At 30.7% G+C, this 115,343-nt stretch carries 103 protein-coding genes, 4 tRNA genes, 1 pseudogene, 1 CRISPR repeat array and 3 other annotated features (1 of these 112 only partly in view); of the genes and pseudogenes, 25 read left to right on the forward strand and 83 right to left on the reverse strand.

Features of this window, described 5'->3' with window-relative positions; genetic code table 11:
* Nucleotides 1-9 precede the first annotated feature (9 nt).
* The gene (spoIIAA, locus tag CLAU_RS06185; protein ID WP_013240025.1) at nucleotides 10-345 is read right to left on the reverse strand and encodes an anti-sigma F factor antagonist; all 336 of its coding nucleotides are present in this window, start codon (nucleotides 343-345) and stop codon (nucleotides 10-12) included.
* A gap of 437 nt (nucleotides 346-782) precedes the next feature.
* Nucleotides 783-2,546, reverse strand: coding sequence for an Eco57I restriction-modification methylase domain-containing protein (locus CLAU_RS06190; protein WP_013240026.1), 1,764 nt, complete (start codon nucleotides 2,544-2,546; stop codon nucleotides 783-785).
* A 154-nt stretch (nucleotides 2,547-2,700) separates the two neighbouring features.
* Between CLAU_RS06190 and pdaA the strand changes: the two genes are divergently transcribed.
* Entirely contained in the window at nucleotides 2,701-3,567 is an 867-nt protein-coding gene (pdaA, locus tag CLAU_RS06195; RefSeq protein ID WP_013240027.1) for a delta-lactam-biosynthetic de-N-acetylase, read from the forward strand.
* 135 nt (nucleotides 3,568-3,702) lie between these two features.
* Nucleotides 3,703-4,116 carry an RrF2 family transcriptional regulator gene (locus CLAU_RS06200; protein WP_013240028.1) on the forward strand — a complete coding sequence of 138 codons (414 nt, stop codon included), beginning with the start codon at nucleotides 3,703-3,705 and terminating at the stop codon, nucleotides 4,114-4,116.
* 65 nt (nucleotides 4,117-4,181) lie between these two features.
* Here CLAU_RS06200 and CLAU_RS06205 read toward each other — a convergent pair whose 3' ends face one another.
* The 21 genes from CLAU_RS06205 to CLAU_RS06305 form a co-directional block, all read right to left on the reverse strand.
* Nucleotides 4,182-4,895 (reverse strand): WecB/TagA/CpsF family glycosyltransferase, encoded by a 714-nt coding sequence (locus CLAU_RS06205; RefSeq protein WP_013240029.1) that lies wholly within the window; start codon nucleotides 4,893-4,895, stop codon nucleotides 4,182-4,184.
* Nucleotide 4,896: 1 nt separating this feature from the next.
* Nucleotides 4,897-5,550 carry a sugar transferase gene (locus CLAU_RS06210; RefSeq protein ID WP_013240030.1) on the reverse strand — a complete coding sequence of 218 codons (654 nt, stop codon included), beginning with the start codon at nucleotides 5,548-5,550 and terminating at the stop codon, nucleotides 4,897-4,899.
* Between the two features lie 105 nt (nucleotides 5,551-5,655).
* Nucleotides 5,656-6,663, reverse strand: a complete 1,008-nt coding sequence (locus CLAU_RS06215) for an acyltransferase (RefSeq protein ID WP_013240031.1) — start codon at nucleotides 6,661-6,663, stop codon at nucleotides 5,656-5,658.
* A gap of 25 nt (nucleotides 6,664-6,688) precedes the next feature.
* The gene (gene murJ / locus CLAU_RS06220; protein WP_013240032.1) at nucleotides 6,689-8,239 is read right to left on the reverse strand and encodes a murein biosynthesis integral membrane protein MurJ; all 1,551 of its coding nucleotides are present in this window, start codon (nucleotides 8,237-8,239) and stop codon (nucleotides 6,689-6,691) included.
* Between the two features lie 14 nt (nucleotides 8,240-8,253).
* On the reverse strand, nucleotides 8,254-9,357 hold the full coding sequence (locus CLAU_RS06225) for a glycosyltransferase (RefSeq protein WP_013240033.1): 1,104 nt from the start codon (nucleotides 9,355-9,357) through the stop codon (nucleotides 8,254-8,256).
* Nucleotides 9,358-9,752: 395 nt separating this feature from the next.
* Nucleotides 9,753-11,012 (reverse strand): O-antigen ligase family protein, encoded by a 1,260-nt coding sequence (locus CLAU_RS06230; RefSeq protein WP_013240034.1) that lies wholly within the window; start codon nucleotides 11,010-11,012, stop codon nucleotides 9,753-9,755.
* A 34-nt stretch (nucleotides 11,013-11,046) separates the two neighbouring features.
* On the reverse strand, nucleotides 11,047-12,099 hold the full coding sequence (wecB, locus tag CLAU_RS06235; RefSeq protein ID WP_013240035.1) for a non-hydrolyzing UDP-N-acetylglucosamine 2-epimerase: 1,053 nt from the start codon (nucleotides 12,097-12,099) through the stop codon (nucleotides 11,047-11,049).
* A 20-nt stretch (nucleotides 12,100-12,119) separates the two neighbouring features.
* Nucleotides 12,120-12,869, reverse strand: coding sequence for an acyltransferase (locus CLAU_RS06240; protein ID WP_013240036.1), 750 nt, complete (start codon nucleotides 12,867-12,869; stop codon nucleotides 12,120-12,122).
* Between the two features lie 68 nt (nucleotides 12,870-12,937).
* Entirely contained in the window at nucleotides 12,938-14,041 is a 1,104-nt protein-coding gene (locus CLAU_RS06245; protein ID WP_023162187.1) for a Gfo/Idh/MocA family protein, read from the reverse strand.
* Nucleotides 14,042-14,070: 29 nt separating this feature from the next.
* Nucleotides 14,071-15,387, reverse strand: a complete 1,317-nt coding sequence (locus CLAU_RS06250) for a nucleotide sugar dehydrogenase (RefSeq protein WP_023162188.1) — start codon at nucleotides 15,385-15,387, stop codon at nucleotides 14,071-14,073.
* 81 nt (nucleotides 15,388-15,468) lie between these two features.
* Nucleotides 15,469-16,674: a sugar ABC transporter substrate-binding protein gene (locus tag CLAU_RS06255; RefSeq protein ID WP_023162189.1), complete on the reverse strand. Its 1,206-nt coding sequence runs from the start codon at nucleotides 16,672-16,674 to the stop codon at nucleotides 15,469-15,471.
* Nucleotides 16,675-16,714: 40 nt separating this feature from the next.
* On the reverse strand, nucleotides 16,715-18,256 hold the full coding sequence (gene murJ / locus CLAU_RS06260) for a murein biosynthesis integral membrane protein MurJ (protein WP_013240040.1): 1,542 nt from the start codon (nucleotides 18,254-18,256) through the stop codon (nucleotides 16,715-16,717).
* A gap of 180 nt (nucleotides 18,257-18,436) precedes the next feature.
* On the reverse strand, nucleotides 18,437-19,417 hold the full coding sequence (locus CLAU_RS06265; RefSeq protein WP_013240041.1) for an acyltransferase family protein: 981 nt from the start codon (nucleotides 19,415-19,417) through the stop codon (nucleotides 18,437-18,439).
* A 51-nt stretch (nucleotides 19,418-19,468) separates the two neighbouring features.
* On the reverse strand, nucleotides 19,469-20,758 hold the full coding sequence (locus CLAU_RS06270; protein ID WP_013240042.1) for an O-antigen polymerase: 1,290 nt from the start codon (nucleotides 20,756-20,758) through the stop codon (nucleotides 19,469-19,471).
* Between the two features lie 38 nt (nucleotides 20,759-20,796).
* Nucleotides 20,797-21,798, reverse strand: a complete 1,002-nt coding sequence (locus tag CLAU_RS06275; RefSeq protein ID WP_013240043.1) for a glycosyltransferase family 2 protein — start codon at nucleotides 21,796-21,798, stop codon at nucleotides 20,797-20,799.
* A 32-nt stretch (nucleotides 21,799-21,830) separates the two neighbouring features.
* Nucleotides 21,831-22,943, reverse strand: a complete 1,113-nt coding sequence (locus CLAU_RS06280) for a glycosyltransferase (protein WP_013240044.1) — start codon at nucleotides 22,941-22,943, stop codon at nucleotides 21,831-21,833.
* Nucleotides 22,944-22,950: 7 nt separating this feature from the next.
* Nucleotides 22,951-24,132 carry a glycosyltransferase gene (locus CLAU_RS06285; RefSeq protein ID WP_013240045.1) on the reverse strand — a complete coding sequence of 394 codons (1,182 nt, stop codon included), beginning with the start codon at nucleotides 24,130-24,132 and terminating at the stop codon, nucleotides 22,951-22,953.
* Nucleotides 24,133-24,151: 19 nt separating this feature from the next.
* Nucleotides 24,152-25,990 (reverse strand): nucleoside-diphosphate sugar epimerase/dehydratase, encoded by a 1,839-nt coding sequence (locus CLAU_RS06290; RefSeq protein WP_013240046.1) that lies wholly within the window; start codon nucleotides 25,988-25,990, stop codon nucleotides 24,152-24,154.
* Between the two features lie 239 nt (nucleotides 25,991-26,229).
* Nucleotides 26,230-27,147, reverse strand: coding sequence for a UTP--glucose-1-phosphate uridylyltransferase GalU (gene galU, locus CLAU_RS06295; RefSeq protein ID WP_013240047.1), 918 nt, complete (start codon nucleotides 27,145-27,147; stop codon nucleotides 26,230-26,232).
* Nucleotides 27,148-27,182: 35 nt separating this feature from the next.
* Nucleotides 27,183-28,265, reverse strand: a complete 1,083-nt coding sequence (locus CLAU_RS06300; RefSeq protein WP_013240048.1) for a tetratricopeptide repeat protein — start codon at nucleotides 28,263-28,265, stop codon at nucleotides 27,183-27,185.
* A gap of 23 nt (nucleotides 28,266-28,288) precedes the next feature.
* Nucleotides 28,289-30,016 carry a phospho-sugar mutase gene (locus CLAU_RS06305; RefSeq protein ID WP_013240049.1) on the reverse strand — a complete coding sequence of 576 codons (1,728 nt, stop codon included), beginning with the start codon at nucleotides 30,014-30,016 and terminating at the stop codon, nucleotides 28,289-28,291.
* Between the two features lie 264 nt (nucleotides 30,017-30,280).
* Here CLAU_RS06305 and CLAU_RS06310 point away from each other — a divergent pair, with 264 nt between their 5' ends.
* From CLAU_RS06310 to CLAU_RS06320, 3 genes are all read left to right on the forward strand, one after another.
* Nucleotides 30,281-31,741, forward strand: coding sequence for an aminotransferase class I/II-fold pyridoxal phosphate-dependent enzyme (locus CLAU_RS06310; RefSeq protein ID WP_013240050.1), 1,461 nt, complete (start codon nucleotides 30,281-30,283; stop codon nucleotides 31,739-31,741).
* A 320-nt stretch (nucleotides 31,742-32,061) separates the two neighbouring features.
* On the forward strand, nucleotides 32,062-32,619 hold the full coding sequence (locus tag CLAU_RS06315) for a sigma-70 family RNA polymerase sigma factor (protein WP_013240051.1): 558 nt from the start codon (nucleotides 32,062-32,064) through the stop codon (nucleotides 32,617-32,619).
* Nucleotides 32,620-32,623: 4 nt separating this feature from the next.
* Nucleotides 32,624-33,925, forward strand: a complete 1,302-nt coding sequence (locus tag CLAU_RS06320; protein WP_013240052.1) for a DUF4179 domain-containing protein — start codon at nucleotides 32,624-32,626, stop codon at nucleotides 33,923-33,925.
* A gap of 143 nt (nucleotides 33,926-34,068) precedes the next feature.
* On the opposite strand, the gene CLAU_RS06325 is transcribed toward CLAU_RS06320, so the two are convergent.
* The 10 genes from CLAU_RS06325 to CLAU_RS06370 form a co-directional block, all read right to left on the reverse strand.
* Nucleotides 34,069-35,052 carry a permease prefix domain 1-containing protein gene (locus CLAU_RS06325; RefSeq protein ID WP_013240053.1) on the reverse strand — a complete coding sequence of 328 codons (984 nt, stop codon included), beginning with the start codon at nucleotides 35,050-35,052 and terminating at the stop codon, nucleotides 34,069-34,071.
* 36 nt (nucleotides 35,053-35,088) lie between these two features.
* A complete protein-coding gene (locus CLAU_RS06330; RefSeq protein WP_013240054.1) occupies nucleotides 35,089-35,430 on the reverse strand; it encodes a PadR family transcriptional regulator in 342 nt (113 codons plus the stop codon).
* A 421-nt stretch (nucleotides 35,431-35,851) separates the two neighbouring features.
* Nucleotides 35,852-36,280, reverse strand: a complete 429-nt coding sequence (locus CLAU_RS06335) for a hypothetical protein (protein WP_013240055.1) — start codon at nucleotides 36,278-36,280, stop codon at nucleotides 35,852-35,854.
* Nucleotides 36,281-36,403: 123 nt separating this feature from the next.
* Complete coding sequence (locus CLAU_RS06340; protein WP_013240056.1) at nucleotides 36,404-36,685, reverse strand: P-loop NTPase family protein; 282 nt, start codon at nucleotides 36,683-36,685, stop codon at nucleotides 36,404-36,406.
* 57 nt (nucleotides 36,686-36,742) lie between these two features.
* Entirely contained in the window at nucleotides 36,743-36,931 is a 189-nt protein-coding gene (locus CLAU_RS06345; protein WP_013240057.1) for a hypothetical protein, read from the reverse strand.
* Nucleotides 36,932-37,044: 113 nt separating this feature from the next.
* Nucleotides 37,045-38,268 carry a tyrosine--tRNA ligase gene (tyrS, locus tag CLAU_RS06350; RefSeq protein WP_013240058.1) on the reverse strand — a complete coding sequence of 408 codons (1,224 nt, stop codon included), beginning with the start codon at nucleotides 38,266-38,268 and terminating at the stop codon, nucleotides 37,045-37,047.
* A gap of 55 nt (nucleotides 38,269-38,323) precedes the next feature.
* Nucleotides 38,324-38,584: a binding site (T-box leader), on the reverse strand.
* A gap of 134 nt (nucleotides 38,585-38,718) precedes the next feature.
* Entirely contained in the window at nucleotides 38,719-39,288 is a 570-nt protein-coding gene (locus CLAU_RS06355; RefSeq protein WP_013240059.1) for an RBBP9/YdeN family alpha/beta hydrolase, read from the reverse strand.
* Between the two features lie 424 nt (nucleotides 39,289-39,712).
* Complete coding sequence (locus tag CLAU_RS06360) at nucleotides 39,713-40,690, reverse strand: permease prefix domain 1-containing protein (RefSeq protein ID WP_013240060.1); 978 nt, start codon at nucleotides 40,688-40,690, stop codon at nucleotides 39,713-39,715.
* A 36-nt stretch (nucleotides 40,691-40,726) separates the two neighbouring features.
* Nucleotides 40,727-41,068 carry a PadR family transcriptional regulator gene (locus CLAU_RS06365; protein ID WP_013240061.1) on the reverse strand — a complete coding sequence of 114 codons (342 nt, stop codon included), beginning with the start codon at nucleotides 41,066-41,068 and terminating at the stop codon, nucleotides 40,727-40,729.
* A 209-nt stretch (nucleotides 41,069-41,277) separates the two neighbouring features.
* Entirely contained in the window at nucleotides 41,278-42,588 is a 1,311-nt protein-coding gene (locus tag CLAU_RS06370) for an Nramp family divalent metal transporter (protein WP_013240062.1), read from the reverse strand.
* Nucleotides 42,589-42,782: 194 nt separating this feature from the next.
* On the opposite strand from CLAU_RS06370, the gene mntR reads away from it, so the two are divergent.
* Nucleotides 42,783-43,253: a transcriptional regulator MntR gene (gene mntR / locus CLAU_RS06375; RefSeq protein WP_013240063.1), complete on the forward strand. Its 471-nt coding sequence runs from the start codon at nucleotides 42,783-42,785 to the stop codon at nucleotides 43,251-43,253.
* A 229-nt stretch (nucleotides 43,254-43,482) separates the two neighbouring features.
* Here the strand turns inward: mntR and CLAU_RS06380 are convergent, their stop codons facing one another.
* The 13 genes from CLAU_RS06380 to ytxC all read right to left on the reverse strand — a co-directional run bounded on the left by CLAU_RS06380 (nucleotide 43,483) and on the right by ytxC (nucleotide 60,707).
* Nucleotides 43,483-44,499, reverse strand: a complete 1,017-nt coding sequence (locus CLAU_RS06380) for an alpha-hydroxy-acid oxidizing protein (RefSeq protein WP_013240064.1) — start codon at nucleotides 44,497-44,499, stop codon at nucleotides 43,483-43,485.
* A 140-nt stretch (nucleotides 44,500-44,639) separates the two neighbouring features.
* On the reverse strand, nucleotides 44,640-45,104 hold the full coding sequence (locus CLAU_RS06385; protein WP_013240065.1) for a 2-thiouracil desulfurase family protein: 465 nt from the start codon (nucleotides 45,102-45,104) through the stop codon (nucleotides 44,640-44,642).
* 14 nt (nucleotides 45,105-45,118) lie between these two features.
* Nucleotides 45,119-47,479, reverse strand: a complete 2,361-nt coding sequence (locus CLAU_RS06390) for an endonuclease MutS2 (RefSeq protein ID WP_013240066.1) — start codon at nucleotides 47,477-47,479, stop codon at nucleotides 45,119-45,121.
* Nucleotides 47,480-47,535: 56 nt separating this feature from the next.
* Nucleotides 47,536-49,905 carry a U32 family peptidase gene (locus CLAU_RS06395; RefSeq protein ID WP_013240067.1) on the reverse strand — a complete coding sequence of 790 codons (2,370 nt, stop codon included), beginning with the start codon at nucleotides 49,903-49,905 and terminating at the stop codon, nucleotides 47,536-47,538.
* 82 nt (nucleotides 49,906-49,987) lie between these two features.
* Nucleotides 49,988-50,587 carry a cell division protein ZapA gene (locus tag CLAU_RS06400; RefSeq protein ID WP_013240068.1) on the reverse strand — a complete coding sequence of 200 codons (600 nt, stop codon included), beginning with the start codon at nucleotides 50,585-50,587 and terminating at the stop codon, nucleotides 49,988-49,990.
* Nucleotides 50,588-50,749: 162 nt separating this feature from the next.
* Entirely contained in the window at nucleotides 50,750-53,131 is a 2,382-nt protein-coding gene (gene pheT, locus CLAU_RS06405; protein WP_013240069.1) for a phenylalanine--tRNA ligase subunit beta, read from the reverse strand.
* Between the two features lie 545 nt (nucleotides 53,132-53,676).
* A complete protein-coding gene (pheS, locus tag CLAU_RS06410; protein WP_013240070.1) occupies nucleotides 53,677-54,690 on the reverse strand; it encodes a phenylalanine--tRNA ligase subunit alpha in 1,014 nt (337 codons plus the stop codon).
* Nucleotides 54,691-54,751: 61 nt separating this feature from the next.
* Nucleotides 54,752-54,976: a binding site (T-box leader), on the reverse strand.
* 62 nt (nucleotides 54,977-55,038) lie between these two features.
* Nucleotides 55,039-55,821: a TrmH family RNA methyltransferase gene (locus tag CLAU_RS06415; protein WP_013240071.1), complete on the reverse strand. Its 783-nt coding sequence runs from the start codon at nucleotides 55,819-55,821 to the stop codon at nucleotides 55,039-55,041.
* A 78-nt stretch (nucleotides 55,822-55,899) separates the two neighbouring features.
* Nucleotides 55,900-56,259, reverse strand: coding sequence for a 50S ribosomal protein L20 (gene rplT, locus CLAU_RS06420; protein WP_013240072.1), 360 nt, complete (start codon nucleotides 56,257-56,259; stop codon nucleotides 55,900-55,902).
* Between the two features lie 28 nt (nucleotides 56,260-56,287).
* The gene (gene rpmI / locus CLAU_RS06425; RefSeq protein ID WP_013240073.1) at nucleotides 56,288-56,485 is read right to left on the reverse strand and encodes a 50S ribosomal protein L35; all 198 of its coding nucleotides are present in this window, start codon (nucleotides 56,483-56,485) and stop codon (nucleotides 56,288-56,290) included.
* Between the two features lie 19 nt (nucleotides 56,486-56,504).
* Nucleotides 56,505-57,026 carry a translation initiation factor IF-3 gene (gene infC, locus CLAU_RS06430; RefSeq protein ID WP_013240074.1) on the reverse strand — a complete coding sequence of 174 codons (522 nt, stop codon included), beginning with the start codon at nucleotides 57,024-57,026 and terminating at the stop codon, nucleotides 56,505-56,507.
* A 199-nt stretch (nucleotides 57,027-57,225) separates the two neighbouring features.
* Nucleotides 57,226-59,139, reverse strand: coding sequence for a threonine--tRNA ligase (thrS, locus tag CLAU_RS06435; protein WP_013240075.1), 1,914 nt, complete (start codon nucleotides 59,137-59,139; stop codon nucleotides 57,226-57,228).
* Between the two features lie 668 nt (nucleotides 59,140-59,807).
* A complete protein-coding gene (gene ytxC, locus CLAU_RS06440) occupies nucleotides 59,808-60,707 on the reverse strand; it encodes a putative sporulation protein YtxC (protein WP_023162194.1) in 900 nt (299 codons plus the stop codon).
* A 314-nt stretch (nucleotides 60,708-61,021) separates the two neighbouring features.
* Here ytxC and CLAU_RS06445 point away from each other — a divergent pair.
* From CLAU_RS06445 to CLAU_RS06460, 4 genes are all read left to right on the forward strand, one after another.
* Nucleotides 61,022-61,097: transfer RNA gene (locus CLAU_RS06445), tRNA-Val, on the forward strand.
* A 63-nt stretch (nucleotides 61,098-61,160) separates the two neighbouring features.
* Nucleotides 61,161-61,236, forward strand: a tRNA-Phe gene (locus CLAU_RS06450).
* A gap of 12 nt (nucleotides 61,237-61,248) precedes the next feature.
* Nucleotides 61,249-61,323, forward strand: a tRNA-Gly gene (locus tag CLAU_RS06455).
* Between the two features lie 5 nt (nucleotides 61,324-61,328).
* Nucleotides 61,329-61,402, forward strand: a tRNA-Cys gene (locus CLAU_RS06460).
* Between the two features lie 139 nt (nucleotides 61,403-61,541).
* Here the strand turns inward: CLAU_RS06460 and CLAU_RS06465 are convergent.
* The gene (locus CLAU_RS06465; protein WP_029169897.1) at nucleotides 61,542-62,204 is read right to left on the reverse strand and encodes a L,D-transpeptidase family protein; all 663 of its coding nucleotides are present in this window, start codon (nucleotides 62,202-62,204) and stop codon (nucleotides 61,542-61,544) included.
* Between the two features lie 127 nt (nucleotides 62,205-62,331).
* Here CLAU_RS06465 and CLAU_RS06470 point away from each other — a divergent pair, with 127 nt between their 5' ends.
* Nucleotides 62,332-63,483 carry a pyridoxal phosphate-dependent aminotransferase gene (locus CLAU_RS06470; RefSeq protein WP_023162196.1) on the forward strand — a complete coding sequence of 384 codons (1,152 nt, stop codon included), beginning with the start codon at nucleotides 62,332-62,334 and terminating at the stop codon, nucleotides 63,481-63,483.
* 97 nt (nucleotides 63,484-63,580) lie between these two features.
* Here CLAU_RS06470 and dapB read toward each other — a convergent pair whose 3' ends face one another.
* The 3 genes from dapB to CLAU_RS06485 all read right to left on the reverse strand — a co-directional run bounded on the left by dapB (nucleotide 63,581) and on the right by CLAU_RS06485 (nucleotide 66,402).
* Nucleotides 63,581-64,333: a 4-hydroxy-tetrahydrodipicolinate reductase gene (dapB, locus tag CLAU_RS06475; RefSeq protein ID WP_023162197.1), complete on the reverse strand. Its 753-nt coding sequence runs from the start codon at nucleotides 64,331-64,333 to the stop codon at nucleotides 63,581-63,583.
* Between the two features lie 138 nt (nucleotides 64,334-64,471).
* Complete coding sequence (gene dapA, locus CLAU_RS06480) at nucleotides 64,472-65,353, reverse strand: 4-hydroxy-tetrahydrodipicolinate synthase (protein WP_023162198.1); 882 nt, start codon at nucleotides 65,351-65,353, stop codon at nucleotides 64,472-64,474.
* A 56-nt stretch (nucleotides 65,354-65,409) separates the two neighbouring features.
* Nucleotides 65,410-66,402 carry an aspartate-semialdehyde dehydrogenase gene (locus CLAU_RS06485; protein ID WP_023162199.1) on the reverse strand — a complete coding sequence of 331 codons (993 nt, stop codon included), beginning with the start codon at nucleotides 66,400-66,402 and terminating at the stop codon, nucleotides 65,410-65,412.
* A gap of 492 nt (nucleotides 66,403-66,894) precedes the next feature.
* Between CLAU_RS06485 and CLAU_RS06490 the strand changes: the two genes are divergently transcribed.
* From CLAU_RS06490 to dapD, 4 genes are all read left to right on the forward strand, one after another.
* Complete coding sequence (locus CLAU_RS06490) at nucleotides 66,895-67,164, forward strand: alpha/beta-type small acid-soluble spore protein (protein ID WP_023162200.1); 270 nt, start codon at nucleotides 66,895-66,897, stop codon at nucleotides 67,162-67,164.
* A gap of 136 nt (nucleotides 67,165-67,300) precedes the next feature.
* Nucleotides 67,301-68,041 carry a class I SAM-dependent DNA methyltransferase gene (locus tag CLAU_RS06495; protein WP_023162201.1) on the forward strand — a complete coding sequence of 247 codons (741 nt, stop codon included), beginning with the start codon at nucleotides 67,301-67,303 and terminating at the stop codon, nucleotides 68,039-68,041.
* A 29-nt stretch (nucleotides 68,042-68,070) separates the two neighbouring features.
* Nucleotides 68,071-68,961: an Hsp33 family molecular chaperone HslO gene (gene hslO / locus CLAU_RS06500; RefSeq protein WP_023162202.1), complete on the forward strand. Its 891-nt coding sequence runs from the start codon at nucleotides 68,071-68,073 to the stop codon at nucleotides 68,959-68,961.
* A 134-nt stretch (nucleotides 68,962-69,095) separates the two neighbouring features.
* Nucleotides 69,096-69,812 (forward strand): 2,3,4,5-tetrahydropyridine-2,6-dicarboxylate N-acetyltransferase, encoded by a 717-nt coding sequence (gene dapD / locus CLAU_RS06505; protein ID WP_023162203.1) that lies wholly within the window; start codon nucleotides 69,096-69,098, stop codon nucleotides 69,810-69,812.
* A 76-nt stretch (nucleotides 69,813-69,888) separates the two neighbouring features.
* On the opposite strand, the gene CLAU_RS06510 is transcribed toward dapD, so the two are convergent.
* From CLAU_RS06510 to pdaB, 3 genes are all read right to left on the reverse strand, one after another.
* Nucleotides 69,889-70,614: a single-stranded DNA-binding protein gene (locus tag CLAU_RS06510; protein ID WP_029169898.1), complete on the reverse strand. Its 726-nt coding sequence runs from the start codon at nucleotides 70,612-70,614 to the stop codon at nucleotides 69,889-69,891.
* An 80-nt stretch (nucleotides 70,615-70,694) separates the two neighbouring features.
* The gene (locus CLAU_RS06515) at nucleotides 70,695-71,192 is read right to left on the reverse strand and encodes a hypothetical protein (RefSeq protein ID WP_023162205.1); all 498 of its coding nucleotides are present in this window, start codon (nucleotides 71,190-71,192) and stop codon (nucleotides 70,695-70,697) included.
* A gap of 163 nt (nucleotides 71,193-71,355) precedes the next feature.
* Nucleotides 71,356-72,108 (reverse strand): polysaccharide deacetylase family sporulation protein PdaB, encoded by a 753-nt coding sequence (gene pdaB, locus CLAU_RS06520; RefSeq protein ID WP_023162206.1) that lies wholly within the window; start codon nucleotides 72,106-72,108, stop codon nucleotides 71,356-71,358.
* 190 nt (nucleotides 72,109-72,298) lie between these two features.
* Here pdaB and CLAU_RS06525 point away from each other — a divergent pair, with 190 nt between their 5' ends.
* On the forward strand, nucleotides 72,299-72,826 hold the full coding sequence (locus tag CLAU_RS06525; protein WP_023162207.1) for a DUF4364 family protein: 528 nt from the start codon (nucleotides 72,299-72,301) through the stop codon (nucleotides 72,824-72,826).
* A 4-nt stretch (nucleotides 72,827-72,830) separates the two neighbouring features.
* Here the strand turns inward: CLAU_RS06525 and CLAU_RS06530 are convergent, their stop codons facing one another.
* Nucleotides 72,831-73,718 carry a YncE family protein gene (locus tag CLAU_RS06530; protein WP_029169899.1) on the reverse strand — a complete coding sequence of 296 codons (888 nt, stop codon included), beginning with the start codon at nucleotides 73,716-73,718 and terminating at the stop codon, nucleotides 72,831-72,833.
* A 146-nt stretch (nucleotides 73,719-73,864) separates the two neighbouring features.
* Here CLAU_RS06530 and CLAU_RS06535 point away from each other — a divergent pair, with 146 nt between their 5' ends.
* Entirely contained in the window at nucleotides 73,865-74,116 is a 252-nt protein-coding gene (locus tag CLAU_RS06535) for a TIGR03905 family TSCPD domain-containing protein (protein ID WP_013240091.1), read from the forward strand.
* Between the two features lie 570 nt (nucleotides 74,117-74,686).
* Here CLAU_RS06535 and CLAU_RS06540 read toward each other — a convergent pair.
* The 5 genes from CLAU_RS06540 to CLAU_RS06560 form a co-directional block, all read right to left on the reverse strand.
* Complete coding sequence (locus CLAU_RS06540; protein ID WP_023162211.1) at nucleotides 74,687-76,033, reverse strand: bifunctional folylpolyglutamate synthase/dihydrofolate synthase; 1,347 nt, start codon at nucleotides 76,031-76,033, stop codon at nucleotides 74,687-74,689.
* Between the two features lie 171 nt (nucleotides 76,034-76,204).
* Nucleotides 76,205-78,853, reverse strand: coding sequence for a valine--tRNA ligase (locus tag CLAU_RS06545; RefSeq protein WP_023162212.1), 2,649 nt, complete (start codon nucleotides 78,851-78,853; stop codon nucleotides 76,205-76,207).
* A gap of 85 nt (nucleotides 78,854-78,938) precedes the next feature.
* Nucleotides 78,939-79,150: a binding site (T-box leader), on the reverse strand.
* 90 nt (nucleotides 79,151-79,240) lie between these two features.
* Nucleotides 79,241-79,645 (reverse strand): hypothetical protein, encoded by a 405-nt coding sequence (locus CLAU_RS06550; protein WP_023162213.1) that lies wholly within the window; start codon nucleotides 79,643-79,645, stop codon nucleotides 79,241-79,243.
* 203 nt (nucleotides 79,646-79,848) lie between these two features.
* Nucleotides 79,849-80,679, reverse strand: coding sequence for an ABC transporter substrate-binding protein (locus CLAU_RS06555; protein ID WP_013240095.1), 831 nt, complete (start codon nucleotides 80,677-80,679; stop codon nucleotides 79,849-79,851).
* Between the two features lie 65 nt (nucleotides 80,680-80,744).
* Entirely contained in the window at nucleotides 80,745-82,310 is a 1,566-nt protein-coding gene (locus CLAU_RS06560) for a PucR family transcriptional regulator (protein WP_013240096.1), read from the reverse strand.
* A gap of 347 nt (nucleotides 82,311-82,657) precedes the next feature.
* Between CLAU_RS06560 and CLAU_RS06565 the strand changes: the two genes are divergently transcribed.
* A complete protein-coding gene (locus CLAU_RS06565; RefSeq protein ID WP_013240097.1) occupies nucleotides 82,658-83,764 on the forward strand; it encodes a uroporphyrinogen decarboxylase family protein in 1,107 nt (368 codons plus the stop codon).
* A 276-nt stretch (nucleotides 83,765-84,040) separates the two neighbouring features.
* On the opposite strand, the gene surE is transcribed toward CLAU_RS06565, so the two are convergent.
* Nucleotides 84,041-84,790, reverse strand: a complete 750-nt coding sequence (surE, locus tag CLAU_RS06570) for a 5'/3'-nucleotidase SurE (protein WP_013240098.1) — start codon at nucleotides 84,788-84,790, stop codon at nucleotides 84,041-84,043.
* A gap of 457 nt (nucleotides 84,791-85,247) precedes the next feature.
* Between surE and CLAU_RS20385 the strand changes: the two genes are divergently transcribed.
* The gene (locus tag CLAU_RS20385) at nucleotides 85,248-85,415 is read left to right on the forward strand and encodes a hypothetical protein (protein ID WP_158453199.1); all 168 of its coding nucleotides are present in this window, start codon (nucleotides 85,248-85,250) and stop codon (nucleotides 85,413-85,415) included.
* 1 nt (nucleotide 85,416) lies between these two features.
* Here the strand turns inward: CLAU_RS20385 and CLAU_RS06575 are convergent, their stop codons facing one another.
* On the reverse strand, nucleotides 85,417-86,352 hold the full coding sequence (locus CLAU_RS06575; RefSeq protein ID WP_013240099.1) for a LysR family transcriptional regulator: 936 nt from the start codon (nucleotides 86,350-86,352) through the stop codon (nucleotides 85,417-85,419).
* Nucleotides 86,353-86,611: 259 nt separating this feature from the next.
* Here CLAU_RS06575 and CLAU_RS06580 point away from each other — a divergent pair, with 259 nt between their 5' ends.
* The 4 genes from CLAU_RS06580 to CLAU_RS06595 all read left to right on the forward strand — a co-directional run bounded on the left by CLAU_RS06580 (nucleotide 86,612) and on the right by CLAU_RS06595 (nucleotide 91,189).
* Nucleotides 86,612-87,631 (forward strand): C-terminal binding protein, encoded by a 1,020-nt coding sequence (locus tag CLAU_RS06580; RefSeq protein ID WP_013240100.1) that lies wholly within the window; start codon nucleotides 86,612-86,614, stop codon nucleotides 87,629-87,631.
* 32 nt (nucleotides 87,632-87,663) lie between these two features.
* A complete protein-coding gene (locus CLAU_RS06585; protein WP_013240101.1) occupies nucleotides 87,664-88,341 on the forward strand; it encodes an RraA family protein in 678 nt (225 codons plus the stop codon).
* 258 nt (nucleotides 88,342-88,599) lie between these two features.
* On the forward strand, nucleotides 88,600-89,919 hold the full coding sequence (locus CLAU_RS06590; protein ID WP_013240102.1) for an MFS transporter: 1,320 nt from the start codon (nucleotides 88,600-88,602) through the stop codon (nucleotides 89,917-89,919).
* A gap of 133 nt (nucleotides 89,920-90,052) precedes the next feature.
* A complete protein-coding gene (locus tag CLAU_RS06595; RefSeq protein WP_013240103.1) occupies nucleotides 90,053-91,189 on the forward strand; it encodes a metallo-dependent hydrolase in 1,137 nt (378 codons plus the stop codon).
* Nucleotides 91,190-91,233: 44 nt separating this feature from the next.
* Here the strand turns inward: CLAU_RS06595 and CLAU_RS06600 are convergent, their stop codons facing one another.
* A complete protein-coding gene (locus CLAU_RS06600) occupies nucleotides 91,234-91,506 on the reverse strand; it encodes a hypothetical protein (protein ID WP_013240104.1) in 273 nt (90 codons plus the stop codon).
* Nucleotides 91,507-92,133: 627 nt separating this feature from the next.
* Here CLAU_RS06600 and CLAU_RS06605 point away from each other — a divergent pair.
* A complete protein-coding gene (locus CLAU_RS06605) occupies nucleotides 92,134-92,466 on the forward strand; it encodes a PadR family transcriptional regulator (protein ID WP_013240106.1) in 333 nt (110 codons plus the stop codon).
* Nucleotides 92,467-92,469: 3 nt separating this feature from the next.
* A complete protein-coding gene (locus CLAU_RS06610; protein WP_013240107.1) occupies nucleotides 92,470-93,219 on the forward strand; it encodes a DUF2812 domain-containing protein in 750 nt (249 codons plus the stop codon).
* Between the two features lie 70 nt (nucleotides 93,220-93,289).
* On the opposite strand, the gene yjfF is transcribed toward CLAU_RS06610, so the two are convergent.
* The 21 genes and pseudogenes from yjfF to CLAU_RS06710 form a co-directional block, all read right to left on the reverse strand.
* Nucleotides 93,290-94,297, reverse strand: a complete 1,008-nt coding sequence (yjfF, locus tag CLAU_RS06615) for a galactofuranose ABC transporter, permease protein YjfF (RefSeq protein WP_013240108.1) — start codon at nucleotides 94,295-94,297, stop codon at nucleotides 93,290-93,292.
* Complete coding sequence (locus tag CLAU_RS06620; RefSeq protein ID WP_013240109.1) at nucleotides 94,294-95,343, reverse strand: ABC transporter permease; 1,050 nt, start codon at nucleotides 95,341-95,343, stop codon at nucleotides 94,294-94,296. The genes yjfF and CLAU_RS06620 overlap by 4 nt, the downstream gene beginning before the upstream one ends.
* A complete protein-coding gene (locus CLAU_RS06625; RefSeq protein WP_023162215.1) occupies nucleotides 95,336-96,865 on the reverse strand; it encodes a sugar ABC transporter ATP-binding protein in 1,530 nt (509 codons plus the stop codon). Before CLAU_RS06625 ends, CLAU_RS06620 begins: the two co-directional genes overlap by 8 nt.
* A gap of 77 nt (nucleotides 96,866-96,942) precedes the next feature.
* Nucleotides 96,943-97,935, reverse strand: coding sequence for an ABC transporter substrate-binding protein (locus tag CLAU_RS06630; RefSeq protein ID WP_013240111.1), 993 nt, complete (start codon nucleotides 97,933-97,935; stop codon nucleotides 96,943-96,945).
* 476 nt (nucleotides 97,936-98,411) lie between these two features.
* Nucleotides 98,412-99,023 (reverse strand): CDP-alcohol phosphatidyltransferase family protein, encoded by a 612-nt coding sequence (locus CLAU_RS06635; protein ID WP_023162216.1) that lies wholly within the window; start codon nucleotides 99,021-99,023, stop codon nucleotides 98,412-98,414.
* A gap of 5 nt (nucleotides 99,024-99,028) precedes the next feature.
* Complete coding sequence (locus tag CLAU_RS06640) at nucleotides 99,029-99,571, reverse strand: flavodoxin family protein (protein ID WP_013240113.1); 543 nt, start codon at nucleotides 99,569-99,571, stop codon at nucleotides 99,029-99,031.
* 24 nt (nucleotides 99,572-99,595) lie between these two features.
* Nucleotides 99,596-100,189 (reverse strand): TetR/AcrR family transcriptional regulator, encoded by a 594-nt coding sequence (locus tag CLAU_RS06645; protein WP_023162217.1) that lies wholly within the window; start codon nucleotides 100,187-100,189, stop codon nucleotides 99,596-99,598.
* A 244-nt stretch (nucleotides 100,190-100,433) separates the two neighbouring features.
* Nucleotides 100,434-101,162: a polymer-forming cytoskeletal protein gene (locus CLAU_RS06650; RefSeq protein WP_013240115.1), complete on the reverse strand. Its 729-nt coding sequence runs from the start codon at nucleotides 101,160-101,162 to the stop codon at nucleotides 100,434-100,436.
* A gap of 19 nt (nucleotides 101,163-101,181) precedes the next feature.
* Nucleotides 101,182-101,811 carry a YhbD family protein gene (locus CLAU_RS06655; RefSeq protein ID WP_013240116.1) on the reverse strand — a complete coding sequence of 210 codons (630 nt, stop codon included), beginning with the start codon at nucleotides 101,809-101,811 and terminating at the stop codon, nucleotides 101,182-101,184.
* A 279-nt stretch (nucleotides 101,812-102,090) separates the two neighbouring features.
* Entirely contained in the window at nucleotides 102,091-102,480 is a 390-nt protein-coding gene (locus CLAU_RS06660) for a hypothetical protein (RefSeq protein ID WP_029169902.1), read from the reverse strand.
* Between the two features lie 20 nt (nucleotides 102,481-102,500).
* Complete coding sequence (fabG, locus tag CLAU_RS06665) at nucleotides 102,501-103,253, reverse strand: 3-oxoacyl-[acyl-carrier-protein] reductase (protein WP_023162219.1); 753 nt, start codon at nucleotides 103,251-103,253, stop codon at nucleotides 102,501-102,503.
* Nucleotides 103,254-103,394: 141 nt separating this feature from the next.
* Nucleotides 103,395-104,201: an MBL fold metallo-hydrolase gene (locus CLAU_RS06670; RefSeq protein WP_023162220.1), complete on the reverse strand. Its 807-nt coding sequence runs from the start codon at nucleotides 104,199-104,201 to the stop codon at nucleotides 103,395-103,397.
* A 156-nt stretch (nucleotides 104,202-104,357) separates the two neighbouring features.
* Nucleotides 104,358-104,576: pseudogene (locus CLAU_RS21110) on the reverse strand (CD3324 family protein); the annotation flags it as partial.
* 712 nt (nucleotides 104,577-105,288) lie between these two features.
* Nucleotides 105,289-106,707: a CRISPR direct-repeat array (repeat unit 30 nt; unit sequence ATTTAAATACATCTCATGTTGAGGTTCAAC).
* Between the two features lie 178 nt (nucleotides 106,708-106,885).
* Nucleotides 106,886-107,170 carry a CRISPR-associated endonuclease Cas2 gene (gene cas2, locus CLAU_RS06675; protein ID WP_023162221.1) on the reverse strand — a complete coding sequence of 95 codons (285 nt, stop codon included), beginning with the start codon at nucleotides 107,168-107,170 and terminating at the stop codon, nucleotides 106,886-106,888.
* Between the two features lie 16 nt (nucleotides 107,171-107,186).
* Nucleotides 107,187-108,191: a type I-B CRISPR-associated endonuclease Cas1b gene (gene cas1b / locus CLAU_RS06680; protein ID WP_023162222.1), complete on the reverse strand. Its 1,005-nt coding sequence runs from the start codon at nucleotides 108,189-108,191 to the stop codon at nucleotides 107,187-107,189.
* 17 nt (nucleotides 108,192-108,208) lie between these two features.
* Nucleotides 108,209-108,703: a CRISPR-associated protein Cas4 gene (locus tag CLAU_RS06685; RefSeq protein WP_023162223.1), complete on the reverse strand. Its 495-nt coding sequence runs from the start codon at nucleotides 108,701-108,703 to the stop codon at nucleotides 108,209-108,211.
* Nucleotides 108,704-108,721: 18 nt separating this feature from the next.
* Nucleotides 108,722-111,289, reverse strand: coding sequence for a CRISPR-associated helicase/endonuclease Cas3 (locus CLAU_RS06690; RefSeq protein WP_023162224.1), 2,568 nt, complete (start codon nucleotides 111,287-111,289; stop codon nucleotides 108,722-108,724).
* Between the two features lie 12 nt (nucleotides 111,290-111,301).
* Nucleotides 111,302-112,048, reverse strand: coding sequence for a type I-B CRISPR-associated protein Cas5b (gene cas5b / locus CLAU_RS06695; RefSeq protein ID WP_023162225.1), 747 nt, complete (start codon nucleotides 112,046-112,048; stop codon nucleotides 111,302-111,304).
* A 3-nt stretch (nucleotides 112,049-112,051) separates the two neighbouring features.
* Nucleotides 112,052-112,981 carry a type I CRISPR-associated protein Cas7 gene (locus CLAU_RS06700; RefSeq protein ID WP_023162226.1) on the reverse strand — a complete coding sequence of 310 codons (930 nt, stop codon included), beginning with the start codon at nucleotides 112,979-112,981 and terminating at the stop codon, nucleotides 112,052-112,054.
* A complete protein-coding gene (locus CLAU_RS06705; protein ID WP_023162227.1) occupies nucleotides 112,982-114,736 on the reverse strand; it encodes a hypothetical protein in 1,755 nt (584 codons plus the stop codon).
* 18 nt (nucleotides 114,737-114,754) lie between these two features.
* On the reverse strand, nucleotides 114,755-115,343 hold the 3' portion of the coding sequence (locus CLAU_RS06710; protein ID WP_023162228.1) for a CRISPR-associated endoribonuclease Cas6. Its footprint extends 122 nt past the window's final position; the window shows 589 of its 711 coding nt (coding positions 123-711); the start codon falls outside the window, past its right edge; the stop codon is at nucleotides 114,755-114,757.

Consider the following 115,343-nt stretch of genomic DNA (forward strand, 5'->3'; position numbering starts at 1 on the left):
ATCCCCCCATTAAATATTCTGAAGTGCTTCCGCAACGCTGTCATAAAGTCCTATAATTTTAAACATACCTGAAAGTTCAAATACTCTTTTTACTGAATTGATTGCGCCTACAATACATACGCTGCCATCTGCAGAATTTAATTTTTTATACCTTCCTATTACCACCCCTATTCCAGAGCTATCCATAAAGCTTACTCCTGAGAAATCCATTATCAACTTGTTTAAACTCTCTCTATCCAATCTGTCATCTATTTTATTTCTGACTTCTTCTGCACTATGATGATCTAGTTCTCCTCTCATATAAACTATAAGTTTATTGTCCTTTACATTAAATTCCAAATTCATATATTATCTAAAGCTCTACTAAAGCTATACTAAATAAGGTACCTGCCATATATAGCCTCAGCGTTAAAATCTCAATTTTAACTTTAATTTACCATATAACAATAAAGGCGTATTGTTATATGACTGAAATTCATACTAAGAATTTTAGTCATATGCATAAATAATGCATAGTCCGAGCCAGACACTTTTACCCCCCTTCTTTCATTTTTAATCTAGAGTTACAATAAACCAAAAATGTGTACATATAGTTGTAATTTTTAATTAGTAACCCTCCGTAAAGTCAAAACCTGTACTTTAATACTATTCTCCATTTGGAATAATTTTCCTTCTTTTTTTATTAGTAATTTTACTATTTATTTTTACCACCTATTATGTTTTTAAACACATATTGATAATTTTTTTAGTAAAATTTAAAAAGATAATTACCAAATATGAACTCAGCAATTATCTTTTATCTTTTCTACAATCTCAATTTCCTTATCTGTCAGTCCAAAAAAATCATACAGCTTTTTTTCTATATTATTTTCTCCTCCAAAATCAATAGAAGGAATACACAATTTCATTAGATTATTAGGGTAATACTCATATAGATTTTCTCCTAATTTTTTTGCGAAAGTTTTAAAGTAAAATTCATACAAAGGACTGTTTAATATATTTAAAAGTATTTCATAGGTAAAAGGTACATTTTTTTTTAATACTAAGGAATATATATCTGCACTAAAATAGCTTCCCTTGTCAAGAGCAAATCTATTGTCACAGGACTTGTATGGGAACACAATTTTCTTTTCTTCAAAAATTTCCGGTTTTCTCCCCCATTGAAGTTCATACCACTTTCTTGTTCCTTTTTTACATTCTCTTCTTTCCATAAGCCTTTTTTTGTACTGCTCTATATACTTTATAGCATTAGGACATTCTGTTTCATTTTCTATTAAATTTGAGTATATAATAAATTTTTCACCTTTAATTACTTCGTTTTTTCGTATATGGCTACTTTTTATCCAGGGTTTTATTAACCTTAATTCAATTTTTCTACTATTTATTATGTCTCTATCAACTATAAAAGCCCTATCACATCCCGTTATTATACCCTGACAACTATGGCATATATCCTTTAAAATAAATTTACTTTTTTCTTTTATTTTATCTATTATATTTTTCTCAACTTCGTCAACAAATACCCATCCATCATTATTTATAGACTTTTGAGAAATAGAAAACTTTTTGCATTTTTCAGATTTATCTAAAAACAAGGAATCAAGAAATTTATTTTTTTCATTTTTTTCAATTTTATTGGGTCTTATGATTTCTATATTATTGTTCCAATTTTTTGTTCTTACTAAAAATATTATCATTGGGTCTATACCTACTCTTTTAAAAGGTCTTATACCATAAAAATCTATAATTTTATAAATAGAGGTATTTTCAATTAAAAACTTTCTAAGTTCTTTTCCGCTGCAAGATTCACAAAAATACCTAGAAGTAACAAAAACCAGTTTTCCTCCCTCCTTTAAACACTTTAATGATTTTTGAAAAAAACAGTAGGATATGTCTCCTTTGTCTCTATATATACTTCCATATATTTTTCTTAAAACATATGAATAACTAGAATCTACAGATTTATGTCCTATATACGGAGGATTTCCTATAAACACATCATATTTTCTATCTATATTTTCCACTAGAAAATCCTTTACTTGAAAATTTTTTTCACTAAACTGATTGCTAATCAAAAATAAGTCTATTTTTAAAACTTTTATTGCAGTTTCATCTATATCAAATCCAAATAGATTGTTACGTACTATATGGTAACTTATATCTTCTAGTTTCAAATTTAAATTGTTTTTACTATTTATAACTTCAATATTCTTAATAAATATTCGATTTAAATATAGAAAGCACTTACAAATTAAATTCCCAGATCCACAGGAAGGATCTATTATTTTTATAAATGGATTTCCAATTACATCATTGACATTTATCAAGTTTTTAACCATAAATGCTGCCATTTCCGGAGGAGTATACACTACTCCATTTTTTCCATTCATAATTTTCTGTTTATAGTATTCTTCTGAAAAGCTAATTTCTTTCTTCATATTAGATTTTTGCTTATAAGTTTCTATAAAATGCATCTTCTCTTCTACATCTATATTTTTTTTAATAAAATTGTAAATTTGTTCAACATCTTCAATAAAACTGTTCATATTTTTGTCTCCATACTCAATATATGCATTACAGGGAAACATCGCTATACAACGTTTCCCTGCTATAATTTTCTTACAATCTCTATTAATCTCAAGTATAAATTATTAAATTAAGTATACCATAAAATATATCTTATAAGGTAGGTGATTATATTTGAATAAAAAGTTTGTGTCCATATTTCTCCTATGTACAATTTTTCTATGTCCTTATAGTGTTAAAGGCTACCAGGTAGGAAAAATTACTTTAACAAATACAAAAAGCATAACTACTCTAGATGATAATAATGCTCCTTCTAGGTTAAAAAATCTAAACACTCAAAACTTAGATAGAAGAGAAAAAAATTGGTTTTTCAAGCCTAATAATTCTGGTATGCCTTCAGAGGAACCTGCAGATATACTAAAACTCTTAAACAAATACTCTGGATATTATTTAGGAGATACTTCAAAAAAAATACTTTATCTTACTTTTGACGAAGGTTATGAAAACGGATATACTGCTAAGATGTTAGATATATTAAAATCCAACAATGTTAAGGCCGCTTTCTTTGTTACTACCCCTTATATAAAAGATAATGCGGAACTTGTAAAAAGAATGGTAAATGAAGGGCACCTAGTATGCAATCATTCAGAAAAACATCCTTCAATGGCAGATGCTGCAAAAGATCCTATAAGATTTGAAAGAGAATTTACAGTAACAGAAAATACTTATAAAGAAATTACAGGTAAAGAAATGCCTAAATTCTTTAGACCTCCTATGGGAAAATACAGTGAATTATCCTTATTCTATACCAAGCAATTAGGATACAAAACCATATTTTGGAGTTTTGCCTACAATGATTGGAATAGACAAAAACAGCCTTCACCTGTGGAAGCAAAAAAAATGATAAGTCGCAGGACTCATAATGGAGCCATTATTTTACTTCACGCAGTATCAAAAACAAACTCTGAAATACTGGATTCACTTATAAAAGACTGGAAAAATAAAGGGTATGTTTTAGAGGGTTTGGATAAATTGCCTTAAAAATATCTTTTCTAACTATATTATACTTTATAATGTTCTGTAAATTAGGTATAATTAACTTGTATATAACTGTATGTTATACCTAATTTACATTATTTTGAACTAGGTAAATATATTTATGTTTGGGGAGATATTATGAAAATTACACAGGAATCAGATTATGGATTTAGAGTTGTACTTTATTTGTCAAATTTGGGGTACGGTAAAAAAATTGAAGCCAAAACCATAGCTAAAGATCAAAATGTGCCTCTAAGATTTCTTCTTAAACTTTTAAGAAAACTGACTCAAGCGGGTATAGTAAAATCCTTCAGAGGAGTTAATGGAGGCTATGCTTTAAATCGTATGCCTGAAGATATTACTTTAAGAAATATTATTGAGGCTATAGATGGGCCTATTTACTTAAACAGATGCCTATACGATACGGAGCATTGCAATGCCCATAAAAAAGGACATTGTGGTGTGCACAATGCTCTTTCAAAGGTACAGGGTACTCTAATTAACGAACTAGAGAGTATTAATTTTAAAGATATAATGGAAGATAAAATTTAAAATTTTAAGGCCATTGATAACTAAGTATCACACAGCCTTAAATATAAGTTTTCATAATTTAACATTTACTTTTTATTATATTCTGCAACCTTTAATAAAAACTTGGGTATAGAAGAAAGTCTCTTTATTCTATAAGGTTCCTTGCAAACTCTGTACAACCATTCAAGTCCTAGTTCTATCATCCATTTTGGAGCCCTTTTAATTTTTCCCGCCAAAACATCAAAGCTTCCTCCTACACCCATATACACCCTACATGGAAGTATGTCCATATTCCTTGCTATAAATATATCCTGTTTGGGAGCACCCATAGCTACAAAAAGTGCATAAGCATTGCTTTTCTTTATATCGCACACTATATCTTCGCAATGTTCTAGATCAAAATATCCATTATGACTTCCGGCTATGTTAATCTTAGGATACTTCCGTTTTAGATTTTCTTTGCATCCTTCAAGTATTTCCTGCTTAGCCCCTAAAAGATATATAGGTTTATTTTCCCTACTACATTTTTTTATTACTTCTTCCATTATTTCTATACCTGCTATTTTTTCTTTTATAGGCACTTTCACTATTTTAGAAGCCAAAAGTGTTCCAATTCCATCTGGAATTATTACACTTCGACTTGCCGTAAAACTAGTCAATAGTAAATTATCTTTTAGTCCATTATAGAGTACTTCTGGATTACCAGAAACTATGTTTACTTTAGAAAACTTCTCTATATACTCCATAAGCTCCATCTTACTTCCATTAAACACATTATATTTTAACAATCTTGTAAACATATTAAAATGCACCTTCACTTTTAAATACAGATGAGACTGTCCTTAGTAAGATTTTTATATCCATCCACAGCGAAAACTTTTTTATATACATTAAATCATAATATACGGTCTTTCCAAGCTCTATTTCTCCTCTTCCGCTTACTTGTGCCAATCCCGTTATTCCTGGTGTTACAAGTAATCTTTGTTTATACGAATCAGGATAAAATTTAACTACATCTGGTATTTCAGGTCTTGGTCCAACCAAGCTCATATTTCCAATAAATACATTAAAAAGTTGTGGAATTTCATCCAAACTTGTTTTTCTTAAAAAAGCTCCTGATCTAGTCACTCTATTATCATTCTTACTTTGAAATACAAAATTTTGCAAATCACCGGGATCAATGTCTAATTCTCTCTTTTTTTCCGCATTTACTACCATAGTTCTAAATTTATATATGGTAAAATTCTTTCCATTCTTACCCACTCTAACCTGTTTGAAAATAGCAGGGCCCTTCGAATCCAATTTAATCCATATAGCCAATATTACAAATACTATGCTAAGTATAATTATTCCTACAAGAGATAATATAAAATCAGCTATTCTCTTGAGAAATAATTGAAAGGATTTACTTTTTATATCTTTATCCACATCTATTTTTATATCTTCTGTCTGCATAATTTTATGATCTGTAAATTTAAACCTACAAATCAGTTACTTCACCTGCCTTATTATATTTTTACTTATTATATCATATTGCATATACTTTATCCGGCTATCTCTTTATAAAAGTTTTTTTATCTCGTTGAGTGCTATGGATCCTATCAATGTAACTGCAAAAGCCTTTACACCAAAGCTTAAATTATCCACATGCACATATCTTCCTATATAATATTGAGTATACAAATATAGTATACCTGCCTGGGATAAATAAATATCATAAGAAGTATTTGATATATATCTTATAATTTTCATAAACAATCCTTTCTTCCATTCAAAACTGAATATGAAAATCACAAAAAATGTAGAATAAAAAATTACTGAGGGACGCTGAAAAGTCGTAATGTAGTCTATACTTTTACCGTACTGATTTCCCGTTATAAAACTATACAGCAGTGTAAAAATTGAAAGTAAAAACATAACACACACTATAGGTCTAATTTTCTTTAATTTCTGGGATATATTATCTAGATTTTTTCCCATATATCCTCCTAATGAGAAATAAAAGATCCAGTAAAATAAATTTTTTTTATTCCAAAACCACTGATCTGGAGTCACTACTTTAAAGTAATAGGTATATATAATAAAAAATGATGTCATTAAAAAACTAAGTAATAGCCACCACTTTTTTTCCATAAATTTGTATATGAAAGGAAATATTATGTAAAGCTCAATAATTAAAGGTACAAAATAAAAGTGATAAAATACATTTCCATATACTATATTGTTTAAATCAGTATGTATGTTAAAGTCCTTAGTTATAATGACTATATATAGTAAGCACCACACTATATACTGTGGTACTACTTTTAAAAATCTTCTAATTATGAATTTAAAATAACCGCATCCTTCTTTATAACTTATAGTGAGTCCCATTCCAGAAATAATTATAAATGCAGGAACAGAAAACCTTGAAAACTGATTCAATATAAAGTTAGCATTGTAAGTCGTAGAATAAGGTGTGCTCCTATACAGTATAGTTGCAGAAACATGTAATACTATTACTGCAACTATAGCAAGTGCTCTTATTACATCCATCTCCAAAACACGTCTTTTTGTAATGTCTGCCACCTTCCTTGTACAAAATATTTAATATCTACCTTGCAATTTTATTCTTAAGTCCATTTATTAGGTTCCTATACTCTTCTAATCCAGTAAAATACAAACATATAAAGTAAACTACACTGCCAAATACAAAAGATATGAAAATCGAAATCATACTTTGCTGCATAATAGATGAAATCTTATTCATACAGAAATTATTTATAACATATATAACTATTCCCATAATAGCAGAAGAACAAACTATTTTAGCAAAACTTAAAACAAGTTTTCTAATATTCATTCCTTCTAACTTTTTATTCAAGTTCCACATCATAAGTAAGGTAGTAATAACTGCAGAGATAGTTGTAGCTAAAGCAAGCCCTGAAACCTTCATATATTTTATTATAATTATATTTATAATTATATTTATAATTATGCCCACAAAACTGTTTGACATAGGGGTTTTTGCATCTTTAACAGAATAAAATGCTTTATTTAAAATATCCCTTACTCCATAGGCAATCATCGCAGGGCAGTAAAATAATAAGGCACTGGAAGTTAAATTTGCAGCTTGTGCTGTAAATGCCCCTCTCCTAAAAATTAAATTTATAAGTGGGTCTCTTAAAATTCCTATAGCCACTGATGCAGGTATCATTATTATCATTATGGTATTTATAGCACTTATAAGGGATTTCTTATACTTCACAACATCCTTTTTAACTGCTAGTTCAGATAAAGTAGGATATACAATCATAGCTATACCTATGGCAAAAACTTCATAAGCCAAGGTACTTACTTTATTTGAATAGTCCAAGACTGTAACTGCTCCAAAATATATATTATTTGCAAAACACCTATTTACAAACAAATTTAATTGAACTACTGAGGTACTTATAACTATAGGTATCATTAGCTTAAACATCTGATGTACATCACTATTTTTAAAGTCCAATATAAATTTATATCTATACTTAAGTTTCCTATACCTTGGCAAATTTATTACAAATTGAGCGAAAAATCCTATTACTGTAGCTACTGCAAATCCCTTTATACCATACCTGGAAGTTAAGAACACTAAATACACTATATAAACTAAGTTAGACACAAATGCCATAGCAGCAGGTTCATAAAACCTTTTATGGGACTGAAGTACTCCTGTAACCACACTCCCTAAAGTTACAAATATAAGTGATAAAAACATTATCCTTATTATTTCAACAGACTGAGCAAATATTACACTGTTGGAAGTAAAACCATGTCCAAAAACATATATTATCTGCTTTGAAAATATTATGAGTACAGCTGTGAGAACTATTGTAAAAAGGGACGCTATGTTTATTACATTGTTTACAAATTTATTTCTCTCACTTATAGTGCTATTTTCGATATGTTCCGAATTAAGCGGTATAAAAGTAGTAGTAAGTCCGTAACTTATAGTAGTTAAAAGGTATACCATACCCAATGCAAAATTATATATATCTGTAACATAGGTAGCTCCAAATTTTGCAGCTATAAGGGAATCCCTTACAAGTGCCAAAACTTTTCCGCCAATTATAAAAAGCATTACTATAATGGAACTTTTTATTAATTTCTTTTCTGCCATATTCTTCACTCCAACTATTTTTCTGAAAGTATTTTAGTATAAGCATTATAATATTTTGTGCAAAAGCTATCTATGGAAAATTTGTCAACTACAGCATCATATAATTTTTCTCCTTTTAGGTATATCTCATTTCTTTCCTCATAAATTTCTCTCATTTTTTTGTATATGTCTTCTACAGAATTAGGATTTATTAATGAAATTAAATTATCACCTAAAACTTTCCCTATGTCTCCTACATCTGGCGCTATGAAATATTTTTTCACTGCTGCACTTTCAAGCAAAGTCATAGGAGGTGCTCCACCTTCACTAAAGGAAGTTAAAATTCCTACTTCACCTGCGTTTGCAAAATCCAGTGCATTGGGTTTATATCCTGTAAATATTACTCTATTCTCTAAATGAAGCTGTGCTACTTTTTGTCTCAGCGTCTCTTCCATAGGCCCATCTCCAACTATCATAAGCTTTGCATCTTTAATTTGCTTTTTCAACATATTAAATGCTTCTATGAGAGATAACTGATTTTTTATAGGATGGCATCTTGCTACATTTACATATACAAAATCATTTTCTAATATATTGTATCTTGCTCGTATACTTTCTCTACTTTCCTTTATAACTCTACTATTAAAATCCATTCCGCTATTTACTACAAATTTCTCTCCTATAAATTTCTGATTACCCAAAAGGCTTTTTATATAATCCGATACACATATATATTGTTTAAAGCTGCCTAACCCTAGTGCACTAAGTGGAGTGAAAAACAGGTATTTAATCCTATTATTTAAAAAATCTCTTCTATAATCACTATGTACTGTGGCTACTGTAGGAACATCTATTTTATTTTTCAAAAAATAGTGCATAAAAAATGCTTTTGCCCCATGAAAGTTTACAAGATCAATATGATTTTCTCTTACATAATCTATTAAGTATCTATCATAGGTGACAGCTCTTTTAAACTTTACTGTATCTATATTCATACTTTTACTTTTATCATAAAGGCCTCCGCCACCTATTGTACCTATAATTGACTGAAATTTATCCTTTGAATAAAAACTCAAATTCAACACATAATTTCCACCGCCGCCTACATCGTTTCCTGATATAACCTGTAGCACCTTCATATCTTTCACCTCCACTTCAAATAACTCCTAAGTGAAAAATTCACTTATACTCCGGATATTTTTACAATCTTCAGCTCATTAAATATTTTGATAAGTCTAAGTATTTAAAAGAGCTTCATTATTGTAAAAACATCCTTTAGTATACAGTAATTTTCAACTTAGTAATTTTACATAATACATGTAAAATAAATTTGAATCATGCTTAGGAATATCTGACAAAATTGAAATCACATTTAAAAACTTTTTTGGTAAGTCTTAGCTCGCATTTTAGAAAATCTTAGAAGCTTATATATGTTTGAGGTACGAGTTCATATAAGCTTCTTTAGATTTTCAAAATACGAGCTTTAGACTTACTAAAAGTTTTTATAGTGATGAAATTTGTCAGTATATTCCCTTTAACTCAAAAACATGCCTTCATTTTTCTTTTCCCTGTACATCATTCCTTGAGATACTGCTAAGAGTATCCAGAAGTAAGTTGTAGTCTTTGGTACAAAGAATAAGTTGTCAACTAAATTCATAACGTAAAAAGCTACCATAGAAGCTAAAAATCCTATGTAAAAATGCTTATAAAATTTATTTTTTGTTGTATCTACAAAAGATTTAACTTTAATTAAAGAAGATAAAAGCAATGCCACAAAGGATACTCCACCTATAATTCCAAGTTCTGTCTCCATTTTTAAATAAGAATTATGGCAGGGCCACTTACTGTAACCATAAAATTTATACTGAGGATATATATTCGTATATTTATCATACAAGCTAACGTAATTCCCATTTCCAACCCCAAATAAAGGATAGTCTTTTATCATCTTTTGTGCAATTTTCCAAAGGTATATTCTAGATTGATTTTGAACCGGGTCATTTATAGCCATTATTCGTTCTCTTATTTCCGGTATAAATAAAGATGCCCCTGCAATTACACAAAGAGGTAGTATAAACTTAAGACTATACATAATCACTAATATAACCATTCCTATTGCCACTCCAACAATAGCATTTCTAGAACCTGTAAATGTTAGATTCAAAAGCATCAAAACTGCCAGCAAGGAATAAAATAACTTTCTTTCCCTTTTCTTTTCATATATAGCTAGCATGATCATTGGAAATATGGCTAATATCAAGAAAGCTGCCAAATTATTAGGATTATCCATAGTAGCAGTTATCTTAAACTTTGTATATCCATAATTTTTGAATTTATCACTAAGTCCAAATCCTGTAAAATTTTGATATATGCCATAGATACATATTATGATATTGGTGCATATATAAGAACCTAAAATTCCATTTAAAAGTTCTTTTCTATTCCATTCATATTTGATCATAAAAAACAATATAATATAGGATATAAATCTAAAGCTTTCACTAAGTGCAAGTTTTTTGTCTGCCGCATAACTTACTGAAACTAACATCATAAGTGCCAGTATGCTCATAAAAACAGTAAGGTAGTTAGTAATGAAATCCCTTATTCCAGAAAAAAACCTAATTCTACATTCTTTTGATGTAAGAAGTTTTACAAAGTATCCAAACAAAATAAGTGCTAGTATACAATCTGCAGGAGGAATATTTATTCTTCCTAGTGCCATCTTATTCGGCAAAAGAGGAAGCAGTACTATATAAGCACAGATCAATACGTACAAAAATCTATCTAAAAACAAAACCTCACCTCCATATCAAATATTTCCAGATAAATTATTTATCTAATATTTCTAGTATTTTTCCAGAAGCGTTTCCATCTCCAAATATATCTTTTTGATCCTTATTAGGTACAAAATTCACTATGCTATCCAATATCTTTTCCTTGTCAGTTCCAACTACTACGTTCCAGCCATTTTTTACGGTTTCTACCCATTCAGTTTCATCTCTCATAGTTATACAAGGTTTTTTCATGAAAAAGGCTTCTTTTTGTACTCCACCGCTGTCTGTTACTATCTTCTCAGAATTCATTTCAAGATTTATCATCTCTAGATATCCCACAGGTTCTATAACCTTTATATTTTCATTAAATTTAAGTCCATAATCTGTCATATATTTTTTAGTTCTAGGATGAAGGGGAAGTATCACTGCTTTATTACATTCATTTAAAGCTTCAACTATATTTTTTAATCTATCTATGTGATTTGTATTCTCAGCTCTATGTATAGTAGTTAGTATATACTCCTTACCCTGAAGCCCAATTTCTTTTATAATCTGATTCTTGTTTTCTGCTAACTTTTTAAAATTAAGTACTGCATCAAACATTACATCTCCTACATTATAAACGCCTTTTGTAATTCCCTCCTTTTTTAAATTTTCCACTGCCGATTCTGTGGGAACAAACAAAAGATTAGATAAATGATCTGTAAGAACTCTATTTTGCTCTTCGGGCATATCCCTGTTAAAACTTCTAAGTCCTGCCTCAACGTGAGCTACAGGAATTAAAAGCTTACTTGCACACAATGCTCCAGCAAGAGTTGAATTTGTATCTCCATATACAAGTACAAAATCTGGCTTTTCCTTTTCATATATCTCTTCTAATTTTATAAGCATCATTCCAGTCTGTCTTCCGTGACTTCCAGAACCCACTTCCAAATTGTAATCTGGTTTTGGTATATTGAGTTCATCAAAAAATACCTTTGACATATTTTCATCATAATGCTGACCCGTATGAACCAATATTTCTGTATGGTGTTTTCTTATTACATTTGATACTGCAGCAGCCTTTATGAATTGAGGCCTTGCCCCTACAACTGTTAATACCTTCATGTTTTTCCTCCCTGCAAAGTTTACTGTTGATTTTTAAGAAGTTGATCTTCTGGAACTTTTCTAAATTGTTTAGCAGGATTACCTGCTACTATAATTTCCTTTTCCACATCCTTTGTAACAACACTGCCTGCTGCTACAAATCCATCTTCATTTATTATCTTACCTGGAAGTATAGTAGCTTGAGCTCCAATTCTTCCACCCTTCTTTACTGTAACACCTTTGAAATGTTTGTATCTTTCCTTAGATCTTGCCGCAAAGTTATCATTTGAAGTTACAACTCCAGGTGCAATAAACACATTGTCTTCTACTTCTGAGTAAGCTGTAATATATACATTTGTTTCAATTTTACAGTTAGAACCTATTTTAGAGAAGTTCTCTATAGCAGCTCCTCTACCTATTATTGTTTTACTTCCTATAGTTACGTTTTCTCTGACTGTAGCCAAATCTGCAATAAGTGTATTTTCACCTATAACACAACCGCAGTATACTATAACTCCTGCTCCAATAAGACATCCATCCTTTATTAGAGCTGGATCAAATTTTTTCTCATCTTTAAATATACTATTTACTGATCTCATAGGCTCTTTACCTACTACGCTATTGTCATCTATCCTTACATTAGCTCCAATTTTACTTCCCTTATGTATAACTACATTATGACCTATCATGCAGTTATCTCCTATTGTAACATCGTCTTCAATAACTACAAATTTTCCTATACTTACATTATTGCCAACTTTTGAAGTATCCGATATATAATTTTCAGACATATATATTCTCCTTTTCCTGCATATTTAATAATTGAGAATGAAAGGCCTCCATTCTCAATTATTAACTGCTACCTATTTATTTTTTTCACTCCAACCATATCCATAGTTGAGAAATCTCCCATAGGGAATTTTACAGGCATACCTGTAAGTCTTGACTTATAAGCCGCCAAAATTATAGACATTCCCTTTTTGCCTTCTTCTCCATCTATAAGTGGCTTTCTATTATTATTTATTGCATCTATCATATCTTTGAAAAGAGGTATATGTCCAAAACCATATACAGTATCAGGATCTCCCTCTTGTGATTTTAATATTTTATCATCTAAATCCTTGTGATCTTCAAAATTCCAGGTTTCTATCTTATTTACTGCAAGTCCACCTATGCATACTGTTCCCTTTTCTCCAAAGACACTTAAAGTTTCTTCTAAGTTTTTAGGATAAACACAAGCAGTACCTTCAACTATACCTATAGCTCCATTTTTAAATCTTATAACAATAGCTCCAAAATCTTCAGCTTCTATATCTCTTAAGAAAGTATCACACTGAGCATAAACAGTGTCTATCTCTCCTCCCATCATCCACTGAAGTAAGTCTATATTATGTATACATTGATTCATCAATGTTCCACCGTCCAGCTTCCAAGTTCCTCTCCAAGGTGCCTGATGATAATATCCCATATTTCTATTCCATAGTATTCTAGCTGTACCATTTACAAGTCTGCCAAATCTATTTTCCTCCACAGCAGATCTAAGCTGCTGCACTGGTTTATTAAATCTATTTTGATGGCTTACGCACAATTTTACATTGTTCTTTTTAGAACATTCTATCATATCATCTGCATCTTTTATTGAAAGCGCCATAGGTTTTTCGCATATTACATGCTTTTTATTATTCATACAGTACATTGCTATTTCAGGATGATATCCGCTTTCAGTAGCTACAGTAACTACATCTATATCCTGCTCTTCAAGCATTTTCTTATAATCAGTATAAACTGCTACTTTAGCATCTCCAACTTTTTCTATGTACTCATTTTTCCTTTGCTCTGCTTTTTCTTCTACCAAATCACAAACTGCTACTAAAACAGCTTCATCTTTATTAGCTGCTAGAGCTTCTACATGTTTGTAAGAAATTCTTCCACATCCTAAGATGGCAAATTTCAATTTACTCATAAAAACACCTCTTAAAAAGTAATATTTGTTTATAGTTTATGAATTTTTTCTCTGTTATTTTTTACATCTTTAGTAGCATTTCTTGTATCGTAAACAATTTTAGCTCTTTCTGCTATAGCCTCATAATCATAAGGGCTGTGATCTGTAGTTATAATTACTATATCGGATTCATCTATTACATCTTCCCATTTTACTGTGTGATATACTTTTCCATTACGTTTAAATTCAGGAATAAATGGATCACTTACAATTACCTCTGCTCCATTTTTCTCCAAGTGATCTATTACTTTAAGGGCTGGTGACTCTCTTAAATCATCTATATCCCTCTTATAAGCTACTCCAAGAAGAAGTACTTTTGCACCATTCATAGCTTTTTTATGTCCATTTAAAAGCTTCATAGCATTATCAACTACAAATTCTGGCATAAAATCATTTATTTCTCCAGAAGTCTCTATTAATTTTGTATGATAATCATATTCTTTTGCTTTCCATGAAAGATAAAATGGATCAAGAGGTATACAATGTCCTCCAAGTCCTGGTCCTGGATAAAAAGCCATAAAGCCATAAGGTTTTGTTTTGGCTGCATCTATTACTTCCCATACGTCTATTCCCATTCTTTCACAAAGTACAGCCATTTCATTGGCAAGACCTATGTTTATATTTCTGAAAGTATTTTCAAGTATCTTCTCCATTTCTGCTACTGCAGGACAGGATACAGTATATATTTCACTTTCCAATATGTTTCTATATAATGTAGCTGCCACTTCTGTACATTCAGGAGTACATCCTCCTACTACCTTTGGGGTATTTTTTGTCTTATACTGTTTATTACCTGGATCTACCCTTTCTGGTGAAAATGCAAGGAAAAAGTCTTTTCCACATTTAAGCCCGCCTTCTTCTAGTATAGGCTTTAACACTTCTTCTGTAGTTCCTGGATAAGTAGTACTCTCAAGTACTATGAGCATTCCTCTATGCAAATATTTTGCAACACTTTTAGTGGAACTAACTACATATGATATATCTGGCTGTTTATATAAATCTAATGGAGTAGGCACACATATAGAAACTGCATCTACATCTTTTACAAAACTAAAATCTGTAGTAGCTTTAAGTCTTCCTTCCTTAACCAATTTCTCTAAATCTGAATCCACTATATCACCAATATAGTTATGTCCTTCATTTACGGATTCAACTTTTTTATCCTGAACATCAAATCCAATAACTTCATATCCTGCTTTAGCTTTTTCTACTGCAAGTGGAAGTCCTACATATCCTAATCCTACTACTCCTAACTTAGCTTTCCTATTCTCTAATTTTTGAATTAATTCATCTCTCAACTGCGACATCTTTTTACCTCCTAGTTTAGCATCATTTCTACTTTTTTCATTATAATACAACCCAATTTCTTTGTCATCTTCATATACATACTATTGCTTTTCTTTTACAATAAAATCAAGTATATCCTTTTCTATTTTTTGTCCACACTCCTTTGGAGTTATCTTTCCGGAAGTAAGCTCTGTCATTACCTTGTTTGCATTTTGAAGAGCCTGAACCTCAGATACATTTGGCAGTATTTGCCCATACTCAGACTGCTGTACAAAAGTTCTTTCCTTAGGGTCATTTTTCACTTCTTTTATGTTGTAATCCACTTTATACGGAGGAATTCTTCCTGTTATTTTAAAAAGTGGAGTACTAGAATGATTAATGAGATATTTCATAAGACTCCAATCCTCTTTTTGATGCTGGGACTTAGAACTTACATAACCTACTTGTGCCGTTACAAAGGATGTCATCTGTTTACCATTGTATTTTGGGAAAGGTACTACAGAATAATTAAGTCCTGATGCATCTAGCTCTTGAAGATCCCAAGATCCACTTACATAGAAACTTGTTTTTCCATTTTTAAAATTGTTTCTTGCAGTTATACTATCTATATTTTCGGGCATCAACTTATACTTCTGCACCATATCCTGAATCATGGTATATCCTTTAATTGCAGCTTCATTATTAAGTCCTATATCTTTTACGTTGTAATCACCATTTTCCTTTTTAAATATATAAGCACCGTTTGCTTGAAGAATTGGGAAACTTAAATAAAAGTTATTTATATCATACTGAAATCCCTGTTTTTCTCCCATTGAAATCAGCTCTTCCAGTGTATTAGGTACCTTTTTAACTTTATCCTTATTATAATAAAGTCCATAGGTTTCCACAGATATAGGTATTCCATACATCTTATTCTTAAAAGATACAGTTTCAAGTGCCGATGGTATATATTTATTTTTATCTATAATGTTATCTGGAACCTGTGCTAGTAATTTTTCATTATGAAGTTTTTCCATCCTGTCATGTGATACTCCAAATTCTATATCTGGTTCCATATTACGTAAGGATGCTTCAATATAAGCCCTGTTGTCTCCTTTATCTGAATGAATTATCACCTTGTATCCCGAGGTTTTGGACCACTGATCTGCTAAAGTCCTAAGTTCTGCTATTTCAGGATCTGTAAGATGTGACCAAATTACTATTTCCTTGTCATTTTTACCTGTACCTGCAGTATCTGCTGTGGTGCATCCAGTTAAAAAAAGTGCAAATACCAAAACCACAGATATAAGTTTATAAAATCTCTTCATTAGAACTTTCTTCTCCTTTTCACCGCATTAATTAGCAAATTTATGCAATTTTTAATTTCTTTTTTACCAAATTTATTATATTAGCAAGCTCCTGTACTTTTAATATAAGCAGCATAATCACATACACTGCTATACCAACTATGATGCAAATAAAGAGTGTCAAAAGCTGTCCCTTAAATCCACCTAGTAAATTTCCCAGGAAATTATTTATTAAAAATATACACACTCCCATAGTACCTGCAGCTGTCATTATCTTTATTCCAACTTTAAACATATTAAATCCATTTATATTTCCAACTCTTTTTCTTAAATCCTTAGCTAAAAGCACGCAGCTTACAAATGCAGAAATTGTTGTAGCTAAAGTAAGTCCTCCTATACCCATCTTTTTCACAAGTACTATGCTCATAACTATATTTACAGCTACACCTAATGCACCATTTATCATAGGTGTAGTAGTATCCTGGATAGCATAAAAAGCTCTGTTAAATACATCTCTTATTCCCCAAAATACCAGTCCAGATACCAAGAAAAGTAGTGCATCAGCAGTCATATTAACTGCCTGCTTATTAAAGGCACCGTGCATGAAGAGTGCACTTATTACAGGAACTCTAAGTATCAACATTCCTACTATAGCTGGTATTACTATGATATTGATATTATTTACTGCTATGCTTATATGTGACTTAAAATCTTCATAATTTTTAAGACTTCCGTCCCTAGATAAAGAAGGATATATAACCGTAACTATTGCAGATGCAAAAGTGAAATAAACAAGCATATTTAACTTATTTGCATAATCAAGTGCCAATATACTTCCTACTACAAGAGTAGAAGCCATTCTCTTTTGAACTACTTCATTTACCTGATTAACGCCAGTTCCAATCACAACTGGAGCAATCAATGAAAGCATTTTTTTAATCTTAGGATCTTTTAAATTTATTTTAGGACTATATTTATACTTATTTTTTATAAGCCATGGAATTTGTACCACTATCTGAAGCCCGTTTCCAATCATAGTAGCTGCTGTGAGGCCTACAATTCCATAATGACTTCCCATTAGCACATAAGCTATTATAGGTATGTTCATTGCTATTCCAACTAATGCTGGAGCTGTAAAATCGTCTAAAGTTTGAAGCACTGCCGTGTAGCCGCTGTTTAAACTCAAAAAAAGTATATTTATCATACTCATCTTAGTTAATAATATGGTTAAATTATATCTTTGACCTTTAAAATTAGAAATTACATTAACTATATCTGTAGTAAATATCCATCCTAAAACACATAAAAACAACGAAATAATCATTAGGATGTTCATTATGCAATTGGCAAATTTAAACATTTCTTCTTTGCCATGTTTACTATATGTTTCACTGAGTATTGGAATAAAAGTGGTAGTAATTGCAATTCCAAACAAATTAAACATCAAATTTGGTATGGTAAGTGACATAGTGTAGGCATCTGAACTAGCAGATGCTCCAAATGCACTGGCAATAAGTGCATCCCTTACAAATCCTATTACCCTGCTTGCCATTGAAATTACCATTACTACACCAGCAGCTTTAACAAGTCCATCTTTCTTCATATTTTCCTCCAAAATTATCCTACCTGCATCTAAGCACTGCCTAAAGCATTTTCAAAGAAATAGCCAGTTAGTATGCTATCTTATTTTCTTTTAAATGCCTAATGTGTAAATTATATCTTCAAGTATTTTATCACTAATCAATTCCATATACAACGAATTGAAAATAGCTTGTTAACATCTTTACTTATGTCCTAAAAATACTTTACTTAGTATAGGTATTTTATTAAGTATCCATTTACATATTAAAATAGGTATAAATCCTACTAAAATCATTATTACAATTACAAAGCTATAATTTAATTTCAACATTTGATAACATAAAACCCTGGCTCCTGTTTGTGAAAACCAGGACAAGAGGTAAATATCATAGCTGTATTTTCCCACTTTTCTAAACAATTCTCCACCTGAAGTATTCATTATGAGTTGGGATACCATTAAAAATATACTACTTCCGAGAAGAGATGTAACTAGGTTGTAGTAAGGATACACTTCCTTTCCCACATCAAATACATTCATAGCCATAAGAACTATAGAAAATACTAAAACTATAGCGTACTTATTTTTAATATTATTCCATTTATCGTAAGTATTTTTCAAATATACTCCGAAGAAAAAGTAAAACAAATAATGAATTACACCATACACATAAAATAAACCTATTTGCTTTGTAAACAACAGATTAAAAAGCAAAGTTATTACTAAAGTCAAATTTATAGGTAATTTTTTAAAAATTGGTGCGACTGCAAATATGAAAAATAATGTATATATAAACCAAAAATATTGTATTGGAATATCTAAAGGATAAATCAATATATTTGTTATGAGGCTGTTTAGCTTTACCGGTCTCGCAGCATAGTTATTCATATATAATTTTATAGGCACCGCCACTAGTGACACTGCAAAATATGGAACCATAAGTCTTTTAAATTTTCCATAAACAAAACTGCCATAATCTCTTACAGTCTTTATACTATATATCTTATAGGCGAAAAAACCTGATATAACAAAAAAGAAAGGCATATGGAATGAATATATGAGTTTATATATATAGGCATAAAATGCACTGCCATTAAACGCTGAATCAGGAAACGAATGTCCCAGCACTACTAAAAATATACCTATTCCTCTAGCTATATCCATATCCTTATAATACTTCTTCATCACTCTTTACTCCTCCACAAGCAATCAATACTAAAAACTTAGTAAAATTAATTATATTTCCTTAGGCAGCAAATATGCCAAAAGTACTCCAAGACCCAATCCACTAGTGAGCAGTGTAGTAAGTATAGGCCCATTAAATAGTGCCATTATGCCTCCAAAGAGAAGCGTTGATACTAAAAGTATATTTTTGCTTTCTACAGATCTTATGATTATCATTATAAAATAAAGCAGTATTGCAAATATGACTATACCTATAATTCCAAAATTCATATAGGCATCCCCATACCAAGTTACATTTAGCCTCATATCCGGTCTTCCATAATAAACTGTAGCCATATAGAAATTAGGATCCATATTGTATATATTTTTAAAGAAATGTCCTAGTATGCCCTGAGCTAACTTCATCTTAGGGTACATAGAAAAGAAATCAAAATACTCTAGTGCTATAAGTGAAGGCCATAAGAACACTCTTATTATTATGAGTAAATATATTGATAATTTTTTTAGGTACAATGCTGCAATTCCAAGTGCTACGGCAAGTGCCATTATTTTTTCTATAAAGCTTCTCTTTATTCCATATCTCAATATCATTCCAAAAAACGGTGCTAAGAGTAGAACTGCAAATTGAGTCTTATATGCAGCATATCCATATAACACAAGCTGCAGTACAAAAGGTATGAATACAAGTTTATATTTTCTCTTGTACATTAAAAATGCAAGTATAAATGGATTTATTATATTTCCAAGCCACTGTACAAAATAATCTACAAATTTCCCTGCATGATCCCTGTAATCCAACCTTACTGAATATACATCTTTAAAAGCCTGAATTATTTTAGTAGGCATTCCAAGCTTATAGATTATATAACCATAGCCAACTACCATAAATGCTATTAAGCCTATCCAAAAAGTTTTAGGACTAATATTTATTTGAGGTATTTTAAAATCAAACTTACTAGTAAGCAAAACTCCTATTAATCCTACTGCAGCTATTGTATATATAAATACTGGTGAATTTTTACTATCTCCAAGTCCGCTCATAATATATACTATTAGAAGTGGTGTAGTACTTAAAATTAAAAACAAAAGCCAATACAAACTTGTCAGTTCTTCAATTCTATGAGGCAGTAAAAAAACAGCCGTATATATTATAACTACAAACAAAGGCAGCATAATAAGTGACCTTTTCAAAATACCCTGATTTATTATAAAATTAAAAGATTTATAGTACTCTATTGAATGTATATATCCAAATGTTAGTGCAGCTATTATGAATAAATATAAGATAATAGATAATATCTTGCTATCCTTATTTATCATATTGTAAATTTTATGTATCATCCAGAAACCTCCTATTTTAACTGATCACTTATGACTTATCATTTAGATCTACCAAACACAAGTGATTTAAAAAATCCAACTGCAGTTCCTGCGCCATAGGCAATATGCAGTAGGAAAAATAATATAAACATAAGTGGCATATACTTTATACCATTCTTTGAACCTATCTTTATACATTCCAGTATATCTATAAGGAAATAGCTCCCCAGTGCTAAAACTTCTATAACTTTGCTGAGTAAAAATAATCTATATGTTGCACCAAACAGCAGTATGGTAAGAAGAAAAATTAAAGGTACAAGATGCCTTATTCTAACTATTTCCCTGTTTGTAATTAAAGAACCTCCTATTTCCTTCCCATTTGCAAAATTTTGAGATATTATCTTTTTTATACTGCTTCTTGGTTTATAATAGGATATTATATCTTTATTCTGGTATATTTTATATCCAGCTTTTAATATTCTATTATTCATATCATTGTCTTCACTTCTAGCTAAACTTTCATTGTAAAGTCCTACTTTATCAAATACCCATCTCCAAAAAGCTCCATTCCAAACCGTATCTACAAATCCCTGGTAATCTTTCTGTCTAAATTTAGCTACACCTATTCCAAATTTACTTTCATGTAAAAATACAATACAATTTTCTATATAAGATTTTGATGTTAAAAGATAAGTAGGTCCTCCTACATTTACTACATTTTGTGATTTTAATTTATTTAAAGTGCTTACACATCCACTTACATAATTTTTATCATAAAGTGCATGACCATCTACTCTTACAACTATATCTCCTTCTGCCATTTCTATTCCCTTATTTAAACCTGCAGATTGTATTTTTTTAGGATTATCTATTATTCTAATCTTCTCATTTTCAAATTTCTCTATTATATCTCTAGTTGAATCAGTAGACATACCATCTAAAACTAATATTTCAATAATATTATCATAAGTTTGATTTATTATAGAATTAAGGCACTTTTCTATATGTATTTCTTCATTGTACACAGGAATTATTATTGAAACTGTATCCTTATTATACATACAAATCTCCTTTTCAATTCTATGAAAATAATTTACTTTTCATATATTTTGCTTAATATAGGTTCATTGGCTTCCCAGAAATAATTATTCTTCAATCTTTTCATATTGTCTACTATGCTCTTCTTTTCTTCCCGATCTTCTATGAGTTTTCCTATGATATGCTCTAGTGTATCCTTAAGATTACCACCGTCTATTCCATATCCAAAATTGTTTTTGCAGACCTCATATCCAAATTCCGTAATTTTGTTTGCAATAACGGGAGTTTCAGTTATTATGCTTTCATAAAACTTATTTGGCATAGATATAGTAGCCGTATCTCCAGGATAAAAGGCATACGTTATGTCTATGTTCCTGTAAAGTTCTTCTAATTGATCTATATGATAAGCTCCTCTTATATCTACATTTGAAAACTTTTTTGAATATTCAGCAAGCTTTTCAGAATATATTCCCCTTCCACAAACAACTATTTGCACAAACTTGCTGTATTTTTGAGAAGCATCAATTAATGCTTTCATTTCATCATAATATCTGACAGATCCTATAAAACCAATTCTAAGTTTATCACTTGGAGTTTTTTCTATATTATTAAATAGATTTTTATAAGGAGCATTGTTTACTATGTAAATATTTTTACTTATTTTACTGTAAACTTCCTTCATTTTTGGGGTAACTACTATGTGAATATCTACTTTCTTTAACATATGTCTTTCCATTAAAATTATTAAATTATAAATACATTTGTTTAAAAATCCTTTTCTGTTATAAAAGTACAGATAGAAAAGATCATGTTCGTCATATATTAATTTCAACTTAAGTTTTTTATTTATACTAAAGCCTATAAAAAGTCCATCAAAGTCGTGGCAGTGGAGTGCCTGAAAATCTTTATTTTTTAAATAGTTATATACATCTTTTTTAAAATTTAAAAATTTAAAAGCCTGCTTATATCCACTTCCATACTGGGCATTTCCAAAAAATCTTACTATTTTTATACCATCCAAATTTTCTTCAGGCTTATCAATATAAGTTCCTTCCCTATCCCAACATAATATAGTAATTTTATGGCCAAGTTTTGTCAAAGACTTCGCCTCTTTATATACCCTGGGGTCAGGATCAAATCCATTTGTAAGTATCATTGCAATATTCAATATTCTTTCACCTCATAATCTCATTGTATATATGAATGGTTTTCTGAGCATTTCTAAGCCAGGTAAATTCACTTAATACTGTTTTCTTCCCATTTTCACCTACAATTTTAGCCTTATCCTTATGACTCAATATGTAATCTATAGTACAAACTAGATCATCTAAATCATGAGGTTCAACCAAAAATCCATTTTTTTTATCCACAATAACATCCTCTATTCCCTGACCTTTAACACCTATAACTGGTATACCACTATTCATTGCTTCTATATACACTATTCCAAAACCTTCCTGCCAGCTTGGAAGTGCAAATACATCACATTTTGGGGACATATATTTTATTACTTGAGAATGAGGTAACTTTCCTAGAAAAATCACATTTTTATTTAAACTCAAATTGTCTACAAGCCTTTTTAAATTTCTGTATTCCTCTCCATCGCCAATTACGTAATATTTTATAGTAGGATATATATTTACAAGCTTTGAAACAGCTCTTATATTCAAATCTATTCCCTTTGTCTTTATTAAAGCAGACACACTGAGCATTACATAATCTCCCTCTAGCTCAACCTGCTTATCTGCTACACATTCCTCTGGGTTAATTCCATTATTTATTACTACTGTTTTATCTAGAAGCTCCTTCTTTTCTATAATGTTTCTCAGTTTATTACTGACAGTTATTATTTTGTCTGCATTTTCCAAAACCTTAGTCACATTTTTTCTACACATATTATTCTTTTTTATAGTATATTGAAAATCCTGACCATGAATTGTCACTACAAAAGGCACTTTATACTTTTTACTAAGACTTATACTTGCAAATCCTACAGGTATAGCTGTATGTGCATGTATTACATCGAATTTAAACTTTTTATACAATTTGCTTATAATTTTCCTTATACCTAAGTACATAAAAAATCCTGAGTATTGAAGGAATAGCCCTCCCGGGAATTCTATATATCTAGGATAAAAAACTTCCACACCATCAAGTACCATTTTAGATGGAATATCAATGTAAGCTTTATACTTCTTTATGTTCCCTAAAAAAGCTGGTACATAGGGAACAGGGCACACAACCTTTACCCTACAGCCTTCATTTATGAGTTTTTGCACTTGTTTGTGGACAAAAATACCTAAAACGCTGTTAGAAGATGAGGGATACATATGTGAAATAACTAGTACATTCTTCATGGCTTTATTCATCCTTTTGCTATTTTTTTCTCTTATAGGTTGGTACTTTTTCCTCTATAAGTTTGATTATTTCCTCTTTATCTTCATTTACCACTTCTCTAAACTGTTTTATAGACTCCTCTACAAAAGTCATATCTATTTTAGCTGGTTTTTCAACAAATATCTTATCATGTTCTGTGGAAGTTAAAGCTACTTCATTCATAAGAAGTTCCTCATATAATTTCTCTCCCGGTCTTAAACCTGTATATTCTATTTTTATATCCACATCAGGTTCATATCCAGATAAAGTTATAAGATCCTTGGCCAGATCTACTATTTTTACGGGTTTTCCCATATCAAGTACAAAAATTTCTCCACCATGGGCTATGGCACCTGCCTGAATTACAAGCTGTGCTGCTTCAGGTATCGTCATAAAAAATCTATTTATTTCAGGATGGGTTACCGTAACAGGTCCCCCATGGGCTATTTGCTTTTTAAAAAGTGGAATTACCGAACCATTACTCCCTAAAACATTTCCGAATCTTACAGCTACATACTCCGTCTCACTAACTTCGTCAAAAGCCTGCACCATAATTTCACAAAATCTCTTTGAAGCTCCCATAACATTAGTTGGATTAACTGCCTTATCCGTACTTATTTGAACAAACTTATTCACTTTAAATTCATCACAACATTTTAGTACATTATAGGTACCAATTATATTATTCTTCACGGCTTCTGCCGGATTACCTTCCATAAGTGGAACGTGCTTATGAGCAGCTGCATGAAAAACCACTTCTGGTCTGTATTTATCAAATATACTTCTTAATCTATCTTCATCTCTTATAGAAGCTATAATTATGGCTTTATTTAATTTTGAATAATTATAGTTTAATTCCATCTGCACGTCATAAACGTTATTTTCATATATGTCTAGTATCAAAAGTTGCTTTGGACCAAATCTAGCTATCTGTCTGCATAATTCAGATCCTATAGATCCTCCACCACCTGTGACCATTATAATCTTATCCTTTATGTACTTATTTATATTTTCATTGTTAAGCTTAACTTCATCTCTTCCAAGAAGATCTTCTATGTTTACATCTCTTAATTTGCTCATATTTAAATTTCCATCTATCATTTCATATATGCCAGGCAAAGTTTTAAGCTTGCATTTTGTACTCTTGCATATATTTATGATTTCCCTTTTAGTCTTGATATCTGCAGAAGGCATTGCAATTATTATTTCTTCTATGCTTCTTTCTTTGCATATTCTTGGTATGTCATCTCTTCCTCCTAAAACTTTTATACCATTTATCAACTTTTTTCTTTTTGTTTCATCATCATCTACAAGTCCAACTACATCATAATTAAAATTTCTATTTTTCTTTATCTCTTTTATGAGCACTGCCGATGCATCTCCTGCACCAATTATAAGAAGTCTTTTATTTCTTATCTTTTTATATTGTCCTACGCTTTTATCTTGAAGTAACCTGTATATAAATCTTATACCGCCTAAGGTTAGCACAGATAATATCCAAAAAATTATATGTACAGTATATGGAAATCTATAATACCTATTTTCAAGAAATTTATAATTTATAAAATAGCTGTAAATTACAAATATAATATTGGATACAGAAACAGAATATACAATAGAAATTAACTCTTCTACTGATGCATATTTCCATATACTATCGTATAAATTAAAAACTTTGTTAAATACTAAAGTTATAATTACCATAGGAATAACTGAAATTTTTAAAAATATTATATATTCCTGCTGTATATTAAAATCAAATTTAAGTAATAAGGCAAAATATAAGGAACCTATAAGAAATAATATATCGTATACTATGAGTTTTTTGTCTTTTTGCATTTCAACACTTCCTAAATTATTGTAAAAATTTTATATAAAAACTCCCTTTATCTATTTTACATCATAAACAAAATTATTCAACACATTTTTTAACAGGTAATGTCACACATCACACAATTTAATACTGCTGTTCTATTTCACCAGCAGTATTGATAAATTAATTAATTTTTTGTTACTAAATAAATTGCATCTATAATTTTACATAAATTCTAAAATTATAGATGCAGCTTTATTAAACTCTATTTGTTATGAGAATTAGAAGTTATATCATCATAAACTTCTTTAAATATCTTTTGTTCTTTTAAATCCAAAAGATATTTCATAAAAGGCTTTTTCAGTTCATCTCTCTTCAAGGCATATTCCACAGTGGCTTGTAAAAATCCAAGTTTATCTCCCACATCATACCTTCTTCCCTCAAAATTATATGCATACATAGCTTCATTTTGAGCTAAAGTTCTCAGGGCATCTGTGAGTTGAATTTCTCCTCCCTTTCCTGGAGTAGTGTTCTCTAATATTTCAAATATGGATGGTGTTATTATATATCTTCCAAGTATGGCTATATTAGACGGAGCCTCTTCAACTTTAGGTTTTTCTATTAAATCTTTAACTTTGTATACCTTATCTTCTATATACATTCCTTTTACTATACCATATCTATCTACGTATTCTTTAGGAACCTCCTGTACACCTATAATTGAAGTTTTATATTCATCATAGCATTTTATAAGCTGTTTTAGGCAAGGTTCTTTACTATCTACCACATCATCACCGAGCATTACCGCAAAAGGTTGATTTCCAACAAAAGTTTTTGCACAACTTATTGCATGTCCAAGACCCTTAGGTTCCTTCTGTCTTATGTAATATATATCTGCCATATTTGATATATCCTGTACCATTTTCAAAAGATCTTTCTTGTCTTTATTCTCCAGTTCCTGTTCCAATTCTACGGATTTATCAAAGTGATCTTCTATTGCCCTCTTATTTTTTCCTGTTATTATCAAAATTTCTTCTATTCCAGATGCTACTGCTTCTTCTATAATATATTGGATGGTAGGCTTATCTACTATAGGCAGCATTTCCTTAGGTTGGGCCTTTGTAGCAGGCAAAAATCTTGTTCCAAGTCCAGCAGCTGGTATTATAGCTTTTTTTACATTCACCTTAAAATCTCCTTTCACATTCATGTTACATAGGATTACTTTTTTTCAATCTTCTTAATAAAGTTATCTATTTCAATAACTACTTCATCTTTAGGATCTATTTTCTTTGCGATTTCCAGATGTTTTTTTGCATCTTGTAAATTTCCAGAGTCCAAATAGCACATTATAAGATTAGTGCATATTTCTACGGATCTAGTGGCTTCAAATGCTTTTCTCAAATAAGCTATAGCCTTTTCATAGTCTCCAATAGATGCATAATTTATGCCCATTTCATTTACAATTTCTACTATACTGCTGTCTATATTAAGTGCATCGTTTAGGTAATAAATTGCCTTTTCATAATTTTCTAGTTTTCTATATCCAACTGCTATGTAGTAATACAAGGAAGCATTATCTCCAAAAGTATCCATAAGAGGTATTAACAATTTTAATGCTTCTTCAGGATTATCTTCCAAAAGCTCTTTTCCCCTGTCATAGTGTACAATAGATTTAAGTTCTTCTTTCATATCTGTTATTTCTAAGGTTTCTTTTCCGCCTTTTCCTACATAGTTATTTATATAAAACAATGCTTTTTCATAATCTCCCTCTTCTCTTTTAATAAGGGATTCATAAAGATATGGCAGTGCATAATTTTCTTTGGATTCGGCTCTTTTTAATATTTGCAATTCCTCTTCCTTATATATTTTGTTGGTTTTTCTAATCTCATCTACCATAGCTATAAGTTTGTCATATATTTCTATAGAATCTTCCATAGTAGATAACCCTTTTAATAATATATAGGCATCTTCATATTCTTTATTTTTAACATTCTTTGCTATTATGCCTTTTATAAATCTAATGTATTCATTATTTCCGGTTATTATGCTCTTATACTGCTTGCTAAACTTAAAATTTTCATCTGCACCTAATACGTAAAACATGCCTTCAATAAAATACCCTATTGGTATTCTATCCATATTGTTTTTAATTTTAACATCGTCAACTATATTTTTAGAACTTAAAGGCAAATATATATCTTCTGGGAAAGTAACTTTAAATATTTTTTCTAAACTTTTTTCATTTACTTCTACAAATAATAATTTAGATAATTTTTCTGCAAAATGTGATTTTATATCCATTAATTTACCACCTACACAATTTATTAGCAATTTACATCGTCTATTATTTTCATAACTCTTTTCTCAAATACATTCATTTTTTCTTCAGCATCTTTCAAGCTGTTTCCTATTATTGAAAGATAAATTTTTATTTTAGGTTCCGTTCCCGAAGGCCTAACTACAAACCAAGACTTATCCTCCATAATAAATTTCAGCACATTTGACTTAGGTAAATGTATTATATTTTCATTTATATTTATTAAATCTTTTTCTACACTTAACTTATAATCTAATTTTTTAACTATTTTTGCATCACCAAGTGTTCTTTTCATGGAATGCCTCATGTACTGGAGAATTTTTTCTATTTTTTCGTGACCTTCTCTTCCTTTAAGTTCTACTGAAATCAACTTTTCTTTATAAAATCCATATTTTTTATACAGATTTAATAGAGCCTCGTAAAGACTCATGCCCTTCGTTTTATAGTACAGCGTCATTTCACATATAAGCGTAGCTGCAATTACAGCATCCTTGTCTCTTACAAAATCTCCTGCCAGATAGCCGTAGCTTTCTTCAAATCCAAATATATACTCTTTATTTTCCTTGCTTTTAAATTCTTTTATTTTTTCTCCTATATATTTGAATCCAGTTAACACATTTACTAATTCTACTCCATATTCTTTTGCTATATCTTGAACCATCTCCGTAGTTACTATAGTTTTTACCACAACACCATTTTTCGGCAATTTATCAATTTCCTTTAAGGATGAAAGAATATAATGGGTTAAAAGAACACCTACTTGATTTCCAGTAAGTGTTTTATACTGGCCTTCTACATTCTTCACTACTATCCCTATTCTATCACAATCTGGATCTGTTCCAAATATTATATCTGGCTTTATAGCCTGTGCCATATCTAAAGCCAGTTTAAAAACTCTAGGATCTTCTGGATTAGGATATTCTGCTGTTGGAAAACTCCCATCTGGGCTTTCCTGTTCTTTTACTATATTCACATTTTCATATCCAAGTTCCTTAAGCGCCCTTCTCACTGGAATATTACCAGTTCCATGCAGTGGAGTATATATTATTTTTAAATCTTTTGCATGTGCCTCTATAAGATCTTTCCTTATAGCAAGGTTCTTTACTTTCTCTATATAGGATTTATCTATATTTTCTCCCAACATATGAAGTATACCTTTGTTTTCAGCTTCTTTTAAATCCATATGTTTTATTTCTGAAAAATCACTGATACTTTCTATACAAGATAGTATTTCATTTGCAAAATCATCTGTTACCTGTCCACCATCTTCCCCATATACCTTATATCCATTATATTGCTTTGGGTTATGAGATGCTGTTATAACAACACCTGCCTTACTCTTAAGTTCTCTTACCGCATAGGAGAGCATTGGTGTTGGATGGAGAGTTTTAAAAAGATTTACTTCTATACCATTGGCACATAAATTACTTGCAGCAGCCTCTGCAAATTCCTTGGACATTATTCTACAATCATAAGCTATGCATACGGAAATACTTGTATTATATTTCTTTATAAGATATTTTGATAATCCTTCTGTAGCTTTTCCAACAGTATATATATTCATTCTATTACTGCCTATACCTATTACGCCTCTAAGACCTCCTGTGCCAAATTCCAAATCCTTATAAAATCTATCTTCTATTTCCTTTTCATCTTCTATATTTTTTAGTTCTATTTTTCCATCATCATCCACATAAGGTGAACTCAACCAATATTCATATTTTTCTCTATACATTATCTTTACCTCCTATATGCAATATTTAACATTTACTATTATACTATAAACTATATCTAAAAACATGTATACAACCATATTTTTACCTCATAATATATATATATAACTTATTTCTTAATTTTAGGTTAATTTATTTATATAAATTGGTATTATTGAATCTCTATATGAATTAACATATAATGATATTAGTTTTTACTAAGTATGGTTATCCCTTTAATTCCAAGAGTTAAAGGGTATTTTTTTTGAAGGAAGGTGTTTATCAAGGTGTATAAATTAGATCAAAGTGAAACTCCACTGTTTGATGCATTAATGGAATATGTAAATAGGAATACCATTCCTTTTCATGTGCCAGGTCATAAAAAAGGGAACGGTATAGACGAAGAGTTTAAAAACTTCATGGGAGAAAACCCCTTTAAAATTGACGTTACTGTATTTAAATTAGTGGATAGTCTTCACCATCCTACTGGTCCAATAAAAAGGGCACAGCAATTAGCTGCAGATGCCTATGGCTCTGATGCTGCTTTTTTTTCAATACATGGAACATCTGGTGCTATACAAACCATGATCATGTCTGTAGTGAATTCAGGAGATAAAATAATAATTCCAAGAAACGTGCACAAATCCGTTACTGCTGGAATTATATTAAGTGGTGCAATACCTGTATATATGCAACCTGAACTAGATAAAACAATAGGAATTGCCCATGGTGTTACTTCTGAAACCGTAGAAAATACTTTAAAACAAAATCCTGATGCAAAGGCTGTTTTAATTATAAATCCCACCTATTACGGAGTAGCTGCAGACATTAAAAAAATATCAGATATAGTACACAATTATGATATTCCTTTAATTGTAGACGAGGCCCATGGACCACACCTTGGTTTTAACGATAATTTGCCAATATCAGCTATGCAAGCTGGTGCCGATATGTGTTCCCAAAGTACTCATAAAATAATAGGTGCTATGACTCAGTGTTCGCTGCTTCACGTTCGTTCAGAGCGTATTGATATACACAAAGTTCAACAAGTTTTATCTCTACTGCAAACAACTTCACCTTCTTATGTCTTAATGGCTTCGCTGGATTGTGCCAGAAGGCAAATAGCTCTCCATGGAAAAGAATTGCTGAGTAAAGCTATTGACCTGTCAAGTTATGCCAGGTATAAAATCAACAATGTACCAGGCTTCTACTGTTTTGGTGAAGAAATAGTTGGTAATCCCGGCGTAGTGTCCCTTGATCCTACCAAAATAACCATAACCTGTAGAGATTTAGGTATTACAGGCTATGACTTAGATATGATTTTATCAAATAAGTATCATATACAAATGGAACTCTCAGATTTATATAATATTTTAGCTGTTGGTTCTTTTGGCGATACTAAAGAAAATATAGATGCCCTTATAAATTCTCTAGAAGAAGTAAGTACAGAATACTATGGGAGAGGAACTAGAAAATCAGACTTTCTGGATATGCCTTCTATACCAGTACAATTAAAAATTCCGAGAGATGCTTTTAATTCTGAAAAAACGCCGGTGCTGTTAAAAGACAGCATAGGTATGATAAGTGGAGAATTTTTAATGGCATATCCTCCTGGAATACCAGTGCTTTGCCCGGGTGAAGAAATAACAAAAGAAATTGTAGACTACGTGCAAGAACTAAAAGATACTGGATTGTATGTTCAAGGCACAGAAGACCCTGAAGTTGAATATATCAAAGTAGTAAAATAATTTCTCAAACAAAAATAAAATTACACTGCGGATATTTTTACAACCTTCAGCCCATTAAATATTTTGATAAGTCCAAGTAAAAAATTTTGAAAAAAACTAATAACTTTTGAAAACTCGTACCTCAGACAATTCAAAAGCCATAAGTTTTTCAAAAATTTTTTACTAAGACTTATATGAAAAATATTTAAATGGGCTTCATTATTGTAAAAATATCTCTCCGTGTAATTTTATTTTTTTGTATAATTATTTTATTCATGTTTGATAGAAATACGTATTAACCATCGTATTAGATTTATGAATAGCTCTTCGGGAGGTATATGATGAAGATAGATGAAAGTAATTATATAAGTGAACTAAAGCGAAAAAATAGTAAAGCATTGGATTACACTTATTCAAAATATGTTGGATTGGTATATATGGTAGTTTTTGATTTATTAAAAGATACAGCATCTAAGCAGGATATTGAAGAGTGCGTAAGTGATATTTTTATATCACTTTGGAAAAGTGCCGCCAAATATGATGCTAATATTACAACTTTTAAAAAATGGCTTGTTGCTATATCAAAATATAAAGCAATTGACTACATAAGGAAGCTAAATAAAACACCTAAAGCCGTTGAACTTAAAGATGATACAGCAATATCCAATGATAATATTGAGGAAAAAATCATTCAAACTAATGATGTTAATACTATTCTAGGTATTATAAAAAACATGAGTGAAGTTGACAGACAAATATTTATAAAGCGATATATTCTAAATGAAAATATTAACAATATTGCTGAATATTTAAATCTACCCAGAACTGTAATTGACAATAGATTATCTAGGGGCAGAAAATTTATAAAAAATAAATGGGAAAAGCTTATGGGGAGGTAATTATATGGGAACTGTAAATAGTGATGAAGATATTATATTTGAGTTACTAAATTATGCTGAAATTGATGATAAGTTTGATGAAAGCTTTGAATTAGATGATTTAACCTCAAAAAGAATTAAAAAGAACCTTAAAAAGAAATTACAAAAAAGAAAGAACAAAATAAAATATGCTGTTACAGCATGTATATTAATATGTTTAAGTACCGCTGCAATAAGTAATCCTACCTTAGCTGTTAATATAAAGGAATCTCTAACGCAATCAATAGCAAATATACGAGGTGATTATGCAGACTATAAAAAATATACTCAGCACGTTAGTCTAACAGCCTATGATAAAAATATTAAATTTGTAATTAATGAAATAGCAAGTGACAATAATAAAATTATGATTTCTTATTCTATCATTGGTGACAATAGTTTAAAAAACACATTGAACGTTCCAGGTGGAATTACGGGAATGTTGAAAATTAATGAAAAAAATTTTACCTTTGGTGATTCTATAGGAAGTGAAAATCAAATTGGTGATAAAAGATATGATGGTGTTATGGAAATAGATATAATGAAACATAACTTTCCAAATACATTCTATTTATCTATGAATATTACTCAAATAGCTGGATTAAACGGTAACTGGAAATTCAATATCAAAGTAGATAATAAGGATATAGAAAAAGAAACTAAAACTTATAATGTTAACAAAAATATTAGCATTGGAAATACAAAGTATAGAATAAAAAGGATATGTATCACCCCCTTATCTACTAGTATAGAAGTTGATGGAGATATTTCTAGGCATTCTTGTTTTTTATTTGATGATAGTGGTAATATGATAATTTCTCAAAGCGGCTCTGGAGATGGATCCCATGGAGAACTTTATTATAATGCATTAACAAACCGCAATACAAAATCACTCACTTTTTTGCCTTTTGACTATAAAGAAGATTATGTACCTCCAAGATTTTATAATATGGATAAACTTCCACTTGAACTATCTCAAGGAGAACTAGGGAAATTAATAGTGAACAAACTAGAATGGGATAATGATGTTTTAAAAGTCTACTATTCTGCTGAAGGAAAAATACCTATTGAGCAATCACAAAAATTACTTTTATTAGATGAACAAACTAATAAAAGTATAATCAGTGAAAATAGATATAATACTAACATAAATCCATCAAATCAGCATGACTTTATAATGTATTTTAAAGGTGTCTCTAAGGATAAAAAATACAAAATAGGTACATCAAATCTAGAAGACTTTTATAAATTATATGATGCTTCTAAGTTTACCATAAAATTGAAGTAATCAATGTATTGAAACAAGGCGCACTAACAAGTAATGCGCCTTTTCTTTCCGAAAACTATAAGCTAAGTACAAATATAATATTGTTTAAAATAATCATTTAAAAGTTGCACATACTTAACTTAATATACCCTAAATTGATAAATTTAAAATACTTTCCTTGAATTTATCTTTTTACATAAGATTGCAGCTATTAATCCAGTAATAACTATTGCTGCTATGGTGTATCTTGACATAAATCCCATCCAACCATGGTTATTATCATCAAAGAGTATGCAAAATAAACCGCAAGTTTCTAGAAAAACTAATACTATAAAAAATATAGGTAATTTCCTTTCTGAATAAATTATACCTAAAAATGCTATAGCAAATACTATCCATGATGCAAAGTATACTATATAGCTATAATACTCAAATTTACTCCAAATGGTCTTACTATACAAATTTCCATACTCATCCATTGCTTTATCATCTAGTTTATCTTGACTATGTGTATACTTGAAAGTAACATTATATTTTAAAGTTTTTTCATCATTAGCATAGATAAAGGATGTTTCAAAACCAGAATCCCTTTCTGATATTGGAATTTCATTTTCTTTATTATATGAAAAGAATTTTTTATGATCTTTCCATACAGAACAATAATAAATACCATTATTGTTTTGAGAATTATATTTATCAAGTTTCTCAGTTATCTTTTTTTCAGTGTCTTTACTAAAGTTATCTTCGTTTTTTAAAATATCCGCTAGCTCATCCTTAATTATGTAGGAAGACTGTTTATAGTATTGGGTACCAAAACCGTCTTTTAAAAAAGTAATCCTATTTTTATTATATATTAAACTTAGTGCAGCACCAATTAAATAAATAACTATAGCACATAAAAACAAATACTTCCAAAACTTTTTCTGTTTTGAAATAATCAATGATAATTCAGCATCTACTTCCTTTACTGGTCCAAACTCTTTTATAGCAATATCAATACTATCATCTTCATTTAATCCCTTACTCTGGAGCTCTTTTGTTCTTTCATTCAAGTGAGTTTTCATTTCTTCTTTTAATATCTTAACATCTTTATCTTTATCATTAAAACTTTTATAAATTTGCTTAATGTAGTTATTAATTCTGTCCATGACCTTCCCCTCCCAAGCTTAATTTGAATCAATTCTTTACTCATCAGTATCTAAAACGAAACGGTTCATTATCTTTTGTAATGCCTTCCATTCTTTTGTCTTTTCTTTAAAAATCTCTTTTCCTTCTTCTAAAATTTTATAGTAACGCCTCCTTCCCCCGCCAGTATTTTTTTCATCATTCCAGTAGCCTTCAATGTAATTTTTCTTTTCTAATCTTTTTAAACATACATATAGTGTAGTTTCTTTCATTTGAAATTCATCATTAGACTTTTCTCTAATTCTCTTTGATATTTCATAACCGTACATATCATTTTCATACAGAACTGACAGTATCAGTGTGTCTATATACCCTTTTAAAACTTCCTTTTCAAATTCCATTTTGCACCTCCTCTTTATAATAAGGATTACTTCATATAATGTAGTACATTTTTATATTATCACAAACTACTGTATAATGTAAAGTAGTTTGTGATAATATTTCCATATTCCATTTAACGTACCCCGAATTTTAAAGCTTTTCGCTCTTTCAAAAATCTCCAGTTTAAAAAAATATTTTCTATTTTTATCTTCTAAATAATAGGATTTCTCTAACGATGTTTTACGTATATATTTTTCGATATGGTCATATATATCCTTTACTTCTTTATAATTAAAAATCTATCTATCATAAATTTGTAATACACAAACATAATTATTTGATTTGCGAACATAAAAACACCGTAAAATTTTTTTAAAATAATACGGTGCTTCAGTAAATTATTCACTTTTTAATTGTTATATTAAATAAGAAAACTGTTAATTAACTTTCTATATTCCATTTAACATTATAGCCACCTTGATGTTTTCCTTCAACTTGTATTTTGTAATTACCATTCTCATTTATATTAACTGTTTTAGTAATATGTTTTTTAGGATTTTCAGTGCTAAATAATTCCTTATTATTTTCATTTTCTAAACTTACTTTTAAGTTACCTTCTTTGGTAGTTACTGATACATCTAAGACCAATTTATCACCCTTTTTAAGACTTATAGGAGTATATTTGTAACCAATAAAACTAAAGTAATACATTATCATTCTATTCTTAGTATTATATTCAATGGATTTAGTAGATGTAAAACTTCCTCTTCCATTAGAGTTACTAAAAAACATAGCTAAAAGTAATATTAAAATAAGTGATAAAATACACACTGGAATTGTAAGTATAATTTTAGTTCTGGTTCTTAACATAACCAATTATCTCCTTTTAACAACATTAATTACATTATACACCATATTGTTTAATTTTCAAAGAACATTCATATATTTGACTTTATAGATTAATGCATATAAACTTCATGTTGCGTACCAACATTATGCTAATTTTTTTGTATTAAGACATTCCTCAAGAAATATATGAATATCCTTATTGTTTTTTAAAGTAATAACTTTTTCTTTGTATGGGGAAATTCTATCTTTTAAATTGTCTTTTCCTTCATTATAATTTTTTGACCATTGCAACATACATTTAAGCATTTGGTATCGTGGATTATAAATACATTCTTCAATACCAAGTCGTTGCTTTACCCAGCGTTTAATAATCCTGTAATTCCCTAATTTCGGCGAAATTTCAAGTAAGATAATTGTATCTGCCATCTTTAACCCCTCTTCAAAACAAGATCTCCCTGTATCTTCGATAATCCAACTTGGTTGCTATATTATTGAATAAAACAGATTATCCCTTTCCTTAACGGGTCTTTTGCGATTACCCCAAGGGTTTAATTTATCAGAGATATGTACAATTTCATCAATTGGTTGGTAAAGGATTTTTAATATTAGGGACAATTTTTCTGCAAGTGTTAACTTGCCACTTGATACTGAACCAACGATATATATTTTCATATTTAATTACTCCTTTACATACAAATAACTTTTCTTCGTTATAAAGTACTATTCTGTACTAACTAACATTAGTATAAGTTGATTTTTTGCTTAGACCTCATGTATAGATATTACTAAACATTCCTTACCTTAACAAACTTAGACTTTCCAACCTGAATAACAAAACTATTACCTGAATTTTGCATTAGAAAATTATTATACTTCTTACCATTTATTCTTACAGCATTTTGATCTATAAGGCGCTTAGCCTCACTATTACTAGCTGCAATTCCACTTCCTGTAATAATTTTTACTAAATTCACCTCGTCATTTGATGCAAAGCAATCTTGAGACAAAATAAATTCGTCAATATCATTTGGAATGAGATTTTTTTGAAATACAGTCTTAAAATGCTCTTCAGCAGATTCTGCTTCACTTACTCCGCAATATAAGGTTGTTATTTCTTTTGCAAGCTGCATTTTAATATCCCGGGGGTTTGTTTCTGTATTATTAAGCTTTAACTTAATTGCTTCAACTTCATCTGGATGAATATCTGTGGCAAGTTCAAAGTATTTAATAATGAGATTATCTGGGATAGTCATTATCTTTTGGTAAATTGAAATGGCATCCTCACATATTCCAATATAATTTCCTAAACTTTTACTCATTTTTTCAACACCATCCGTACCTTCAAGTAAAGGCATAAATAGAGCTATTTGACTTTCCTGGCTATAATCTCCTTGTAGTGTACGCCCCATTAAAACATTGAAGGTTTGATCTGTACCACCCATTTCAATATCTGCCTTTACCGCCACAGAGTCATACGCCTGCATCAATGGATAAAAAAATTCATGTAATCCTATAGGTTTATTGTTTTTATATCTTTTCTCAAAATCATCTCTTTCTAGTATTCTTGCAACAGTAACTTTTCCAGCAAGCTTTAGCACATCTTCAAAATTAAGCTTAGATAACCATTCGCTATTAAACCTAACTTCTGTTTTATCTCTATCAAGTATTTTAAATACCTGTTTTTCATAAGTCCTAGCATTTTCAATCACCTGCTCCGTTGTCAATTGTCTGCGGGTTTTGCTTTTTCCTGAAGGATCACCAATTTTTCCAGTGAAATCACCAATTATGATTACTGCTTGATGTCCTAAATCTTGCATTTGTTTGATTTTTCTAAGTACAACTGCATGACCAAGATGTATATCTGGTGCAGAAGGATCTAGTCCGAGCTTAATTCTAAGAGGAATTCCTGAGGACACACTTTTCTCCAGCTTTCGCTTTAAATTTTTTTCGCTCACAACCTGACTTACACCTTTCATAATAATTTTAAACTGTTCTTCAACATCTTTCATTTCTGTCATCCTTTCTTATAAACAAAAAATTAAAAACTCCCGTCCGCTGCATTACGCAAAGGACGGGAGTTTTACTCACGTGTTACCACCTCAAAATTTATTTATACATCACTGTATAAACCTCATCGGGTACGGCACAAAAGGCTTATACCCTAGCGATGTAACGGTCGCACCCGGCAACAACCTACTAAGATATAAATCTTTTCAGTGTACCACTCAGAGATGTATTTCAAAATCTGTTTTCTACCCCTCTCATCAACCGGTAGCTTTCTGTTGAAAACTTATGATTTCTACTTCTTCTCATCGCAGTTTTGAATATTTAGCTCATATTATATCACTTAAATCTAATGCAAGTCAATTTTTATTAGATACTTTCATTTAAATGATCACTTATAAAATAAAAACATTATGAATATAATCACACCGACCCTAAAATTTACAATGAGAATATTAAGCATTAATTAAATTCTGGATTTCATTCAATAAAACAGGAAAATCAATATATCCATCACGAGCAATAAAATGCTTTCCTGATGAAAGGATCATAAGATTTGCATCTAACTCTTGGGCTAATTTTTGTGTTGCTTTGGTTGGAACAATATCATCATCTTTTGCAGTAATAACAATTCTTGATTGAACTAGACTTTTTATTCTTTCAATGTCAAGTGGTCCATCTACAAATTCTTGTAGACCTTCTGTTTGTTTCTCCATGGGATTTTCATTTATGAAACCTGAAACAAGTATTGCACCTTTAATTTTTATGTTTTTTTCAAGAACATAGCGAAGTGCCGTAACACATCCCAGACTATGACCAATAAATATCGTATTTTCATCAATATCCAAAACATTTTTACGAAGATGTTTAAGCCAGGATTCAAGATGAGGATTATCCGAATCAGGCATGTTAGGAATATGAATTTTAACAGGATTATTTTTAAACTGTTCTTTTAGCCATGGAAACCACTCTGCTTGATTGGAAGATGTATAACCATGAATAACATAAATATTAGTACTTTTCATTTTATTATTTCTCCTAATTATATAGATAATTTTTACTTCATAATTATTTATTATTTTGAATTTATTAATGTTTCATATTTCAAATATATTTATATAACTAAAAGTTGACTTATATTCGGAAAATATGAGGACAAAATTGAAAATCACATTCAAAAAATTTTTTAATAAATCTAGAGCTTGGCATTTTGAAAACCTATATGGATATTCTAACTTTAAAAAAAATCTAGAAGACTTTTATAAATTATATGATGCCTCTAGGTTCACCATAAAATTAAAGTAATCAATGTATTGAAACAAGGCGCACTAACAAGTAATGCGCCTTGTTCTTTTCGATAACTATAAGCTAAGTACAAATATGATATTGTTTAAAATAATCATTTAAAAGTCGCCCACGCTTAACTTAGTATGCCATAAATCAACAAATTTAAAATACTTTCCTTGAATTTATCTTTTTATATAAGATTGCAGATATTAATCCAGTAATAACTATTGCTGCTATAGTAAATCTTGACATAAATTCAACCAAACCTTGTTTATCAAAGAGTAGATAAAATAACCCACCAGTTTCTAGAAAAACTAATACTATAAAAAATATAGGTAATTTTTTTTCTGAATAAATTATGCCTAAAAATGCTATAGCAAATACTATCCATGATGCAAGGTATAATATATAGCTATAATTTCTAAATTTACTCCAAATGCTCTTATAATACAAATCGTCATACTCAGCCATTGCTTTATCGTCTAGCTTATTTTGACTATTTGTATACTTGAAGGTAACACTATATTTTAAAGTTTTTTTATCCTTAGCATAAATATAAGGTACTTTAAAATCAGAATTCTTTTCTGACATTGGAATTTTATTTTCTCTATAATATGAAAATAATTCTTTATGATCTTTCCATACAGAACAATAATAAATGCCATTATTGTTTTGAGAATTATATTTATCAAGTTTTTCAGTTATTTTTTTTTCAGTGTCTTTACTAAAGTTATCTTCGTTTTTTAAAATATCCGTTATTTCAGCTACAACTATGTAGGAAGACTGTTTATAGTAATGGGTACCAAAACCATTTTTATAAAGGATATTCGAATTTTTATTATATGTTAACCCTAGTGCAGCGCCTATTAAGTAAATAATTATAGCACATAAAAACAAACACTTCCAAAACTTTTTCTGTTCTGAAATAATTAATGATAATTCAGCATCTACTTCCTTTACTGGTCCAAACTCTTTTATAGCAATATCAATACTATCATCTTCATTTAATCCCTTATTCTGGAGCTCTTTTGTTCGCTCATTCAAGTGAGTTTTCATTTCTTCTTTTAATATCTTAACATCTTTATCTTTATTATTAAAGCTTTTATAAATTTGCTTAATGTAGTTATTAATTCTGTCCATGACCTTCCCCTCCCAAACTTAATTTGAATCAACTCTTTACTCATCAGTATCTAAAACGAAACGGTTCATTATCTTTTGTAATGCCTTCCATTCTTTTGTCTTTTGTTTAAAAATCTCTTTTCCTTCTTCTAAAATTTTATAGTAACGCCTCCTTCCCCCGCCAGTATTTTTTTCATCATTCCAGTAGCCTTCAATGTAATTTTTCTTTTCTAATCTTTTTAAACATACATATAGTGTAGTTTCTTTCATTTGAAATTCATCATTAGACTTTTCTCTAATTCTCTTTGATATTTCATAACCGTACATATCCCTTTCATACAGAACTGACAGTATCATTGTGTCTATATACCCTTTTAAAACTTCCTTTTCAAATTTCATTCCACACCTCTTCTTTATAATAAGGATTACTTCATATAATGTAGTACATTTTTATGTTATCACAAACTACTGCATAATGTAAAGTAGTTTGTGATAACATTTCCATATTTTATTTAACGTACCCCGAATTTTAAAGTACGATAAACGAACCCTTACTTTCTAATTAACAAATTCACTTGCAAAATAATACTCAAAAATAAGAGAAAATATTATGCCTGCCCAGTAAACGTTAAGTATAAAAGTACTATATTTAGTAGTATTATTATTGTAGCTATTAGAACACCTAACAGTCGTATAGAACCTTTATTAACTAAGATTCCCATCAAATCTTTACGTTTAGCTATAGTTAACATTTGAATTATTGGAAATGGCAAAATAAAACTAAGTGCTACCTGACTTAAAACAAGAGCATACATTGGATTAATTCCAAGTGAAATAATAATTAGGGCTGGTATCATTGTTATAAGTCTTCTTAAATTTATAGGTATACTTAAATTAACAAAGCCTTTCATTATAGTTTGACCTGCGAGAGTTCCCACAGCTGAAGATGATAATCCTGATGCAAGCAATGCTATTCCAAATGCACCACTTGATAAAGAACCTATTAAAGGTTGTAATGATTTATGAGCCTGTTCCATTGTATCTACTATCATTCCGCTTTTATAAAAGACTGCAGCCGATACTACAACCATTGCAGCATTAACAATAAAAGCTATATTCATAGCTATAGCAATATCTATTTTTTCCATTCTTAAATGGTTTAATTTTCCTTTATCTGACAAATCAATACTTCTATCTTGAACTAATTGTGAGTGTAAGTATATTACATGAGGCATAACTGTTGCACCAAGCATACCTACGGCAATTAACACAGCTTGACCATTAGGCAGCATAGGAATTATTGTATGGATGCCTACTTGACTCCAATCTGGTTTAGCAAGAAATATCTCTATTATATATGCAATAGAGATTACAGCAACAAGTGTTGATATTATAATTTCTATCATTTTTTGTCCATACTTTTCCATATAGCAAATTATAAATGTTATTACTCCTGTAAGAAGTCCCGAATATATCATAGGTATATGAAACAATAAGTATAGCCCTAATGTTCCTCCAAGAAATTCTGCTAAATCTGTTGCCATAGCTCCTAGCTCAGCAATAATCCAAAACACCCAGTTTACAGCTTTAGGGAATACCTTGGCACACATTTCAGGAAGATTGTGTCCTGTAGCTATCCCCAATTTAGCGGACATAGTTTGTAAGAATATAGCCATTATATTACTCCATAAAATTACCCAAATTAAGGTATAGTTAAATTTTGATCCTCCGCTAATATTAGTTGCAAAATTACCAGGATCAATATATGCTACACTTACAACAAAAGCAGGTCCTAAAAATTTTATTAATTCTTTTATTTTACCTTGTTCTATTACATTTTTCCTATTTATATCTTTTTTTATAGAGATATCTCCTGGTTGATTTAAACTAACATCAATTGAACTTTTTTCACTCTGCATTAAAATGCCACCCTTCTTATTAGATATGTTAATCACAAATAAAATAGTTATTACTAGTTAACCTTGTTAGCTAAGACTAAATTTTTTTCTAATATAAACTATGTAATAACAAAAAAAATGTTCCAATAAAGCAATTTTTTATTTGCTCAAACATATACTTTATTAAAAGACTACAGCTGAAAGTAGGTGAAAATATGGCTAAAAATAATTTTTACACTTTTAATGAATATATGAAAAAGGAAGATAAACATCTTACTGCTTCCATGGAAGATTATCTTGAGATGATATATAGGTTATCTTTAAATACAGGATTTACAAGAATTCATGAACTTTCACATGCACTTAATGTTCAGCCTCCTTCAGCTACAAAAATGGTACAAAAATTAGCAGAATTGCAACTTTTAAAATATGAAAAGTACGGAATTTTAATACTTGAGAAGAAAGGAAAGGCTCTTGGAGCTGAATTATTAAATCGTCACAATATTATTGAAAACTTTTTAAGGATACTTGATGTTTCAGAGTCTAATGTTTTGGAAGAAACTGAAAAAATTGAGCATACAGTAAGTAAGCAAACAACAAAATGTTTTCAAGATTTTTTAGAATTTATTAGAGATAACCCTGAAGTAATTAATAGTTTTAAAGCTTATAAAAATACTTTTAAATAATAACTGCACATCAGTATAAAAACTTATAATATTTCTATACTGTACAATAACATTAAGGACAGAAATGCCCTTTTTGGTTTTTACATTTTTCTAAACTATTTGTTTTGCTATTGTCAATAAAAATTTCGAGGGGAACCTTATAAGTAGTACCATTTCTTAATTCTAGATACAAAAAAATAACCCCTGATTTTATAATCAGAAGTTATTGATTTTCCCACTAAGTAAGATTCTATTTATAAAGTATTCTACCATCTACATTTTTAACAGACTTACATCCTGTTAAAACCATAGCTGATTTTAATTCACTCTTTAAATTTTCTACATAAACCTTTACTCCTTCTCTTTGTCCTCCAAAGGATGCAGTTACAAAAGGTCTTCCTATAAGTACGGCATCTGCTCCTAAAGCTAACATTTTAAGTACATCCACACCAGTTCTCACGCCGCCATCTGCAAGTATTGTAACCTTGCCTTTAACTAACTTCGCTATCTCTGGAAGTACCTCTGCCACTCCAGGCGTTTGATCTAAAACTCTTCCACCATGGTTTGAAACAACTATGGCACTTACTCCAGCTTTAACTGCAAGTTCTGCTTCGTCTGGAGTCATTATTCCCTTTAGTATAAAAGGAAGTTTTGTACTTTCTACAACTTCTTTTATTTCTTCTAAAGTCTTAGGTCCCACAGGTTTTCCATGAAGTGCTAAAGTTATTAATCCTGCAGCATCTATATCCATTCCTACTGCAAAAGCTCCTGCTTTTTCAGCAAGTTTTATTTTACTTATAACATTTTTATTTTCCCAGGGTTTTATTACAGCTATACCTTCTCCATTAAATTCTTTAAGCTTTTCAAGATTAGTTATAAGAAAAGAATCTACTGCTGTATCTCCTACCATAGGATATATTCCTGCATCCAGACATCCTCCTATAACCGAGGAAATATACTCTTCCTCAGTAAACTTTCCACCCATATTCAAAGTAGTTCCTGATACAGGTGCTGCAAAAACAGGTATGTCCATCTTTTTTCCAAATAACTCTATTGAGGTGTCAGGATCTTTAGCATCATGTATAACTCTCATATTTAATTTACATTTGCTCAGAGAATTAAAATTTTCTTTAAAAGAATCTCCTGTTCCCTTTCCTCCCATACCTGGCACTTCTCCAGCACAGGCGTTTCCATTACAGGCAGGGCATACCCTGCAGCTTCCATTTAAATTTTCCCTTGCATTTTTTAATATATCTTTATAGTTCATAATAATGCCGCCAAATATTAAATTTTTTAATATTTAGCAGTTCTTCACCCCTTTCAAATAATATTTTATTAAAAATAACTCATTTTATTTGAATATTAAGTTTAGGCATTTTCAAAGAAATAACTAATCCATATGCCAGCCTATTTTCTTTCAAATGCCTTATTAAAATCATCTTCTCCATATATCCTTATATTGTTTTTGCTTAAAAGTTCTGCCGTTACTCCAGCACCCTCTATAATATTTCCACTAAAGCTTCCATCATAAATTTTACCAAAACCACAGGAGGGACTTTTAGACTTTAAAATAGCTTCTTTTATATTACATGCCTTAGCTACTTTTAAAGTTTCATAGGCTCCTTTTAAAAATTCACTTGTACAATTTTCTCCAGTAGAACTCATTACAGCAGCTTTTCCATCTATCACATCTTTACCTGTACCACCACATATTTCGCAAGGATTTCTAGGAGTCTTCAGTCCACCTAACTGTTCCGGACATAGTGGTAGCGCCTTTCCTTCTTTCACGAGACTTAGTACTTTCTCACAAAGATTATTTTCCCCATTATATTTAGTATTAATGCCACACAAGCATGCACTTACTAATATCACTCCAGCCACACTCCTTATTTCAATTCAACTATTGTAACTCCTGTACCGCCTTCACCATATTCTCCAAGCCTGTGATTTTTTACATGAGAATGCTTCTTCAACATATCAGTTATAGAATTTCTAAGCACTCCGGTACCCTTACCATGTATTATAGTAACTTCTTTAAGTCCTCCCATGTATGCATCATCTAAATATTTGTCTACAGTATAAGTTGCCTCTATAGAGTCCATTCCCCTTAAATCCACTGAACTTGAAACATTTCTCAAATTTAATTTGGCTTCTCTTTTTAACTTTTTCTTTTCACTTTTTGAATTACCACTAGAAGCTCTCAATTCTTTCAACTTCACACTTATTTTCATGATTCCTGCTTGAACCTGTACTTCCCCTTTGCTGTCAGGTTTTGATAGTACAACTGCTTTTTGATTTAATGAAGGTATGAATACTTCCTGCCCTTCTTTTACAGATTTAAGCTCTTCTCCAACATCATTTTTATTATCATACAACTTTTCTTCAGTTTTCTCTAATCTATCCTTGAGTTTTTTTCTATTTTCCTCTAATTTATGCCTTACAGAAGAAGTGTATCCCATTCTTTCCAGTTCTCTCATATCCTTTAGAATTTTATCTGCTTCTTCTTTAGAATTTCTTATTATTTCCTTTGCCTCTCTCTGTGCTCCAATAATAGCCTTATCTCTTATATTTTGAAGTTTACTTGCTTTTTCTTCATATTTTTCTTTGATTTTAGCTGCCTCACTTTTTAGTATTTCTGCTTCTCTAGCAAAAGTTTCAGCTTTTGATTTTTTTTCCTGAAGGCTTTGAATTAAATCTTCAAATTGTAAGGCATCGCTAGCTATATTTTCTCTAGCATCTTCTATTATAAACTCTGGTAATCCAAGTCTTTTGGATATTTCAAAGGCATTAGACTTTCCTGGTACTCCTATCATAAGCCTATAAGTAGGTCTCAGAGTTTCTACGTCAAATTCTACAGATGCATTTTCTACTCCCTCATTTTTTAAAGCATATACTTTTAATTCACTGTAATGAGTCGTAGCTACTATAGTGCATCCTCTTTTTCTTAAATTTTCAAGTATTGATACTGCAAGAGCTGCACCTTCTGTAGGGTCAGTACCTGCACCTAATTCATCAAACAATACAAGAGATTTTTCATCAAAATTTTCAATAATATTTACTATATTAGTCATATGTGACGAAAATGTAGATAAATTCTGCTCTATGCTCTGCTCATCTCCAATATCTGCAAATACCTCTGTAAAAAACCCTACGGTAGAATTCTCCCTAGCAGGTATCATAAGTCCACTTAGTGCCATGATGTGCAAAAGTCCTATGGTTTTAAGAGTCACAGTTTTTCCTCCTGTATTAGGTCCTGTTATAACTAAACAGCTAAAATTTCTACCTATATATACATCCATAGGTACTACTGTTTTTTTATTTATAAGTGGATGCCTTCCTTCTATAATATTAACTACTCCATTTTCACTTACATTGGGAATATTTCCATTTAACTCATTTCCAAATTTAGCTTTGGCAAATATAAAATCAAGTTCCCATATTATATCTGCATCTCTTTCAACCACTGTTATATTATCATATATTTGCTGAGATAGCTCAGCTAATATCCTATCTATCTCTGCTTTTTCCTTTAATTTTAGTTCCTTTATTTCATTGTTCAAATTTACAAGTCCCATAGGTTCTATATAAAGAGTTGCCCCACTTGAGCTTTGATCATGGACAAGTCCTGGCACGGATGACTTATTTTCCGCTTTTACAGGAAGCACGTACCTGTCTCCCCTCATGGTATATAAGTTATCCTGCAGATAATCAGAGTAACTTCTTATAAGTGAATTTACCCTATCTCTTACTGAAGCATTTTTATCTTTTAGACTTTTTCTAATATTGTAGAGAAGAGAACTTGCCTTATCAGATATTTCATCTTCGCTTTCTATAGCTATAAAAATTTCATCTTCTAAATTTTTTAAAGGAACAATACCTGCACATATATCTTCTATAATTTTAAAATGTTCTTCATCTTCCGACACAGTTATATACTTCTGAATTCTCCTCGCAGCCCTAAGTATTGCTCCTATTTTAAGAATTTGTCCTGGCATTAATGTAGAACCTTTTCCTGCCATTTTTATACCCTGTCTTACATCATAAACCCCTTCAAAAGGAGGATTGCCTTTAGTTACAAGAAGTTTTAAAGCTTCTCTTGTTTCCTGCAAATGTTCTCTCACTTCATACAGGTTGTCATAAGGGCTTAATTTTTCTATTAAATCTTTAGCTGCTCCAGTATTTGCGTAATCCTTTAATCTTTCCTTAACTTTATAAAATTCTAAAACCTTTAATGATTTTTCGTTCATTTAAATTTACCAATCCCTTCAGATCAAATGACTTTAATTTTGTGTTACCCGTAGCCTTACTCTATACTATTTTTATAATGTCCTCTGGTAAACTCACTAAAATCACCATGAAATTCTTCTTTTTCAAAGCATTCTAATATTTTTTTAGTCTTGCTATAATTTTCATCAATAAAATCTACTCTAAAACTATCAATTCCCATATTTCTAAGTTCTTCTATATGTGGTATAAGGTTAGTTGCAACAGAATTATATATGTAGCTTCTGCAGAATTCATCCGTGTCTAATGGAAACTCTTTTTTCTTTCTGTCTATAAGAAAGAACTCCCCTTCTTTACAAGCACCTTTACAATTTTTAGAAGTAGTTTTACCTCCAAAAGTGCTTCCTATAGCACAATACTCACTTACCATAAGCTCCACTTTTCCATATACAAACATTTGAGCTTTAAAATTACTATTTCTAATTAGCTCATTTATTTCATGTTTACTTAGTTCCACACTTAAACAAGATCCATTCATAATTTTGCTATAAAAATCCAGTGCACAGCTGTTTGTTATGTTTAACTTATAATCACCTAATATATTTAGCTTATTTCTAAACTTACTTATTATACCTAAATTTGCAGTAACTATGCCTGCAATTTTATCTAAGTTTTTATCTATAAATTTCTCTATATAATTAAATTCGTTTTTAACTATATTGGGAACTTTAATATATATTTTTTTAGATTCAAGATTATTTAAATTATTTATTTTAATTTGTTTAAAGGGATTTATGCATATGTGTTCAAAACTTGATTCCATCACTGCCTTTAATTGCTCATTAGTATTTACAAATACCATTTTAGGCGGTAAATATACTTTATCAAGATTATTTTTCAGCACAGATACTCCATATACTTTTTTGCTTGAAATACTACTTTTTTTATTTCTATTTAGTATATATTGCTTGATTTCATCTAAAAGTTTTCTTCTAATTTCATTTAAATCAGATATAGGCAAAAATCCAGGTTGAAATATTTCAAATTCTATGCTATCAAATTTAAATATATTATTTCCAGTTCTATTTAAACTTTTATATATTCTCTCTTTGCTCAAAGGCTGCTTTAGAGCCTCTTCTACTATTTGTCCTTCTACCCTAAAATCATTTTTATCGTAATTGCAGTACAAAGTAACTGGCTTTCCAACTTCAAATTGTATTTTTAAACATAAGTTAATTTTCTTGCCATAATGATCTTCATATATCTTTTCTAACTTTTGAAGCTGAATTAAGTCAGAGGTTTTATATATCCTATCTCCTGCTTTATAATTTGCTGGAAAGATTTTGACCCTTTCTCCCTTATAAGCCTTTGCAGTTTCTTTTCCGGACTTCACCAGTTTAGAAATAGTAAAACCACTAGTTCCAATTCTCACTCCATCTCCTTCTGATATATCTTCAGTAAGTAGAACGCTTTTATCACTATTTACTTCACCTATTTCTATACCTGTATTCTTAGGGAAAGAATACGCCATCATATCTTTTCCAGTATTTTTATACAAGTAAGCCTTTGAAAATCCCTGTCTATTAAATAATTGCAAAAGTCTTTTTTTACTGCCTTCTATATAAGATAAATCCTTTAATTTTTTACCGTCTTGATAGAAATTATCAATGACATTTCTATATTCCGATACAACTCCTGCCACATATTCCGGTCTTTTCATTCTTCCTTCTATTTTCAAGGAACTTGCTCCACTTTCTATTATTTCCTTAATATCTTCAATAGTACACATATCTTTTGGACTTAAAATATACCCCTTATCCTTATCTTTATCTTTCTTATTTACAATTTCATAGGGAAGCCTGCAGGGCTGGGCACATCTGCCTCTATTTCCACTTCTTCCTCCAATCATACTGCTCATAAGACACTGTCCAGAATAGCAAACGCAAAGAGCTCCGTGTATAAATATTTCCGTTTCTATTTTGAGAGTTTTAGATATATACTCTATTTCTTTTAATGAAAGTTCTCTAGAAAGTACTATTCTTTTAAAACCTAGTTTGCTTAAAGACAAAGCAGCTTCTCCATTATGTACTGTCATTTGAGTAGAAGCATGCAGTTCAAGTTCAGGAAGCTTTTCTCTTAAAAGAGATGCCAATCCTATATCTTGTATTATAAGGGCATCTACTCCTACATTATACAAAAACTCAGCATATTTACAAGCTTCTTTTAATTCCTTTTCTTTCATTATAGTATTTATAGTAACATATACCTTTACATTATATAGATGGCAATATTCCACTGCCTCTTCCATTGTCTTGTCATCAAAGTTAGAAGCATAAGCCCTTGCAGAAAACTTATTTCCTCCAAGATAAATAGCATCTGCCCCTGCTTGAACTGCCGCATATAAACTTTCTAAATTTCCTGCTGGAGCTAATAATTCTACTTTTTTCATTATTCCATCTTCTCCTGTTTAAATATTTGAATTTATTCACTCACTAATAAAATCCGAACCAAGACCATCGTCAGTTCGGATTTTATTTTACTCCATTATTTAAAAGAGCATTTTTCTTTTTTCTCTCTTTTGCCAGACTTATCTGGTTTTCTTCTAGCTTATGTTGAAGATCTATTATTTTATACTTACCCGATTGTACTTGAAATTTCAGTTCTTTGTTTTGTGCCACCATTTTGGTATTTTCATTCATATACTTTTGAGCTTCTTCTTTTATAATTTTTATTTCTTCTTCTAATTTGCTTATTTTCTCGTCTTTTTCTTTTAAAGCCTCACTACTACTGCTATTCTTTAGTTTTATTTTAAGTTCAGCATTAAGTTCCTCCGTATACCTAAGCTGCTTTCTCAAAGAACTGATCTGATCCTCGTATACTTTTCCTACTCTTTCTAACTCCTCCACTCTTCCTGACAACTGACCTTCTTTTTCCTGAGCTTTTAACATATCGTCTGCTACATTAAGTGCCGATAAAACAGCTGCTGAGGAAGTGCTTAATTTGCTATTATTTTTTATAATACTCTTAACTTTTTTATCTACATAACTTGCTACTTTATGTAGGTATTCTTCTTGCTCGTCACCTTTTAAATTATATTCAATTCCATTTATAAAAACCGTCACCATATTCATTTAAACACCCTCTTAGATCATGCTGTTTCCAATTCTTTATAACAACATTCTATCACAAATTCTTCACATATGAAATATTTTATTTTACCTTAAAGAGCTAAAGCATCATAAAATAAGCTGGATGAACATTAAATTCATCCAGCCTTATTGATCAATGAATCCTTATTGTCTAAGTTGTGCTCCTAAATTATGCTCTAGTGATCTTATTATTTTGCTATGAACTTTATTAACTTCTTTATCTGTAAGAGTTTTATTTTCAGCTCTATAAGATATTGAATAAGCTATGCTCTTCTTTCCACTTTCTATCTGTTTTCCTCTATAAACATCAAACAACTTAACTTTCTCTAGGATATTTCCTCCCTGCTTTCTTATAATGTCCTCTACTTCCTGTACCATTATATTGTCATCTACTAAAACTGCAAGGTCTCTAGAAACTGCAGGGAATTTAGGCAGAGGTCTGTATTTCTTATCTGAATCAGCATGTTCATACAAAACATCTAAGTTTAATTCAGCAATATAACATCTTTCATCTATACCATAATTTTCGCATACAGTTGGGTGAATTTCTCCAAGCACTCCTGCTAACTTTCTATTTACATAAAGGGCAGCTGTTCTCCCAGGATGGAAAGTTGGATTATCGCTTTCTCTCTTAAAAGAAATCTTCTCTATTCCTAAGGTATCTAATATGTTTTCCACTATACCTTTTAAATTGAAGTAATCACATTCACCATACATTCCAATGGTTACAATATTATCTTCTTCAGGTAAAGTATCACCATTTTCTAGTGGAAGATACACTCTTCCAATTTCAAATAACCTTACAATCTCATTTTTTCTTGAATAGTTTCTACCTAAGCATTCCATCATAGACGCTAATGTAGTTGTTCTCATTATGCTGTAGTCTTCTCCCAAAGGATTTTTTATAGCTATAGCATTTCTAAGCTTGCTATCTTCAGGTAAAAGTATTTTATCAAATACTTTCCTACTTACAAAAGAGTAACTTATGGATTGATTTAATCCACTTGAAATAAGTGTTTCTACCAATTTATCATCCAGCTTTTGCTTTGGATTCTTTCCTCCTCTTGTACTTACACTTTCTATTACAGTAGTAGGTACATTACTGTATCCATATATTCTAGCCACCTCTTCTGCCACATCTTCTCTTATATTTATATCTCCCCTAAAAGTAGGAACATCTATATGTAAAATGTCTCCTTTAAGCTGAGTTTTTAATTCCAGTCTATTTAAATAATCTACCATATTTTCCTTAGGTATTTCAGTACCCAAAAATTTATTTACCCAGTTGGAATCAACGTCTACGCTGTGAGGTTCAATTTTTTCATCATATACATCAATTGTACCTTCCATAACTTTTCCTGCTTTTAGCATCTCAACTAAATTGCAAGCTCTGTTCATAGCAATTTCAGCTAAATTAGGATCAAGATCCTTTTCAAATCTACCTGAAGCTTCTGTTCTAAGTGCCAACTTTTGTGAAGAAACTCTTATATTAGTCCCATCAAAGTTAGCACACTCAAATACTATAGAAGAAGTATCATCTCTTATCTCAGAATTAAGTCCACCCATTATTCCTGCAAGTCCGATAGTTCTGTCTCCATCTCTAATTGTAAGCATATCTTGATTAAGCTGTCTTTCCTCTTCATCAAGAGTAGTAAATTTTTCTCCATCTTTAGCTGTGTCTACAACTATAGTGCCAGATTTTATCTCCCTTACATCATAAGCATGCATAGGTTCTCCTATTTCAAGCATTACAAAATTAGTTATATCAACTATATTGTTTATTGGCCTTACACCTGCTTCTAAAAGTCTCTCCTGCATCCATGAAGGTGATGGCTCTATTTTTACATCTTTTATGCCCCTTGCCATATACCTTTTGCAAAGTTTATCTTTTATTTCTACTTTTAATGTATCTTGAATATTTTCGCTGCAGGAAGGCTTATAATCTAATTCCGGAATTTTGTAGCTTTCATTTAAAGTTGCAGCAGTTTCCCTTGCCATTCCTATAATGCTAAGACAATCAGGTCTATTTGAAGTTATCTCAAAATCCAGTATAGTACTTGTCATATCAAGTACTTCCTTTATGTCCTTGCCAATTGGCGTATCTTCTTTTAAAATCATAAGTCCATATACAGGTTTATCTCCTGCTATGCCAAGCTCTTCCTCAGAACAAAACATTCCATTTGACATAAGACCTCTTAGTTTTCCTTTTTTAATCTTCACCCCACCATGAAGTGTAGAGTCATGAAGCGCTACAGGAACTATATCTTGTTCTTTCATATTAGTAGCAGCTGTTATAATTTGAATAGGTTCTTCTTTTCCTATATCTACCTGACATACAACAAGTTTATCTGCCTGAGGATGACTTTCTATCTTCATTATTTTACCTGTAACTACATTTTGGATTTCATCTCCAGTTACAATTGCCTCTTCAAGTTTTGAACCACTTAAAGTCAATCTATCTCCTAATTCTTTTCCTGGAATATCTATTTTAACATAATCCTTTAACCATTTTACTGGAACTTTCATACAAAAATCTCCTTTCAAATTTTTAATCTTTGCAAACCTTCTAGTTAAAAATTCACATATACCGCCGAATATGCTGACAAATTTCAGCACCATAAAAACTTTTAATAAGTCTAAAGTTCGATATTTTGAAAACCTAAGAAGCTTAGCTAAACTCGTACCTCAGACATATCTAAACTTCTAAGATTTTCTAAAATATCTCACTAAGACTTATAAAAAATTTTTTAAACGTGCTTTCAATTTTGTCATCATATTCTCAGGTATAAGGTCAAATTTTACATAGAAAATTTTAAGTATAATTTCTAATTTAAAAATTCACTCTATTCATAAGCATATTTTTACAACAATGAAGCACTTTTAAATGTTTTGTACATAAGTCTTAGTAAAAAATTCGTAAAAATCTTAGAATTTTTGAATTGTTTGAGGTACGAGTTTTCAAAAGTTCTTAGATTTTCTAGAATTTTTTGCTTAGACTTATCAAAATATTTAATGGGCTGAAGGTTGTAAAAACATGCGGAGAATGAGTTAACTTTTATTTAGAAACTCTATTAAAATTGATTTAAAAATCTCATGTCACTTTCATACATGTTTCTTATATCATCTATTCCGTATTTTAACATGACCATCCTATCTACACCCATTCCAAAAGCAAATCCACTATAAACTTCAGGATCTATTCCACAATTTCTAAGTACCTGAGGATGAACCATTCCGCATCCTAAAAGTTCTATCCACCCTTCTCCCTTACATACTCTGCAGCCTTTTCCATGGCATACAAAGCAACTGGCATCCATTTCTGCAGAAGGTTCTGTAAAAGGGAAATGATGAGGTCTGAATTTTGTACGTATGTCATTTCCGAATAACTTTTTAGCAAATAGTTCAAGAGTGCCTTTTAAATTTGCAAAAGTTATACCTTTGTCAACTACTAGGCCTTCCATTTGATAAAATATAGGTGAATGAGTAGCATCCACTGAATCTGAACGATAAACTTTACCTGGAGATATCATCTTTATTGGGGGTTTTTGTTTTTCCATAGTTCTTACCTGTATTGGAGAAGTTTGAGTTCTAAGCACTACATTGTCATTTATATAAAAGGTATCCTGTTCACCCCTTGCTGGATGATTTTTAGGTATGTTAAGTGCTTCAAAGTTATAATAATCCTTCTCTACTTCAGGACCTTCTTCTATAGTAAATCCCATAGAAATAAATATCTGTTTCATCTCTTCTAGTGTTTGTTCTAGCGGATGGCGCTTTCCTACAGTTTGCTTTATGCCAGGCATAGTAATATCAATTGTTTCATTCTGCAGCTTTGCTTGTATAGCACTTGATTTTATCTTTTTTGATGCCTCTTCTATAGCATTTTCCAGTGTACTCCTCACTTCATTGGCAAGCTTACCAATTGCAGGTCTTTCTTCTTTGGAAAGATCCTTCATGCCCCTGAGTATTTTTGTAAGTTCTCCCTTTTTACCTAAATATTTAACTCTTATATCCTCTATATCTAACTTTTTATTTTTTAATTCGTTAAAGGCATTTTCCTTTATCTGTTTTAATTCTTCTTTCATTTTAAACTCTCCTTTCACTACAATCTTTTTAATTTAAAACAAAAATAAAAAGCCCATCCCTCTAAGGGACGAACTTTGATCCGCGTTACCACCCAAATTGATACTATTAGAAATAATATCCTCTTTGTATATTTTAACGATAATTAACCGCTGACTACTAATTATAATTTCACAGCCAGTACTCCAGGAGGAACTTCAATATATAATGTTTTAAAAAAAGCTTTCAGCCCTGACTTTTTTTCTCTGATAAAAATCATATATCTACTTTCTCTTTCACAGTAAGTGTCCTTATTCAACTTTTATTATTATATCTTTAAATTCTACATATATATTTACATATTGTCAACATTAAATTAAATTTTGTCTTACTGCTTCGAACATCATTATGGACGCCGCTGCAGACACATTTAATGATTCAGCACCACCTGGCATCGGTATCTTTACCTTTATATCAGAAATATCCTGTATGGTTTTGCTAAGACCATTTCCTTCATTTCCCACCGCAATTATAACTTTTCCTTTTAAATTTGCGCTATAAAAGCTAATATCAGTGTCCAGAGAACTTCCTATCAACTTAAATCCACTTTTTCTGAGAAGTTCTACTTTTTTCAAGTCCTCATCATAGATTACAGGTACATGAAATATAGAGCCCATTGTTGATCTCAACGTCTTCTCATTATATATATCTACCGTTCCCTTTGTAATTATAACCCCTAAAGCTCCAGAAGCATGTGCACTTCTTATTATAGTACCCATATTGCCTGGATCTTGAATCTTATCTGCCAGTATATAAAATCCTTCTTTGTTTGAGGCTTTCAATTCTCTATTTTCCACTACAGCAGCTATTCCCTGAGGATTTTCAGTATTCACCATAGCCTTAAATACACCTTTTTCCATAAAATACACAGGGAAATCACATTGAAAATTTTCTTTTAGTAAAAGTTTTTCCCACTTATCTGTAAAGTCACTGCTTAGAAAAATTGAAGATATTTTGAAATCAGAATAAAGTGCCTCTCTTACAAACCTAAAACCTTCTATTAAAAACTTGCCCTCTTGAACCCTGTATTTCTTTTCCTTTAACTTTTTCACTTCTTTTATATGTGCATTATCTTTACTTTTAATTATATCCATAATAGTCCACCTTATTATGATAATTTACCTATAAAAAAGTACAGCATAATTATGCTGTACTTTTTATGTAATATAATATTATGCATTTAGTTGTTTTTTAGCTACTTCAACTAATTCAGTAAATCCTTTAGGATCATTTATAGCTATTTCTGAAAGCATCTTTCTATTCATATTAATGCCTGCAGTCTTTATTCCATTTATAAACTTGGAATATGAAAGTCCATTCATTCTAGTTGCAGCATTTATTCTAGCTATCCATAATTTTCTAAAGTCCCTCTTCTTTAATCTTCTTCCTATATATGAATATCTTAGAGCCCTTAAAACTGTTTCATTAGCAGTTCTAAATAATCTACTTTTTCCGCCATAATAACCTTTTGCAAGCTTTAATATTTTTTTATGATGTTTACGAGCGTTTACTGCTCTTTTTACTCTTGCCATAGTAAAACCTCCTTTTAGAATCCTTCAATTATACGTAAGGCATTAATTTTTTCATAATTTTTTCTTGAGTTTCTGAAACAAGTCCTGCTTTTCTTAAATTTCTTTTAGTTTTTGCACTTTTCTTTGTAAGTATATGACTTTTAAAAGCTTTTGATCTCTTTAACTTACCAGTTCCTGTAATCTTAAATCTTTTTGCTACACTTCTTTTAGTTTTCATTTTTGGCATAATAAATTCCTCCTCTCAATTATGCTTTCTTTGCTGATAAAAACATTATCATGTTTCTTCCTTCAAGCTTAGGTTGCCTTTCTATTACACAAACATCCTGAAGTTTAGAATGAAATATATCTAAAATTTTTTTACCTATAAAGGAATAATCAGCTTCCCTTCCTCTAAATCTTACAGTAACTTTAACTTTATCTCCTGCAAGTAAAAATTTTCTTGCATTTTTAGCTTTAATGGAAATATCATGTTCTTCTATTTTAGGGCTAAATCTAACTTCTTTTATATTAACAACTTTCTGTTTTTTTCTAGCCTCTTTATCTTTTTTAACCTGCTCATACATAAATTTCCCATAATTCATGATTTTACAAACCGGTGGCTTTGCATTTGGAGATATCATAACCAAATCCAATTCCTTTTCTTCTGCAAGTCTTAATGCTTCTTTTGATAATATAATTCCCATTTGACTTCCATCATCTGAAATAACTCTTACTTCTTTTTCTACTATATCCTGATTTATAAGAAAACTTTTATTAATGATTTTCACCTCCTAGGTGGAATTTAACAAAGCATATAAAAAAGGACAGCTGCCGCCGTCCTTTGAATACATCAATAATAAAGAATCCTTTTAATTAAGAAATCTTCATAACCTTACTGGCTGTGCCGTAAGGTGAGAAACGGCTAGTTTCTTCTTAACGAATTACATTATACTATTGTTATAGCTTATAGTCAATATATAATTTTAATTATATATCACTTATTTTTTTATCTATTTCATCTTTAAGTTTTGAAATGAAATCATCTAGTGCCATAGTTCCCATATCTCCGCCTTTTCTGCTTCTTACAGATATAGTTTTATCTTTCATTTCTTTTTCTCCTAGTACAATCATATAAGGAACTTTCTGCATTTGAGCTTCTCTTATCTTATATCCTATCTTCTCATTTCTCATATCTGATTCTACCCTTATATCATTTTCCTTTAACTTTTCAACTACTTCATTTACGTAGTCATCCTGAGCATCAGTAATATTCATTACTTCAACTTGTACTGGTGCAAGCCAAGCTGGAAATGCTCCTGCGTAGTTCTCTATCAAAATTCCTATAAATCTTTCTATAGATCCAAATACAACTCTGTGAACCATAACTGGTCTGTGCTTTTCCCCATCTGCTCCAACATAAGTTAAATCAAATCTTTCTGGCATCTGGAAATCCAATTGAACAGTTCCACACTGCCAAGTTCTTCCTATGGAATCTTTTAAGTGGAAATCTATCTTAGGTCCGTAGAAAGCTCCATCTCCTTCATTTACCTTATAATCAAGTCCTACTGCTTTTAATGCATCTTTAAGTCCTTCAGTTGCAGCTTCCCAGTCTTCATCACTTCCCATAGAATCTTCAGGTCTTGTTGATAATTCAACGAAATACTCAAATTTAAATACTTTATAGAAACTGTCTATAAGTTTTATTACATTTACTATTTCATCTTTCATATTATCTTTAGTCATAAATATGTGAGCATCATCTTGAGTAAAGCATCTTACTCTCATGAGTCCATGAAGAGCTCCAGATTTTTCATGTCTATGAACAATTCCCATTTCACCATATCTTATAGGAAGGTCTCTATAAGAATGTATTTTGTTCTTATAAACAAGTATAGAACCAGGACAGTTCATTGGCTTTATAGCATAATCTTCATCATCTATTTTTGTAAAATACATATTTTCTTTATAATGATCCCAATGTCCTGATTGATGCCACAATTCTTCATTTAATATAATAGGAGTCATTATCTCATCATATCCTGCTTTATGGTGAACTTGTCTCCAGTAATTTTGAAGTTCATTTCTTATAATCATTCCCTTTGGATGGAAGAATGGGAATCCAGGTCCTTCTTCATGTATGCTGAAGAGATCAAGTTCTTTTCCAAGTTTTCTGTGATCTCTCTTTTTAGCCTCTTCCATCATTGTTAAATAATCTTTAAGGTCATTCTTTTTTTCAAAGGCAGTACCATATATTCTCTGGAGCATTTTGTTCTTTTCATTTCCTCTCCAATAAGCTCCTGCAATTGAAAGAAGTTTTACAACTTTAACTTTACCTGTTGATGGTACATGAGGTCCTGCACATAAATCTACAAAATCTCCCTGTTTATAAAAAGATATAATTTCATCTTCAGGCAAATCTTTTATAAGCTGAACTTTATAAGGCTCATTCTTTTCTTCCATTAACTTTACAGCTTCATCTCTTGTGAGTTCAAATCTCTCCAATTTTTCATTTTCTTTTATTATCTTATTCATTTCACCTTCAATTTTCTCAAGCAATTCCGGTGTAAATGAAAAGTCAGCATCCATATCATAGTAAAATCCATCATCTATAGAAGGTCCTATAGCTAACTTCACTTCTGGATACAATCTTTTAACTGCCTGTGCAAGTATATGAGATCCAGTATGCCTTAATATCTTTTTTCCATCTTCATCTTCAAATGTCAAAATTTCAAGTTTACAATCTTCATTAATTTCCTTGTTAAGTTCCTCTACTTTACCATTTATTTTAGCTCCTAGAGCCTTTTTACCAAGTGAAGTGCTTAATTTTGCTGCAACATCAGCTACTTTTAATCCTTTTTCTACTTCAAGTTCTTTTCCATCTTTTAAGACTATCTTTATCATATTTACTCCTCCTCATATAATTAGTTTTATACTGAATTTACATTCAAACAGTACTTGAAACTTAAAATTAAGCAATAAAAAAAACTCTCCCACAAAATGGGGCGAGTATTATCACGGTTCCACCCAAATTAATAGCATTAACCTTTTAATAAAACAAATAAATATACTGCAAAAAAAATCATACTACATATTATATGTAAATTAAAACTTTTTTCACAATTACTTATAAGATTAAGCTGTCTGCTTTAATTAAAAAATTAAAAGCAACATGCTATTATCTTTGAATCCATAACGCAGATTAGCGGGAAATACTTACTTAATTTCAGTATACAACTCAAAGGTGGTATTCAATAAATCTTGCCTAAAGGATATTTCAGCTTAAAATCCTTCTCTCTTAAGGTAATTGATTTACTTACTTTTCCTCTTCATGGCCTTTATCCTATTTGAGCTTATTATATTATTCTGCAATGGGTATGTCAATATGAGAATGTAAATTTTTTATTCTATAGTTGTCCAATTCTATAGCATACGGAGACTTCTACACAAAATTTAAATCATACTCTGAATAGTTAACTTCTGAACATATGAGATTTTGACTTAATGTAAAAATAATGCGAAGCAAAGCTTCGCAAGTTAAGAATTAATAATGAAAAATTAATTAAAAATATCTACACCCTATTTAAACTATTTTTTATAGTTTTGCAAATACCACAATTATTACAAAATTGTACTTTATGAGTAAACACTTTTTTAATAGTATCAATAAGTTCTGTATTTTTACAATTTTCCACGCAGTGAATAACTATTTTTTCAGGTGAATTAGTTATAAGTGCACTTATTAAAACATCATCAGAATAAGTATCATTTCCATATCTTAATTCCGTTAAATCTCTAAAAAAATTATCTGTTATTTCTTCTCCCTTTTTATTTTTTATAATATAGCTTCCATCATTATCAATAATTATATTCACATAATCTATTTTGCTCTCTTGGATATCCACAAAATACTTTAAAAGCTTTATAAATTCATCGTATTCTTTTTCTACCATATATTTTTCCACTACTTTATCAACTATAACTTCTAAATCATTAAAAATCTCTTTTCTCCTAAAAGTTATGAAACCATCTACATTTATTTCCTTATTTTCAGCCATACAATCTGATATTTTATTCAAGATATCGTTCTTTTTATTTATACAATAAATGGAGTTTTCATCTATAATTGTGCTTCTTCCCTTTAACACTTCCATGCTCTTTTCTCCAATTTTCTCTAAATCTTCATATTTTAAAAAGAAATACGTATCTGATAAAAAAAGCATAGCATCTTTTTCATAAAATTCATCTACCAATATGTTATAAATTATATTTGAAACACACATATTAAATATATTCATAAGTTTATTGTTAATTTCCCCGTCACAAAATACCTTAAGGAAGTGAGTACCTTTTTCAATATTTTCATATATTCCAATGAGCACATTTTTATTTTTAAAATATTCTTTTAAATCTCTTATTCCCTGGATTATACACTCTCTTTCTTTACTATATACCATAGTCAATAACAGCACCTCTCAACACTCCCTTCCAAAATAGTATGTGTCTAAAATAAATCTATATTCAAATTTCTATTGTCAAATATCGACAGCTAAATTCTCCAAAAATACCCAATAAAAATTAATTTGGTAAGTGATTCTTAGGTTCAGATAGAATTTACTTATAAGGATGACTTTCTTCATCTGAACCTTATTAACAGTATATAAAAGACGTACGTTCTAGTAATGGTAACGATCAGATAAAATTATTACAAATATTTAGTGCACAAGTATTGACAATATACCTATACCAAGATATAATATTAACTGTTGTGGCAGTATTGTCGTAAGGGCGCATAGCTCAGCTGGGAGAGCATCTGCCTTACAAGCAGAGGGTCACAGGTTCGAGCCCTGTTGTGCCCACCAATTTATATACTATTACTTTTTTAAAGTATAGTTTGTAAATGTTCGAGGCAATATATTGTCTTTGGCCAGATAGCTCAGTCGGTAGAGCAGAGGACTGAAAATCCTCGTGTCCCTGGTTCGATTCCTGGTCTGGCCACCAGATTTAAAATATGCGGGAGTGGCTCAGTGGTAGAGCGTCACCTTGCCAAGGTGAACGTCGCGAGTTCGAATCTCGTCTTCCGCTCCAATAATGGCGCTATAGCCAAGTGGTAAGGCAGAGGTCTGCAAAACCTTTATCTCCAGTTCAAATCTGGATGGCGCCTCCATAAAAAAGTAGTCTATTCAATGGACTACTTTTTTTATTGTATGAAGAGTATTGTTATACAGTTAAAAGTCAATTACTTATGGTGCACAAAATATGTCACAAATAATAAGCCTATGTAATAGTAGCTATTATTGTGCAAATTAATCCATCAATATTATTCTAAGCTTTTTATAAAAATTCTTATCCACATCATGGCTTTCCGGAAGTTTATTATCCCTTCTAAATTTCATCACACATTTTTTCATACTCTCTCCATAGATACCATCCATACTTCCGCAGTAGTATCCTGCATCTTTTAACCTTCTCTGTATTTCATACACATCTGCTCCCCGAACTCCAGGAGTTAATGTTCTCAATTCTTTTCCAAAGGGACCATACGGACCGCCATAAACAGCTACAATCATACCATAATAAACGTAATTATATAAATCTTCTACATCGCTGTTAAGCATTCTTATACATCCATGAGAAGCCTCACCTCCTATACTATGCGGTTTATTTGTACCATGTATTCCAAATTTACCCCATGGAACATTTAGTCCTATCCATCTTGTGCCAAAGCCTCCGCTCCAAGAAGCCATACTGACAACCTTCCAGGTTCCTATAGGTGAAGGTGTTTCAGACTTACCGCTAGCCACAGGATATTTTCTTATAATTGTGTTTTTATCTTTATCAATAAGATACAGTATTTCTTCTGTAACATCTACCAGTATTCCAAGGTTTTTCTTGGATTCCTTAGCTCTAATTATCGATGCATTAGGGAAAAACAAAATTAACAATAGTATAAAAGATATTTTTCTCAAAAATTACACCTCCACTTTACTAGTGTTTTATTTCATAATGAAAATATACGTATATATAAAAAGTGGAATAATTTTATGAATTAGAGTACAATTCAAATAAATAAATATATAGATTGGAAGTGAAAATTTGAATAGTATATCAAAAAATGTTAGTTCTATAGAACTTTCAGGCATTAGAAAATTTTATAACAAATTAGTTAACTACCCGGATGCCATATCTTTAACCTTAGGTCAGCCTGATTTTAATGTACCTAAAAAAATTAAGGAAGCCATGATACAGTCTATTGAAAAAAATAAAACCGGATATACCTCAAATGCTGGAATTATAGAGCTCAGAGAAGAAATATCAAAATATCTTGCAAATTTAAGCATACATTATACTGCAGAAGAAACCTGTATTACCATAGGTGGAAGTGAAGCTTTAATGGATGTATTTGCAACTCTTGTAAATCCAGGTGATAAAGTATTGATACCAACTCCTGCCTATCCTGCTTATGAAAGCTGTGTAAAAATTTTAGGTGGAAGTATAATAAACTACAGTTTAAATGATGACTTTTCCATTAATTTTGGCAGATTAAAAAAAGTGTTGGAGAAAGAAAAACCTAAATTAATAGTTCTCTCCTATCCTTGCAATCCAACAGGTGCTATTTTATCTAAAGAAGACAGCACTAATTTATTTAATTTGCTGAAAGCAAATGATGTATTAGTGTTAAGTGATGAAATATATGCTTCATTATGCTTTGAAAAAGATTATTACTCTATTGCACAATACAAGGAAATAAAGGATAAAGTTATTTTAATAGGTGGTTTTTCCAAAATGTTTTCAATGACAGGCCTTAGAATAGGCTATGTATGTGCAAACACATACTTTATGAATGAGATAATAAAAGTGCACCAATACAATGTATCCTGTGCTCCTTCCATTTCTCAATGGGGAGCTTACGAAGGCTTAAAAAGCTGTATGGAAGATGTAAACTACATGAAGTCTAAATTTATAGAAAGAAGAGATTATGTTTTCGACAGGTTAAAATCCTTGGGATTCGAGGTAAACCTACCAAAAGGTGCTTTTTACATATTTCCATCAATAAAAAAATTTGGCATGAACAGCAATGACTTCTGTGAAAGGCTTCTAAAAGAAGGTGGTGTAGCCATAGTACCAGGTTCAGCTTTTGGACCAGGTGGAGAAGATCATGTGAGAATATCCTATGCCTACAGTATGGAGGAACTTAAGTTATCCCTATCAAAAATAGAAAAATGGTTAGATACTTTAAAAATATAAATAAACCATCCATAACCTTCAACTATTAATTGTTTAAAAACATATATACACTTTAAAAGGGCTGACACACTGATTAATTAGTGTGCAGCCCTTTGTATTATTTACCATCAATTACATTTTCCATTGAATAAAAGCCTTTTTCTCTCTTATACATAAACTCACAAGCATGAAGTGCTCCTACGGCAAAAACCTCTCTTGAAATAGCAGTATGCTTTATCTCAATAGTCTCACCCTGGCCTGCAAATATAACTTCATGTTCTCCTACTATAGTTCCACCTCTTACGGCATGAATGCCTATTTCATTGTGAACTCTCTTTCTAATTCCTTCTCTTCCATTTACATAGTCAACCTTTTCTGGTATACAATCCTTTATTGTATCTGCTAAAAGTAATGCCGTTCCACTTGGAGCATCCACTTTTTGATTATGGTGCTTTTCTATTATCTCTATATCAAAGTTTTTATATAAAAGAGCACTTACATCTTTTAATACTTTATTTATGACATTTATACCTATAGACATATTGGCAGATCTGAAAATTGGAATAGACTTTGAGGCTTCCTGAATTTTTTTAACTTGTACTTCACTATATCCTGTAGTGCAAAATATAATTCCTATATTATGTTTCTTACCATATTGTAGAAGTGAATCCAAGGAATCCGGTCTTGAAAAGTCTAATATTACATCTCCTTCTACATTACATTCTGATATATTGGCAAACACAGGGAATGCTGATTTCTCATCCTTCTTATCTATTCCTGCAGATATGGATAAGTCCGGGAAATCCTCTACTAAATTGGTTATTACTTTTCCCATTTTACCATTACATCCACTTAGTATAATTTTAATCATTTAAACCTCTCCTCAAATTATTTAATAATCATTAATTACAACGTCATATATTGATTAACGTGAAAGAAATAAATCTTTCACGTTAAATTAAAGAAAGCTAGCTTTCGTTTTACACAATAATTTAAATAGACTTGTTTTTTATTTTAAAAGTCCATAGTTTTTAAGCTCTGATTTTAAAACATCCAAATTTTCCTTAGACATGTCACAAAGTGGAAGTCTTAAATTTCCAACATTCATATTCAAAACATTCATAGCAGTTTTTATAGGTATAGGATTTGTTTCTATGAACATAGTATTCATAAGTGTAAGAGCTTTTAATTGCATCTTTAGTGCTTCTTTTACATTGCCCTCTAAAAATAATTTACACATATCATGCATATCTTTAGGAATAATATTTGCAAGAACAGATATAACTCCAAGCCCTCCTAAAGACATTATAGGAACTGTCTGATCATCATTTCCAGAATATAAATCAATATCATCCCCGCATAGAGCTTTCATTTTAGCAATTTGACTTATATTTCCACTGGCTTCTTTAACAGCTACCACATTATCTAATTTGCATAATTCTTTTAAAGTTTTAGGCTGTATATTTAATCCTGTTCTTCCAGGTACATTATATACCACAATAGGAGTTTTTATAGCTGAAGACACTGCCTTAAAATGCTCTATCAATCCCTTTTGTGTAGTTTTATTATAGTAAGGTGTGATTACAAGAACTCCATCTACTCCTATACTTTCTGCCCACTTGCTCATGTTTACGGCGGATTCTGTACAATTACTGCCTGTACCTGCAATAACTGGTATTCTCTTATTAACAGTATCTACTGTAAATTTTATTGTATCTTTTCTTTCCTTTTCAGTCATAGTGGAAGCTTCACCTGTAGTCCCACAAATTATTATTGCATCTGTACCTGATTTTATTTGCCACTCAAGTAATTCTTTTAATTTATCAAAGTCCACCCCATTATCTTTAAATGGGGTAATAATAGCTACCCCTGAACCTTTAAATAAGCTCATTAAAAGCACCCCTTCTCAATTGAAATTTAATATGCTTATCATCTTAAAATGTATTGTTATTTATCCTTAATTATGCATTCTGCTATTTGAACAGCATTAGTAGCAGCACCTTTTCTTATGTTATCTGCTACAACCCATAGATTTAATCCATTATCTACGCTAAAGTCCCTTCTTATTCTTCCTACAAATACTTCATCTTTTCCTGCTGCCTCTACTGGCATTGGATATACTAAATTGTCCACATCATCTTTTAACACTACTCCAGTAGCATTCTTGTACAATTCAAAAATATCCTCTATTTTAAAGTCTTTTTTAAGTTCTACATTTATACTTTCACTATGAGAATAAGTTACTGGTACTCTTGCTGTAGTAGCTGTAACTCTCAAAGTATCATCATGTAATATTTTTCTTGTTTCGTTTACCATTTTCATTTCTTCTTTAGTGTATCCATTTTCCAAAAATACATCTATATGAGGAAGTATATTTCCTGCTATTGGATATGGAAATTTCTTAGGTGCATTTCCCTTATATCCTTCTAGTAAATCATTATATCCTCCCATTCCAGCGCCAGATACAGCCTGGTATGTAGAATATACAATTCTTTCTACTCCATATTTATCATAAAGAGGTTTAATTGCCACTATGGCTTGTATAGTCGAACAATTAGGATTTGCAATTATACCTTTATTCCATTTTATATCCTCTGGATTTACTTCAGGGACTACCAAAGGTACCTCTTTATCCATTCTCCAAGCACTACTATTATCTATAACTACTGCACCATATTTTGAAAATATAGGTGCAAATTTAAGGCTTACACTTCCACCTGCTGAAAAAAGAGCAATATCTATTTTCTTATTTTTTATGTTATCTTCTTTTAATTCCTCTACAGTATAATCTTTATCTTTAAATTTTAATATTTTTCCACTTGATTTAGCAGATGCAAACAAATACAATTTTTCTATTGGAAAATCTCTTTCTTCCAGCACCTCTATAAATTTTCTTCCTACCATTCCAGTACACCCAACTACTGCCACGTTACAACTCATTTTAATATTCCTCCTAAAAATTTTATAATATAAATTGATTAAATATTTAAGTTTAAGATCTATTATTAAATATAATACCATGATATCTTAATAAAGATAACCTATTTAATTTTAAATATATCTTACTAAATATTTTACACTAAACTTTTGAAATATGTTCATAGAAATAAATATTATTGGGAATTAAAAATAGCGCATACTTCATACTGCTTAGTGCATTATATGCAACATATAATGCACCTTAGAATAAAATTAATTGTTTTGGTTTAAAAATCAAATAATAATTTTGCTTGAGAAGCTTATTTAATGGCCATAATATTCCTATAGTTATGTGCATATCATTGAAATTGCTCCTTTAAATGTATATTATATTTAAAATATATACTATAATTATTATAGTATATTAGTATTTATTCTATAATTATTATAGTATGTATAAATCTCGCTTTTGGGGTAAAAATAATCTATAGTAAAAGTGGGAGGATGGTATCAATGTCAAAAACTCCATTAAAAAAAATCATAAAAGCAAAATTGAAATCAAACAGAGAGCTTACAGAAGCTGAAAAACTTAGAGAAAAATTAAAATATGAAATAGCTGAAGAACTAGGATTAAAAGATAAAGTTAATTCATTTGGCTGGAGCAGTTTAACAGCTGAAGAAACAGGAAGAATTGGCGGCATGATGACTAAGAGAAAAAAGGAATTAAATATACCTAAAAATGAAAGTTTAATAAACCATAGTAAAAGCAAAGACAAACAATAAATTTGACTTATACCTCAAAAATATATAATATTAATTGATAAATACAATTTTACCTTTTTTAACTTTAAACACCTATAAAAATACCTGTAAGAAGGGAGTTAAAGACCGTTATAAAAATTTCATAACGGAAATAAAAATGAACTGCTATGGAAAATTTGCTCATATATATGACAATCTAATAAACAGCGATATAGATTACAGTATATGGGCTAAAAAAATTATGAACATATGTGAAAAATTAAATATAGATAGAGAAAATTACCTGGATTTAGCTTGTGGTACAGGTAATATGACAGAAAAGTTGGCACTTTATTTCAAAAATACCTGGGCAGTAGATTTATCCAGTGAAATGCTATCAGAAGCAGATATAAAACTTAGGAACAGTGGATTAAAAGTAAACTTTATATGTCAAGACATAACTAATTTCGAGTTAACCAGGAAATTCAATCTCATAACTTGCTGTCTTGATTCTACAAACTATATATTAAAAGAATCAGATTTACAAAGTTACTTTAAAAGTGTGTTCAATCATTTAGAAAACAATGGAATATTCCTATTTGATATAAATTCCTATTACAAAATTACAAATATACTAGGTAACAATACCTATACTTACGACGATGAAGATATTACCTATATGTGGGAGAATTATTTAGAAAATGACATTGTGGACATGTACCTCACATTTTTTATACGTCATAAGGATTTTTATAAACGATTTGATGAAAACCATCGTGAAAGAGCTTATACTTGCGAATATATAGAATCCACATTGAAAAATTGTGGATTTAAAATTATAAATAAATTGGACAACTACAGTGATAAAACTGTAACTGATGTTTCTGAAAGAATATCATATATAGTAACTAAACTTTAATACACGTATGATTAGGAGATGGAAATTAAATGATAGATAAATTAATAAGAGCTACAGCTAAAGATGATAACATTCGAATAATAGCAGCCTCTACTACAAATCTAGTAAATGCAGCTGTTAAAATCCATGAATGTGCTCCTACAGCTGCAGCAGCCTTTGGAAGAATGCTCACGGCAGGAAGCCTTATGGGGTCAATGTTAAAATCACCTAAAGATAGTTTATCCCTTATAATTTCAGGAGGCGGTGAAGCTAAAGGAATATCTGTAACTTCCTATGCCGACTGTCATGTAAAAGGATATATAGGAAATCCTTCTGCAGATCTTCCCCCAAATAGTAAGGGAAAACTAGACGTAGGTGGTATTATTGGAATTAATGGAAATTTAACTGTCATAAGAAATATGGGACTTAGAGAACCTTACTCCAGCAAAATTCCTATACAAACTGGAGAAATAGGAGATGATCTAGCTTACTACTTTACAGTTTCAGAGCAAACTCCATCTGCAGTAGCCCTTGGAGTTCTCGTAGATGTAGATTTAAGTATAAAGGCCTCAGGAGGATTCATAATTCAGATGCTTCCTGGAGCAGAAGATCTCCTTGCAGACTTAGTTACCTATAGGCTACAGGAACTTCCACCTATATCAAATATGCTAGCTAAGGGCATGAGTATTTCACAAATATTAAATGATATCTTTAAGGATATGGGATTAAAGATATTAGATGAACTAACACCTACTTATAAATGCGATTGTTCAAGGGAAAGAGTTGAAAAGGCTCTTATAAGCATAGGTGCAAAAGATTTAGAGGAAATTTATAATGAAGGAAAAACCGAAGAATTAAAATGTAACTTTTGTAAGACATCTTATAAGTTTACCCATGAGCAAATAGGTGAAATACTTAAAAACTGCACAAAAAAATCCTGATATTAAATACAAATTATCTACATACTTAAACTTTTATATGTTATAATTTGCTTAAAAAACTAAAAACGTAGTTATGCTTACTATAAAAGACTAAAATTTATTCATTATAAATAAAATGGAAAGGATGATTTAAAATGGAAGCAAAATACGATCTTACAGATCCATACCAAATAGCAAAGTATATAAAAGAGGCTAAGAAATCTACTCCAGTCAAAGTTTACCTTAAAGGTGACATATCAAATTGTGATTTAGGCAATATAGAAAATTATAATAGTGGTGATTTTTTCATTCTCTTTGGTGAAAGCGATGAAATATCAAAATTTTTAGAACAGAACAAAGATAAGATCACGCAATTTAGAATAGAACAAGACAGAAGAAACTCAGCCATTCCCCTTGCTGATTTAACAAATATGAATGCCAGAATTGAACCTGGTGCTATTATAAGAGATAAAGTTAAAATAGACAAAAATGCAGTAGTAATGATGGGAGCAGTTATAAACATAGGTGCAGAAATAGGTGAAGGCACTATGATAGATATGAATGCAGTAGTAGGTGCTAGAGGAAAACTTGGTAAAAATGTTCACTTAGGTGCTGGAGCTGTAGTAGCTGGAGTTTTAGAACCACCTAGTAAATCACCTTGTGAGATAGGTGACAATGTACTTATAGGAGCTAACTCCGTAATCCTAGAAGGAGTAAAAATTGGAACTGGCTCTGTAATTGCAGCAGGTTCAGTAGTAACAGAAGATATACCTGAAGGAGTTGTAGCTGCTGGAAGTCCCGCAAAAATAGTAAAGTCAGTAGATGACAAAACTAAAGGTAAAACTAAAATTTTATCAGATTTAAGGAAATAATTTATATGGAAAATACAGGGTATAACCTCCTTAAATTTCAAGGACAAGGTCTATACCCTGTAAATACAAATTTTGTTTACGATATACGCTTATCGCCTATGTTATCCCCTAAGCTATTTTCATCTTCATTTTTAGGTTGTTCTTTTTCATCTTCTTCGTTTTCTTCCTGCATTTTTTCTTTATCTCTGTTAACTTTTTCCATTTTGGATATAGAAACTTCATACGCTATTTTCTTTACAGTTTCAGTATCTGATATCTTTTTTTGATATTCTCTACTCTGTAATCTTCCCCAAACCCTTATATTGTCACTTACTTTTAATGACTTACAGAACCTAGAATTTCTTCCCCAAGCAATGGTAGGTATGTAATCAGACTTATTATAAGCTCTGTTTACAGCTAGAAGCATATCTGAGATTTCTCTACCAAAGGGAGTTGTCCTATAAACTGGCTCCTTACATATAAATCCATCAAGAAAAATTTGATTTGGATTTTTACTCCTTTCAGTGCAAAAATCTATATTTCTCGCAAATACAGTTAATATCAATCTGTTTGCCCCATCCACAAATTTATTGTAGGACCTAAGCTGTCCTTCTATTATTACATCGGTTCCAACTTTGATATCCATTCCACCTATAAGTCTCTCTGAAATTGTAATGAATAGTATATCCTTACTTTCACTTAATCTAGGAACCTCAACATTAAAGGTGTAAAAACCCTCTCCATACATTTCGTGGCTAAATTGTAATTCTGAAGCTACTGTACCTTCAAGATAGATCTTATTGTTTAACATTAAATTGTCCATCATAAACCCCTCTTTCCCTTAGTTTTAAATGTTTCACTATCATATAGTTATTCATCAAAAAACAAAAATATACTTATAATTTAGCTTAAAGTCATAAATGTTTTATTTTTGATCAAATCATAAATGCACTTGTCTTCCATAAGACCTATAGTTATAGCTACTACAGCTGCGTAAAGTTCATCAATATCTTTGAGTGCCATATTAACTGGAATTTCCTGAGCCTCAATCACCCTTTTTCCCTCATATATAATATCCCTTTGGAGGCAATATACAAATCCGCTAGAATAGTCTAAGCTCGATATAGTAACCGTATTCTTATTTCCCAGTCCATAGGTTATGATGCAACCGGATATATCTACATTATTTTTCTTTTTGCTTATTAAATCCATATTTACAAAACAATAATCTCCATCTAGAACTTTGTACCTTTCATCTATAGAATTTAGCACTACATAATTTACCCTTCTACTAACATCATTGTCTGTAAAAGTGGAGTAGTCTAAATTCATTAAATCAAAAAGCTCTACCAAATATCTCTTAAACTGGGCATTAGTTTCAATAACTTCTATAGATTGCATCTTTATTACCTCCTGTTAAAATATATGTTTTAAAATTATTTTAAACAGGATATGTTTTTTTATACTATTTTCTAAATTGTAATCCAATCATTGATACTTGCCCTCATTGCCATTATAATACATATTTATTGTGTTTTTCAATAACTGTTTAATATAAGTCATATTAATTTCTCATCTGCTTTCCGTCATAGTCCATTTTATAGTTATCTTTGTATATCAAATCCCCTACCTTAACAAACTTGTATCCTTTTTCCTTTAAGTTTACTATTACCCTTTCTAAATTAAGTGGTGTATACTTTGCACTATTATGAAATAATAATATAGAACCAGGTTTTGTACTTTTTATAACCCTGTTGTATTCAAGATCTGCCCCCTGCTCTTTCCAGTCTATACTATCTACATCCCATTGAATGCAGTAATATCCTGAATTCTTTACTGTATCTATTACATCGTCATTATAAGACCCTTCAGGACATCTAAATAATTTTGTTCCACTTCCTATTATGCTTCTTATTTTAGCTTCATTTATGTTTATATCTTCAATAATTTTATCTCTAGATATTTTCGTCATATTAGGGTGCCTATTTGAATGATTTCCTATTTCATGTCCTTTAGTATATATCTCCTTTAGCTTATCGGGATTTTTATCAACCCAGTCCCCTACTACAAAGAATGTAGCTTTTATATTATGTTTATCCAGTACATTTAATATCTGATCAATGTATTCATCTCCTAGACTAACATCAAAGGTTATAGCAACTTTTTTATCTTTTGTGTCAACACAATAAATAGGTAATTTCCTATTTACTCTTGCAAATGCCCCTTCATATCTATAATTTGCAAATAATGATACGCCAATAGCTATAAGCAATAATATTGACACCATAAATATTTTTTTTATACATCTTGATTTCAATTTTTACCTCCACAATATATTTATTTCATAATTTTATATAGTATTTTATAACAACAAATATTACAAAATTTAAAAAATTTATTGCAGATATATTACATTCAAAAATATGCATTCAAATATTTTATACAACTATGCTATAATATACATATATATTATTTTAGTATTCTTAATTCAATGGAGAGGATTTTAAATGTTTGAAAATACTTTAGAACTAGCAGAAAATAAATTACTTCTGCTTTACATATTTAAAAAAATCAAGTTTCCTATTTCCAATAATCAAATAACTGAAGTCATACTGGAAAATGACTTCATAAATTATTTTACTCTTCAGCAATATTTAAATGAGCTTCTATCTTCTAATTTTATCAAGCAGATAGATTCTCAAAGTAACCATAAATTTATAATTACAAAAAAAGGCATAAAGGTGTTGTCCCTCTTCGGAAATAGAATTTCCAAAGATAAAATAGATATATTAGACAACTATATAGATCAACATTTTAATGGCATAAAAAGTAAAATCTCAGTAAATGCCAACTATACAACTAAACATAAAAACAGTTTTATGGTAAATTTAAAAATATCGGAAAGTAATTCCACCTTAATGAACTTGAAGCTAAATGTGGACTCTAAAAAAACTGCCCAAAAACTATGTGAAAAGTGGGAAAAAAACTTTTCAGAAATTTATTATAAAATAGTTGAATTACTTATGGAAGATTAAATATTTATTTGACAACCATACCTGTAGGTTCTCCACCTATAGGTATATATTTTTTATTCTCATCTTTTAAATTTACCTTTATCAATAAATTGTTATAATTATCACCCACATATAAACTTCCCCTTCGTTTTAATACCCTCGCAGGCATCCCCCCTACAATCAACCTCTTTTTCTCCTTATAGTTATTTATATCCAAAACACTTATTGTACCATCTCCAAAATTGGATACAAAACAGTATCTACTGCTGCAGTATATGTCTACTGGCGAATTTCCCACAATAATTCTACTTATAATTTTATAGTTTTTAAGTGATAATATGGCTATACTTCCCCTAAACTCCGATCCTATATTGCTTTCACAGATAAGTATATGCTGTCCATCCACTGCAAACACAGCCTTAGTAGGGTAGCATCCTACTCTTATGTTAGCTATACGTTCATTTTTTTTGCAGTCTATTAAGGTTATGCTATCATCTTCCATATTAGATATTACTAGCAGCTTTCTTTCCTTATTCAAACATATACTATAAGGAAGATTTCCGCAGGGAACTTCTTCAACTACTCTTCTCATATTAAGATCAAAAACAAGCAGACTGTTTAAATCACTGCATATTATATATGCATTATTTTTATAGGTAATAATATCATTGCAGCATGCCCCAACATAATAACTTTCTTCCTGAATTTCATTTTTTATATCTATTATAGATATGCTGTTATTATATTTGTTTGCCGTTATAAGCTTAGAATCATTTAAACATACACCATGGGGTCCAACTCTATAGGTCATGTCCTCAGATTTTAAATGTATTCTAGTTTCTTCATGAAAATCATCCAAATTCACCTTTGATACCGTATCAGAAGAAGTGCTACATATATAAAGATACTCCAACACACCATCGCCCCCTTACAACTATAATATGAAGGTTAGCTAAAATAGGTAATACTAATTAATTATTTTATTTTGTTGTATATTAACTTTATATTCTATATAATTATTTTGTTAATACATTATTTTATATGAAACAAGGTGATGAAATGTACAGTTATGTAACAAAAGGAGTTTGTTCAAGTCAAATAAATTTTGATGTTGTAGAAAACAAAATTAGAAATGTAAATTTTGTAGGAGGATGTAATGGAAATTTACAAGGTATATCAAAATTAGTAGAAGGAATGGATGTAGCTGAAGCTGTCGAAAAATTAGAGGGAATTTCCTGCAGTGGAAAAGGGACTTCCTGTCCTGATCAATTTGCAACTGCCCTTAAAAAATTAGTTTTAAGCCGTAAGTAAAAAATTTATTTAACATATAGATCTTCTAAGCAAAAAATCAACTTATTCTATGGATATTTTTTACAACCTTCAGTTCATTAAATATTTTGATAAGTCTAAGTAAAAAATTCTAAAAAAGCTAAGAACTTTTGAAAACTCGTACCTCAGACAATTCAAAAGCTCTAAGTTTTTACGAATTTTTTTCTAAGACTTATATGCAAAATATTTAAAAGAACTTCATTATTGTAAAAATATGCCTACGTATAAGTTGATTTTTAAGTTAGAATACCCATATAAATCTATATAAGACTTCTAATTGAAATTTAATCTTATACGTAAAATGTAATGACAAAATTGAAAGCGCCTTTAAAAACTTTTCCATAAGTCTTAGCGAGGCATTTTAGAAAATCTTAGGAGCTTAGATATGTTTGAGGTACGAGTTTATCTAAGGTTCTTAGATTTTCAAAATGCCGAGCTTCAGACTTGTCAAAAGTTTTTATGGTGCTAAAATTTGTCATTACATGCTTTGTATAAGTTAACTTTCAATTAGAAGCATAAGTTTATTTTTAGTTAAAAGCCATAACTTCAAACTTATTTGCTGTTATTGTGCTTTCTTATAATTTTTCTCATGTCGCCTATCATATAAAGAGAACCTGATATCAATAGGATGTCATCTTCGCTGCAGTAGGAAAGTGCCTTTTCGTAAGCCTCTTCATAAGTATCCAAAGCTTCGCATTTGGAATTATATTTTTCTATGACCCCTTTTAACTCTTTTGAACTTTCAGCTCTTGTATTGTTTGGGGTAACGGCTATTACTCTCTCCGCTAAAGGAACAATAGTTTTTACCATTACTTCAACTTCTTTATCTGCCAATATACCCAGTATAAGTATCATCTTATTGTAGTTAAAATAGGTGCATAAGTTTTTCCTCAGCATGGAAATTCCTTCTCTATTGTGTGCTCCATCTATTACAACTAGTGGTTTGCGGTGCATTACTTCAAGTCTTCCAATCCATTTCACATTAGAAAGTGCTTTTAATATAGTCTGCTTATCTATATTAAATCCATATCTAGACAGTTCCTCTATAGCAAATAGGGCACAAGCACAATTTGTAAGCTGATGTCTACCTAAAAGGGATAACTCAATATGGTAATCTTCTTTTTTTGTATGTACCCTTATCTTTTGCACATATTCTTTGCTGTTATTGTTCACCTTTTCCTGATCTTCAGGCTCTACACAATCACAAGGAACCTTTATAAGTGTGCTTCCCCTTTCACTGCATACTTTTTCTATAGCTTCTTCTGCTTCTTTCTCTTCAGGATAAAGTATTACGGGGATACCAGGCTTAACTATTCCTGCCTTTTCATGAGCTATCTCAGCTAAGGTATCTCCTAGTATCTGCATATGATCATAACTTATAGAGGCAATTATGCTAAGCAATACTCCTCCATCTTCTTCTTTTGAAAATGGTGCCATAACATTTGTGGCATCAAGTCTCCCCCCAAGTCCCACTTCAACTACAGCTATATCAACTTTCTTCTCGTAAAAATAATAGAACATAGTACAGGTAATTATCTCAAATTCGGTAGGGTTTTCATACCCAAGTTCAATAACTTTTTTAACAACTTCTGCCACCTTGGTTACTACCCTACTCAAATCATCCCTAGGTATATTGACACCATTTATCTGAATTCTCTCTTCAAACACCTCTAAATAAGGTGAAGTATACATACCTACCTTAAATCCTGCTTCCATTAGTATTCTATTTATCATTGCCGTAATAGAACCTTTTCCATTGGTACCCGCTACATGTATTGTCTTTATTTTCTTCTGTGGGTTACCTAAAAGCTCTAACATCTTTTCTGTTCTATCAAGTCCATAGTTACTTCCAAATTTAGCAGTAGTTTCTATATACTCAACTGTTTCATCATAATTCATAGTAACACATCCCCACATTTTTTTATTTTATCCAACGACCGCGTCCCTAGATAAGTTCTTTTCCTAAATAATAACGTATTCTAAGTGTTAAAGGCACTAAAAATACTGTTAATAAGACTCTGATGGAGATAGAGGTATTCCTCTTAGCAAAACTCCACCTGAGTCTTAGAATTACTTGATATTCTGCAATCTTTCAATTACAGTATTCAGCATTTCTCTGTACTTATCTCCTTTTTCCCTTTCTGCATTTACCACAGCTTCCGGTGCCTTGGAAACAAATTTTTCATTTGAAAGTTTATTTTCCACTCTCTTTATTTCTCCCTCTAGTTTTTCCTTTTCCTTATTAAGTCTTTCAATTTCCTTATCCATATCTACTAGATCAAAAAGTGGAATAAATAATTCTGCTCCTCTAGTTACTGCCGATACTATATTTTTTGGTGCATCATTTTTATCTTTTAAAAATTCAACTTCACTAGCAGAAGCTAATTTTTTGAAATAATCTTCTCCATTTTGAAAAGCTTCATATGCATCTTTTTCAGCTACATGAACCATGATTTTTGCTTTTCTGGAAAATGGTACATTCATTTCTGTTCTAATATTTCTTATTTCTCTAATAGCCTCTATAATATATTCCATATCTTTTTCTGCCTTTAAATCCTTCAGGCTTTCATCATATTCTGGCCATTTTGATATAGTTATGGATTCATACTCTGTATAAAGGTGAGTATATATTTCTTCAGTTATAAAAGGCATTACAGGATGTAATAGCTGCAAACTTGTAGATAATACATTGTTTAATACATTGTATGCCACACCCTTAGCTTTTTCATCCTCACCATACATAACAGGTTTAACAAGTTCTATATACCAATCACATAATTCTCCCCATATAAAATCATATAATTTCTGAGAAGCTATTCCAAGTTCAAATTTTTCTATGTTGTCTGTAACTTCTCTTACAAGAGTATTTAATTTAGACATTATCCATCTATCTGCACCACTGTAATCTTTGCAGTCTTTATACTTATTCATCAAATCTTCATCTATGTTCATAAGTACAAATCTTGAAGCATTCCATATTTTATTTGCAAAATTTCTAGACGCTTCAACTCTTTCTGGATAATATCTTATGTCATTTCCTGGTGCATTTCCTGTAATAAGAGTAAATCTAAGAGCATCTGCTCCATATTGTTCTATTACCTCTATTGGGTCTACACCATTTCCAAGGGATTTTGACATTTTTCTTCCTTGAGAATCCCTTACAATACCGTGTATAAGTACATTTTCAAAAGGAATATCATCCATACAATAAAGACCTGAGAATATCATCCTTGCAACCCAGAAAAATATTATGTCATATCCTGTAACAAGAGTATTGTTAGGGTAGAAGCATTTCAAATCCTCTGTCTTATCTGGCCATCCAAGTGTTGAGAAAGGCCATAGTGCAGAACTAAACCAGGTATCAAGTACATCTTTATCCTGCTCTAAGTTAGTTGAACCACACTTTGTACATTTCGTAGCTTCTCCATCTGTTACTATAACTTCGCCACAATCCTTACAGTACCAAACAGGAATTCTATGTCCCCACCAGAGCTGTCTTGAAATACACCAATCCTGAATGTTTTCCATCCAGTTAAAGTAAGTCTTTTCAAACCTTTCAGGTACAAATTTAACCTTTTTATCTCTTACAACCTTAATAGCAGGTTCTGCTAGTGATTTCATCTTTACAAACCACTGCTTTGAAAGCATAGGTTCGATAGTAGTACCACATCTGTCATGACATCCTACATTATGTGCATGTTCTTTGATTTTAACCAAATATCCCTGCTTATCTAAATCTTCTACTACTAACTTTCTAGCTTCATATCTATCAAGTCCATCATATTTTGTTCCAGGTAATTTTATAGTTCCATCTTCATTCATTATTATTATTTCAGGAAGGTTATGTCTCTTTCCTACATGATAGTCATTAGGGTCATGGGCTGGTGTTATTTTAACTGCTCCTGTACCAAACTCCATGTCTACATAGTCATCCTCAACTATAGGTATTTCCCTATTTATAATTGGAAGTATAGCTTTCTTTCCTACTAAATGCTTATATCTTTCATCCTTAGGATTAACTGCAATGGCTGTATCTCCAAACATTGTTTCAGGTCTTGTAGTTGCAATTTCAAGGTATTCGTCACTGCCTACAACCTTATATTTTATGTGCCAAAAATGTCCCTGCTGCTCTTCATACTCGATTTCAGCATCGGATATAGCTGTCTGACATTTAGGACACCAGTTTATTATCCTGTTTCCCTGATATATAAGGCCATCATTATATAGTTTTACAAAGAACTTTTTTACTGCCTTATTGAGGCCTTCGTCCATAGTAAATCGCTCTCTTGTAAAATCTGTAGAACAACCAAGCTTCTTTACCTGATTTCTTATTCTTCCCCTGTATTCATTACTCCAATCCCAAGTCTTTTCAAGGAACTTTTCTCTTCCTATTTTCTTTTTTTCTATTCCCTTTTTTAGAAGTTCTTTTTCAACTTTTACCTCAGTTGCAATACTTGCATGATCTTCACCCGGAAGCCATAGTGTACTGTAGCCTTGCATTCTCTTTGTTCTTATTATTATGTCCTGTATAGTATCATCTAGCGCGTGTCCAAGGTGCAATTTTCCTGTAATATTTGGAGGTGGTATTACTATTGTATACGATTTTTTATTTTTATCTGCTTTGGGTGTAAAATATCCTTTTTCTTGCCAAAGATCATAAAGTCTGTCCTCAAATTCTTTTGGGTTATAAGTAGTTGCCATTTCTTTCTTTTGTGCCATCAAATCTCCTCCTAATTATTAGATATTCTAATATTAATACCAATTCAAGTATTTACATTCTTAAATCAAAAAAAAGCCTTCATCCATAAAGGACGAAGACCCGCGTTACCACCTTTTTTCCTGTAAATACAGGCTCTTAAAAAATAACGATTAAGAAAACCGTCTTTACCTACTGTTATTTCAGCAAAGAAACTCCAAAGCTACCTTCAAGATAATCCATATAGAAAACCTCTCAACTAACAGATTTTCCTCTCTTTATACTCCATTATCTCTAATCCTCTTTTTCACAGTTAACAAATTCAAATTTATATAGTTCTATTATAACGTTATTTTTCAACCTGTCAAGAATTTTTATAGTAAATTCCTATATACATCAATCTTATACAACTAGTATTTTTTAAACATATTTCCTGGCGAATCATTCAATAATTTTACACACAATCTATATTTATAGTGTATCATAGAAAGGTATTCTTCTTCCGATAATACATCTTGAAAATCATCTTCATCTACAAGACCATATTTAGGATGAAATATAATAGCTCTATAATTTATGCCACCATTTCTTACTCCTATAAAAAATACAGCAATAAATTTTTCATTATCTGCATTTAACAAAGTTCCTGGAATATATGCTTCATCCATTTCATTATATGAAGCTCCATATAGATCTTCAAATTTCATACCTATGTCCCTATACACCTTTTCAAAATAAAATGGATTCTCTGCTATTTTTTTAAAATCAACCTTTCGAGCATAATCTTCTATATAATCTAAATATTCATTATTCAAAACGTACACCACCTACCATTCATACAGTAAAAAGACTAATTGTATTTTATTCCATTATATCAAAAGTTATGTGTGGGCAGAGTTTAAATTTAAAATTAATAGTTAAGAATTAATAGTTATAATTAATTTTCACTCATTTTTCACTATTAATTCTTAACTTAAATGTAATTTTCAATTACTAATAATCTATTGATGTATATAAGTTATTTAATAGCTTTTTCTGCAAAAGAGTTATTAACTATCTTATTAAAGTCTGGTCTTGAAGGTATTAAACTAGGTTTATAGTTTTGTATTATATCCTCAAGTCTGTTTAAATCCTGCTGTTTTATAACTGGCGTAGTCGCATAGGCATTTATAGCTCTATAATTTTTCACTACAGAAATCAAGATATCTTCATCTGTTCCAGGGAAAAATGATTTTATAGCCTCAGCCACTTCTTTGTCACTGTGTTTTTGAACCCATATTTGTCCTTGATGAATTGCATCAGTGAATTTTTGTATAGTCTGTGGATTCTTTTCCATATAGGATTTAGTTGAAAAATAACAGGTATATGGAAGCACACCAGCAGATTTACCTACTGAAGCAACTACGTATCCAGTTTTATCTTTTTCAAGCATACTAGCTGTTGGTTCAAAAAGTGCAACATAATCCCCTGTTTTCGATTTAAAAGCTCCTCCTGTTGCAGTGTAGGCAATATTTGTCATCAAGTTAACGTCTTTTCCAGGTTGAATTCCATTTTTCTGCAATACGTACTCCAGAGCCATTTCGGGAACTCCACCAGGTCTTCCCCCAATTATACTTTTACCTTTTACAGATTTCCAATCAAAGTTTTTTTCCGCTTTTCTACCAACTAAAAAAGAACCATCCGTAGTTGTAAGTTGTGCAAAAAGTACGGGGTAATCCTTTCTCTTCTGGTTATATATATATATTGTCTGCTCCGGCCCACAAAATCCAATATCACAACTTTTACTAAGTACCTGCTGCATAGTCTTATCTGCTACCATTACAAAAACACAAGTTTTTATTTTTAGCATTATATTTCGAAGAACGTGTAAAATTCGTTCTCTTTAATATTAGTAATAACTTTAGCAGCCTATTCTTAAAACTTAAAATTTAATGACTTAGTAAACATTAGAATTTTAAAAGTCAAATAGAGATGAAACGCTGTGTCCACATCGTCCAGATTAATATTCATAACTTTTTCTATAGTCTTAATATGTGATGTCAAAGTATTCCGATGGATTCGCAAATCAGCAGCTGTTGCTGCTATTCTCTTTTCGTTTTTAAGATAGGTATAAAGTACTTTCATATTATTCGTATGTTGATTATTATCATACTCAATTAAAGTAAATATAGATACATGACAAAACTTTATTAATTCGTCTTTACTTTGGCAAATGTCCAATAGGCAGTATAAAACATACTTCTCATAAAAATAAAGGTGATCTTTCTTTGCTGTAATTATTCCATATTCTATTGACTTTACAGATTGACGGTAGTATTCTTGCAAATTGGAAATATTGTAAAAACATCTGCTTACCCCACCGTACATATTGCTTTTTTTAAGGAAGTCTGCAAGTTTTTTTATATCATTCTGCTGAGCAGTCATTTTTGTGCTGCAACTGATAACTGCTACAACGGAATTATCATATATAATACATTTGCTCCCGCTTATAATTTGTTCAAAAATATTACATAAATATTGAACATCGACTTTTTCTATAATGTCAGATTCCGTAAATTGAATGGTCAATACATATAGATTTTCTTTCAGGTTTAAATCAAGACATTTAATTCGATCATTTATAATTTTAGAATTGATTTTTTTTCCATCAAGAATTTGGGTAATAAAGGATTCATACATATATCCATTTGAATTTTGGATAAATCTTCCTTTTTGCATTTCAGAAGAAATGATTTCACATAAAAGTTTGAAAAGTATTATGTCATTTTCGCTAAAAAGTTTTTCATACTCTAACATGGCGATAGAACCAACAATTTTATTATCAGAAACAATCTTAGAAATAAGTCGTGCAACGTCAAAGATTTCTTTTCCAACATAAACCGGGTCAACATTTCTGCTAATAATATCAGATAGCTTCTTAGCTTCAATCATAGATATTGACTCATAGGAAAAGTATCCATTTAAGACTAAGTCATTCCAAAATATATCGTTTACTTCAATACTGCCGCAATAAGAAAGCAGCTTAGAGCTAGAGTCAATAAGAATTATTGGATTACTAAGCAGTTTATAGGCAGTATTAATAATACCCTGCAGACCCTTTCCATGAATAAATGCATTAATTAATTTCTCACGCTTTAATTGGATTTTCTGCTCATTGGCGAAAACACTTTGTATCTTATTAAAGATACAAGCCACTTCAACTTTACTCTGTATCAAAATTAAATTTAGGTTTTCCTCTTTAGAATTCACATCAAAGTGTGTATTTTCAGTTACACAAATGATATTTACTGGTATATTTGAAGGGATACTTTTGGGAAAATCTAAAACTAAGCCAACATATAAATACTGTGGTTCAAATATTACCTGATTAATTTCCAGTAGTTTAACAGCTTGTACTAGTATTTCGTTATCTTGTGATATAAATACTTCCAGATTAAACTCTATCAATTCTTGTATGATGCTATTCAGACTCACAGCCATACTATTCACCTCTTGATTACAATTATAGTACTTAGGGGAAAGCCTTTATTAAAAATATTATCATCATATTTGATGTATTTCAAACTTTCATAAGTTACTAATGTAAAAACTGATTTTAGCTTATAGCTATTGTTATGCCTAAACTTTTAAAAAAGGACAGTGCTTTTTGCTGAAATTTATGTATACATATTCAGCCTAATGTTCATTGTAATGAAAACGTTAACTTGTTATAATTATATAGCAAAGTTTATTTTTAAAAAAACCATATATGATTATATTTATAACATATGGAATAATATTTAAGATGTAAAACATTACAAGTTTAAAATTAGCGGAGGTGAAATAATATGAAGACATCACAAGAATTATACAATGAACGTTTAACCAGAATAAAAAAAGCAATAGCACTTGAAAAACCTGATAGAACACCTGTTATTCCATATGCAGATGCTTTCCTTGCTAATGTAGCCGGTGTTAAATTATCTGATTATGTATCAAATTTGGAAATCTCAAATAAGGTTCAAATAGATGGAGCAAAAATGTTTAGATTTGACGGCTCATCTGGAACCTTTTCAAATGCAGCAATGATGGGAATGATATTTTTTTCCAATATAAAGCTTCCTGGACGTGAACTCCCTGATAATACGCTCTGGCAAGTTGATGAGCGCGAATATATGACCGTTGATGACTATGATACCATAATAGATAAAGGTTTTGAGGAATTTCAGAACAATTTTTACGCTTCAAAGATAAATGTTGATTTTCAAAAAACCCAAGAAATAATTACTAAAGCTCCTCAATTTAACAAAAACATGCGGGATGAGGGATATCCTCTTTATTACGCAGGTACAATTTCCCATCCTGTTGATTACTTGAGTGGAGGCCGTACCATGGCAAAATTCATGGTAGATATAAGAAGAATACCTGAAAAGGTAGAAGCAGTAATGGATATAATAACTGATGCCAATATTAAGGCAATGAAACAGAGTATTCAAAATGCTGTAGATCCTATTTCTGTATTCGTAGCTATGGGACGCGGCTGTCCTGACTTCTATAATCCTAAATTATGGGAAAGGTTTATATGGAACCCTCTTAAAAAGATAACTTATGCCGTAATAGAAACAGGATTAACTGCAAACTTTCATATTGATGCCAATTGGCAGCGTTCTCTTGACTATTTTAAAGATTTTCCAAAAGGCACCTGTGTTTTTGAAACAGATGGAACAACTGATATTTATAAAATTAAAGAAAAATTAGGAGACCGTATGTGTATTAAAGGAGACGTACAAGCTGCAAAACTTACTCTTGGAACTCCTGATGAAATATACAATTACAGTACTCAGTTGATAAAGGATATGGGAAGAGGATTTATACTTGCTTCCGGCTGTGGTATACCCCCAAATGCAAGACCCGAGAATGTTAAAGCAATGGTGGCAGCAGCACTAGGAAAGTAATAAATTTGAAAACATTCATATCAACATTATTTACAAAACTTAATGGATTTCAGTTAAAAGTTTAAGTAAAAACACCCTTTTCAATATTACAATAATTCAATATATTTAAAAATTTCTTTTCGAACTTATTCAGATAACTCATAATGAGCATTCCTGAATAAGCTCTCTTTTTCTGTTCTTAATATTCTTAAAATACAGCCTAATATCAACACTATTCTTTAACATATACTAAATTAAACACTTAAATTTTCTGATCTTTCAGATAACTAAGATTTATTAACTAAAAATTTTATCAACCTGTTTAAGCAGTTTAAAATTAGTAAGATCATAGTGAAGTGGTGTTAAAGTAGCATAACCTTGTTTTATAAAATATCCATCTGTGTCAATAACAAGAGATTCACTCATCTTACCTTTTAGTTGAAAAGTCTTTCCCTCATCTTTGGAATCCACCTCTATAAAATAACCAGTATATCCTCTTTCCCCAATTTTACACACTTTAATTCCTTTTTTTATCTTCATAGGCATATTTAAATTAAATACAACATCATCTTTCATGTGTCTATCTTGAAGCTTTTCCAGCACTTCTGAAACACATTTTGCTGCATCCTCATATTCTCCTTCAACTCCATCTTCAACTTCCATAGATGCAGCCAGTGAAGGTATTTTATTAATGGCAGCCTCAATAGCTGCAGAAACCGTACCGGAATACAACACGTCCAATCCAATATTCAATCCATTATTTATTCCAGATAAAACCATATCTATATTTCCATCTACAATTTTATCTATTGCAATCTTTACACAGTCTGCAGGTGTACCAGTGACGCTGTAAGCTTTCGATTTTATTCCTTCAAGCTTCACTTGTTTTACAAATAAAGGATCTCTTACTGTTATGGAATGACTGCTGGCACTTTTTTCAACATCCGGCGCAACAATTATCACTTCATGCTTTTTTTCTAATTCTTTAGCTAATGCATATATTCCCTTTGCATTAACTCCATCGTCGTTAGTCAATAATAATTTCATAAATTAGCCTCCACACTTATAAATTGATCATTTAAAACTATTCTACTACAAATACAGGAAATTAAATGTAGAAATAAATAAAAAATCAACTTATATTTTTATAATTCTCCTTGAATCTATAATTTTAGGATGGGCATTTTTTGCTCAAGATAGATAATATCTTGATTTCTAGCGAGAATGGATTTAAGGTGTTTATAATGAGGTACACATGCCATAGGCAAAGCTATTTCACATGCAGCTTCAAGACGTTCCCCTGAATAACTCTTACTTAATTTCAAAACTGATAATGCAGAGTTATATCCTTGTTCTTTTATGTTACACTCTTAAATATACGTTCAATAACTTCACTTGTGTGGGTAACCTATACTGCTGCCCATTGTTTCAACCGGATATCATTCATTTCTGGTTGATTAAAAGCATCAGCACAATGTGCAGAACGATAGGTATTCCAAGGAGCTTGGTTTATTATAAGAGAAAAATAATACAAATCATAGACAAATACAGGCTGGTTTCAGATTATACTATAAAAGTAGAGAATTTAGTAAATAGAGAATTTGATAACAGAAGTGATTTAGAAATAGTAGTAAGTGATCTTACATATGTTAATGCGGCTGGAAAAAGTTGAGCTAATCATTATTAACATTTGTATATACTTTCTTAATAGACTTTATAAATAACAATGCTGGCTTGCTTAATATTGTTCCTGTTTTATATGCAATTGTGATTTCCCATTGCAAAGGAGGAGTATCTATTTTAAAGAACATGAGATTTTTTACGTTTTCTTCTATTTTAAGTATTGATTCTGGTACAAATGTAACGCCCATATCAGCAGATACAAGATTTACAGCGGTCATTATATTTGATGTTTCTATAGTAGGGATAATGTTAATTCCTAGTTTGTTTAAAAAATTTTGTGAAACTTCACGGAGAAGTTGCCCTTCCTTTAGCATAAAAAATGGTTCATCTTTAAATTGTAGAAAGTCTTTCTGGCTCATAAAATTTATTCTTTTATTCACATCATAGTCTAATTTTTTTAATAGTGGATTATGATAGTTTACAGTAAAAAGGATATGTTCAAATGCAAGATGTTCAAAAATAATGTTATGGTGACTGTTAGGTGACTGTAAAATACAAAAATCTACTTTGTTTTGTTTCAGCAATGAGAACATATATTGATGGGATCCTTCTTGTAATTCAATATCTATTTTAGGGTATTTTTTTTTAAAATTGGGAAATACGATTGGTAGTAAGATAGAGGATCTCCATACTGTAATACCTAATGTCACTCTCCCACTGACTGAATTTTTAACATCTGAAAAATCTTGTTGTAATTTTTTATTTCGTTTAATAACATCTTGAATGTATTGCATGAATAATTCGCCTGCAGGAGTAAGTTTTAATGGGTGAGAAGCTCTTGTAAATAGCTCAGTGCCTGCATTTTCCTCAAGCTTTTTTAAATATTTGCTAAGTGAAGGCTGAGAAACATATAATTTAGATGCAGCCTTTGAAATATTTCCTTCTTTAACAATTGTAAGAAAGTACTCATAATTTTTTAATAGCATATCTTCTCTCCACTCCTCTCCACTCCTCTCTATGTCAAACTGTATACGTTTTTATCTACATAAATTAATAATATACCTTTTTCTCTCTGCATGTCAAACTTTATTCCTTTTTGTCTATACAATTAATATAATAATAGATATTTTACAAAGTTTCTATATGTTAATATAATTTAATTAAGGTTTAGCACTGGATATCATGTGATGGCCATCACCTTTACAATGCATAATCTATATGTAAACATATACAGGAGGTAATATTATGTGGAATGCTGTCATAGTAGATAGAGATTATGGAAGTGTTAGTCTTGAAAATCAAAATTACATTAAGAAACAATATTTTCAAAATGGAATTAATTTAAGATTAGAGCACTATAACACTTCTGAGGAAATTATTAATGGATGTCAAGATGCAGATGTTATCCTGGGTACAGGCAATCCGCCAATTACAAAAGATGTTATAGAAAATCTTCCAAAACTAAAACTAGTTCAACGATTTGGAATTGGTGTAAATTCCATAGATTTGGAGACGGCAACCAAAAAGGGAGTAATAGTACAATTTATGCCAGGATTTTGTATAAAGGAGCTTTCCATTCATGCTGCTGCACTCATTCTTAATTTGATTAGAAATGTAGGATTTTATGATAGAGGTATTCGAAAAGGTGAATGGAGAAAAGCAGCGGGTTATGTACCTAGGAACCTTGAGGAAATGACTGTAGGTATTTTTGGCTTTGGGGCTTCAGGGAGACTTTTGTATCAAATCTTTAAAAAAGGATTTGGGTCGAAGGTAATTGTATGTGATCCATTTATTGATAAGAGTATTCAAAATAGTATGGACGTAACTGTTGTATCATTTGAAGAAATGTTAAAAAATTCTGATATTATTTCAATTCATGCACCATTAACTCCAGAAACACGTCATATTTTTGATTATAAAGCTTTTAAACAAATGAAAAATACTTCAATGATTATCAATGTTTCAAGAGGAGGGCTTATCAATCAGCAGGATTTAGAAAAGGCACTAGCAGATGGAGAAATTCGTTATGCAGGTTTAGATGTTTTTGAAAAAGAACCATTGTCACCAAATAGTCCATTAATTAGTAATGAAAACGTTGCATTAACATGTCATAGTGCGTTTTATGGTGAGAATGCTCAGAAAAATCAAATTAAACTTGCCATTGAACTTGTTGATTGTGTATTGAACAAGAAAAGTGTGAAAAGAAAATATGTAGCTAACAAAGATGTTTTAAATAAGTTTGAAGATTTGAATATCATAAAATAAATATTTTAATAAAATAATAGGAGGACAATAATATGTCAAATATTGGTTGCAAAATAATTAGTGATTTTAAACGTCCAGATAAGTCTTTAGTTGAGGGATTTAGGAATATACCTGTTGCAAATATTGATGATTGTATGAACAGAACAGCAGCTGTACATTACGATATTAAACCAGTCAATAAAGCAAAGTTACTAGGTACTGCATTCACTGTTAAAGTAGCACAAGGCGATAATTTGATGTTTCATAAAGCCATGGATATGGCTCAAGAAGGTGATGTAGTCGTTATAGATGCTGGAGGAGACACTTCACGTGCAATATTTGGTGAATTAATGATCAATTATTGTAAAGTTAGAAAACTTGCAGGTGTTATTGTTGATGGGTGTATTAGAGATTATGATGAAATATCAAAATTGGATTTTCCCGTTTATGCTAAAGGCACTACACCTAACGGACCTTATAAAAATGGCCCTGGAGAGATTAATACCACAATCAGTTTTGGAGGACAAGTTGTACATCCTGGAGATATCATTATCGGGGATGGAGATGGAATCATAATTGTTAAACCAAGTGAAGCTGAAGAACTTGTTAATAAGGCTAAAAAAGTTGTAGTAAAAGAAGAAGGAATTATGGACATTATAATGAAAGAAGGAACATATATTAGGCCTTGGGTTGATTCTAAACTAAAAGAAATTGGTTGTGAATATTTATAAAATTTTAAATTAATTTTAATAATAATATAAAATTAATAGAAAACATTCTTTTTAGAAGAATGTTTTCTATAATACATTTATCTTATCAATGTAAACAATTTCATTAAAAATAAATTCTTTTTTGTAGACTAATTAAAATTTAATTAATAACGTTATTAATTTTGATTTTTGCAAAAGGTAAAGGCTTTAAATATAATAAAACAAATAAATATGTCTTTAAAATTCAGAATTTATAGAAAAAATAGGAGGTAATTTGAATTGAAGAAAGGAAGATATCGTTATTTTATTATTTTCATGGTACTGGCTATTATGACAATAAATTATATAGACAGAGGAGCTCTTTCTTATGGACAAGCAGATATTATTAAAGAATATGGACTAAATGCACAATCATGGGGAGCAGTTATGGGATACTTTGGATATGGTTATGCTGTTGGTGGATTATTTGGCGGCTTCCTAGCAGATAAAAAAGGTCCTAAATTTACTTGGATTGTATTTGGTTCTATTTGGTCTGTTTTTGAGATGTTAACAGCCTTTGCTGGAGATATTGGAATTACAGTATTCGGCGGATCGGCTCTTGCAGGTTTCTTTGTAGTTCGAGTATTATTTGGTCTTGCTGAAGGTCCTTCATTTGTTTCTATGAGCCGTACTATGGCAAACTGGGTTGCACCAAAGGAAAGAACATTTTGTTCCTCTTTAACTCTTATTGGTACTCCACTAGGTTCAGTAATAACGGCTCCTATAGCAGTTACAATTATTTCACTAACTAATTGGAAAGTTATGTTAGTGACAATGGGATTGTTAGGACTTGTTTGGGCTTCAATTTTTAGTAGGGTTTTTACGAGTTTACCAGAAGATAATCCTAGAATATCAAAAGAGGAACTTGCCGAAATAAGATATAATACCGATCTTAAAACTAAAGATAATGTTTCACAAGATAAAATTCACTGGTTTGATTTTTTTAAAAATCCATCATTGATTTGTAATACGGTTGGTTTCTTTGCTTGCAGTTACATCATTTTTTTATTACTAACATGGACACCAAAGTATCTCCAGGATGTATATCATTTTAAATTAACATCTCTATGGTATTTAGGAATGATACCATGGATTGGTCCTATTTTTACTACAGTACTTGGCGGAAAAATTTCAGATTATATTCGAATGAGAACTGGAAATCTTAGATTTGCTAGAAATAGTGTATCGGTTATATCATTACTTCTATCTTCTATATGTTTTTTATTAATTCCTAAAATGGGAAGCGCAATGCAGGTTTTACTTTTAATGGCTTTAGGAAATTCTGCAGCTCTAGCAGCTAACTCCATATATTGGAGTAATCTTATAGACATTGAACCATCAAAAACAGGTACATTTAGTGGAATTATGCATTTTTTAGGACAAACATCTGCATTTATAGCTCCAACTTTAACAGGAACTCTAGTAAAAAATTATGGATATTCAGCAGCGTTTATCATAGCAGGAATTATCTGTGCTGTTGGTATGGTTTGTATGTTCTTTGTAAAATTTAAAAATGTGGAAATTGACAACGGTCAAGTGGAAAAAAATTTTTCTGCATAAATTAAAAAATATGTATAATTTAATTAAGATGAAAACGATTTTCCACATGCAAAGAAGCTTCAATATTGTGTAAAATCCTTATAAAAACAAGATACATTAGTTAAAAATATAATGCATTAGGAGGAAAGCAAATATGAAATATGATTTAATTGTTAGAAATGGTTATTTATTGGATCCGGCTACCGGAAATAAAGGTAAGCATATAGTTGCAGTAAAAGATGATAAAATTGCAGATTATTCTCAAGATGGGCAAGCAATTCAGACTATAAATGCTAAAGGTTGTTATGTTTTTCCAGGCCTTATCGATTTTCATACACATATTTATGAAGGAAGTGATTTTGGGGTTTCACCAGATTTATTATTAGCCAATGGTGTTACAGCAGCTGTTGATGCAGGAAGTACAGGATGTGTCAATTTTGAAATGTTTTATAAAAATTCAATGATGAATAGTAAACTGAAAATAAAGGCATTTTTAAATGTATCATCTATTGGCCAACCGGGCGCAGGGATTGATGAACCTCTTGATCCAAAATTGTTTCAAAAGGATTTGATACGATCTTTAATTAGAAAATATAAAGGTACAATATTAGGCTTAAAGATTCGTTTTAGTAAAAATACTGTGGGAGGTTTAGGTACGAAACCATTGGAAGAGACGTTAAAACTTGCTCAAGAATTAGGGGTACCTGTATGTGTTCATACAACTAATCCGCCAATTGATGCTGCTGAACTGGTAAGCATGCTTAGAAAAGGTGATATATACTGTCATATTTATCATGGAACAGGTTCAACTTTACTAGAAGAAGATGGTACAATAAAACCAGCATTTTTAGATGCTGCAAAAAGAGGAGTAATTTTTGATTGTGCAAACGGAAGGTTCAATTTAGATTATAAGGTAGCCAAACAATCCATTTCAAATAAGTTCTTGCCGGATATAATTAGTACGGATACGACAAAAGTTACTTTAAATGTACCGGCACAAGTTAAGAGCTTACCATTTGTCATGTCAAAATATCTTAGCTTTGGTATGAGCTTAGAAGACGTTTTAAAAACCGTAACTGTTAATCCTGCAAAATTAATGGGTATGGAAGGTAAGATTGGAACACTGAAAAAAGGAGCATATGCAGATATTACTATTTGTAAAATCGTAGATAAAAAAGTTGTATTTAGTGATTCAAAAGGTGCAACACATGAGGGAAACCAACTGATAGTCCCAGTTCTTACAATTGAAAATGGTAGGATTGCATATTGTCAAACGGATTTTAATATTTAACAGTACTTACGCAGCACAAAAATAACATTGAAAAATCAATAGCTTTAACCACTTAACTTATCCCAAATGGTTGTTACTATGGGACTTGTAATATCATTTACCTGTTTACTTTTACAATCTTTTGAGGAATACCCGGTATCGAATGTTGCGTATTCGACCTGTAATCCAAATTTGTGAGCGAAAGTTATCATATCTATTGCCAGTTCAAGCTTGATGTGATAATCTTCGCATTTTTGCTTTGGAATCCACATTCGAAAGCAAACAGTTAATTTAAACCATCCATTTGAGCACAGCAAAACAACTATATGCATTCCCATAGCAACAACCTTTTACATAATACTTTAATGTTTAAGCTATTGATTTTTCTATGATTAAATCATTTTGCATAAGTACTGTTAACTAAATATCATATGCCAAACCGTCCTTCACCTATTAATCTTATAACTTTATATTCATTAATAAAACAGCCTGCTGGATATGTCTTTTTCTTAAAAAACGATATCATGACCATGAACTTTTATATCTTCTATGATGTCTCTGATTTGAATAATGCCGTCTATCGGAATGATGGTTTTGATGTAAACTGTGAGAATACTGGTTATTATACTTCCTGCCTGAATTGGAAAGTGACCCAAACATTCTCAATATACGGCTTAAAAATCCTTCTCTTTTATAATAGTTACTACCTCGATGCTTATCTCCATATCCATTTTTTTCTGATGATCTTGAGAAAAAACTCATTAAAGCACCTCTTTTCAATAATTTTTAATATGATTGAATAATTATCAATTGACAATATAAATCACATATATTTACACATTCATTTTATAATTGCACATATATTATTGCAGCCCACTAATAAGTAATAAATAATTGACACATATATCATTTAATGATATATTATACTAAATGATATGTCATTTAATGATATATAGGAGGTAAAAATGGCTAGAAATAATTCTTTGGAAATGGGTGAACTTACAGACGCATACTATTATATTTTGCTATCTTTAATAAAACCTAAACATGGCTATTTGATTATGAAATCAGTTGAAAAGATGTCAGAAGGCAAGTTTTCAATAGGTCCTGCATCTTTATATACAAGTATAAAAAAACTTCTTGATGCAAAACTCATAAAACTTACAGAGGAATCAGAGCAAAAAAAAGTTTACATTGCTACAGATAAAGGAATTCAATTTCTAAAAAATGAAGTTAAAAGGAAACGTAAGATGGTTCAAATTGCAGAAGAAATATTTAGCAACGAGGAGATGTTATAGTATATGTCCAACACAAAATATGTCATGAGCAAAGGAGTAGCTTTTGGAGAAGAGGAAGAAATGGAAATGCTCTCTGATTATGCAAGCAAAGGCTGGATTTTATATAAATTTAGCTTTATGGGATACAAACTCAAAAAAGCTAAACCTGAAAAATTGCAATATTCTCTAGATTATAGATATAATGCAGATGAAGAATACTTTTCATACTTTGAAGAAGCAGGATGGAATCATGTATGTTCTGCATCAAATTCAATGCATATATTCAGTGCCCCTGAAGACACAAAACCAATTTATACAGACAGCGATACTAAATCAGAAAAATATATAAACCAGTATAAATTAGCTAAAAAAATCGCAATGCCATCACTTTTATGCCTTATTGTATGCTCTATTTTATTTACTATTTTAGCATCACTTGCTAAATATGATTATATACCTCATATATATATAAAAATTGGATGTATTATTTTAATACCTACATTAATAATAACATTAATAATAACTATTATAACAGGACTACCTTGTATATCTTATTACACTACATTAAATAGAATTAAGGATGGTTATCCAACTCATGTAAAGCATAAAGCATTAAAAAAATTATTAGATACATTAGCAGCAATTTCACCTATATTAATAATATCTCTGTTCCTTTTAAGTATATTTAACATTATAATTATAAGCAAAGCAGCGTTTTTGTTAATTTGTCTAATTGCTTTCATAACTTGTCTATTAAGTATGTTCATAAAATAAGCTAAATAAAAGGTGACCAATTATGAATTGAACACCTTTTATTTTATCCTAACTTTAAATATAAAACTCATCAGCTTATAACAACCTTTTTCTTTTCTTCTCTAATAACAATAATTCTCTGCAGTGCAATAAATATAAATAACAACATTCCTACTGCAATCTTTGTCCACCAAGAATTAAGATTTCCCTGAAACATTATAAGGCTTTGAATTATACCCATAGTTAAAACACCGAATACAGGTCCTATAGGATATCCTGATCCCCCTGTTAGTAATATTCCTCCTATTACACAAGCTGCAATGGCATCCATCTCCGTTCCCAAACAATGTAAGCCATAACCAGATAGTGTATATAAAGTAAATAACAGCCCAGCTAAAGAAGAGCAAAAACCAGATACAGTATAAACAAGAATTTTAACTTTTCCAGTATTTAGGCCCATAAGCATAGCTGAATTTTCATTTCCACCAATTGCATATACGGTTCTACCAAACCTTGTATACTTTAATACAAATATAGCAACTGCAGCTACTATCAAACTAACAATTACATTAATGGATATAGCTACACCTGGACCAATGGGTATTCTAAAACCTGAAATAGCAGTAAATACCGGATTTTTAATACTTATAGTATCTATACTTATAACATAACTTGATCCTCGTGCAAAGAACATACCTGCTAATGTTACAATCCATGGGTGAAGATCAAATTTCTCTACTAATATCCCCTGAACTGTTCCAAATACAATTCCTACAATTAAGACAAAAATCATAACCAAAAATGGATTAACTCCATTTTGCAATAGGCTTGCAGTAATCATACTTATAAAAGCTATCATAGAACCTACAGAAAGATCTATTCCACCTGTAATAATAACAAAAGTCTGGCCAATAGCTAAAACTATTAAATAAGCATTATCTATAAAAAGGTTTGCTAATACTTGTCCTGAAAAAAATCCACTAAACATAACAGATCCAATTAAAAATAATACTATAAACAAACCAATTGTAGCGTAAATCGAAATAAATGATGAATTCAATTTTAAAATTTTCTTCTTATTAGTTAACCCTTTTATCATACACGAGCCACCTCTTTTTTAGGTTTACTTTTAGTTGTATTATTTTTTGATTTCTTTCTTACTAGCATTTTTCTAAATGCCTCAGATTGTATAATACAAACTATTATAACTACTATAGCTTTAACTACAAGAGTAATTTCTGGAGCCACTCCCATACTATAAATGGTTGTTGTTAATGCTTGTATAAATATTGCTCCTACTACTGTTCCTCCTAAATAAAATCTACCACCTGCCATGGAAGTTCCTCCAATAACAGTAGCTAATATAGCATCTAATTCCATCCACAATCCTACATTGTTTGCATCTGCACTCTTTATGTTAGAGCATAAAATAATGCCTGCAATACCTGCTAGAATACCCGATATAATATACAGTGAAAAAATAACTTTTCGTGCCCTTATGCCACAGTATTTGCTGGCACTGCTATTTACTCCTATAGATTCAACAAATAAACCCAATGCTGTTTTTCTAATAAGTAAATAAATTGCAAAAACAATTACAGCAGCAATAATTATTGCCACAGGTAAGAAAATATATCCTGTTCCTATAAAAATAAATGACTTATTAGTAAATGTTAGTATTTGACCGCCTGTAATAAGTTGGGCTATACCTCTTCCAACTATGTATAAAATAAGCGTAGCAACCATAGGTTGAATTTCAATATAAGCTACCAAGAAACCGTTCCATATTCCACAAAGTACACCTACTATTGCTCCTGATAATACTGCCGCTGGAACAGAACCACCTCCAACTATAACTGTTGCCGAAACCGAAGCACTTATAGCAATTATAGATCCAACAGAAATATCTATTCCCTGGGTGGCAATAACTATTGTCATACCTAACGATATTAATATAAGTGGCGCTGAATGATTAAGTATATCTATTACATTTCCAAATAAGTGTCCATCCCTAATTGTTATATTAAGGAAACCTGGTCTTACTAAAAAATTTAATAAAAGCAGCGCAATTAATGCTGCTACCGGCCAAAATATCTGCATATGATAAAATTTCATAAATATATTGGAAGTTTTAGTATTATGCACTAATATTGCCTCCTTCCGCAATAGTCCTAAGTATATTAGATTCTTGTACCTCTTCTCCCGCTAACTCCCCTATAATTTTTCTATCTCTAAGTACGAGCACCCTATCGCAGCAACTTTCTATTTCTGAAAGTTCGGAAGATATAAATATAATTGACATGCCTTTTTTTGCTAGTTTTATAATTAATTTTTTTATTTCATCCTTGGCACCTACGTCAATACCTCTTGTAGGCTCGTCCAAGATTAAAATCTGAGGGTCTGTAGCAAGCCATCTTGCCAGTATAACCTTTTGTTGATTTCCACCACTCAAATTGTCAATTCTCTGTTCTATACTAGGAGTTTTAATATTTAGGAGTTTAACATACTTTTCAGCAATTTCCTGCTGCTTTTTCATTGGAATGTATTTAAATATTCCTTTAATGGATTGAAGAGCCAAAATTATATTTTCTCTTATAGTTAGTTCTCCAACTATACCAGCTGCTTTTCTGTCTTCGGGACAAAGTCCTAAACCTTCCTGAATAGCTTTTTGAGGATAAATATATGAATATTCCTTACCATCAATGATCAATGTTCCATGATCTGATTTATCTATACCAAACAACAATTTAGCACATTCAGTTCTTCCAGAACCTAAAAGTCCTGCTAGTCCAAGTACTTCGCCCTTTTTTATATTCATACTAAAAGAATCTATAGTTCCTTTTCTGCCAAATTGTTTAGTTTCTATCAAATTTTTATCTCCCTTACTGTAATAATCACGAGATAACTGCTTATTTTCTTTTACCATTTCTTCGTACTTTTTTCCTATCATCTTCGAGATTAGATCCATTTGAGGTAAATCTTTTACAGCATAAGTTCCAACCAATTCTCCATTTCTAAGTATTGTTATCCTATCTGAAATTTCATAAACCTGATCTATGAAGTGAGTTACAAACACAATTGACATGCCTTCGGATTTTAACTTTCTCATAATACTAAATAACTGTTTAACTTCATTACTATCCAAACTAGACGTTGGTTCATCAAGAATCAATATTCCACTTGATATATCTACAGCTCTTGCTATAGCCACCATTTGCTGAATTGCAACAGAATAGCTAGATAATAATTTTTTTACATCTATTTTCAAATTTAATCTTTCTTCCAATAATTTTGATGCATTTTCATTCATGGTATTCCAATCAATAAATCCTCTTTTCATTGGTTCCCTTCCAATATAAATATTCTCAGCTACAGTAATGTTTGGACATAAATTGACTTCTTGATAAACAGTGCTTATCCCATTTTCCTGAGCATCATGGGTTGATTTAATAATAATTTTTTTTCCATTTAAAGTTATGATTCCTTCATCTATTTCGTAGACCCCTGTAAGCACTTTAATTAGAGTTGACTTTCCAGCCCCATTTTCCCCCATAAGAGCATGTATCTCACCTTTTTTAAGTTGAAAATCTACATTTGAAAGAGCTTTAACCCCGGGAAAAGATTTGCATATGCCTTCCATGTTAAGAACAATATCGCTTTCATCCATTAAATTCACCCCCATTTATCAAAATTTCATAATGTATGAATGTGGAATATCCAATTCATACATTATGATTTACAATTCTAATATTTTCTGTTAGGTAATTCTTTTTTAGCTTGATCTTGAGTAAATACACCCTCTTTAGTGTGTACAATTTTATCTTTAAGTTTGCCACTTAGTACTTGTTTTGAAGTTTCTAGCAATTGAGGTCCTAAAAGAGGATTACACTCAACTATACCATTTGATTTTCCATCAGCCATTAACTTGAACATATCTTTAATACCATCAACAGAAACTATAAAAATATCTTTTCCTGGTTTTTTACCATATTCCTCTATAGCTTGTATAGCTCCAACTGCCATATCATCATTGTGAGACCACAAAACATTAATTTTATTTCCATCAGATTTCAAAAATGCTTCCATAACTTCCTTACCTTTTGCACGAGTAAAATCACCTGTTTGTGATTTTATGATTTTATAGTTTGGACAATCTTTTATAGTTTCATTGAAACCTTTTTGACGTCCTATCATAGCTGTTGATCCAACAGTACCTTGAAGCTCTGCTATGTTAAGCTTTGCATCTTTTCCAAATTTATCAATTACAATTTTAGCTGCTCTCTTACCTTCTTCTTCCATATCTGATCCAAGAAAAGCTGTAACAAGAGAATTATCTGCTACTTTTACATTTCTATCTACTATAACAACTGGTATCTTGGCATTTTTTGCCTCTCTCAATACTGTATCCCAACCAGTTTCTACTACAGGGTCCAATGCGATTATATCAACCTTTTCAGCTATAAAGGATCTTATTGCCTTTATTTGATTCTCCTGTTTTTGCTGGCCATCAGAAAATTTTAGTTCAAAATTTGGATCTAATTTAGGAATTTCCTTAATGGAAGTAGTTTCTGCTGTTCTCCAACCACTTTCAGCTCCAACCTGTGCAAAACCAATTACCTTTTTCTTACTTGATGAATTTGAGGAGCTTGTCTGCTGACTTGCGCCGCCGCATCCTGCAAATATACCAATTGTTAAAACTGCTGTTGCTGCTAAAGCAGCAATCTTTTTAAATTTCATATTTCTTTCCCCCCATTATATTTATTTTTATTTCAGAAAATCCAGGATATATAAAAACATCCAAACCATATATGTAAAGATTTGATTTTTTATATAATTAGGACTATTTCTTTGTATATTTCTCCTGCATTTTTGAAATCAACCAATTAATGTTTTGAAAGCGATTTCTTAAATATAATAATAATATTTATTGGTACAAATGTCAATTACTTTCATATATTATTATTTATTACCTTAATTCAATATTATGCTAATACAATTATTTCAATAAAATACATATATTTTTATTGAAACAAAAAATGTTTAAAAAATAGTTACATAAGTGATATTTATTGGTATAAATACTGGATCATTTCACCCCTACTGGTGCTAATTTGTCCTATTCAAAATATACAATTGGATTTGGTTGGGTATTAATTATCCACAAGAGTTGTAAAAGATGATATGATAAGAGAAGACAACCCGCCATGCATGGGTTAAATTATAGAACCATCATGCTTCACGGCTTGTCTTCTCTTAATTTGAATACATAAGATTATTCTTTGAAATAAGGATATTAAAGCAATGATTGTGCTTATATATGTTAAAAACAGGACGGGAAAAATACATCTACCTTTTAAATATTCATTCATGGAAAGTACAATAAAAGGCATTATATAAAATGAAATAGCAGCTGCTCTTCCCATAAAATCAAATACAAAAGTTTTATTCTTCTCTGACTTATACTTATTCATGATTTTAGAAGTTACAAAGAAATCAATAATCTTTGCTATTATTACAATTAAAAACCACCAGGCAATAAGTTTGTATTTTATCAGTATTCCTGTAGCACACAATATAAACAAAAAGTCTGCTAAAACATCAAGAAAACTTCCAAAACTTGAAACTGATTTAAAATACCTGGCGATTCTTCCATCTATAAAGTCAGTTACACATATTGCAAAAAAAATCATTACTAGATAAGTAAATAACTCATCATTTCCATCTAAAGCAAGCTTTCTGTTTAAAAATAAAGTAAATATTCCTGTTAAAACTACCCTTAACAAAGTAATGAAGTTAGGAACTGCATACCTTAAATATTTTTTCATTATCTCTACTCTCCAGTTAAATTCTTTATTGCATCTGCTGCCTTAGTTGTTTGTCCTTTTAAAAGTTTTATACCTTCAACTTTGTCTGCTCCCTTTGCTAATTGTACTAAGGGATCTATTTCTTTTGTTACCTTATTATCGCCACCAGTTGAAAATATCATCACTCTTTTATTTGAAAAATCTTTAATTGCCTTCATATAGGATTCCAGCACCGTTGAATACTTTCCGACATAAATAGGAGTTCCAAAAACAAGTACGTCGTATTTAGAAATGTCATAGTTTAATTCTTGAGATGGGTAATTAATTGTAACTTCATAGCCTGATTTTTGCAAAGTTTCTGCTATACTACTTGCCATAGTTGATGTTAACTTAGTTCTTGATGGCTGATAAATAACCAGTGCTTTTTTACTACTGCTGCTTAAAAGTAATTTTCTCTCATCACTCTTATGAACTATTGAATTAGCATTTACTACCCACTTAAAAAATAGAATGGTTCCCACTATAATAACAACTAACAAAATTAATACAACCTGCAGTACTCTTTTCATTGTAATCCCTCCATTTAACATAATTTATCTGATGACCAATTCTTGAAACAGCTGCTTGAGATTTGACAAAATTTTAGCTTTAGTGTCTTCTTTACTAACCATAAGTCTCCGCTTGTTAATCCACAGGGAAATTTCGCCGTGTAAGTAAGCAAAAAATACATCACTTACAAAGCTTGCCCTTTCTTCTAACAACTTGCCCCTAGCTGCTTCTAAAATATTTTTATCAAATTCTTTTCTTGCACTTGCCACTATGTTCATTACTTCACTGGGAGGCTCTCCATCTATGGATTCCATCCGAAGAAGTTTGTACAATCCAATATGATCTAATGAAAAATCAATAAAATTAGATAGGAGCACATAATAATCTTTTTCTGGATCATCTTTAAAAGTTAAATTATCTCTTGAATAATTTATCATCTTGATCAATACTTGTCCCAAGGCTTCCCAAAGTATTTCGCTTAAACTGCCAAAATAGTTATATAAATTTGTATGAGAACATCCTACCTTTTTAGCTATATCTCTCAATGTAACATTTTTAATTCCTTCATTTTCATCTACTAACTGCAAAGTTTTTTCTAAAATAATCTCTTTAGTTATTTGACTTTTATCAGTCTTCATTCTAATTCACCGTCCTTATTACCAATGGTAATTACCATTGGTAATATAATAGCATCATAAAATTTGTATGTCAACATTTTTTCATTCTATTACCTCTAACTCTAAAGTATGAATTAACGAAAATCCAAAAATTATTACATAACATAAGCAATAATCTTTCCCTTATGGATAATCTTAATATATAAATTATCCATAAAGGTTTTAATTATAACATACTGTTGGTTTACTTCTTCTCATTATTTCTTTAATTATCAGCTATTTTTTTACAAACTATCTTAGAATTTTTACCAACATCTACTTTATTTCTATATTCCACTATCTCGATATCACAATTAGCTCCTATAGTAACATTATTTCCTCTTACTACTTTTGCACATGTATTTTCAAGATAAATATCATCTCCTTCAATTGTGCCTGTTACAAGTCTTGCAGAATTTGAGAAAAGATTTATCATCTTCATGAAAAAATGACCTTCTCCCAATTTAACACTTATATTTTCGCCACCTATATCTTTTACTGTACATTTTCCATACATCTCTATATCTATATTCCCTGCATTTAATAATCCGTCTATATTAAAGCCTCCTCTTGCATTAAAATTTTCTGCTTCACAATCTCCACTTATGGATGCTGAGCCTGATATTGATATTTCTTCCGTATGCAAATTACTATCCATACGGGAAGATCCACTTATTTTAACTTTTTTTGCAGTAACACTGCCTACTATATGAGAAGATCCACTTACAGTTATTTCTTCACAATCAAGATTTCCACATATTTTAGTACTGCCGCTGATTTTAGTTATTTTACTTTTTAAATTTCCGCTCACATTAGAAGATCCTGATACTTTATAAGAGCTGCACTCTATATCTCCATTCATTTTAGCAGTTCCACTTATTTTAACTTCGTCATACTTTCCACCTCTAATTATTCCAGCCCCAGAAATTTTTACATCTTGTAAATTCTCTTCCATTTTAAAACTCTCCTTTATTTTATAATGTTAGTTTTGATTTTAATTGCTCCACACATTCCCCTGCATTTATCTTTAATACAAGCATGGCTTCAGTTTCAACATACACTTCATTTGGTATCAGCATTAAAAAACATACAGCAACTCCAAGCTTTCTTATAAGTACTACATCACAATATCTTCCATAAAATTTCTCATAGTTTTTTTCCAGAGTATCAAGTACTAATTTAGCTTCCCCCAAACTCACCTTTCCAGATTTTAAAAACCTATCTACTATAGTCATAAACAGCAGTTCATTAAAATTGAATTCACTGCTTTCTTTATGAACATCTTTATATAATGTGAAAGTAGGTTGTGAAACAATGTTATGTGATGATATGTCACTTTCTTTTAAAATAACTTTCGAAAGATTTGGCGAAAATATGCTTGCAAGTTCATCTAAAGATACATCATCTTTAAAATTCTTGATCTTTTCTACTCTATCCAGTATTTCCTTCCTTGGAAAAAACGTCTCCTGGCCTGTAAAGCTGGACCTTTTTATAAACCATTCTTCGGGTATTAATTTTTTTCTTTTCCATCTATACAATTGGCCATAGGAAATACCTGTTACTTTAAGCAATTCTTTTTTAGAAATTAGATTTTCCTCTTCCATATTTTCATTCCTCTCAATAATTTCTTTTTCAAAAACAGTGTAACATAACATTGTTACGTTAGCAATAGTTATTTTATCCGATGGCTACCAGCCGTAATCCCCCATCTTCTTATAAAGTGTGGGGATAACGGCTGCTACACCCCTGGATAACGATTTCTAAGTTTCAGATGGAGAAAAAAAACTTCACCTGAAACCAAGAACTCTGTTTATTTAAAATAAAAAACTCACCTTAAAGCAATAACTGCTAAAGGTGAATTTAAATAAGACTCCATTAAAATCCTATGTATTATTCTTTTTAAAAACAATATCCATAAAGGACATTCCAAATGCCAATGCTAACGACATCCATATTCCACTGAGCAAACTTCTATTTGTGATTCCAAATATATAATAAAAAATGCAATCCAAAATGGAAAACAAAGCAAATAGTAACATTAATCTCAAAGTTCTCTTTTTTACCTCAATCCATTTCAATTTTTTTAAATTTATTACAGCCACTAATAACATATATAATATATAAAAAAATGCAAAAAAGAGATATGCCATTAAAAATTTAGCAGCAAATTTATTTCTTATACCCCTATAGGCAATAAAAAATGAAATTGCCGTACTTACTAGAAACACTATGCTTATTATTCTTGTAAAATATGTCATTAAATTTTTTTTCATATTATCCCTCATATATTCTATTACATAGCCATTCCACCATCTACATTGATGACTTGCCCTGTAATATACTGGCACATATTTGAAACAAGAAATAAAACTGCATTTGCCACATTTTCTGCTTTTCCGTAAGCTTTCATTGGAATTTTAGACAGCATCTCTTCAGTTACCTTATCAGAAAGTACAGATGTCATATCTGTTGAAATATATCCTGGAGCAACGGCATTTACAACTATACCACGACCTGCAAGTTCCCTTGCAGTTGCCTTTGTAAACCCAATAACTCCTGCTTTTGAAGCAGCATAATTTGCCTGACCAACATTTCCTATTATGCCTACAACACTTGCTATATTTACTATGCTTCCTGATCTTTGCCTTAACATCTGCTTTGATACAAGCTTAGTACAGTTAAATGTCCCGGTAAGATTTGTATTTATTACTTTATCCCAATTTTCTTTTTTCATGGTCATCACTATGCCATCACTTGTAACACCTGCATTATTTATCAATATGTCTATCTTTTTAAATTTTGCAATTACAGATTTTACAACTTCTTTTGTCGATTCTTCTGAACTCACATCATGCTTTAAACCCAGGGCTTCAACACCATAAGCTGATGATATTTCATCTGCTGCTTTTTTTGCTCTTTCTTCATTAGTTCCCGTTACTACTATTTTTACTTTTTCTGCTGCCAATTTCTCTGCAATAGCTCTTCCAAGCCCCCGAATGCCTCCAGTTATTAAAGCTACTTTATCCGTTAAACCTAAATCCATCATGTTCATCCTCCTATTTGCAATAATGGTCACCCTGCCTCTCCCTTTAGACATGAGATAACAGCTTATATGCGGCTAGATAATTTCTTAATAAAATACTAGTGGTAATTATATCATACTTTATGTATCAAACAAATCCAAAATTCACCAGTTTATTTCCAGCCCCACTCCTACTTCCTTTATAGGTAAATATTTATGTATTTCTGCTTTAACAGCAAAGGAGGTACAATGGCATGGGTACAACTCTTTCACATCGCTTTTTCTTAGATATTCAATAGTTTTTCTAACCCCGGAGTTAACTTGAAACAAATGAAATCCACCTATAATTCCAAGTACCCTATTGTCACTGCAAACTTTTTTTGCGTATTCCACTATATTACATATGCCGCTGTGAGAACATCCTGTTATGACGTAAATGCCCTTTTGACTTTTATACACAAGTGCTGTATCATCCATTACATAATCATCAACTAAAGCTTTCCCTGAAACCTGCTTTCCTATAGGTTTTTTATTTTCAAAATCATTGGTTCTTGGTATCTCCCCTAAAAAGGTTATATGTTTGCTAACTTTTTTAGGTTCTTTGGAAAGAATCAAATTACACTTTTCTTTTAGCTCTTCTTCCAAAATAGAAGAACAAATTTTTAAATCTCCATCTATTTTTTCCTTAAATGCATCAGGGTGGGCAAGTATTGAAATCTTATTTTTACAGTTTTTTTGAAAGTAATATTTAAGTCCTCCTGTATGGTCATTGTGTCCATGTGAAACAGCAATTATATCTATGTTCTTTAAATCCACCCCCAATGCAGCTGAATTTTTCAAGAATATATCAGAATAACCTGTGTCAAATAGAATCTTAGTGTCCTCATCTTCAATATAATATGAAACAGCAGGTTCTCCAAAATAATATCTATCTATATAGGTGTTGTTATCTACTAAAACTTTTAGCTTCATTCTTTCATCTCCCAAAAATAATTTTCACTGTCTTCATTATATTTTATAAAACCATTCTTTTGCAAAACTTTTTGGGATGCAGTACGAATCAGATAACCTCCAAAATTTTTCAGAATTAAAAAATCGCCTTCAGTTTTCTGCTAAAGGCGATTTTAATTATTTCATTTTTGATAAAATTTTCTGTATGGTTTTAGGAGATAGATAGTATGTTTCAGAAAGGTAGTCTATAGATGCTCCCTTTCTGTATTTGCTGTAGATTTCAAGGTTTCTGTAAAATAACATATTTCTGCTGCCACTTTTCTCTCCCCAGGTTTTTCTGCTGCATTGTTTTCTCGGTATATAGATATATTCGCCGTCAATATAATCCTGAATTTGAGATACGAGTTCTTATGGTAATACATCTGCTGCTTTTTTATCCGATCGCTACCATTGCTAGCACCCCCATCGCACACAGCGAAAGCGACTATCAAAGTGAGGGATAAGTACTGCTACGCGCCTGGATAAGTTCTTCCCCTAAAGGATAACGTATTCTAAGTGCTAAAGACACTAAGAATACTGTTAATAAGGTTCAGCTGGAGAAAGTAATTCTTATAAGCAAACTCCATCTGAACCTAAGAATCACTTGATAGTCCAATTCCGTGCTCCTCCTAATATATATTTTTAGGATTGTGCAGAGGCTATTTGTATTTGTGCAATAGCCCCTGCTATGCACACACAATCAATGTTAACACAAAAATGCTCCTTTCTTTAAGCTCTTATATATAGTATATGTATCCATTTTTACTCACTTATTATTCTTTTTTGTTCTTTTTGCAATACCAATTAGATAGCATTATATAAAAATCCTGTTCTTCTTTTATTTTTGCATTTTTAAATAATTCTTTTAAGTCCCAATACGAATATTTTAAGAATTGTTCATATAAATTATTTTGTTTATTTGTTTTCTCTATACTAATTCCTCTAACAAATAATGCTTTTATTATATTATATCCTAATACACCTCTTATATAAATAATTCTCTGGAAGTGTACATCTTATGTTAAGGTTCAATTAAAGAGACTGTTAAAAAATGCATACAGAGAAATTTATTTAAATACATCTCATGTTGAGGTTCAACAGGAACAACTGGGTGGAGTGCTGATGCTGTAGATAAATTTAAATACATCTCATGTTGAGGTTCAACGCTATCAAGAATTTGTTCTTCAAGCTTTTTAATTTCATTTAAATACATCTCATGTTGAGGTTCAACTTTCTTCTGCTGCTTGTACATCCCTGCGCATTGAATTATTTAAATACATCTCATGTTGAGGTTCAACTAATGGAAGATGTAAATGAAGAATTAAGTATTCAAACATTTAAATACATCTCATGTTGAGGTTCAACCTAACAGAAAATAAAGCCGGATTTTAAAGGAGGGACATTTAAATACATCTCATGTTGAGGTTCAACAATTAAATCTTCTATTTCTTTATCTGTATTGTTTAATTTAAATACATCTCATGTTGAGGTTCAACTTAACATAGTACCTGATGCGTATTATTTTGCAAACTATTTAAATACATCTCATGTTGAGGTTCAACCACAATGTGCAAACGGAGGAATTGTTTCTTCTGATAATTTAAATACATCTCATGTTGAGGTTCAACTTAAAACCCTCGGTATATTGTGCATCGCCTAAAGCTAATTTAAATACATCTCATGTTGAGGTTCAACACCCAATAAAATATACGTTGGTATACCTGTAGACATATTTAAATACATCTCATGTTGAGGTTCAACAGAAAAAGCCTGAACATATACGTATTATATTTAAAGATTTAAATACATCTCATGTTGAGGTTCAACGGAATTAAAAAGTTATAAGATAGACGACATATCATAATTTAAATACATCTCATGTTGAGGTTCAACTTAGTTATTCCAGTTCCGAGATTGGTATCTGTATTCATTTAAATACATCTCATGTTGAGGTTCAACGTAATTCTCTACATATTCAAGCCCGGCGTTTATATCATTTAAATACATCTCATGTTGAGGTTCAACTTATATGGCAAGTCTTTTGGTGTACTTGGATCTGCAATTTAAATACATCTCATGTTGAGGTTCAACGCATCAACTTCAGGTATAATTTGAAGCTTTTGAAATATTTAAATACATCTCATGTTGAGGTTCAACCCAAATGCCTTTCAGGAACAGGCATAACCTTAATTTATTTAAATACATCTCATGTTGAGGTTCAACACAACCACTACAAAGAATACTCCTACAAAAGAAACATTTAAATACATCTCATGTTGAGGTTCAACGGCCATTAGTGCATTAGGCGTTGACGAGTTTTGGCAATTTAAATACATCTCATGTTGAGGTTCAACAAGTATATTTAAACAAATTATAGAAGGATGGAGCAAATTTAAATACATCTCATGTTGAGGTTCAACGGGAAGCTTTATATTTAAATTTAAGTCTTTAGCAGGAAATTTAAATACATCTCATGTTGAGGTTCAACCACAGTAAAATAGCCATTCCTTATTTTCATTATAACCCTAAAACCCTTAATAATAAAGGCATCAACTGAAAATTTTCCAACCGTTTTTCAATTTTCATAAACTCAGCCAAAAAAGTGCCTCAATTCATTACATATCAATGCATTGAAGCACCTTCTATCTTCAAAGAGGTTGGAAAAATCAAAGTATTAAATCTTCAGTATTATTTTCATTTATCCCTAAAGTATCCTCCTCAAAACAGCTGTCATTCATAAGCTTTATTATTGTGACAAAATCCTTATCCTTTATAATCTTATTTAATTCACTCTTCAACTTTATCATTTTAGAAGTCGTTATAGCCCCTCTAAAAACAGAATTCTGATGGTGGTGGAAATATTTTTTGCATACCTTAAATACCTTATTTACCCTTTTCTCATTTACATCATAAAATACAAAAGCATAGTTGAAATTAAAATTTTTTCCCATAAAGCTCCTCCAATTATTACATCATATTTTTCAGGCTGAAAGGCTTAAATTCTTCACCTTCCACCACATACTTTATAAGCTTATATCCATCCAACCTTATGGCTGTCTTATAACTTATCTTCCTTTTAAGCTTTTTATGGTCAAAAACACTTTCAAATCTCTGTTCAATTGCCTGTACAAATATTTTCTTCCCTTCTTCATTCAAAAGACAGTAATTGTATTTTTTATCAAAATGCTTGTTTACTTGAATTTGCTTTGTGTTTACCAGCTCAAAAATTGTTCTATACACTATTACTGGTTTAAAAACTTCGGATAAATCCAAACTTAGTGAAAATCTTCCTTCAGATGGTTCATGCAGATAACTTATAGTCTGGTTTAAATGGGTATTATAAATTTGAGATACAGTTTTGGAATATAAAATTGAATTACCAAAGGATATAAGTGCATTTATAGGATTATCGGGAGGCCTTTTCACTCTTTTATTCATTATAAAATCTTCTGGTAAAATGTACTTGAAGTTTTCATAAAATCTCTGCCATATCTCCCCTTCAACTCTCAATACCTGCTTTATACCTAAATTACCATCCTCCAAATACTCTGGAACTTTTTCTTTTATCCAGTTAATTGTAGGCTCAACCTCTTTTTTATCATGTCTGTAATAATGGTATAGTATCTGGCATATGTTTTCTCCTATACCCCATACAAAGGACTTTGCTATATAATTTCTATTATTTAAAAAAGCTTCTACTTGCTTTATAGTAACCTTGCCACTTACAAGACTTTCTTTAGGATAAAAACTTCCACTATAGTATCCATAGTAATTAAAAAAATGAATGACTATACCTGCCTTTGCAGCAAAATCAAGAAATTTGCTGTTTACTGTAATTTCATTCATGCAGTATATTTCTCTTGTAGATTCTATTGGCAGATAGAAATTACCTTTTTCATTATGAAATAGAACAGAATTATCTTTTCGCTTGAGTTCTCCCATACTCATCAAATATTTAGTTCCGCTGGCCATTAAATTTCACCTTCTTCTTAAATATAACAATATTCATAGTAAGCACATTTTTTGCATCCTTTAACTTTACCAACTTTAGGAGGCATGTCTTTTTCAAGTAATTTTTCCATTTCAAGATTTAGCTCTTTTAATTTCATTTCATTTTCTTCTGTAAGGCTTACATATATTATTTTTTTGTCTTGCTTGTTTTTCTCCTGAAATTCAATTTTTCCCTCTCTATAAATTCCCTTGTTTTTTAATATACTGAGATAAAATAACACCTGCCATTTTACTGCTTCTACATCTGCATCAGATTTTTTTATCTCTACTAAATAATCCTTTGTAATCTTATCTATCTTTACATTGTCTATACATATTTCTGCATTTTTATTTCCTTCTGCTTTCAATTCATGAATCACTTTTCCAATCTTTACATCTTCATTTGTATATTCCATGTTGATTCTGTTTGCATGGAGCCAAAATTGTCTTTTGCAGTGAAAATAATAATTTATAAGCGTACCGTTTATTTTCATTTACATCTCCCCTAACAGTTACATAAACAAATTTGCCTCATCCGGCGCTTCCCCTATGAATATTTCCTGATTGAACCTGCCGTCTCTTATATATTTTTCTCCATCTGATATGTAATATATGTCGCCCAGCATATCACTGTATTCTGTAGGAATTTCTTTTACCTTATATATGAAATAACCTAAATTGGGGGTTATCTTTGATAATTTTACTTTTTTCTCTGCATACCCCATACTCTTATCCATTAGAACATCTTTATATTCTTTCCAGATATCGTCACCATATATAACGTCATTGTTTCCCAGCTTTATTTCTCTAGAAATAAATACAGTATATTTGTTTTGATCTTCATCTATGAGTTTCATATAGTCCTGTACAGCTTTAAAATTCATGGAGTCCAATTTTTTAGTAAATGCTTCATATCCATGGTCATTGCTTTCCTGTTTTTTTAGCTTGATTTTTTCTATGACTTTTTCATAGTACTTTTCAAAATCCTTTTCCCCTAAAAGTTTTTGAATTTCACTTTGAATTAAAGTAAGTTCCTTTTCTCTTCTCACATCGCCTTTGTAGATAACCCTGCAATCATCTATTTTAAAAAATTTCACTCTTCCTTTTTTCAAGCAGGACCTGTTTACCCTTCCCATAAATTGTTCTTCTGCATCTAAAATAGATATGTTTTTATAACCTAAATCCATATCTATATCAATTCCTGCTTCTACTATCTGGGTAGCTATTAAAATAATCTTCTTTTCTTTATCTCTTGCCATTTTTACAATTTTACCCCTGTCAATTTTATTGTCATCCGCAGTCATAATCTTAATTTCATGTCCATACTTATTTTCAAAGTTCTTATTCATATAATCAAAAAATCTATCAGCCCTCTTTTTAAATATGAATTCAATTAGTATTTTTCCATTATCTCTGCTTTCAGCTTGTATATCACGGGAAAGCTTTTCAAACTGTTCTTCTTCATCACCTAAATCAAGCATTTCAAATTTTACCCTGCTCTTAAAATATGGATTTTTGAAATATTTGTTTCTGTCTTCTATCAAATATATAAAATCATTGCTATTTCCCTCTACAAGCTTATTTAATCTGGGAAGGGTGGCTGACATTATTATGACTTTTATATTTAAAAGTTCCGAATATGAATCTAGAAAATTGATTATTTCCTTCCATATTTCATTTTTATAACTTTGTATTTCATCTAGTATTATTATAGAATTACACAGATTTATAAGGGGAAAGACCTCTTTCCTGCTTGTGCCAAACAGAGAATTAAAAAGGTTGACATGAGTGGTTATAACAAAGGGATAATTTATGAAAATCCTATTTAAAAGTGACTTTTCATAGTCAGTTTTCCTGCCAGAATCTAAATCCGATTCAACTTCATAGTCTTTATCCACTGTCTTTATAGGAGTTATTGAATTTATCACAGATATACTTTCTCTTATTTTACTGTCATTTTTAAATATTTTTATAAACGCACTTTCAGTCTGTTCAACTAAAGTATTAAATGGAAATACATAAAAGAGTTTATTTATTTTCTCATTAGAGTTTAGCATATGTCTTACCAAATTTATGGAAGTTATAGTTTTACCAGCTCCTGTTGGTGCCTCCAGGTAATATATGTTCTTATTCCTGTTTTTCAAATAACTTTTTTCACTTTCAAGGGTTATTTTAGATCTTAATTGATTTATATTACTGTACTTTCCATCTATCACCGGATTTTTTTCATAACTTCTTATGCTCTTTAAAATATCATAGTCTTCTACATCTCTGCTAAATCTTTTTTTCAATTCATCATCCATAATTCCCATATCATCTACTTTTTCGCCATTCATAAATTGAGATGTGGCATAATAATCTGCTGCTGTAAGAATGGAAAATAGCAATTTGGAATAAATGTATAAAGTAAAATCTAATTTGCTGTTTGCTAAAAAGCAATCTTTTATGTATTCCTGTGAATTGCAGAAGGACTTGTAAATTACTCTTTCCCCCAGCACATCCATATTTAAATCAGGGTAGTAGGTTTCCTTTTTATAGTTTTCTGAAAAATTCTTCAGCTTTTCTCCATAACCTTCTATACTGCCTAAAAATCCATGATGCCTGGATATTATATAGGAGTTTAAATACATAAAGTATTTTAAATAATACCTGTCGTATCTTTTCTTTATTTTATTTATCCTTCCATTAAAATAGCTCACATATATATAAGATCCTAGAAGAGAATGATTTTTTTCTCCTGCCGAATTATCCTTGTAGAGTTTATTTAACATATTGGCATACTGAAATGCGGGATTTATCTTTCCTATGTCATGCATGTATATTGTATTTGCAAGCATTTCCTTCCACAAACAAATTACATCTTCACATCTATCTTCTAAAATATCCTTTTGCAAATTATTGAATACATTATCTAAATCTTTTTCACTGCATATAAATTCAAAATATTTGTAAGTTAAATTTATATGGTCTGTAAGTTTTTCTCTTCTAGTTTTGTCGGTTCTATCTCTATGGGCATACATATTATCCAAATTACTTATAAAAAACTCTGGATTAAATAACTCCACGTCATCAAAATACATAAAAATTACCCTCTAAAAAAAGTACAAGTTTTTGTCCAGTTCTTCGTCTCTATACACATCTACACTTTCGTTAAATGAGTCTACAGCCATATTTGTCTCTGTAAAATCGGAAAACTGATATTGATTTAGATCTTTGTCAAGAGCCACAGGAAGGTATTCTGTATACTTCCAGGCCGTATCCGTATCCTCTTCTTCATCCTGATATTTATCTATTTTGAAATACTTCGTTTCAAAAATACTATCTACTTTGTCTACATCATCTTCTTTATGGACTTCAAGTTCACTGACTTTAGTTATATCTGCAAAATGATCATTTGTTCCAAGATAGGGTATAAATTTGGCCTTATTTTTTCTAATCATATTTGAAAACTCATCTGTTATATTATCTATTTTCACATAAATCATCCACTTGGGATTTTGAAGCCACTGCTGTTTTACTATGAGATTTCCTCCACTTTCCCTGCTTGCATACCCAACAGAGTTGTTGAACTCTTGAACCTTTTTGGATATATAGCCATGCTTATTGATAGTAACTACAGCAACTTTGGCATTTTTAAGTTTTTCATAAAACTCAGGATATACATTTTTCTTAAAATTTCTGCTCTGCTCGTTATAGCCTCTAAATCCAAGAACACTTCCCATTATTCCAAGAAGAGCTATCTTGTGTATATTTCCATATGTAAAGCAGCAATAAGTATTTACATCCGGCTTTTTGAAAAACGCAGTTTTTCCAGAAAGTTTGAACCTTACTACTTTCATGCCTTAAACCTCTTTTCTTGTAAATATATTAAAAAGCACAGCTCCTTTTGGTATATTATTTAATTTTAACTTATAGTCATTATAATAAATTTCTATTTTTTTAATATCATCTTCAATGCCCTGCAAAATCTCTTCTAGATTTAAAGTCAATATTTCCTTGTCTTTTCTCTTTTCAAATTTCATAAATTGGGTTAAATTGGGAAGGTAAGTTTCTTCATCAGTTTCAACAAATAGTGCAAATTCATTTTCACAGCCTGCCTTGGCATTTGTATTTAAGGCAGTGGCACCTAGTAATGCTCCCTCCTTAAATTTTTTGTAGTCCTCTTCTGTATAACCTTCTGTAACCTTCATATCCACATAATCTCTATAGGAAGTTGGGTTTATATAAAAAGGATACATGTAATGAGCCTCATCACTTACAATTTTTGTACCAAGTGTACTCTGGTTTGCTTCTTCCGCTTCTTTTCCCTCTTTAGGTTTTTTGTCACTTCTAAAAGGAGAAAGTATCTGCTGCTCTTCTGCATTTGAATCTTCATATACATTAAATCCTTGACCTATCTGCACTGCCCCTGTAAGGGATATATTGTTTCCTTCTTCTGCAAATGTTGCTCCAAAAGATTTTACATCTAAAGCAGAAAATAGATTCTTAAGTATAACTGTACTTTCATCTTTTTTAGTAAGAGTCGTATCAAATACCTGGTTATAGCGTTCTTCAAGAGATCTAGGTCTGATCTTTCCTTTATCAGTTTTGAATGATTTTATATATAATATTTTTTCTCCTCTATCTTCCCAATATTTTTTTATACTGTATTTAAGTGCCTTGTCGCTTCCAAATATAGATCCATCACTGATTGTCTTAGGATAGCCGCTGAAATCAGCATTCCAATTTGCCATAATTGATTTAATTCCAATAACACCATATACTCTGTTCATTTAATTTGCCTCCTCGTTTTGATTTTCCTTTTCAGATTTTTTATATATTAAATTGGGACATAAAAATCCTGCTATTATAATGTCCTGATCCACCTTTCCTTCTGTATTATAGGAAGAAACCATATAGTACATATTGTTAAATCTAAAAGATGACTGTATAGCATAATCATATTTTATAAACAACTTTCTCAGTTTTTCCTTTATAAACTCACTGCTTTTTGCATTTAAAAAAGGATTTATAAAAGAATAACTTTTGTTTCCAGACTTATTCAAGCTGTAAAAATATTTAAGCAGCTGGCCTATGCAAAAATAATATTCTTCATCATTTTCAGCCTCCACCTTATACTCAGGATCTTCTTTAATATTTATCTTTTCGTCTATACTCTTTCGAACACTTTTAACAACTGCATCCATACTCTTTCCTCCCTTTTCATTGTTAAAATAATAAAGTACTGCATGCCTTAAGTTAAATTGATTTACTGCCTTGTTTATATTTCCTTGATTTATAGAATTACACAAAAGATATAAGGTCATGCTGTTCCAAAATGTACTTGCCAAAAAATCTTCACCTTTATAAAACCAGGTGTAAAGTCCATACCTGTATTTCAAAAGACACTCTTTAACTCTTGCATCATTCAAATTTATACTTTTTGCTTCTGTAAAAAAGTTGTTTTCCAAATACTTGTTAAAGAACACTTCACTTATTCTACTTTTTACTTCACCTAAATTATTTAAAACTCCCAGGAACAATTCAAAATCTTTGCCTGCTCCTCCATTTATAATAGGAAGAACTTCTATGGATCTTTTCAACTTATACCTGTATTCGGTTATGGTATCATAATCTGCAATTTCCGCTTCTTTCCCCTTGTTTATTCTCAGGAAATACCCCTTAAAGTCATCTTTCTTATTTTCTTTATAGTCTACGGCATCTATATCACTACCTGCATATATGTAATTTTTCTTTTCTTGTGCATAGTTCATGAAATAATCAAATAATTTTTTCTCCATAGAAATGGTACTTGAATCTACAAGTACAGGCAACTTGCTTTTTCTAGTCTTGTTTTCAAGGTAAGGCTTTTTTGAATTCAATCCTATATTAAAGTCGGGCAGTCCATACACTTTATCTCCGATCTTAACATTGTAATCCGTGCTGTTATAGATATTAGGTATTATATATCTCTGGCTTTCTCTTTCATAATTTTTAGAATCGGTATTATAGAATAATTTAAGGTATGTTTTATCTAGACTTTTGCGACTTGCTATTTTATATATATTTTGCTTTATCCAATCTCTTATTTTGTCTATAAGTTCTCCATCTGGCTTACCCTGTTCTTTTTCAAACTTCAAGTAAAGCTCCAGACTTTTTTTCTTATTTTTATACTTATCTTTAGGATTTTTTAAAATGTCATAGTATTTATCTATTATTTCAACATTCAGCTTTCCCTTAGATGGATCTAAATTTTCTTTTTTCACATAGAAAGTATACATGTTATTACTGTGTATTACCTTTGTCGGATCTACTGGCTTATTCATGGATATAAGGCCGCTAATACAATCCATTTTTGCAAATTTTCTATAATCATCCTGTGATTTATCTGTTTTCTTGTCTACACTAAATATTTCTACTCTATCTCCACTGTCTTCCAATGTAAATTCAACGTAGTCACCAGGTGAAAGCGTATAGTTATCCACAATGAGTGCATCACCTTTTTTTCCATATTCGCTGCTGAATATTTTACAGATTTCATTTATCAAATATTTTCACCTCTGTTTCTATTTGATATATTGATAATTCACAAATCCGTACCCCCTAGGGCTCATGTCTGCAAGTCCTGTCCCAAGTAGCATGTATGCAATATTTTGGGCGTCGCTATTTGTTTCCAAATTCAATGTTACTTTATCTCCTAGAATTCTTTTATCCTTGAAACTAGCAGCTATAGGTTTTTTGTTGTCTATTTTTGCATAATTAAACAGTTTTAAATTTTTATCCACAGCCTCTCCTGTCAATACTTCATATTTTTTTATACTGGTTGTTCTTATGTATTCAAAGAATTCTTCTTCAGTGTATTCATTTCTCCAATATTCAGTTTTTTCACTGCCAGGCATTTTAACTATTACAGGAGTTATACTATATATTCTGTCCATAGGCCTTTTAGGTATGTTTTTGCTCTGGCATACAAGAACTTTTATCTTAGAAGTATATTCATTTGACAAGAATTTTAAAAAGTGATTTTTTAATTTGGAGCCTATACATCTCAATTGGAAATTATATATGCCTCCTTCTTTATACATCTTAGTTTTTACATCTAAGGGGTACAAGCTGTTGAAGCAATAATTTTTCATCATATTTTCTTCGTGAAAA

This window comes from Clostridium autoethanogenum DSM 10061, from assembly GCF_001484725.1.
Taxonomy (GTDB): Bacteria; Bacillota; Clostridia; order Clostridiales; family Clostridiaceae; genus Clostridium_B; species Clostridium_B ljungdahlii.

Bases quoted from the DNA above. Each gene is read 5' to 3' on its own strand.
- CLAU_RS06655 (WP_013240116.1), bottom strand. From the start codon at position 101,811: ATGGAAGAGGAAAATCTAATTTCTAAAAAAGAATTGCTTAAAGTAACA.
- CLAU_RS06650 (WP_013240115.1), bottom strand. From the start codon at position 101,162: ATGGAAGAGAATTTACAAGATGTAAAAATTTCTGGGGCTGGAATAATT.
- CLAU_RS06685 (WP_023162223.1), bottom strand. From the start codon at position 108,703: ATGAAAATAAACGGTACGCTTATAAATTATTATTTTCACTGCAAAAGA.
- CLAU_RS06335 (WP_013240055.1), bottom strand. From the start codon at position 36,280: ATGTTAAGAACCAGAACTAAAATTATACTTACAATTCCAGTGTGTATT.
- mntR (WP_013240063.1), top strand. From the start codon at position 42,783: ATGGCTAAAAATAATTTTTACACTTTTAATGAATATATGAAAAAGGAA.
- CLAU_RS06595 (WP_013240103.1), top strand. From the start codon at position 90,053: ATGAAATATGATTTAATTGTTAGAAATGGTTATTTATTGGATCCGGCT.
- CLAU_RS06360 (WP_013240060.1), bottom strand. From the start codon at position 40,690: ATGGACAGAATTAATAACTACATTAAGCAAATTTATAAAAGCTTTAAT.
- CLAU_RS06535 (WP_013240091.1), top strand. From the start codon at position 73,865: ATGTACAGTTATGTAACAAAAGGAGTTTGTTCAAGTCAAATAAATTTT.
- CLAU_RS06205 (WP_013240029.1), bottom strand. From the start codon at position 4,895: ATGTTTACAAGATTGTTAAAATATAATGTGTTTAATGGAAGTAAGATG.
- CLAU_RS06305 (WP_013240049.1), bottom strand. From the start codon at position 30,016: ATGTATAGAGAAAAATATGAATATTGGTTGAGTTCACCTTATGTGGAT.
- CLAU_RS06210 (WP_013240030.1), bottom strand. From the start codon at position 5,550: ATGCAGACAGAAGATATAAAAATAGATGTGGATAAAGATATAAAAAGT.
- CLAU_RS06495 (WP_023162201.1), top strand. From the start codon at position 67,301: ATGAACTGCTATGGAAAATTTGCTCATATATATGACAATCTAATAAAC.
- CLAU_RS06585 (WP_013240101.1), top strand. From the start codon at position 87,664: ATGTCAAATATTGGTTGCAAAATAATTAGTGATTTTAAACGTCCAGAT.
- CLAU_RS06370 (WP_013240062.1), bottom strand. From the start codon at position 42,588: ATGCAGAGTGAAAAAAGTTCAATTGATGTTAGTTTAAATCAACCAGGA.
- CLAU_RS06255 (WP_023162189.1), bottom strand. From the start codon at position 16,674: ATGAAGAGATTTTATAAACTTATATCTGTGGTTTTGGTATTTGCACTT.
- spoIIAA (WP_013240025.1), bottom strand. From the start codon at position 345: ATGAATTTGGAATTTAATGTAAAGGACAATAAACTTATAGTTTATATG.
- CLAU_RS06265 (WP_013240041.1), bottom strand. From the start codon at position 19,417: ATGAAGAAGTATTATAAGGATATGGATATAGCTAGAGGAATAGGTATA.
- CLAU_RS06645 (WP_023162217.1), bottom strand. From the start codon at position 100,189: ATGAAGACTGATAAAAGTCAAATAACTAAAGAGATTATTTTAGAAAAA.
- CLAU_RS06320 (WP_013240052.1), top strand. From the start codon at position 32,624: ATGGGAACTGTAAATAGTGATGAAGATATTATATTTGAGTTACTAAAT.
- CLAU_RS06600 (WP_013240104.1), bottom strand. From the start codon at position 91,506: ATGGGAATGCATATAGTTGTTTTGCTGTGCTCAAATGGATGGTTTAAA.
- CLAU_RS06490 (WP_023162200.1), top strand. From the start codon at position 66,895: ATGTCAAAAACTCCATTAAAAAAAATCATAAAAGCAAAATTGAAATCA.
- tyrS (WP_013240058.1), bottom strand. From the start codon at position 38,268: ATGAAAGATGTTGAAGAACAGTTTAAAATTATTATGAAAGGTGTAAGT.
- CLAU_RS06270 (WP_013240042.1), bottom strand. From the start codon at position 20,758: ATGATACATAAAATTTACAATATGATAAATAAGGATAGCAAGATATTA.
- CLAU_RS06395 (WP_013240067.1), bottom strand. From the start codon at position 49,905: ATGAAAAAAGTAGAATTATTAGCTCCAGCAGGAAATTTAGAAAGTTTA.
- CLAU_RS06415 (WP_013240071.1), bottom strand. From the start codon at position 55,821: ATGGATATAATTAAAAGTAAAGATAATGCACATATAAAAGAAGTGAAA.
- CLAU_RS06400 (WP_013240068.1), bottom strand. From the start codon at position 50,587: ATGAATATGGTGACGGTTTTTATAAATGGAATTGAATATAATTTAAAA.
- yjfF (WP_013240108.1), bottom strand. From the start codon at position 94,297: ATGATAAAAGGGTTAACTAATAAGAAGAAAATTTTAAAATTGAATTCA.
- CLAU_RS06325 (WP_013240053.1), bottom strand. From the start codon at position 35,052: ATGGACAGAATTAATAACTACATTAAGCAAATTTATAAAAGTTTTAAT.
- CLAU_RS06635 (WP_023162216.1), bottom strand. From the start codon at position 99,023: ATGAAAAAATATTTAAGGTATGCAGTTCCTAACTTCATTACTTTGTTA.
- CLAU_RS06555 (WP_013240095.1), bottom strand. From the start codon at position 80,679: ATGCTAAAAATAAAAACTTGTGTTTTTGTAATGGTAGCAGATAAGACT.
- CLAU_RS06525 (WP_023162207.1), top strand. From the start codon at position 72,299: ATGTTTGAAAATACTTTAGAACTAGCAGAAAATAAATTACTTCTGCTT.
- cas5b (WP_023162225.1), bottom strand. From the start codon at position 112,048: ATGAAAGTAGTAAGGTTCAAACTTTCTGGAAAAACTGCGTTTTTCAAA.
- murJ (WP_013240040.1), bottom strand. From the start codon at position 18,256: ATGAAGAAAGATGGACTTGTTAAAGCTGCTGGTGTAGTAATGGTAATT.
- wecB (WP_013240035.1), bottom strand. From the start codon at position 12,099: ATGAAGGTATTAACAGTTGTAGGGGCAAGGCCTCAATTCATAAAGGCT.
- CLAU_RS06345 (WP_013240057.1), bottom strand. From the start codon at position 36,931: ATGAAAATATATATCGTTGGTTCAGTATCAAGTGGCAAGTTAACACTT.
- CLAU_RS06380 (WP_013240064.1), bottom strand. From the start codon at position 44,499: ATGAACTATAAAGATATATTAAAAAATGCAAGGGAAAATTTAAATGGA.
- CLAU_RS06670 (WP_023162220.1), bottom strand. From the start codon at position 104,201: ATGAAGCTAAAAGTTTTAGTAGATAACAACACCTATATAGATAGATAT.
- CLAU_RS06545 (WP_023162212.1), bottom strand. From the start codon at position 78,853: ATGGCACAAAAGAAAGAAATGGCAACTACTTATAACCCAAAAGAATTT.
- CLAU_RS06560 (WP_013240096.1), bottom strand. From the start codon at position 82,310: ATGGCTGTGAGTCTGAATAGCATCATACAAGAATTGATAGAGTTTAAT.
- CLAU_RS06700 (WP_023162226.1), bottom strand. From the start codon at position 112,981: ATGAACAGAGTATATGGTGTTATTGGAATTAAATCAATTATGGCAAAT.
- surE (WP_013240098.1), bottom strand. From the start codon at position 84,790: ATGAAATTATTATTGACTAACGACGATGGAGTTAATGCAAAGGGAATA.
- CLAU_RS06225 (WP_013240033.1), bottom strand. From the start codon at position 9,357: ATGAAGGTGCTACAGGTTATATCAGGAAACGATGTAGGCGGCGGTGGA.
- CLAU_RS06355 (WP_013240059.1), bottom strand. From the start codon at position 39,288: ATGAAAAGTACTAATATTTATGTTATTCATGGTTATACATCTTCCAAT.
- CLAU_RS06565 (WP_013240097.1), top strand. From the start codon at position 82,658: ATGAAGACATCACAAGAATTATACAATGAACGTTTAACCAGAATAAAA.
- CLAU_RS06660 (WP_029169902.1), bottom strand. From the start codon at position 102,480: ATGAAAAAAAATTTAATGACATATTTTACAAGAATAATAAGCATAGTG.
- rplT (WP_013240072.1), bottom strand. From the start codon at position 56,259: ATGGCAAGAGTAAAAAGAGCAGTAAACGCTCGTAAACATCATAAAAAA.
- thrS (WP_013240075.1), bottom strand. From the start codon at position 59,139: ATGATAAAGATAGTCTTAAAAGATGGAAAAGAACTTGAAGTAGAAAAA.
- CLAU_RS06640 (WP_013240113.1), bottom strand. From the start codon at position 99,571: ATGAAAAGAGTACTGCAGGTTGTATTAATTTTGTTAGTTGTTATTATA.
- hslO (WP_023162202.1), top strand. From the start codon at position 68,071: ATGATAGATAAATTAATAAGAGCTACAGCTAAAGATGATAACATTCGA.
- CLAU_RS06390 (WP_013240066.1), bottom strand. From the start codon at position 47,479: ATGAACGAAAAATCATTAAAGGTTTTAGAATTTTATAAAGTTAAGGAA.
- CLAU_RS06625 (WP_023162215.1), bottom strand. From the start codon at position 96,865: ATGGATGAAAGCGATATTGTTCTTAACATGGAAGGCATATGCAAATCT.
- CLAU_RS06690 (WP_023162224.1), bottom strand. From the start codon at position 111,289: ATGTATTTTGATGACGTGGAGTTATTTAATCCAGAGTTTTTTATAAGT.
- CLAU_RS06610 (WP_013240107.1), top strand. From the start codon at position 92,470: ATGTCCAACACAAAATATGTCATGAGCAAAGGAGTAGCTTTTGGAGAA.
- dapB (WP_023162197.1), bottom strand. From the start codon at position 64,333: ATGATTAAAATTATACTAAGTGGATGTAATGGTAAAATGGGAAAAGTA.
- pheT (WP_013240069.1), bottom strand. From the start codon at position 53,131: ATGAAAGTTCCAGTAAAATGGTTAAAGGATTATGTTAAAATAGATATT.
- CLAU_RS06245 (WP_023162187.1), bottom strand. From the start codon at position 14,041: ATGAGTAAATTGAAATTTGCCATCTTAGGATGTGGAAGAATTTCTTAC.
- CLAU_RS06485 (WP_023162199.1), bottom strand. From the start codon at position 66,402: ATGAGTTGTAACGTGGCAGTAGTTGGGTGTACTGGAATGGTAGGAAGA.
- CLAU_RS06240 (WP_013240036.1), bottom strand. From the start codon at position 12,869: ATGTCTGAAAATTATATATCGGATACTTCAAAAGTTGGCAATAATGTA.
- rpmI (WP_013240073.1), bottom strand. From the start codon at position 56,485: ATGCCAAAAATGAAAACTAAAAGAAGTGTAGCAAAAAGATTTAAGATT.
- fabG (WP_023162219.1), bottom strand. From the start codon at position 103,253: ATGATGGATTTAGGTTTAACGGATAAAGTAGCTTTAATAACTGGAGGC.
- CLAU_RS06515 (WP_023162205.1), bottom strand. From the start codon at position 71,192: ATGCAATCTATAGAAGTTATTGAAACTAATGCCCAGTTTAAGAGATAT.
- CLAU_RS06630 (WP_013240111.1), bottom strand. From the start codon at position 97,935: ATGAAATTTAAAAAGATTGCTGCTTTAGCAGCAACAGCAGTTTTAACA.
- pheS (WP_013240070.1), bottom strand. From the start codon at position 54,690: ATGAAAGAAGAATTAAAACAGATAAAGGAAAATGCCTTTAACGAATTA.
- CLAU_RS06365 (WP_013240061.1), bottom strand. From the start codon at position 41,068: ATGAAATTTGAAAAGGAAGTTTTAAAAGGGTATATAGACACAATGATA.
- CLAU_RS06290 (WP_013240046.1), bottom strand. From the start codon at position 25,990: ATGCAAAAAGACAAAAAACTCATAGTATACGATATATTATTTCTTATA.
- CLAU_RS06250 (WP_023162188.1), bottom strand. From the start codon at position 15,387: ATGTCGCAGTTGAGAGATGAATTAATTCAAAAATTAGAGAATAGGAAA.
- CLAU_RS06340 (WP_013240056.1), bottom strand. From the start codon at position 36,685: ATGGCAGATACAATTATCTTACTTGAAATTTCGCCGAAATTAGGGAAT.
- dapA (WP_023162198.1), bottom strand. From the start codon at position 65,353: ATGAGCTTATTTAAAGGTTCAGGGGTAGCTATTATTACCCCATTTAAA.
- murJ (WP_013240032.1), bottom strand. From the start codon at position 8,239: ATGGCAGAAAAGAAATTAATAAAAAGTTCCATTATAGTAATGCTTTTT.
- CLAU_RS06330 (WP_013240054.1), bottom strand. From the start codon at position 35,430: ATGGAATTTGAAAAGGAAGTTTTAAAAGGGTATATAGACACACTGATA.
- cas1b (WP_023162222.1), bottom strand. From the start codon at position 108,191: ATGGCCAGCGGAACTAAATATTTGATGAGTATGGGAGAACTCAAGCGA.
- CLAU_RS06575 (WP_013240099.1), bottom strand. From the start codon at position 86,352: ATGCTATTAAAAAATTATGAGTACTTTCTTACAATTGTTAAAGAAGGA.
- CLAU_RS06540 (WP_023162211.1), bottom strand. From the start codon at position 76,033: ATGAATTATGATGAAACAGTTGAGTATATAGAAACTACTGCTAAATTT.
- CLAU_RS06275 (WP_013240043.1), bottom strand. From the start codon at position 21,798: ATGTATAATAAGGATACAGTTTCAATAATAATTCCTGTGTACAATGAA.
- CLAU_RS06315 (WP_013240051.1), top strand. From the start codon at position 32,062: ATGAAGATAGATGAAAGTAATTATATAAGTGAACTAAAGCGAAAAAAT.
- CLAU_RS06300 (WP_013240048.1), bottom strand. From the start codon at position 28,265: ATGGATATAAAATCACATTTTGCAGAAAAATTATCTAAATTATTATTT.
- CLAU_RS06510 (WP_029169898.1), bottom strand. From the start codon at position 70,614: ATGGACAATTTAATGTTAAACAATAAGATCTATCTTGAAGGTACAGTA.
- CLAU_RS06580 (WP_013240100.1), top strand. From the start codon at position 86,612: ATGTGGAATGCTGTCATAGTAGATAGAGATTATGGAAGTGTTAGTCTT.
- CLAU_RS06285 (WP_013240045.1), bottom strand. From the start codon at position 24,132: ATGAAGAATGTACTAGTTATTTCACATATGTATCCCTCATCTTCTAAC.
- CLAU_RS06605 (WP_013240106.1), top strand. From the start codon at position 92,134: ATGGCTAGAAATAATTCTTTGGAAATGGGTGAACTTACAGACGCATAC.
- dapD (WP_023162203.1), top strand. From the start codon at position 69,096: ATGGAAGCAAAATACGATCTTACAGATCCATACCAAATAGCAAAGTAT.
- CLAU_RS06200 (WP_013240028.1), top strand. From the start codon at position 3,703: ATGAAAATTACACAGGAATCAGATTATGGATTTAGAGTTGTACTTTAT.
- CLAU_RS06190 (WP_013240026.1), bottom strand. From the start codon at position 2,546: ATGAACAGTTTTATTGAAGATGTTGAACAAATTTACAATTTTATTAAA.
- cas2 (WP_023162221.1), bottom strand. From the start codon at position 107,170: ATGGGAAAAAATTTTAATTTCAACTATGCTTTTGTATTTTATGATGTA.